This is a genomic window from Streptomyces diacarni (genome assembly GCF_003323715.1).
Lineage (GTDB): Bacteria > Actinomycetota > Actinomycetes > Streptomycetales > Streptomycetaceae > Streptomyces > Streptomyces diacarni.
This window is the reverse complement of sequence record NZ_QOIN01000045.1, coordinates 1-115,343: the sequence shown is the minus strand read 5'-3', so window position 1 is coordinate 115,343 and position 115,343 is coordinate 1. Positions and strand designations below refer to the sequence as shown.

Sequence of the window (115,343 nt, the reverse complement as noted above, 5' to 3'; positions counted from 1 at the left end):
CGCTGCCCCGCGTGTGGCCAGTTCGAGAACACCTACCAAAGCACGATCAAGAGCTTGGAGAAGGCGGGCAAGCTTCGGGCCGAGTACCACCTGGTGGCGCTCATCGACAAGAACATGGGCGGCAGCGGCTCCGAGGAGGCGGCCAACGCGGCGGTCTGCGCGAAGGACCGCGGGAAGTTCGAGGCGTACCACGACGTGCTCTACCGCAACCAGCCGGCCGAGCAGGACGACGCGTTCGCGAGCACGAAGCGGCTGCTCGAACTGGCGAAGAAGGTCGAGGGGCTGGTCTCCCCGGCGTTCGAGGAGTGCGTGTCCACGGGGCAGCACGACGCGTGGGTCCGCCGCTCCAGCGAGAGCTTCGGCGCCTCGGGCCACCAGGGAACGCCCACGGTTTTGCTGGACGGCAAGAACATCTACGCCGACCAGTCGAACCCGCTGACACCGCAGAAGCTGAAGAAGATGGTGGAACGCAAGAGCTAGGCGGATCGCCGGGACCGGGCTCCGGCGGCCGTTATGCAGCCGTTGTGCGGCCTGATTGCCCGGGGCGCCGCCGGGCACGGTAGCGTCGGGTGCGCCATGGAGACCCTTGCCTTTATCCCCAGTCCGTCGGCCGGCGAGATCCATCTCGGGCCGATCCCGCTGCGCGGTTACGCGCTCTGCATCATCGTCGGCGTCTTCGTCGCGGTCTGGCTCGGTGGGCGCCGGTGGGTCGCTCGGGGCGGGCGGCCCGGGACGGTCGCCGACATCGCCGTGTGGGCCGTGCCGTTCGGCCTGGTCGGCGGCCGGCTCTACCACGTCGTCACCGACTACCAGCTCTACTTCGGTGAGGGCCGCAACCCGGTGGACGCCCTCCGCATCTGGGACGGCGGCCTGGGGATCTGGGGTGCGATCGCGCTGGGCGCGCTGGGCGCGTGGATCGGCTGCCGCCGTCGCGGCATCCCGCTGCCCGCCTACGCGGACGCCGTGGCGCCGGGCATCGTGCTGGCGCAGGCGCTGGGCCGCTGGGGCAACTGGTTCAACCAGGAGCTGTTCGGGCGGCCGACCGACCTGCCCTGGGCGCTGGAGATCGACCCGGCGCACCGCCCTGTCGACACCCCCGACATGGCCACGTACCACCCGACGTTCCTCTACGAGTCGCTGTGGTGCGTCGGGGTGGCGCTCGTGGTGATCTGGGCGGACCGGCGTTTCAAGCTGGGGCACGGCAGGGCGTTCGCGCTGTACGTCGCCGCCTACACCGTCGGGCGCTTCTGGACCGAGTACTTGCGGGTGGACGACGCCCACCATGTGCTGGGCATGCGGCTGAACAACTGGACGGCGATCGCCGTCTTCCTCGCCGCGGTCGCCTGCATCGCCGTCTCGGCGAAGAAGCGGCCTGGACGTGAGGAGATCGTCGAGCCGGGGGCCGACGAGGACGCCGGGACCGACGAGGACGCCGGGGCCGACGAGGATGCGGGGTCCGGCGAGGACGCCAAGACCGGCGAGGAAGCCGTCGGTCTCGGCAAGGCCGTCGAAGACGACACGGCCGACGAGGCCGACGAGGCCCGCACGGCGGGAAGCCCCGCGGGCGAGACGGCCGGCACGGCGGGGAGCTCCCCCGACAGGACGGCCGACAGGCCGAAGGCCTGACGCCACGTCCCTGGGGCCCGGGGCGAGGCCCCGCCTCGGGCTGAGCCACCACTCCGCCGGGAGGGCGCAGCCCCCACGCGGCAGCGCAGGGCTGCCTGTCCGAATTGCATGGTTATGTATGCAATTCTCTGTGCGTGCTGTGGTTGATCGTCGTCCACTTCGCCGTCGCGTGCTGCGCCGGGCCCCTGGTGCGGTGGCTGGGGCCGCGCGCCTTCCTCGCGCTCGCGGCGGCACCCGCGAGCGCGGCTGTGTGGGCGGCGGTGCACTACGGCGATGTCTCCGGTGGGCAGGCGCTCAGCGAACACACCGCGTGGGTCCCCTCGCTCGGCGTCGACATCGCGTTGCGGTGCGACCCGCTCGCCCTGGAGATGGTGCTGGTCGCCGGGGGTGTCGGTGCCCTGGTGATGGTCTACTGCGCGGGCTACTTCAGCTCCTACGCGCCGCGGCTGGGCTCCTTCGCCGGAGCCCTCACCGCCTTCGCCGGGGCCATGCTCGGGCTGATCCTGGCGGACGACCTGATCCTGCTGTACGTGCTGTGGGAGCTGACCAGCGTCTTCTCCTTCCTGCTCATCGGCCACGACTCCGCACGCAGGACCAACAGGCGCGCCGCGCTGCAGGCACTGCTGGTCACCACGGTCGGCGGTCTTGTGATGCTCGTCGGTTTCCTGATGCTGGGGCACGCGGCCGGCACCTACCGGATCTCGCTGCTGCTGGCTAACCCACCGGGCGGCGGGGCGCTCGTCTCGGGCGGCCTGGTGCTCGTCCTGGTGGGGGCGCTGTCGAAGTCGGCGGTGTGGCCCTTCAGCTTCTGGCTGCCGGGGGCGATGGCCGCGCCCACACCGGTGTCCGCCTACCTGCACGCGGCCGCCATGGTCAAGGCGGGCGTCTACCTGATCGCGCGGCTCGCCCCCGGCTTCGCCGACGTGGTGCCCTGGCGGGCGCTGGTGCTCGTCCTGGGCAGCGTGACCATGCTGATCGGCGGCTGGCGGGCGCTGCGTGAGACGGACCTGAAGCGGCTGCTGGCCTTCGGCACCGTCAGCCAGCTGGGTTTCCTCACGCTGCTGGTCGGTGACGGTGACCGGAACACCGAGCTGGCCGGCATCGCGATGATCCTGGCGCACGCGCTGTTCAAGGCGCCGCTGTTCCTCGTCGTCGGCGCCATCGACCACCACACGGGCACCCGCGACATCGACCGGCTCTCCGGGCTGGGCCGCGCCCTGCCCGTGCTGTGCGGCGTCGCCGTGGCGGCCGGGCTGTCGATGGCCGCGCTGCCGCCGCTGCTGGGGTTCGCCGCGAAGGAGGCGGCCGTCTCCGCGCTGCTGCACGGCGGCGCCGCGCACACCTGGACGCTGGCGGCCGTGATCGCCGGATCGGCCCTGACCACCGCGTACACGCTGCGGTTCCTGTGGGGCGCTTTCGCCACCAAGGGCGGCTCCCCGCCCCTGCAACCGGTCACGGTCGAGAAAGGCACCAGGACCTCGCTGCCGCTGCTCGCGCCGCCCCTGCTGTGCGCGCTGGCCGGGCTCGTGCTCGGGCCCGCGGCGCCGTGGATCGACCCGCTGCTGGGCCGGTACGCCGACAACCTGCCCAGCGAGGGCGCCCCCTACCACCTGGCGCTGTGGCACGGTCTCGGTCCGGCGCTGGGCCTCTCGGCGCTGGCCTGGGTGCTGGGCGTGGCGCTCTTCTGGGCCGGACGGCCGCTCGCGGAGCTGGGCGAACGGATCTCGCAGGTCGACGGCGACCAGGTGTTCGCCCGCGCGCTGTGGGGACTCGAAAGGCTCTCCCTCCAGGCCACGGGCGCCGTGCAGCGCGGCTCCCTCCCCGTCTACCTGGGCACCATCCTCGTGGTCCTGCTCGGTTTCGAGGGCGCGCAGCTGCTGGCCGACGGACCCTGGCGGCAGGCGGAGGGGCTGCGCTGGTACGACTCGGTTCCGCAGCTCGTCGTGGCCGTCGGGGTCTGCGGGGTGGCGGTGCTGTGCGTGCTCGCGCGGCAGCGGATGAAGGCGGCCGTGCTCGCCGGCGTCACCGGGTACGGCGCCGGGCTGCTGTACGTGCTGCACGGCGCGCCCGACCTGGCGCTGACGCAGTTCGCCGTCGAGACGGTCTCCCTGACGGTGTTCGTGCTGGTGCTGCGCAGATTGCCGGCCCGCTTCCCCGACGGCCACCGGACCTGGCGGGTGCGGCGCGGCGTCCAGCTGGTGATCTCCGTGGCCGCGGGCGGGCTCGTCGCCGGGCTTATCCACCTCTCCCTCGCGGCCAGGACGGGACCGGCCTCGGGCCCCGCGCTGCTGAGCGCGACCGCGCACGAGGACGTCAAGAACGTGGTCGCGACCACCCTGGTGGACCTGCGGGCCTGGGACACCATGGGCGAGTCCGCCGTGCTCGCGGTCGCCGCCGTCGGCGTCACCAGCCTGGTCTACCTGCGCCGCCGCGCCCGGGTGCCCGTCGCCCAGCCGGTGCCGGGATCCGAGGGCCCCGGCGGCGGACCCGCGCCCTCGGCTCCCGTCGCGGGCCCGGGACGACCGGCCGTCGGACCGCTGCGCACCCCGGGCTCCGCGAGCGTCGCGCTGGACCAGTCGGCCGCGGCCTCGGGCACGTCCGGCGCGGACAAGCCGGCGGCGGGCCGCTGGGACGCGTGGAAGCAGCCGGTGCGCACCGGCGCGCGGCCGTCCCGCGGCTCGCCCGTCGCGCCGCGCCGCACCTGGCTGGCGGCCAGTTCCACCCTCGCCCCCGAGGGGCGTTCTGTGATGTTCGAGGTGGTGGCCAGGCTCGTCTTCCACCCGATCCTGGTGCTCTCCCTCTACCTGCTCTTCTCCGCCGAGAACCTGCCGGGCGGCGGCTTCACCGCCGGGCTCGTGGCCGGGCTCGCGCTGGCCGTGCGGTACCTGGCGGGCGGGCGTCTGGAGCTGGCGGCCGCGGCGCCCGTGGACCCCGGCTTCCTGCTCGGGCTGGGGCTGCTGCTGGTCACGGGCACGGGTCTCGCGGGGCTGTGGCTGGGCGGCAGTGTGCTGGAGGCGGGCAAGGTCACCGGCGCGTTCTGGCTGGTGGGCCACTTCCACGCCGCCAGCCCGGTCCTCTTCGACACCGGCGTCTACCTGCTCGTCCTCGGTGTCGTCCTGGATGTGCTGCGCAGTCTCGGGTCCGAGATCGACCGCCGTATGGAGCGCGAACGCGCCCGCCGCGAGGCGGACCGCACCGCGAAGGAGAGCGGATCATGACGGGGACGCTCGCCCTGGTGTGCTGCGGCGGTGTGCTGTTCGCCTCGGGCACGGCGCTGCTGATGGCCCGCCCGCTCACCCGCATCCTGCTCGGCATCGTGCTGATCGGCAACGGCGTCAACATCCTCGTCCTGGCCACCTCGGGGGCCGCGGGCCGCGCCGCGCTGCTCTACCCGGACTCGGACCCGGGGCGGATGGCCGACCCGCTGCCGCAGGCGTTCATCCTCACGGCCATCGTCATCACCCTCGCCGTCACCGCCTTCCTGGTGACCATGGCCTACCGCTCCTGGCAGCACTCGGGCAACGACGACGTCCCCGACGACATCGAGGACATCCGGGTCGTGCGCCGCGCCACCTACGCCGAGGAGCGCGAGCGGCTGCGCGCCGCCTACCGCAAGCGCCGCCACGAGTACCGCGCGCTGGCCCGCGGCGAGGAGGAGCGGGAGGCCCGCGAGCACAGCGCCTACCAGCGGCTGGGCACCGCCCGCGACCGCTACCGGGAGATGCGCAGGCGCGCCCGCGCCGACGCCCGCGTCTTCCGCGCACGCCAGGCCCGCGCCGAGGAGACGGCCGAGGAGATCGAAGGGGAGGACGACCCGTGGCAGACCATCCTGGGCGCCGACCGGTGAGCGCCGAGCGGCGCCCGGAAGGCGCCCGCCCGGGCGCTCGGCACGACGGCGCCCGCCGCGTCCCCGTCTCCCGTGCGGAGGGCGGGCGGTGAGCGGCGGGGGCCAGCCGTCCGAGGCGGCGGCCGTGATGTCGGCGCTGGTGCCGCTGCCGGTGATCCTGCCGCTGTGCGCGGCCGGGCTGAAGCTGGCCATCGGGGCGCGCCTGGAGCGGTTGCAGCGGTTCATCAGCGCCGGTGTGCTGGCCGCGGTGCTCGTCGTCTCGCTGGTGCTGCTGGTGGCCGCCGACCGGCACGGGCCGCAGGTGATGTTCGCGGGCGGGTGGGCGCCGCCGGTGGGCATCGTGCTGGTCGCCGACCGGCTTTCCGCGCTGATGCTGGTCATCTCCTCCGCCGTGACGCTGTGCGTGCTCGTCTACTCCGTGGGCCAGGGCATGGCCGACAACGACGAGGTGACGCCGCTGTCCGTCTTCCACCCTTCCTACCTGGTGCTGGTCGCCGGGGTCTCGGACACGTTCCTGGCCGGGGACCTGTTCAACCTGTACGTCGGCTTCGAACTGATGCTGACCGCCAGCTACGTGCTGATGACCATCGGCGGCACCCTGTCGCGGATCCGCGCGGGCGCCACGTACGCGGTCGTCTCGCTGCTGTCGTCCATGCTGTTCCTGGCCGCGGTCGCCATGGTCTACGCGGCCACCGGCACCGTCACCATGGCGCAACTGCCCGCGCGTCTGGACGCGTTGCCCGACGGGGTCGGCATGCTCATCCACATCGCGCTGCTGGGCGTCTTCGCCATCAAGGCCGCCGTCTTCCCGATGGCCGCCTGGCTGCCCGACTCCTATCCGACGGCCCCCGCCCCGGTGACGGCCGTCTTCGCCGGGCTGCTGACCAAGGTGGGCGTCTACGCCATACTCCGCACCCAGACCCTGCTCTTCCCCGGGCACCGCATCGGTGACGTGCTGATGGTGCTGGCGCTGCTGTCGCTGCTGGTGGGCATCCTGGGTGCCGTCGCACAGACCGACCTCAAGCGGCTGCTGTCCTTCACCCTCATCAGCCACATGGGCTACATGGTCTTCGGGATCGGCCTGGCCACCCACGGCGGCATCTCAGGGGCCGTCTTCTACGTCGCCCACCACATCACCGTGCAGACCACCCTCTTCCTCGTCGCCGGGCTGATCGAGCGCCGCAGCGGCACGACCGACCTGCAGAGCCTCGGCGGCCTGGCGCGGCTCTCCCCGCTGCTGGGCGTGATGTTCTTCGTCCCCGCGATGAACCTGGCCGGCATCCCGCCGCTCTCCGGCTTCCTCGGCAAGCTGGGGCTGCTGCGCGCCGGGATCGACGACGGGGGAGCGCTCGCCTACGTGCTGGTCGCCGGTGGCACGGCCACCAGCCTGCTCACCCTGTACGCGCTCGCCAAGGCGTGGAACCTGGCCTTCTGGCGCGCCCCCACCCCCGAGATGTGCGCCGCGGGAACGGTGCTGGAGGACACCGAGGCGGACAGCGACGACGACGAGGACGAGGACGAGGCGGCCTTGGGCCCGTACACGCGCTCCACGGCCCCGCACGTGGTCCTGGACCGCTGGGAGCCGGCGCCGGTGCGGCGCAGGGGAGCGGCCACGTTCGGCGGCCAGGAGATCACCACCAGCGCCACGCTGCCGCCGAGCATGACCGTCGCCACGGCCGGCCTCGTGCTCTTCGGGCTGGCCTTCACCGTCCTGGCGGGCCCCCTGTTCTCCCTGACCGACCGCGCCGCCGACGAACTCATCGCGCGGACCCCCTACGTGGAGGCGGTGACCCGCTGATGACCTCACCCCAGCGACTGCCCGAGGCCAGCAGGCTGCGCGCCACCCAGTGGCCCATGGTGCTCGGCCTGACCCTGCTGTGGATGCTGCTGTGGGGCACACCGACACCCGCCAACATCGTGACGGGGGTGTTCGTCGCGCTCCTGGTGGTGCTGGTCTTCCCGCTCCCGCCGATCGAGAAGCAGGCGCGCCCGCACCCGCTGGGCATCGCGCGCTTCACCGCGCGCTTCGCACTGGACCTCGTCGTCTCCAGCTGGCGGGTCAACCGCTACCTCCTCGCCCCCAGCCGCCCGCGCTGCGCCGTGCTCGGCGTCACGATGCGCTGCCCCGGCGACCTGATGCTGACGGTGACCGCCGTGTGCGTCACCGCCGTGCCCGGCAGCACCGTCCTGGAGGTGGACCGCCGCTCGGGCACCCTCTACCTCCACGTGATGGGCGGCGAGCTGGAGGACGAGCGGGACCGCGCCAGGCGCGACGCGCTGCGCCTGGAGACCCGTGTCGTGCGGGCGTTCGGCACCCGCGCCGACATCGACGCGATCCGCGCCTCTCAGAGCGCGCAGGAGCTGTTCGGGCGGTGGCGATGACCGCGACGGCGCACGAGGTGGTCGCCACGGTGATCGCCGGGCTGCTGCTGGCCGCCGGGCTGATGGTGACCCTGCGCATGGTGCTGGGCCCCTCCACGCTGGACCGCGCGGTCGCCCTCGACGCGCTGGTGGCCGTCGTCATGGCCGGTATCGGCCTCCAGACCGCCGTGCGCGGCAACGCCTTCTACCTGCCCGTCCTGCTGGTGCTCTCCTTCCTCGGCTTCACGGGTTCTGTCGGTGTCGCCCGCTTCATGGCGCTGCGGGACGAGGCGGGAACCGGCGACGTGGACGAGAGCCAGGACACGGGCGAGGAGGGCGGCGGCGACCAGGACAACGGCGCGGCAGGCGACGCCCGCGACGCGGAGGAGCCCGGGCGGCGGCCCGGCCAGGGGCCCAGGGAGGCGCGGTGAACTGGACCGCCGTGGCGGACGTCGCGGGCGCCGTGTTCATGCTGGCGGGCGGCGTGCTCTGCCTCCTGGCCGGCATCGGGCTGCTGCGCCTGCCCGACGTGCTCACCCGGATGCACGCCGCCACCAAGCCGCAGTCCTTCGGCCTGCTGCTCGTGCTCGTCGGCTCGGGCCTGTGGGTGCGCAGCCTGGTCGACCTGGGCATCCTGCTGCTCGTCGGCCTCTTCCAGCTGGCGACCTCCCCGGTGGCCGCGCACATGGTCGGCCGCGCCGCCTACCGGACGGGCCGCATGGACAGCGAGGACATCGTGCTCGACGAACTGGAGGAGGCGCTGCGGCGGGCCGCCGCCGAGGACGAGAGGGAAAACCGCAGGTGAGCGGGGTAAGTACGGCCTTCCTTGCTGGCAGCCCTGCGCCTTTCGTGCCTATTCTTCGAAGGTCGGCGCACGAAAGGCGCAGGCACCGCTGACCGTGAAGGAGCCGTACCGGCCATGTCCGAAGCCGGAGTCTCAGACCCGACACACGTCGCCCACCGCGACAACCACACCCACCGCGACGTCAACGGAGGCTGGCTGCGCCCCGCCGTCTTCGGCGCGATGGACGGTCTGGTCTCCAACCTGGGTCTGATGACCGGCGTGGCGGGAAGCTCGGCCGCACCGCAGACCATCGTCATCTCCGGCCTGGCGGGCCTGGCCGCCGGCGCCTTCTCGATGGCCGCGGGCGAGTACACCTCCGTCGCCTCGCAGCGGGAGCTCGTCCAGGCCGAACTGGAGGTCGAGCGCAGGGAGCTGCGGCGCAGCCCCGGCGAGGAGATCAGGGAGCTCGCCGCGCTGTACGAGGCGCGCGGCGTGGACGGCGACCTGGCGTTGCAGGTGGCCGAGCAGCTGCACCGCGACCCGGAACAGGCGCTGGAGATACACGCGCGGGAGGAGCTGGGCGTCGACCCCGCCGACCTGCCCTCGCCGACCGTCGCCGCGGTCTCCTCCTTCTTCTCCTTCTCGCTGGGAGCCGTGCTGCCCGTGCTCCCGTACCTGTTCGGCACCACCGCGCTGTGGCCCGCCGTCGTGCTGGCCCTGGTGGGCCTGTTCGCCTGCGGCGCGGTCGTCGCGCGGGTCACCGCACGCCCCTGGTGGTTCAGCGGCCTGCGCCAGCTCGGCCTCGGCGCCGCCGCCGCGGGCGTCACCTACGGTCTGGGCGCACTGTTCGGGGTCGCGATGGGCTGACGAGGGGCTGACGCGGCCCCCGCCGGGCCCGGTCACCTCGACCGGGCCCCGCCCCCTGGGGAGCCGCAGGACCTGCGGGCCAGCGCCAGGGTGCGCCGCGCGCCCGCGACCACCGCGGCGTCGACGAAGCGGCCGTCCGCCAGCGCGAGGGCGCCCGCCTCCTGTTCGGCGGCCGCCACGATCTCCTCCGCCGCCTCGACCTGTGCGGGCGAGGGCCGGTAGGCGGCCTCGATGACGGGGAGTTGGCGCGGGTGGATGGCGGTACGGCCCAGGAAGCCGAGCGCGCGGCCCTCGGCGCAGTCGCGGGCCAGGCCCTCGGTGTCCCGCACGTCGGGGTAGACCGACTGGGGCGGCGGCGCCAGCCCGGCGGCGCGTGCGGCGACGACGGCCCGGCCCCGCGCGTAGCCGAGCCCGCCACCCCCGACGCCCAGGTCGGCCCGCAGATCGGCCTCGCCGAGCGCCAGGCCCCGCACCGCGCCGTGCCCCGTGGCGATCTCGAAGGCGCGCTCGACGCCGAGCGCGGACTCCAGCAGCGGGTACAGCGGCGGCGTGTGCGTGCCGGCGCGGACCCATCCGGCCGCCCGCCGCAGATCGTCCGGGTCCGTCACCTTCGGCAGCCGCAGCCCGGCCAGTCCCGGCAGGTGGGCGAGCGTGCGGATGTCGTCGGCGGCGAGCGGCCCGTCCAGCGCGTTGACCCGCACGTGGACGGGCACGGGCCCTGGCGGACCCTGCGCCAGCAGTTCGGCGGTCGCCGCGCGCGCGTACGCCTTCCGCTCCGGCGCGACGGCGTCCTCCAGGTCGACGAGCACCACGTCGGCGCCCGAACGCAGCGCCTTGGCGACCACGTCGGGCCGGTCACCGGGTACGTAGAGCCAGGTGAGCCAGGTCAGGCAGGTGTCGGCGGCGGCCGGGTGCGGGCGGCCCACAGCCGCCGTGGACGAGGCGTTCACCGCACCACACCCGCCTCGCGCAGCGCCGCTATCTCCGCCTCGCTCAGGCCGAGGCCGCCGAGCACGGCGTCGGTGTCGGCGCCGTGCCGCCGCCCCGCCCAGCGGATCGCGCCGGGGGTCTCCGACAGCCGGAAGAGGACGTTCTGCATCTTCACCGGCCCGAGTTCGTCGTCTTCGACACTGGTGATCGAGTCGAGCGCCCGGTACTGCGGGTCGGCCATCACATCGCGCACGTCGTAGACGGGCGCGACGGCCGCCTGCGCCTGTTCGAAGGCGCTCACGACCTCGTCCCTGGTATGGCGGGCTATCCAGCCGCCGACCGCCTCGTCCAGCTCGGCGGCGTGCTCGGCGCGTCCGGCCCCCGTCGCGAACCAGGGTTCGTCCAGGAACTCAGGACGCCCCACCAGCCGCAGCACGCGCTCGGCCACGGACTGCGCGGAGGTGGAGACGGCCACCCAGCGGTCGTCGGCCGTGCGGTAGGTGTTGCGGGGCGCGTTGTTGGCCGAACGGTTGCCGGTGCGCGGCTGGACGTAGCCGAGCTGGTCGTACCAGAGCGGCTGCGGCCCCAGGACCGTCAGCATCGGCTCGATGATGGCCATGTCCACCACCTGGCCGCGCCCGGTGTGCGCGCGTCCGGCCAGCGCCGTCATCACGGCGTACGCCGTCGACAGCGCCGCGATGGAGTCGGCGAGCCCGAACGGCGGCAGCGTCGGCGGCCCGTCGGGTTCGCCGGTGACGGCGGCGAAGCCGCTCATCGCCTCGGCGAGGGTGCCGAAGCCGGGCCGCTGCGCGTACGGGCCGCGCTGCCCGAACCCGGTCACCCGGGCCAGCACGAGACGCGGGTTGGCCTCGGACAGCGCGTCCCAGCCCAGGCCCCATCGCTCCAGGGTGCCGGGGCGGAAGTTCTCGATGACCACGTCGGCGTCGGCCGCGAGCCTCAGCAGCACCTCGCGTCCCTGCGGGGACGACAGGTCGAGGGTGACCGTGCGCTTGTTGCGGCCCAGCAGCTTCCACCACAGGCCGACCCCGTCCTTGCTGGGGCCGTGCCCCCGCGACGGGTCCGGCTTGTGCGGGTGCTCCACCTTGATGACCTCGGCACCGAAATCGCCGAGCATGGTGGCGGCGAGGGGCCCTGCGAAGAGCGTGGCGAGGTCGAGTACGCGCAGGTCGCGCAGCGGCGCCCCGACCCCGTGCGAAGGGTTCTCGGCCCCGTGTGCAGGGGGCTCGGTCCCGTGCGAAGGGGCCTCGTGCATGTCGTTCATGACGTGGTGTCTCCTGTGGCGTCGGGGGACGAGGGGGAGGAGGGAGACGGACGGACGGTGGCGGCGAGCGCGTGGGTACGGGCCGCCAGCGCGTCGAAGCCCGTGCCGTCCATGCCGCCCACGCTCGTCGCCAGGCGGTTCTTCAGCGGGGCCGTCCAGCGGGCGGGGAGGGCTGCGGGCGCTCCGGCGAGCAGCCCCGTCAGGGAACCGGCGCTCGCGCCATTGGAGTCGGTGTCCCAGCCGCCGGAGACGACCCGGCACACGGCGCCTTCGAAATCGCCCCGCGCGTGGGTCAGCGCGGCGGCGAGCAGCGCCGCGTTGGGCAGCACGTGGACCCAGTGGTGGTCCCCGTAGGCGGCGTGCAGCCCGTCCACCACGTGCGCGAAGCCCGCAGGCGAGTCGTCGGGCGCCTCCCGCGCCGCCGCGATGCCCGTGCGTACGGCGGTCGCGTACCGCGACGCCGGCGGGACGACGGACAGCCCCGCCTCCAGGCACCCCTCCACCGCGGCCCCGTCGCCGAGGCCCGCCGCGTGGGCGAGCGCCGCGGCGATGAACATCGCGCCGTAGACGCCGTTCGCCGTGTGGGTCAGCGTGGCGTCCCGCCACGCCGCCTCGGCCGCGGCGCCCGGGTCGCCCGGATGGGTCCAGCCGAACACGTCGGCGCGGATCTGCGCCCCGATCCACTCGCGGAACGGGTTGCGGTACGCGCCGGTGAGCGGCGGCTCGACGCCGGCCAGCAGGTTGCGGTACGCCACCCGCTCGGCCGTGAACGTGCGCCCCGCGGGCAGCTCGTCCAGCCACAGCCGTGCCACGTCGCCCGTGGTGAAGCCGTGCCCGTACCGCTCCAGCAGCAGCACGCCGAGCAGCGGGTAGTTGAGGTCGTCGTCCTCGGGCGCTCCGTCGATGTTCTCGGCGAGCGAGTTCGCGGCGGAGCGGCGGTTCCACGGGTGCGCCGCGGCGGTCGCGGCGTCCAGGCCGCGCTCGGTGAACCAGCCGGACAGCGGCCAGTTGCCGGTGGCCCTGGCCAGCGCCCTGATGCCCTGAAGCGTCACCTTCTCCACCGGCTTGCCCAGCACGCATCCGGCCGCACGGCCCAGCCAGGCGGCGTGCAGCCGTTCCGCGTACCCGGGGCGCACCCGGTGGTCCGCGCCTGGCCAGCTCGGGCAGGCGGCCCGGATCGCGTCGAGACCGGTCGGCTCGTACGCGGCGGCGGGCGCCTCGATCCGGGCGAGCTCGTCCAGCAATTCCCCGGCGAGCGCGCGCAGGCGCGGGGCGGCCGGTGCGGGTGACGCTCCGGCCCGCTCGGGGGCGAGGGTGCCGCCCGCCGCCCGCCACCGCCGCTCCACGTCCGCGACGTCGCGGCCGTCCTGCGCCGCCTGCCGCAACTCGTGCCCGACCAGGTCCTCGGGCTGCACCCAGGTCAGCCGGACCAGCGGCTCCTCGCCGACGGGCGCCCGCGCCGCCCCCTCGTCGTACCCCGGCGTCATCGCTCGTCCGCCAGCGTCGCGAACGCCGCCTCGTGAGCGCGCCTGCGCTCCACGTCGCGCGCGTACACGTCGCGCGCCACGGCGGCCAGCGCCAGCGCGGGGGAGCGCAGGTCCAGTTTGCTGGCCGCGGTGATCTCCGCGCTCCACTCGGCGGGCACGGCCGCCTCGCCGTGCAGGGCGCCGACCAGAGCGCCGCTCATGGAGGCGATGGAGTCGCAGTCGCGGCCGTAGTTGACGGAGCCGAGGACGGTGGCGCGGTAGTCGCCGCCGCCCACCAGCAGCATGCCCAGGGCGATCGGCAACTCCTCGATGGCGTGCAGCCGCGACGGGCGGCGGGCGCCCAGCGAGGGGCTGCGGTACTCGGGGCCCACGGTGTCGAACGGGGCGACGGCCTCGCGCAGCGGCGCCAGCGCCGCCTCCCAGTCGTCGTACCCGGCGGCCGTCTCGCGCACGGCTTCGACGGCGGCCCGCGTGCCGTCCTTGGCCAGCCGCAGCGCCTCGGCGACGACGGATTCCGGGGTGGCGCCGGGCCGGAACGCGGCGGCCACGGCGGCGGCGAACACCCCGGCCGCCTCCCGCCCGTAGGAGGACTGGTGGGCGCCCGCCACGTCGAGCGCCTCCGCGTAGGCGGCGTCCGGGTTGCCCGCGTTGACCGCGCCGACCGGGGCCATGTACATCGCGGCGCCGCAGTTGACGATGTTGCCGACGCCCGCCTCGCGCGGGTCCACGTGCCCGTAGTGGATCCGCGCGACCAGCCACTTCTCGGCCAGGAAGATCCGCTGCAACAGCAGGGCCTCGGCCTCCAGTTCGGGTATCCAGCGCGGTTCGCCGATCAGGTCGGGCACCAGGTGGTCGGCCACGGCGTAGGCGTCCAGATGGTCGCGGACCTTCTCGTAGACGCGGACGAGGGCGTGCGTCATGAGGGTGTCGTCGGTGACGTGCCCGTCGCCCTTGTGGTACGGGGCGATGGGGCGGGCGGTGCGCCAGGCGTCCTTGTGGAACGGTTCGACGATGCCGCGGACGCGACCGCCGTGCCGCTCGGCGATCGCGGCGGGCGACCAGCCCTCGACGGGCCCGCCGAGCGCGTCGCCGACGGCGGCGCCGACCAGGCAGCCCACGGTCCGGTCGGTGAGGGAGAGCGTCGCGGCGGGTGCGGTGGGGGAGCTCATGGCTTCTGGGGTCCTTCCGGGGCGTGGTCTGGACGGGTGGTGACCGCACGGCGGTCGGTGGGCGCCGGGTGGTGCGCGGCCAGCCGGCCCGCCGTCTCCACCAGGTCGGCGCCCGCGAACTGGGGCAGCGCGCAGCCGGACAGCCTGCGGCAGCTCTCGCGCCAGGAGGCGGGTACCGCGCGCGCCCCGCCGAGCGCACCGGCCAGCGCCCCGGTCAGCGCGGGCGCCGAGTCGGCGACCCGGGACAGGCACGCGGCTGCCGGTACCGCCTCGCTCAGCCTGCCCCGGGCCGCGGTCGCCACCGCGAGCGCCACGGGCACCGTCTCGGCGGCGGCGATGCCGTAGCTGTAGACGTGGTCGACGATCTCGTGCTCCAACACCGGGACCAGCGCGAACGCGCTGCCCGGCAGCCCGGCGCTCTCCTTGAGCGCCGCGTGCGCCAGCCGCAGGGCCGCCAGCGTGTTGCGGCGGATCTCGGTGCCGTCGGGGAGCTGGTCGAGTGCGGCCGCGACGCAGGTGTCCGTCTCGCCGCCCGCCAGCGCGACCGCGACGGCGGCGGCCATCGCGCGGGCGCCGTGCACGCCGTCGTCGTCCTGGGTGTAGCGGGCGTCGAACTCGGCAAGACGGGCCGCGGCTGCGGGGTCGCCCGGGTGGACGACGGCCAGCACGGCGGCGCGCCCGCAGGCGGCGTCGTCGAAGTAGTGCGGGTTGTCGTGCCCGGTCGCCGGGGGCCGCAGCCCGGCGGCGAGATTGCCAAGGCCCGCCCGTACGGAGATGCGGGCGCGCAGCGGGATCTGTGCCGACTCGATCTCCTCGGCCCGCTCCGCGGCCGCCGCCACCTCGTCGGCCAGCGCGTTCCACGCCAGCGTCAGCGCGGCGCGCACCCGCTGGTCGGGCGCCAGGTCGCTGTGGGCCGCCGGGTCGGCGGACAGCACGGCGTACGCGGTGAAGGCGGCCCACTCGGCGTCGTCGGAGGGGCCCAGACGCAGCGGCTCGGGCGGCTGGTTGAGCGCGATGGGCACCGGCAGGGTGGTGGTGGCGTTCTGTTCGGCGAAGGTGTCCAGTTCGCGGGTCAGCCTGCGGGTCCAGTCCGGCAGCCGGGCGGCGCGGTGCCGCCCCGAGGGCCAGCCGGCGGCGTCCCCCGCGGCCAGCCCCAGCAGCAGCCCCTCGATCCGGGCCGCGCCCTCGCCGCCGGAGGGGTGGGTGTTCGCGGGCGCGGCGGTGGTGGTGCTCATGAGGCGTCCCGCGCCGCGTCGGAGGGGGCGAGGTGGCCGCCTGCGGCGCCCACGAGCCGGTCGGCGATCTCGCGGACGTGCCGCCCCGCCATGGCGGGCAGACAGCTGCCCCGTACGGGGCGGATCGCGGACGACCACCGTTCGGGGATGGCCGCGTGCCCGCGCAGCGCGCCGGCGAGCGCGCCGGCGACGGCGGCGGTGGTGTCGGCGTCGCGGCCCATGTTGACGGCGGTGAGCACCGCGTGGGTGAAGTCGCCGCGCGCCGCGGTGAACGCGCCGAACGCCAGCCCGATCGCCTCGGGCGCCAGGTCCGTCCACGGGTAGCCGCCGATGACGACGGACGAGCGCACGGCGCGCTCGACGCTCAGCCGCGTCGCGTCGGGCCGCAGCGGTGCGCGGCGCGCGGCCGAGACGGCGCGCTGGAGGGAGCGGGAGGTCCAGGAGTTCTCCGGGATCACCGACAGCGCCGCCTGCACGGCGGCGCCGGGGCTGTCGCTGACCATGGCCGCCGCGACCCCCGCGGCCACCGCACGGCCGCCGTAGATGCCCTCGCCCTCGTGGCTGACGGTGCCGTCGATGGCCACCAGCCGCGCGGCCTCGGCGGGCCGCCCGGCGGCGAACACCCCGAACGGCGCGGCCCGCATGGCCAGCCCGTCGCTCCAGGCGTGCCGGTGCTGCGCCGAGATGGGCGCCGCCAGGCCACGGCGCAGATTCTCCAGCGTGCCGCGCTCGCTGAAGCCGGCGCCGCGGAAGGAGCCCTCGTCCAGGTCGGCGATCCACCGGTGCCAGGCCGCCTCCACGTGCTCCACGGTCAGCGCGGAGCCGTGCTCGGCCAGCAGCAGCCCGGAGAAGAGGGCGTACTCGGTGTCGTCGGTGCCGGCCGGATCGTCGCTGACGAACCCTTCGATGCGGCCCCACCTCTCGCGGATCTGCGACGGTTTCATGTTCTCGGCGGGCGCGCCGAGCGCGTCCCCCACGGCGAGTCCCACCATCGCGCCCCTGGCGCGGTCGGTCGGTGAGGGGGTGAGGGCGCGAGGAGCGCGGGAAAGGGAGGGGGCGGGTGCGGAGGAGTGGGCGGGCGAGGGAGCGGAGGACGCGGATCGTGCGGGCGGTGCTGCGGCCGACAGCTCGGCGCTCATGCGGAGCTCTTTCTGTGCGTTTTTCCGTGCCGTGCGCTGGGGCGCACTCTCTCCGCCGCGACGGCGGAGAACCGGGGCACCTGGCGGCCGTATGCCGGCCTCGGTGCGGATCAGACGGCGGGGGAGGACGGCCGGCCGGGGCCGTGCCGTGCGGCTCTTCCCGCCGGAGGGGTCATCTCTGGTAGCGGTCGAGGATCAGGTTGCCGTCGTCGACCAGCGCGTCACGCAGCGCGTCCAGGTCGGTGTCGGCTCTGTAGTAGCGCTGGAAGGCGGGGGTGGCGACCTTGTCGGACCACTCCGCGTAGCCGCGCACGCCGAGTGTCGGCGAGGGCCGCAGGGTGCGGGCGATCCGGGCGCCCGTGCGCCAGCCGTCCTCGCGCCGGTTGATCTCGGGGTCCTTCAGTGCCTCCTTCGCGGTGGGCAGCAGCCAGTCGCCCTTGGCGAGCGCTGCCTGGTGCTCGGGGGTGGTCATGTAGGCGACGAAGTCGGCCGCGGCCTTCTTGTGCGCGCTCTCCTGCGCCACGGACAGGGTCTGCGGGACGACGCCCTGCGCGTTCTCGCCCTCGCGCTGACCGCGCGGCAGCGGCAGGACGGTCCACTCGAAACCGTCGGGCGCCTGCTGCTGCACCTGCTGGCGGAAGGAGAAGTTGAGCGGCACCATCGCGTAGCGTCCGGCGAAGAACCCGGGCAGCGTGTCGGAGCCGCCCATGCCGAGCCCGCTGCGCGGCGCGGTGCGGTCCTTGTTGACCTGGCGGTGGATGAGCTCGCTGATGGCCGCGTCGCGCCCGGTGAACCGCACGGTGTTCTTGGTGCCGTCGCCGGTCCGCTCGCGGGTGAAGAGGCGTCCGCCGGTGGACAGCGAGAGGTTGACGGACTGTTTGACCGGCTCCTTCATCGGCCACACGGTGCCGTACCGCTCGGGTTTGCCGTTGCCGTCCTTGTCGCGGGTCAGCTTCTTCGCGGCCCGCTCGAACTCCTGCCACGTCCAGGGGTGGCCCGCGGTCGGTATCCGTACGCCGGAGCGCTCCAGCAGCTTCTTGTCGGCGATGATCACCTTGGGTTCCTGGAGGAACGGCACGCCGTAGACGCGGCCGCCGTTCATCGTCACGGAGTCCCAGCCGGCCTGCGGGATCGCGGCGCGCGACTCCTCGGGCAGGTAGTCGCGCAGGTCGGCGAGGTAGCCGCCGTAGGCGAAGTCGGTCAGGTCGCTGGCGTCGTCGTGGATGATGTCGGGCGCCTCGCCGCCCTCGAAGGAGGTCAGCAGCTGGTCGTGGACGGTGTCCCAGGCGCCCTGCACGTAGCGGACCTTCACCTTGCCGTGGGTCTTGTTCCACCGCGCGACCAGTTTCTTGTTCGCGGCGACGGACTCCTTCTGCCAGGCGAGGCTGTAGTAGTCCAGGGTGACGGTCTCGTCGCCGTCGCCCTCGCCGCCGCCCGCGCAGGAGGTGAGCAGGGCGCAGGTCAGCAGGGTGGCGGTCGCGGCGCGGACGGCTCCGCGCGTTCCCCTCGGTGCGCGGCGCATCAGCCCTTCACCGCCCCGGCCAGCATTCCGGAGGCCAGCCGCCGCTGGAGCAGGGCGAAGAACAGCAGGCTCGGGATCGTCGCGAGCACCGAGGCGGCGGCCAGCGGGCCCAGGTCGGCGACGCCCTCGTCGCCGAGGAAGCGGGTGAGGATGACGGACATCGTCTGGGTCTCCGGGGACTTGAGCAGGACGAGGGCGAAGAAGAACTCGTTCCAGGCGGTGACGAAGGAGAACATCAGCGTCGCCACCAGGCCGGGCGCCAGCAGGGGCAGCACGACACTGCGCAGGATGCGCGGCCTGCTCGCCCCGTCCACCGCCGCGGCCTCCTCCAGCGAGACGGGCACCGCCTTGACGTAGCCCTGGAGCATCCACAGCGAGAACGGCAGGTTCCAGACGACGTAGACGATGATCAGCCCGCCGAGGGAGTTGACCAGGTGCAGATTCTTCAGGACGAGGAAGAGCGGGATGATCACCAGCACGAACGGGAACATCTGGCTGACCAGCACCCACCCGTTGGCGGCCGTGCTCACCAGGGAGCGGTGGCGCACCAGCGCGTAGGCGGCCGGCACGGCCAGCGCCACGGAGATGAGGGTGGCGCCGCCGGCGACGATCAGGCTGTTGAGCGCCGAGCGGGCCAGCGGCTGGGCCTCGAAGGCGGCGCGGAAGTTCTCCAGCGTCGGGTGCTGCGGCAGCCACGTCGGGTCGATCCTGCCCAGCTCCTGCGGTGACTTGAAGGAGGTGGAGACCAGCCACACCAGGGGGAAGGCGAGGAAGACGAGGTAGCACAGGAGCCCGGCGTACTGCCCGGTGCGGCCCGCGAGGCGCAGGGTGCGCCGCCGCCCGTGTCCGGCGGAAGGCGCGCTCGTGCGCGCGGTCGGCGCGCCGAGGCTGCTCGTGCCGCTCATATGGCGTCCTCCTTGAGGCGCTTGCGCAGGAACACCGTGAGGAACACGGCGACGACGGCGATCATCACGACGCCCATCGCGGCGGCGTAGCCGAACTGGCCGTACTTGAAGGCCTCCTCGTAGGCGAAGAGCATCGGCAGCCGCGTCTGGCCGCCCGGCCCGCCCTGGGTGAGCACGTAGACCAGGCCGAAGGAGTTGAAGTTCCAGATGAAGTTCAGCGCGGTCATCGCCACGGCCACCGGCTTGAGCGCGGGCCAGGTCACCGAGGCGAACCGCCGCCACACCCCGGCGCCGTCCAGCTGCGCGGCCTCCGTCAGCTCGTGGGGCACGTTCTGCAGTCCTGCCAGCAGCACGACGGTGGTCTGCGGCATGCCCGCCCACACGCCGACGAGGATGACGGCGGGCAGCGCGAGGGAGAGGTTCGTCAGCCAGTCGATGTTCTCGGCGGACCCACCGATGAGGCCCACCTGCCGGAGCGTCTTGTTGAGGATGCCGGCGTCCTGGTGGTAGACGAGCCGCCACATGATGCCGACCACGACCTCCGGCATCGCCCAGGGCACCAGCGCCAGGGTGCGGGCCAGCCAGCGGAAGCGCAGGTTCTGGTTGAGCAGCAGCGCCAGCCCCAGCGCCAGCACCAATTGCAGCGCGGTGACCGCCACCGCCCACACCAGGCCGATGCGGAACGACTCCCAGAACAGCGAGTCCAGGCGCAGGTCGGCGAAGTTGGTGACGCCGATGAAGTCGGTCTCCACGGTCCGCCCGAACTGGGCGTCGGTGAAGGCGAGCGAGATGGCGTACAGCAGCGGCCCCACGCTCAGCACCAGGATCGGCAGCAGCGCGGGCAGCAGCAGGAACCAGGCGCCGTGGTCGAGCCCGAGGAGGCGCTTGCGGGCCGCCGGGGTGCGCGGCGGCGGGGTGCCGCGCCCGCCCCGTCCGCCGCCGCGGGCCGCGGGGACCGTGCCTGTCGCCTCGTCGCCGAGCGACGCGGGGGAGGCCGTGCTCATCGGGCACCGCCTCTCGCCGTGGTCGCGGACGTGGACGGGGACGTGAACGCGGACGTGAACGGGGGCGTGGACGGGGCCGACGAGGCGCGCACGACCAGCCGGGGCGCCGTGGTCACGCGCCGTGCCGCGCCGGGGCGGGGCCCTCCGGGTTCGGGGCCGGGGCCCTGGCGGTCGTCGGAGCCGGGGGTGTCCGAGAGTCGCTCCAGCAGCATCCGCGCCGCCGTCCTGCCGCGCTCCTCGGAGCCGAGGTCCACACTGCTCAGCGGCGGCCAGCAGGCGCGGGCGAGGTCGCTGTCGTCCATGCCGACGACGGCCATCTCCTCGGGTATGCGCAGGCCCCGCTCGTGCGCGGCCTGCGCCGCGCCGAGGGCGAGCTGGTCGTTGGCGCAGAAGACGGCGTCGGGGGCCGTACCCGCGTCGAGCAGGTCGTGCAGCGCCTCGCGTCCGGCGGCCAGTCCGAAGGAGGTGGCCCGCTCCAGCGCCGGGTCCGGCACGACGCCGCCCTCGGCGAGCGCCTTGAGGTAGCCCTGGCGGCGGTTGTGGCCCGGCACCGTGTCCAGGGGGCCGTTGACGAACGCGATCCGCCGCCTGCCGCTCTCGACGAGGTGGGTGACGGCGAGCCGGGCGCCGAGGACCGAGTCGGCCTGCACCGCGTCGACCGGCACGCCCTGGGGAAGCGAGCCGATCACGACCACGGGCCCGGCCGCGGCCGTCAGCACCTCCACGTGCTCGGGGGTGATGCGGATGGGGCACAGGATCAGCCCGTCGCTCGTCCGGTCCCCGAGGCTGCGTACGACGGCGAGTTCGTCCTCGATCACCGCGTCGGTGGAGTGCAGCAGCAGCCGGTACCCGGCGGCTCGGGCGACGGCCTGGATCTGGCGGACCATCGCCACGTAGACGGGGTTGCCGATGTCCTGCATGGCGAACGTCAGCTGTTTGGTGCGCCCGCCCTTGAGGGACTGGGCCACCGCGTTGGGCACGTAGCCGAGCTCGGCCGCCGCCCGTTCGACCCGCCGTACGGTCTCGGGGCGCGCTCCCACGCCGTTGAGGACGCGGGAGACGGAGGCGATCGAGACGCCCGCGCGCTCCGCGATCGACACGACGGTCGGTGGTCCGCCGTCAGACATCACTTCGGCCCCTTCGCGATGGAGGTCCGCCGGAGATTCCGCCGGAGTGTCCGATGAGGCAGCCGCCGCGCGGGCTGTAAACCTTTACAGCGACTGAAAACGTTTACAGATATTGGGCGCGCCCTCCCCTTCTGTCAAGGGGTCGGACACCTCCGAACGGTGGCGGGCGACTTGTGGAGAGGGGTGGAGAGAACGAGAAGACGCGGATCGTCAAGAACCGCCTCCCACTGATCGGGAACGTGTCTAAGGTGTGCAGGAAGTGACACGTGCAGACACCAAGTGCCGCCGCTCACAGGGGAATCAGCGACCATGACCAGTCAGCCCCGGCCCGCCGGGAGCGCCTCCGCACACACCGCGGACAGGTGCCCCGCACACGCTTCGAACGCCACCGCGGCCCCGCCAGGCGCGGTCCCCCTCATGGGGCCCAGGTTCCACACCGATCTGGAGGCCCTCCACCGGGACATGCGCCGCGACCACGGCCCCGTCGTCCCCGTCACCCTCCCGGGCAGCGTCCCCGCCTGGCTCGTCATCGGCTACCGCGAACTCCTCCGCGTCACCGGCGACCCGCTGCTCTTCCCCCGCGACCAGGGCCTGTGGAACCAGTGGCCCAACGTGCCCGAGGACTGGCCACTGCGCCCGATGATCGGCACCCCGCAGCCCTCGGTCTACTTCACCGTCGGCGAAGAGCACCGCCGCCACCTGGCGATGGTCCAGGACGCGCTCGAGAGCGTCGACCACATCGAAGTGCGCCGCACCACCGAGGAGATCGCCGACCGGCTCATCGACGGCTTCTGCGGCACGGGCGAAGCCGAGATCATCTCCGGCTACGCCCGGCCGCTGACCATCCTCGCGCTGGCCCGCGTCCTCGGCTTCGCCGACTCCGAAGGGCCCGCGCTCATCCGCTCCCTCAGCGACATGTGCGACGGCGGACCCGACGCGCTCCAGGGGTTCCAGGACGCGCTCGCCGCGATGAGCCGGCTCGTCGCACGCGTCCACCACACGGCCGGCGCCGACATGGCCTCCGCCATGACGGCCCACCCCGCGCCCTTCACCGACGAGGAGTACGTCCTCAACCTGATGGCGCTCACCTCGGCCGGGTTCCTGCCCACGTCCGACTGGCTCGGCAACTCGGTGCGCCTCATGCTCACCGACGACCGCTTCGCCGCCTCGCTGACCGGCGGCCGCCACAGCATCCCCGAGGCCATGAACGAGGTCTTGTGGGAGGACACCCCCACCCAGATCCTCGCAGGACGCTGGGCCGCCCGCGACACCAGGCTGGCCGGGCGCCACATCGCCAAGGGCGACATGCTGCTGCTCGGCCTGGCGGGCGCCAACGCCGACCCCGACGCCCACACCCCGCACTCCGGCGACGGGCTGCGCAACAACAACTTCGCCCACTTCGCCTTCAGCCACGGCGAGTACCAGTGCCCCTTCCCCGCCCAGGAGATCGCCGAGATCCTCGCCCGCACCGGCATCGAGGTGCTCCTCGACAGGCTGCCCGGGATCGAACTCGCCGTGCCCGCGCAGGCGCTGGCACGCCGCCCCTCGCCCTTCCTGCGCGGCATGACGGTGCTCCCCGTCAGGTTCGAGACCACCCCGCCCCACGGAGGACACTGATGTACCCACAGCCCACGGCCGAGAGCCCCCTCGCCGAGGCGCCCGAGAGCCGCTGCCCCGCCCACGGACCCGCGGCGCCCGCGCAGGAGACGTCCGCGAGCTGCCCCCTGGAGATCGACCCGCTCGTCGGCGGCCTCGCCGAGGAGACCGAGGCGCTGCGGACCGCGGGACCCGTGGCCCGGATCGCGCTCATGGGCGCCGAGGCCTGGACGATCACCACCCACGCCGAGGCCCGCGGGCTGCTCACCGACAGCCGGCTCGTCAAGGACATCGGCCGCTGGAACCTGTGGCGCAGCGGCCGCATCGACCACACCTGGCCGCTGATCGGCATGGTCGACGCCGGCCGCTCCATGTTCACCGTCGACGGCGCCGAACACCGCCGCCTGCGGGTCAAGACGGCACAGGCCCTCACCCCGCGCCGGCTGGAGGCCAACAGGGGCGTGATCGAGGGCATCACCACCGCGCTCCTGGACCGCATGGCGGAGCACGGCCCCGAGGAGACCGTCGATCTGAAGGCCGCCTTCGCGCAGCCGCTGCCCATGTCGGTCGTCTGCTCCCTGATGGGCGTCGACCCCGCACTCGAACCCCGGCTGCACGAGCTGTACGAGGCCTTCTTCTCGCTGCTGACCCCGCAGGACGAGCGCCTCGCCGTCATCGAGGAGCTCGACGGGCTCTACCACGACATGGTCCGCGCCAAGACCGCCGCTCCCGGTGACGACCTCACCAGCGCCCTCGTCCTCGCCGACGAGGGCGGCGAACCGCTCACGGCCGAGGAGGTGCGCGGCAACCTCGAAGCCATGGTCGCCGCGGGACACGAGACGACCGTGACCCTCATCCTGTGCGCCGTGCGGGCCCTGCTCACCCATCCGGAGCAGCTGCGGCTCGTGCTCGACGGCGAGGTCGGCTGGGACGCGGTCATCGAGGAGACGCTGCGCTGGGAGTCGCCCTCCACGCATCTGCTCATGCGGTTCGCGACCTCGGACATCGAGGTCGCCGGCACGGTCATCGAGGAGGGCGAGGGCGTCGTGATGTCCTACCGCGCCATCGGCCGGGACCGCGCGCAGCACGGGGACGGCGCCGACCGCTTCGACCTGCGCAGAGCGGCCGCCGGACCCGTGCGGCACCTCGCCTTCGGACACGGGCCGCACATCTGCCCGGGGGCCGCGCTCTCCCGGCTGGAGGCGTCGATCGCCCTCCCCGCGCTGTTCGCCCGGTTCCCTCAGCTGCGGCTCGCCGTCCCGGCGGAGCGGATCCGCAACCGTCCGGTCCTCAGCCAGAACGAGCTGGAGGCGCTGCCGGTGGTGCTGGGCGCCGCCGCCCGCTGAGCCCGGCCGCACCCTCTCCCTCCGCAGCTTCCTCCCCGCCGCTGCCGCCCGGGCTTCCGTCGGCCCTCCGGGCCCCGGCAGCAGGACGGACCGATGCCGTGGTCTGTCCTGCTGCCGAGAGGCCGTGGGCCAGGTCACAGCGTCGTGCGGGCCTTCCGGGGCATGATCCGCGTGTTACCCGGCGGTTTCATTTCGTGCGGCCCCGGGCAGTAGTCCGTAACGCCGCCGGCAACGACGCGGGTGGCGAGCAAGTCGTTCCTCACCGGGGTCACCACCTTCGACCCCGCCCCCTTCCGTGCAGGTCCCACGAGGACCAGGCCGCCCCGTGTCCGCATCGCGAGACGTGTCTTCCACTTTCCGGGAAATCGGCCACCCTGTAACCTGCTCGAAAATTCTTCTGCCACAAGAGGGCCAACGTCGTCCCTCGGTATGTACCACTGCCACGAGACGACGGGAGCTGCCGATGCGTGCTGTGCCGACAGCGGATTGGGCCGCCGACCGCCCTGCCAAGCAGGGCATGTACGACCCCCGATACGAGCACGACGCCTGCGGTGTCGGCTTCGTGGCGACCCTGACCGGCGAGGCCGGCCACGACCTCGTCGAGCAGGCGCTGACCGTCCTGCGCAACCTCGAACACCGCGGCGCCACCGGGTCCGACCCCGACACCGGCGACGGGGCCGGCATCCTCCTCCAGCTCCCCGATGCCTTCCTGCGCGAGAACGTCCCCTTCGCCCTGCCCGAGTCCGGGTCCTACGCCGTCGGCATCGGCTTCCTGCCGCACGAGGACGAGGACGCCGAAGCCACCTCGGCAGCCGTCTCACACATCGAGACACTGGCGTCCGAAGAGGGGCTGACGGTGCTCGGCTGGCGCGACGTGCCCGTCGCACCCGAGCTGCTGGGCCCCGGCGCCCGCGCCACCATGCCGACCTTCCGCCAGCTGTTCGTCGCCGCAGCGGACGGCGAACGCGAGGGCATCGCACTCGACCGGCTCGCCTTCGTGCTGCGCAAGCGCGCCGAGCGCGAGGCCGGCGTCTACTTCCCCTCGCTGTCCGCGCGCACCCTCGTCTACAAGGGCATGCTGACCACCGGACAGCTGGAGCCCTTCTTCCCCGACCTGTCGGACCGCCGTTTCGCCAGCGCCATCGCGCTGGTCCACTCGCGCTTCTCCACCAACACCTTCCCGAGCTGGCCGCTGGCCCACCCCTACCGGTTCGTCGCCCACAACGGCGAGATCAACACCGTGCAGGGCAACCGCAACTGGATGCGGGCCCGCGAGTCGCAGCTCGCCTCGGGGCTGTTCGGCGACCACGAGACGCTGGAGCGGATCTTCCCCATCAACACCCCCGGCGCCTCCGACTCGGCCACCTTCGACGAGGTGCTCGAACTGCTGCACCTCGGCGGCCGTTCGCTGCCGCACTCGGTGCTGATGATGGTGCCCGAGGCCTGGGAGTCCGCCGAGTCGCAGGACTCCATGGACCCCGCACGCCGCGCCTTCTACCAGTACCACTCCACGATGATGGAGCCCTGGGACGGCCCCGCCTGCGTCACCTTCACCGACGGCACCCAGGTCGGAGCCGTTCTCGACCGCAACGGGCTGCGCCCAGGGCGCTACTGGGTCACCGACGACGGCCTCGTCGTCCTGGCCTCCGAGGTCGGTGTCCTGGACATCGACCCCGCCAAGGTCGTCCGCAAGGGCCGCCTCCAGCCGGGACGGATGTTCCTCGTGGACACCGCGGAGCGCCGCATCGTCGAGGACGACGAGATCAAGGCCCAGCTCGCCGCCGAACACCCCTACCAGGAATGGCTGGACGCCGGCCTCATCGACCTCGCGGAACTACCCGAGCGCGAACACGTGGTGCACACCCACGCCTCGGTCACCCGCCGCCAGCAGACCTTCGGCTACACCGAGGAGGAACTGCGGGTCCTCCTCGCGCCGATGGCACGCACCGGCGCCGAGCCGATCGGCTCCATGGGCACCGACTCGCCCATCGCCGCGCTCTCGGAGCGGCCCCGGCTGATCTTCGACTACTTCACCCAGCTGTTCGCGCAGGTCACCAACCCGCCGCTGGACGCCATCCGCGAGGAACTCGTCACCTCGCTGCACTCGCCGCTGGGCGCCCAGGGCAACCTGCTGGAGCCGAGCGCCGCCTCCTGCCGCAGCGTCACTCTGCCCTTCCCCGTCATCGACAACGACGAGCTGGCCAAGCTCGTCCACGTCAACGCCGACGGCGACATGCCGGGCTTCAAGTCCGCCACGCTCTGTGGGCTCTACCGTGTCGCCGAAGGAGGGGACGGCCTCGCGGCCCGGATCGAGCAGATCTGCGGGGAGGCCGACGCGGCGATCGAGTCGGGAGCCCGGCTCATCGTGCTGTCCGACCGGCATTCGGACGCCGAGCACGCGCCGATCCCGTCGCTGCTGCTCACCTCCGCCGTGCACCACCACCTCATCCGCACCAAGCAGCGCACCCAGGTCGGGCTGCTGGTGGAGGCCGGCGACGTGCGCGAGGTCCACCACATCGCCCTGCTCATCGGCTACGGCGCGGCCGCGGTCAACCCCTACCTGGCCATGGAGTCGGTCGAGGACCTCGTGCGCGCGGGCACCTTCCTGCCGGGCGACGGGCAAGAGCTCGCGCCCGAGCAGGCCATCCGCAACCTGATCCACGCGCTGGGCAAGGGCGTGCTGAAGGTGATGTCCAAGATGGGCATCTCCACCGTCGCCTCCTACCGCGGCGCGCAGGTCTTCGAGGCGGTCGGCCTGGACGAGGCGTTCGTCGACCGTTACTTCCACGGCACCACCACCAAGGTCGGCGGCGCGGGACTCGACGTCGTCGCCGAGGAGGTCGCGGCCCGGCACGTCAAGGCCTACCCGGTCTCCGGCATCGCCCCGGCGCACCGCGCCCTCGACATCGGCGGCGAGTACCAGTGGCGCCGCGAGGGCGAACCGCACCTGTTCGACCCCGACACGGTCTTCCGCCTCCAGCACTCCACCCGGCAGCGCCGCTACGACATCTTCAAGCAGTACACGCAGCGCGTCGACGAGCAGTCCGAGCGCCTGATGACGCTCCGCGGCCTCTTCTCCTTCAAGGGCGAGCGGTCCCCGATCCCCATCGAGCAGGTCGAGCCCGCCGGCGAGATCGTCAAGCGGTTCTCCACCGGCGCCATGTCCTACGGCTCCATCTCGCAGGAAGCCCACGAGACGCTGGCCATCGCCATGAACCAGCTCGGCGGCAAGTCCAACACCGGCGAGGGCGGCGAGGACCCCGAGCGGCTGTACGACCCGGCGCGCCGCTCGGCCATCAAGCAGGTGGCCTCCGGGCGCTTCGGCGTCACCAGCGAATACCTCGTCAACGCCGACGACATCCAGATCAAGATGGCCCAGGGCGCCAAGCCCGGCGAGGGCGGCCAGCTGCCGGGACACAAGGTCTACCCGTGGGTGGCCACCACGCGGCACTCCACGCCCGGCGTCGGCCTCATCTCCCCGCCGCCGCACCACGACATCTACTCCATCGAGGACCTCGCCCAGCTCATCCACGACCTGAAGAACGCCAACCCGGCGGCCCGCATCCACGTGAAGCTGGTCTCCGAAGTCGGCGTCGGCACCGTCGCGGCGGGCGTGTCCAAGGCACACGCGGACGTCGTCCTCGTCTCCGGGCACGACGGCGGCACCGGCGCCTCCCCGCTGACCTCCCTCAAGCACGCGGGCGGCCCCTGGGAGCTGGGCCTGGCCGAGACCCAGCAGACACTGCTGCTCAACGGGTTGCGCGACCGGATCGTCGTACAGACCGACGGCCAGCTCAAGACGGGCCGCGACGTCGTGATCGCCGCGCTGCTCGGCGCCGAGGAGTTCGGCTTCGCCACCGCGCCGCTCGTCGTCTCCGGCTGCGTCATGATGCGCGTCTGCCACCTCGACACCTGCCCGGTCGGCATCGCCACCCAGAACCCGGCACTGCGCGAGCGCTACAGCGGCAAGGCCGAGTACATCGTCAACTTCTTCCGGTTCATCGCCGAAGAGGTCCGCGAACTCCTCGCCGAACTCGGCTTCCGCACCCTCGACGAGGCCATCGGCCACGCGGAACTCCTCGACACCTCCCGCGCCGTGGACCACTGGAAGGCGCGCGGCCTCGACCTGGCCCCGCTCCTGCACATCCCCGAACTGCCCGAGGGCGCCGTCCGCCACCAGGCCACCGGCCAGGACCACGCGCTGGAGAAGGCGCTCGACAACCAGCTGATCAAGCTGGCCGCCGACGCGCTGGAGGCCGACACCGCCGAGAACGCGCAGCCGGTACGCGCCCAAGTCGCGATCCGCAACGTCAACCGCACCGTCGGCACCATGCTCGGACACGAGGTCACCAGGAAGTTCGGCGGCGCGGGACTGCCCGACGACACCGTCGACATCACCTTCACGGGCTCGGCAGGACAGTCCTTCGGCGCCTTCGTCCCGCGCGGCATCACCCTCCGCCTGGAGGGCGACGCCAACGACTACGTCGGCAAGGGCCTCTCCGGCGGCCGCGTCATCGTCCGCCCCGACCGGGCCGCCGACCACCTGGCCGAATACTCCGCCATCGCCGGCAACACCCTCGCCTACGGCGCCACCGGAGGTGAGCTCTTCCTCCGCGGCCGGGTCGGCGAACGCTTCTGCGTCCGCAACTCCGGGGCGCTGGTCGTCTCCGAAGGCGTGGGCGACCACGGCTGCGAGTACATGACCGGCGGCGCGGCCGTCGTCCTGGGCACCACGGGACGCAACTTCGGCGCCGGCATGTCCGGCGGCGCCGCCTACGTCATCGACCTCGACCTCGGGCACGTCAACGCCGGACTGCGCGGAGCCGTCGAAGACCTGACCGACGAGGACAGGACGTGGCTGCACGAGGTCGTGCGCCGCCACCAGGAGGAGACCGGCTCCACCGTGGCCGCCGGGCTCCTCGCCGACTGGGACGGGCCGAAGGGAGCGGCAGGCCGCTTCCGCAAGGTCCTGCCCGCCACCTACAAGGCCGTGCTCGCCGCCAAGGACGCCGCCGAGCGAGCGGGTCTCTCCACGACCGAGACCCACGAGAAGATGATGGAGGCGGCGACCCATGGCTGACCCCAAGGGCTTCCTGACCACCGACCGCGAGGTCGCACAGTCCCGACCCGTCGACGAGCGGGTCAAGGACTGGAACGAGGTCTACGTCCCCGGCTCCCTGCTGCCCATCATCAGCAAGCAGGCCGGGCGCTGCATGGACTGCGGCATCCCCTTCTGCCACAACGGCTGCCCCCTGGGCAACCTGATCCCCGAGTGGAACGACTACGCCTACCGCGGCGACTGGACGGCGGCCTCCGAACGCCTGCACGCCACCAACAACTTCCCCGAGTTCACCGGACGGCTCTGCCCCGCCCCCTGCGAGTCGGCGTGCGTGCTGGGCATCAACCAGCCGCCCGTCACCATCAAGAACGTCGAGGTCTCCATCATCGACAAGGCGTGGGAGAGCGGCGGCGTCGCCCCCCAGCCGCCCGAGCGGCTCTCCGGCAAGACGGTCGCCGTCATCGGCTCAGGGCCCTCAGGGCTCGCCGCAGCCCAGCAGCTCACCCGCGCGGGACACACCGTCGTCGTCTACGAACGCGCCGACCGCCTCGGCGGCCTCCTGCGCTACGGCATCCCCGAATTCAAGATGGAGAAGCGGCACATCAACCGCCGCATCGAGCAGATGCGCGCCGAAGGCACCAAGTTCCGCACCGGCGTCGAGATCGGCCGCGACCTCGACGCGAAGAAGCTGCGCAAGCGGTACGACGCCGTGGTCGTCGCGGCCGGCGCCACCACCGCCCGCGACCTGCCCGTCCCCGGCCGGGAACTCAACGGCGTCCACCAGGCGATGGAGTACCTGCCGCTGTCCAACAAGGTGCAGGAGGGCGACTACGTCGACTCCCCCCTGACCGCCGAAGGCAAGCACGTCGTCGTCATCGGCGGCGGCGACACCGGCGCCGACTGCGTCGGCACCGCCCACCGCCAGGGCGCCGCCTCCGTCACCCAGCTGGAGATCATGCCCAAGCCGGGCGAGGAGCGGGACCAGGCCCGCCAGCCGTGGCCGACCTTCCCCATGCTCTACAAGGTGACCTCCGCGCACGAGGAGGGCGGAGAGAGGGTCTACTCCGTCAACACCACCCACTTCGAGGGCGACGAGGACGGCAACGTCCAGTGGCTCCACCTGGTCGAGATCGAGATGGTCGACGGCAAGCTGGAACCCAAGCCGGGCACTGAACGCCGCATCCCCGCCCAACTCGTCACCCTCGCCATGGGCTTCACCGGCGTCGACCGCGAGAACGGCCTGGTCGAACAGTTCGGCGTCGACCTCGACGCGCGCGGCAACATCGCGCGCGACGACTCCTACGCCACCAACGTCCCCGGCGTCTACGTCGCCGGGGACGCAGGACGCGGCCAGTCACTCATCGTGTGGGCCATCGCGGAGGGCCGCTCCGCGGCCAAGGCCGTCGACCGTCACCTGACCGGCACCGCCAGCACCCTGCACGCCCCCATCCACCCCACGGACCGCTCCCTGACCGTCTGAGGGGCCCAGAACCTCCGTACAAGGACGTACGGACACCGCGGCGCCTGCCAGTCCCCGACCGGGTCACGGCAGGCGCCGCGGTCTGTCCACGTCCGTCCCCGCCGGCTTCCTCAGTCGCGCACGATCGACTGGATCTCCTTGACGGTGAGGTCCTCGGTGGTGCTGAAAGTGCCCGCCGGCAGCGTGGCGCCGCTTCCGTCGGACCCCTTCCAGGAAATCTCCCAGGTGAGAGTGGCCTTGAGAGGATAGGTGCCGTTCTTGCTGGTGGCGCGGAGATAGCGGACACCGCACGGCGGTGTCTGATCCTTCTTACCCGCGGAGTAGGACTCTCCGAGCTTGCACGTGCCCGAACCCGGATACGTCCTGGCATCCTCGGTACCCGGTTCGAGAGTCAGGGAGACGGGCTCGGCGGTGGTGGTGGCGGAGATGGCGGGATTCTTCAGCGAGGCCGTCACACTCACCTTCTTGAACCTCTTCTTGTCGGCCCACACCCAGGTATCGAGATTGACCGTCTGCTTACCCTTGGGATTCAGTGATATTTCCGTGCGCGGGATGGGCAGCCGCTCGTAGGCGTACTCGGCCAGCACCTTGGGGCTGACGGCGAGAGGCACGTCCTTCGGGGTTTCACCGTCCGGCACCCAGTACGCGTGCTGGCTGCACTTGTAGGAGTCGGGGTCGTCAGCGCGGTCGGGGTTCCTCACCCCTTCCCAGAACATGCCCTCGCCCTGCTTGTCGATGTTGTAGTCCTCGTACTTGTCCGTCTGGTAGTAGTCCTCGTAGAGACCGACCACCTGGTTGGACACCGCGTCCGCGGCGTCCTGGTTGCTCTCCTCCAGCTCGTCGAAGATCGTCTCCGGCTTCTTTTTCTTCTTCGGCTTCCGCTTCTCGGGCTTCGCGCTCTCGATCTTCTCCTTGAGCTCCTTGGGCGACGTCTTCGGCTCATACCAGCACGCCGGCGGCTCCCAGTTGGAGTTCTCCGGAGTCAGCTTGACGGTGTCCTTGCCGGTGTCACCGCCACCGGTGATCTGCACGCGGGAGACCTCGGTGACGATGTCACCGTGGTCGTTTGCACCGGAAGCCTTTTCCCTGTGCTTCCTGTCGGCATGGGCCGGACCAGCCATCGACAGGCAGACTCCCCCGATCAAGCACAGTGCGACGCACGACTCCGCTATCTTTCGCATTCCTCTGCCTCCCGTTTTGTTCTGCTGGAATACGATTGCCAGATCTTGTCCTTGCTGCGTCGTACAGTGCTGGTCTCCAGCGTGTCCCTCCCGTCGCCGGAGTCGTATCGTTCGACCTTCCCCGTCTTGAGGTTCTTGTCGTTCGCTTTCGAGTCGTCGACGCAGTATGTGATCTTGGCGGTGGCGCCGTTGAGGAACTCGACTTCGTGGTTGTAGTACCGAGCTGTGCCGGCCCAGCTGTAGTCGTCGTCGGCGTACGTCGAGATGTACTTGCTCGCGGCGATGAAGGCCTGGCCCTTGGCGTACAGCTTCAGATCGTCCGCGTCCTTGCCCGTGGTGACGATCCGGTCGGTGAGATTGATCCGGCGCTGGTTGTCCGCTACGACCTCGTCCTTCTTCGGGTCACCCGTCTTGGTGTCCTCGAAGACGTTCTTGGCGTCTTCGGCCAGCTTGTACTGGGGTCGTTCATCCCCCCGCGGGGCTGAACTCTTCGAGTCGGATGCCGGGGCGGACTTCGACGGCTTGCTGTCGCCCGCGCCCTTGATCTCGTCCTGGGAGTCGTCGCCGCTTCCGCATGCTCCCAACAGCAGGGCCGCGGCAACGGCTCCTGCGGTCCACATCGCTGTACTCGCCTGCTTGTTCATACGCAACGAATCTCTCAGCTCTCTGCCCGCAGTTCGGTCACCCGAAGTTACTACAGTGAATGAAGGGTCGACAGGCTTCGGGGCTCAGTCCGGTTCGCCCACCTGTGGCAGCCGGTGGTCGTCCAGGCGCTGTTGGACATCTCGCAGCAGAACACGCACAAGCACGGCCGGTGGTTCTGCTGTTCGGGTGCGAGCCCGCTCACCAGGTGGGCCGTCGCGCGGTCCGCTCGCCTGGCGCGGTCGCCGCCCTGCGGCGCGGGCCTCACACGGCGCCCGCGCCTGACATGACGCGCAGGCCTCGGTCGGCGAAGGTGATCAGCCACTCGAAGCTCTGGTCGATGTCGGCGCTCCACTGGAAGCCGTCCGCCGCCTGCAGTGTGGCGAAGCCGTGGCAGAGGCTGCGGAGCATGCGCAGGGCGTGGTCCACGTCGGGCTCCGCGATCTCGTAGCCGCGCAGTACCGCCACGAACGCGGCGAGCAGCCGCCGGCTCGCGGTGGCCAGTGGGTCGTCGGGGCCGGACGGTTCCACGCCGATCGTCGCGGCGTACCGCCCCGGGTGCTCCAGGACGAAGGCGCGGAAGGCGCGGGCCGCGGCCGCCAGCGCTTCGCGGCCGGCGTATCCCTGGACGGCGCCGCCGACGGCGTCGGCGGCCTCGCTCAACGCCAGGGCGGCGATGCGCCGGTTGAGGTCGTCCTGGCCGCTCACGTGTTTGTACAGGGACGGGGTGCGTACGCCCAGCCGTTCGGCCAGGGAGCCCATCGTCAGGTGGGCGAGTCCCACCTCGTCGGCGAGGGCGGCGCCGGCCGCGACCACGGCCGCCGGGTCCAGCCCTGCCCTAGGCACGGGCGGTGTCCGTGTGGAGGAAGGCGAGCATCAGGGAGGCCACCTGGTCGGGGAACTGGTCGTGCGGGTAGTGTCCCGCGCCTTCGATCATCTCGAGGCGGCCGAGGCCGTCCGGCAGGGCGTCGACGATCGCCGAGCCCTCGGCGTGCGGGTCGGCCCAGTCGGGGTCGAGTGTGCCCATGACGACCAGGACGGGGCAGCGGACGTCGCCGAGGTGCGCGCCGGCGTCGGTGGGCGCGCTGCGGCCCATGTTCTGCAGGGCTTTCATCCGGCCCGGTTCGCGCAGCAGGGTGCCGACGCGGTCGAGGCGCGCCGGCCAGTGGGCGGGTTTCACGCCGGGGTACGCCTCGTCGAGGTACGAGCGCCAGAGCCGTACGCTGCCGAACATCGCCGTGCCCAACAGCCGCAGCATGCCGCGCCGGAAGCGTTTCACCCGCAGGTCCGCGAGGCTTATGGACTGCTTGCGGGTGAACGGTGCCAACTCGACGACCTCGGTGATCAGCGAGGGCTCCTGTGCCGCGGCGATGGTGGCGGCGCCGCCGGAGACCGAGTGGCCGACGAGTACGGCGGGGCCGCCCAGGTGGCGGATCAGGGCGAGCAGGTCGCCGGCGAGGGCGGTGCGGGTCCAGGCGGGCCATGCGGTGTCGGACTCGCCGCAGCCGCGCAGGTCGACCGCCGCGACCCGGTAGCCGGCGGCCACCAAGTGCGGGGTCAGGGCGCGGTACGCGGCGCGGCTGTCGCCCATGCCGTGTGCGAGGACGAGCAGTGGTCCTTCCCCCGTCACCTCGTAGGCGAGCGTGCCCTCGTCGACGGCGAGGTACTCGGTCATGGCATCCCCCAGACGCTGTAGCTAATCGCTTTAGCTAGAAGCTAATTCCATTAACCGCACCTGTCAACGCCGGGCGCACACGTGCAGCGGAACGAGCCCCCTGGCGCGGTGGAGCGAGCATCCTCACGTCGTCCTGTCGAGGCCGGGGTGGGCGCGGGCGCCCGCGGTGCGCGGTCGATACGGGGAAAGTGCGCTGCCCGGGCACGATCTGAGGTGTTGCCGCGGACGACGATCCCGTCGCATGCGGCTTCTGCGACCACCAGTCAGCAAGAAGCGCGAGGGAGGTGTATGCGGCCATGAAGATGATCAAGGGTACGGCGAAGTCCCCGAGTTCTGTGCGTCAGGACGAGGGCTACAAGCACTGCGCCTGACATCGCCGGTGATGAAGTTCCGGCCGTGTGCGTGGCTACCGTCACGCGCACGGCCGCTCCCCAGCATGCACCCGACACGAAGGGAACCTGAAGTGGCACGTAGCCGGATTGTGGTGCCGAGCGGTGTGGCACCGTTCAGTTCTGCCCGGGCGTTCTTGCGGCACCTCCCGATCGAGGCGGGGTCGGCTTCGGCACAGGCCGTCCGGTTCGTGACTCACGCTCCCGCCGCTGCCGCGGCCAGCCTGAACGACCGGCAGCCGGTGAAGGGACAGTTCCGATGGCGTGGGCGCCAGGGCTGCCTCGCCGGTGTCCGGCGCATCGGGTGGCTCGTGGCCGAGGAGTACCCCGAGGGCCTTGACGTGGTGGTGACCGGCGACCTGGGCCGGCCTGACCTCGACTTCTTCGGGGTCCTCGCAAAGGTGGCGCCGGTCTCGGTGACCTTCGGGGCACGGCCGGATGCGGCGACGGCAGTGGGCGCGGCAGAGGCGATGGCCGACGAGGAGACGGTGCGTGTCCTCAGTGACTCCTCATGGATACGTGACGAGTTCGCGGCGTCGGAGGACTGGACGGAGTTCAGGAGGCGAGTAGTGCGCTACTTGACCTGCGGGGACTCCTGGACCGCGGCGTGGTTGTCGGACAGCGCGCTGGAGACGGGAATCCCGTTGCCGGCAGCCGCGGCGGACCTGATGGCCATGGCCTACAGGGCCCAGCATCGGACCGGGATGGCGGAGACCTGCCTGCGCATAGCCCTCGCCGACACCGGCCCCTTCGCGATCCAGGCCGGCTACAGCCTGTCCCTGCTCTACGCGCGACACTTTCCGCCGAGTCTGCGCAGCCTGGCGCGGGCGGAGGAAATCCTCGACGAGGCATGGCGGAAAAGCCAGTCCGCCGAGGTCACCGCCGATGGTGTGCTGGAAAGGGTGATGAACCGCAACGCTCTGGCACTTGTGCTCGTCCGCACTGGTCGCCAGGACGAGGCCGCACGCACGCTGCGCAAGGCGATCGAAGAGCTCGCTGCGGACCGAGAGGCGAACCGGGTCCCCCTGTCCATTCTCTGCAACAACCTGGGGCGGGTCCTCGCTTCGATGCCGGACTCGGCCGAGGCCGCCGCCAAGATGCTGCGCGAAGCGGTGGAGCTGGACCCCCAGTACCCGGAGTTCTGGTTCGACCTCGGGGAGTTCTCCGCGAACCGCGGAGAGCCCGAGGAAGCGCTGAGCGCACTACGGCGAGGCACTGATCTGTGTACGGACGCAGCACCCCTGTACGCGCTGACCGGATACGTGCTGCTCGGCCTGGGGCAGGTGGATGACGCTTATGAGAACTACGCGAAGGCCGTCGCGCTGGACCCCTTGGATCAGGACACGTTTGTGACCTGCATTCGCACGGCATGCCTGGCCGAACGGTATGCCGAAGCCGAGATCTGGCTGGACCGGCTGGCTGTCTCCGGCGCGAACGAAGAGGTCGCCCCCGAGGCCGAGCTGCTGCGCATCGAGACCGACTCGTTCCTCCACGGGCAAGCTGCGGCCCAGACCACTGCGCGGGTACGTGCGCTCGGTGAGCGCTACCCCGACTCCCAGCTGGTCCAGGAGAACGTGGCGGCGGTGCGGGAAGCAAGCGCCAGGTGAGCGTGTGGCGGAATCTGAGGCAGGCCTACGAGCGCGCCCACGCCGCCCCTGGGGACCTGTGTCCCGAGGAGGCCGCGCAAGCGGGACTCGACGTGCGGGACCGGATCGCGGACCTGGCGGCCCACGTGGGGGCTCGTGGGTTGTGGCTCGGTCTGCTGCGGCATTTCTGGCGCCATGCGACCGGCTACCTTCTCCTCGGGATCGGAGTGGTCGTCACGGGGGCGTTGGTGCCGCGGGCGATCGATCATGTGCTTTCCCGCGTCAACGACGGTGGGCCGGCGTTGCGGCCGGCGGTCGCGCTGAGCGTCGTGGCGACGGCCTTCACACTGTTGCGCTGGGCCAGCACCTGGCAGGTGCGCATGTTGGTGTACCGGATCGACCTGTCCGTCCAGCGGCTGATCTTCCGGCGGCTGCAACGCACCGACCCCCGCTGGCTCGGCCGGCAGAAGAAGTCCTCGACGACCTTCCTGCTGGAGTATCCCCAGCAGCTGTCGCAATCGGCTTTCGCAGCGGAGTTCGTCGTCCACAGCGCGCTGATCGTGACCTACGTGGTGTGCGTGCTGGTGTGGTTCGGTGCCGTCGGGTTCGGGGTGGCTGCGGTGGCGGGCCTGGGAGCGCTGGTCGGGCGCACTCTCGTGGACCGGATGACCGCGACCACCAAGGAGTACCTCGCCGGGGACCACCGGCGGGCGGAGCTGATCGACGGGCTGGTCGCGGCGTGGCAGGCGGTGCGCAGGCAGCACCTGGAACCGGTGGTCACCGCGGCGTTCGCGTCGGTCCGAGAGGAGCAACGCGGCACGCTGTTGCGCCGAGCGCGGAGCAACGCGTGGGTGGACGCCCTTCGGCAGGCGCTTCCCCAGGTGGTGGTGTGGGCGGCGGTCCTGGCGGGGGTCCTGTTCTCCACCGGTTTGGCTGCGGGGGAGGGTGTTGCACTGCTGGTTCTGGTGCGGATGCTGGTGTCGGCCGTTGACGAGAACATCGCGACGTACGTCAACATCCGGTTCGCCTGGGTCATCGGGCGTGAGGTCACCGCGCTGTTGTCCGAGGCGCCGGAGGAGGCCGATCCTGTCCCGGGTTCCGCGCCGGCTCCGGGAACGGTCACGATCTCGCCTACCGGTCCGGGACGGGGAGGGGGCGTCACGGTAGCGCCAGGTGAACGCGTCGTCGTGCTGGGCCGGGACCAGGGCCGAACGACCCGCTTGATGGAACAGATCGCCGGAATGCCGACGAGCTGTCCTGAATGGAGGGTCGCACACGGCGGGGAGCTGGTCCTGGTGGCACGCGGCCAGCCGGTGTTCGACGGCCCCATCGCCGAGACGGTGGCCCTGTGGCGGCGACCGGTCGAACAGGCCCGCTACCGCCAGGCTCTCGTCCGCAGCGGGTTGCTGGACGACCTCGCGGCCCGTCCCGAGGGTGACGGCGCTGAGCTGAGCGCGTCGACCGAGCGGCTGTCCGACGGTCAGACCGTGCGCGTCAGTCTGGCCCAGGCGCTGTACCTCGCGCCCGACGTGCTGTTGCTCGACGACGTGTTCGCACCGCTCGATCCACAGTGCGCCGCGCAGGTCGCCGCCGGGGTGATGGCCGACGAACCCGGTCTCGGCACCCGGATGTGCACCACCACGCGACCGGAGATCACACGGTGCGCCGACCGTTTCCTCATCGTCGCCGACGGGGAGATCGTCTCGTTCCGGCCTGAGGAGTTGTCGGCGCGGAGCACAACGGTCCGAAAGCTCCTGGGACCGGTGCGGACCGCTGAACTGCTCGCAGCGATCGGACCGGACAGCGAGGGGGGATTTCTCCCGGGACAGCGACTTCCCGTTCCGGAGCAGCGACTCTCGGCGCTACAGTCCGCGGGTCTGCGGTACGGCTTTCCGGAGGGCTATGTTCCGCCACACGCCTCGGCGTTCGATACGCCCACACCGGTGCTGCGGATCAGCGACTTCTACCGCAACGTACGAGGCATGTTCTCGCCGTCGGCCATCGGCGCCGTCCTTGTGTGCATCTGCGCACTGGTCGCGGTGGAGTACGGACTGGCGTACCTGGTGGATCACGGGATCACGGACTTCAGCGGCCTGTGGTGGCTGTCCGCTCTGGTGGCGGTGGGGGTCGTTGTGGCCTGGCTGCGTTCGTGGCTGCCTCTGCGCACACCGATCGGCGCGATCGACCGCGTCCACACCGGCCTGGTCCGCGGTCTGCTGTCGGGGCGACTGGACGAGCGCAGCGCCTCGGTGACGGGGCGGCTGAGCCGTGACTTCTTCACACTCGAACTACGGGTGCCCTTCCAACTGGCGGAATTCGCCGCAGCGTGGATCTCGATGCTTGCCGCCGCGGCCGCGGTGCTCGCCGGCGGATGGTGGACCGTGCTTCCGCTGGGACTCATCGCGCTACTCGGCGTGGGCGCCTATCGCAGGGGCCGCTCCGCGCTGATCGCCTCGTCCCATCTGTCCGCCGCGTGCCGCAACCCCCTGCTGAACTTCGCCCGCGCCGCGCTCGGAACGCCTGGATTCCACACCTCTCCCGCACTCCGGCGGGCGTTGTCGGCTCGGTTCGACGACCTCGGCGCAGTCCGTGCCGTAGGGATCCTCCGCAGGTCCTGGGTCCAGTTGCGCACTCTCCTCATGGTGGAGATCCTCGGCCTCGGCGTGTTCCTGATCGCCTTGTGGGCCGTGGTTCTCTCGTTCGGGGCGACGGCGTTGGCGGCCGGCGTCGTCGTCTACGCCGCCTACACGCTCGCGCAGCGGGCCGCCCTCATCGTGGAGGGCATGCTGGAGTTCGACGGCACGCTTTTGGCCATCCGCCGCGTGGCCGAGCTCCTCGGCTCCTCAGACCTCCCGACACGAGCTCGGCTGCTGCGTGAGACACCACGGGATCTGGCGTGTCTGACCGACGGCTTCCTCCGGTATGAGGACGAGACCCGCCCCGGCGGTGGCCCCCCGGTCCACGCGCAGCGGCTCCAGCCCCTCATGCCCGAGGGGCTGCCCCGGCCGGAGCCGCTGGACCTGGTGGCCGAACCCGGCTCCCTGACGGTACTGACCGGACCCTCCGGGGTCGGCAAGAGCACCCTGCTCAAGACGCTCGCCGGAGCCAACGCCGCAGCGAACGGCACCGTCCTGCTCAACGGAGCGAAACCTGCGGTGCTGAGCAGTCGCACGCGCTCTGCACTGCGCTACGCGGACGCGGACATCCCCCGCCTGCCGGTGACCGTGCGCGCGTTCCTCCGCGGGTGTCCTGACGGGCCCGTCCTGCTCGCCCAGCTGTGCGCCGCGACCGGGACGAGCGTGCCGGAGCCGGAAGACACTCTCCGGAACCTCAGCCATACGCACAGGCAACTGGTGAACCTCGCCCGAGTGTTCGCCGACGGGCCCAGCGCGGTGTTCCTCGACGAGGCGACGTCCGCCATGGACGCGCAGGCCGAGCACGCCGCGCTCGACACCGTTCGCCGTGCCGCGCCCCACACGGCGATCATCGCCGTACTGCATCGCACGGCCAACCAGGACCTCGCCGACCGGCGGATCACCGTCTCCGCCGCGCGAGAGGAACCGGTCGGGTGAGTGCCGTCAGGCGACGCCGGCCACGTCACGTCGGACGATGTCGAGCACTCGGGCATCGTCCCGGTCGAGGATCGCGTGGTGGAGTTCGGTGCTGCTGGACGGAGGATCGATCCCGAGCGCCTGGGCGAAATGCGTACGGCAGCGCCGGAACGTTGCCATGGCGCGCGCAGAGTCCCCCGAGAGTTGCTGCACCGCCATCAGGACCAGCCACGGCCGTTCGCGGTGCGGCTCGTCCGAGAGCAGGGTCGCCGCGTCGTGGCTGAGCCGCAGATGGTCACCGAGCAGGAGACGGGCGGCATACAGGTCTTCGACGATCTGGATCCTCATACTCTCCAGCCCGGCCGCGTGAGCCTCCAGCCAACGCGTCCGGGGCAGTCCCTCCCCGAACGGGCCACGCCACAGAGCCAGCGCCTGCTGCGACTGTGCACATGCCTTCGCGACGTTACCCGCTTTGAGATGTACCCGTGCGGCCGCCGCGAGGGAACGGAACTCCACCAAGTCGAGTTCGCCGGCGTGCACGAGAAGCCGATAACCGGTTCCCCTGGCTGTGATGAGCCGGTCCGCGAGCCGGGGGCTCACGTCGTCTAGAGACTTACGGAGGTGCGCGACATTGGTACGCAGATTCGCCAAGGCCGAGGCGGGCGCATCATCCCACAGGACTGACAACAACTTACCCGTCGGAACACAGAAGTTGCTCTCCACGGCGAGAGCGGTCAGCAGAGCGGCGCGAAGCGGCATCCGCAGTGCGCACGCGCCCGATGGACCGGAGACCTCGACCGTCCCGATGACCTGAAACCGGACCATCACCGTTCACCATCCCTCGCCCCCTGGTTGCGCGAGACCAGGATCCGTCGGGCGCCGCCGGGCGGTCGAGGTGTTTCGGGACAGCCCGAAAAGTGCAAATGGCATGGTTCGGTGGCCCCCGCCATGGCGTGGGCCGGGTCGGATCCAGCGGCAACGGAGGGCAGGTGCGGTTCCTGTCGGCCTACTTCGCATGCGTCATGCTCACCCCGCTGGAGCCCATAACAACGAGCCCGTCAGCCGACGGTCACATGGTCCGCCGGACAGTGCTCAGCAAACCCCGGGCGACCGCCGCCTGCCTGACCTCCTCGTACAGCGCTGTCAGCGTCGGGCTGACGCTCACCCTGGGTAGCTGGAGCCGGTCGAGGGCGGCGGCGTCGGCGTCCACGTCCGCCCAGCCCTGCCCGGTCAGCAGGCGCATCAGCGCCGGGTTGAGCCGGTCCACGCCGCGCACCAGCCGGGCCTCGGGCGTGGCACCTTCCTCGTACTCCCGCCACAGCGCCAGCAGTTGCGGGCCGAGCGGTGCGGGGAGCGTGCCGAGGCGGTCGCGGGCGACCGCCTCCTCCGCGCGGGCCTTGCGGGCGCGTGCCTCCTCGCCGCCGCGCGAGGTCTGCCAGGCCGACGGGTCGCCGGTGTCGATCTCGACCACGTCGTGGAGCAGGCACAGCTTGAGCATGCGTCCCAGGTCCAGGTCCAGCCCGCTCTCCCGCTCGAACTCGGTGTGCAGCACCCAGCACACCATCGCCAGGTGCCAGGAGTGTTCGGCCACGGACTCCCGTCGCCGGGGGGTGGCGTTGTTGTGCCGCTCCACCTCGCGCAGGCGCGCGGTGTGGGAGATGAAGTCGAAGAGCTCGCGAAGACGCGTCTCGTTGCCCATGGCACGGCGACCCTAGCGGACGCCGGCGGGTGGGGGCGCGGGCCGCGCCGCCTCCCCGCACCCGGTCGGTGGCGGGTGCGGGTGTCGCGCGGTCCCGTCGGGCTGAGTAGGTTGTGCCGTATGGACGCGCGGCGGAACGAGAGGGAAGAGAACCTGGCCTCATGGGCCGAGGAGTGCCAGGCGAACGCCGCCCGCCTCGCGGACATGCTGGGGGTGCCCGCCGCCGACTACCGGGCCGACCCGCTGGCCGCTCTGCCCGCGTGGGAGAACTACGTGTCCAGGCTGCCGCTCGCCGACTTCGAGGAGTCGGACCGGGTGACGCTCCACACCGACCTGGTCTCCTTCCTGGCGGACTTCATGGTGCGGGCCAAGGGCGCGCACTGGGAGGCCACGCCGGACGCCTCCGCGCCGGGCGGCCACCGGTACGTGCTGACGGCCATGGGGCTCGACGGCCGGGTCCGCCACTGCGACCCGTTCGCCGTCGTCCAGCAGGTGAGCAGGGAACTGCCGCTCGATCCCACCCGTGTGCTCGCCGCGGCGGAGCTCGCCCTGGGCCTGTCCCGCCCCGAACGGGACACCGCCCACTGACCTCTCGGGCCCGCCCGGTCTACAGCACGAAGCCGTGCGGAAACGGGTCGCGCGGATCCAGCAGGTAGTTCGCCGTGCCGGTGATCCACGCCCGGCCGGAGAACTCGGGCACCACCCCGGGCACCCCGCCGACCTCGGCGGTCCCCAGCAGCTGCCCCACGAAGCGGGTGCCGATGAACGACTCGTTCACGAACTCGGTGTGCAGCGGCAGTTCGCCGCGCGCGTGCAACTGCGCCATCCGCGCCGAGGTTCCCGTACCGCAGGGGGAGCGGTCGAACCAGCCCGGGTGGATCGCCATGGCGTTGCGCGAGTGCCGCCCGGTCGAGCCCGGCGCGAGGAACTGCACGTGTTTGCAGCCGCCGATGGCGGGATCCACCGGGTGTGCGGGGCGGTTCTGCTCGTTGACGGCCCGCATCACCGCCAGGCCGGCGGAGAGGATCTCGTCCTTGCGTGCGCGGTCGAACGGGAGGCCGATCCGGTCGAGTTCGACGAGGGCGTAGAAGTTGCCGCCGTAGGCCATGTCGTAGCGGACCTCACCGAGTCCGGGAACGGTGACCGTGGCGTCCAACTCCAGTGCGAACGCGTCCACGTTCCGCAGGGTGACCCTCTCGGCCACCCCGTCCCGCACGGTCACCCGGGCCTCGACCAGGCCGGCCGGGGTGTCGAGCCGCACCCGTGTCTGAGGCTCGGTCACCTCGACCATGCCCGTCTCCACGAGCACGGTCGCCACCCCGATGGTGCCGTGCCCGCACATCGGCAGGAAGCCGCTGACCTCCACGTAGACCACGCCCCAGTCGGCGTCGGGGCGGGTCGGCGGCTGGAGCAGGGCACCGCTCATGGCGGGGTGCCCGCGCGGCTCGTCGACCAGGAACCTGCGCAGCTCGTCGAGGTGGAGCACGGCGTGGTTGCGGCGCTCGGCCATCGTCGCGCCCGGCAGGGGCGGCACCCCGCCGGTGACGACCCGGGTGGGCATGCCCTCGGTGTGCGAGTCGACGGCGCTGAGCGTGCGGACCGAGCGCATCAGGCGGCGGCCCGCTCGCCGAGGGCGGCGATCGCACGCGCCATGTCGGCCTCCACCCGCGCGCGCAGGCCGGGGGGCAGCGGACCGCGCGGCGGACGGCAGGGGCCGCCGAACCGGCCGACCTGCTCCATGCCCAGTTTGATCGCCTGGACGAACTCCGTGCGCGAGTCCCACCGGAAGGCGGCCACCAGCGGCTCGTACAGCTCCCGCGCCTCTTCCAGCCTGCCCGCCTTGGCCAGCTCGAACAGGCGGGCCGACTCGGCGGGGAAGACGTTCGGGAATCCGGCGAACCAGCCGCTCGCGCCCATCAGCAGGCTCTCCAGCACCACGTCGTCGGCCCCGCTGATCACCTCAAGGCCGGTGCCGGCGGTGCGCTCCCTGATCTCCAGCACCCGGCGCACGTCGCCGGAGAACTCCTTGACGGCCACCACGTTGTCGATCTGCGCGGCCTCCGCGATCAGGTCAGGGGTGAGGTCCACCTTGGTGTCGACGGGGTTGTTGTAGATCATCACCGGCAGTCCGACGGAGGCCACCTGAGTGAAATGTGCCAGTATCTCCCCCTTGTTGGCGCGGTACATCGTCGGGGGCAGGCACAGCACTCCGTCCGCGCCGTCCTCCGCGGCGGCCTCGGCCCACTGCCGGGCCTGGTGCGACCCGACGCCGTGCACGCCGACCACCACCGTGCCGGCCCCGCCCACCGCCTCGACGGCGGTGCGCGCCACCGTGCGGCGCTCCTGGTCCGTCAGCGACGAGTACTCGCCCAGCGAGCCGTTGGGGCCCACACCGTGGCAGCCGCGCTCCACCAGCCACCTGCAGTGCTCGGCGTACCTGTCGTAGTCGACGGCGAGCCCGGCGGGGGCCGCCGCGTCCTCGCGGTAGGGCAGCGCGGTGGCCACCACGACACCGCCCAGACCACGGGACGGCTGCTGGTTCTCACTCATGAACTGCTCTCCTCTTCGGGACGGTGACCTGGACCGGTCAGCGGGGCGGACGGAGCGGCGAGTTCGCCGAGCCGGATGGGCTGGGCGAGCGGCCGGCGATGCGGGTCGGCCGCCGGCAGGCCCTCGGCCGGCCTGTCCGGGGCGTCCCCGGCGAGCCTTCGGCGGAGTTCGGCGACCGTCGGCCCGCAGATCCGGCCCTGGCAGGGACCGAGCCCGGCGCGGGTGTTGAGCTTGGCGACCCGTGGCGCGGCACCGGCCTCGGTGGCGAACGCGGCACACAGCGAGCCGTAGTCGGTCTCCTCGCAGCGGCACACCACGGTCTGCGGCCGCAGCCAGCCCGGCCACGCGGCGCCGATCGGGTGGGCGCGGGCGAGCCGTCCGGCGAACGCCCGCCCCTGGTCGCGGCTCCGCCGCAGCGCCCGCAGCGCCCGGCGCGTCCCGGGATCCCGTGGCGCGCTCCCGCCCGTGGCGGCGGACCACCCGGCGACGGCGCCCTCGGCCCGCGCGGCCGCAGCCCCGGCGATGCCGGTGATCTCACCGGCGGCGAAGACCCCGGGCACGCTGGTGCGCTGCCGCTCGTCGACGCGTACGAAAGCGTCCGGTGCGCCGCGGGAACCGGACGGGCCGCTCGCACGGGTTCCCGCCGTGTCGCTGCCGGGCTCAGCGCGCTCGCCCAGTGCGCATCCCGCGGCGAGCGGCAACTCCAGCTGAGGGCTGAAGCCGTGGCTGACACACACGGCGTCCACGGCGACCGTGCGCCGCGTACCCTCCAGAACCGACCAGTCGGCGCGCAGCCGCGCCGTGACGACTTCCTCCACCCGGCCGTCCCCGCGTGCCTCGACCACGGCGCGGCCCGTCCGGTACGGCACCCGGTGGCGGGCCAGCGCGGCGGCGTGGGCGGCCAGCTCCGCCGCCTTGCCCGCCTGCGCGGCCAGCTCCCATGGGCGGCGCCCCCAGCCGCGCGCCGTCGTCGCCGCGGTGTTGGCCTCCAACACCTCCCGCACCTGGGAGCCGGCGTCCAGCAAGGAGGCCGCCACCGGAAGGAGGAAGGGGCCCGAGCCCGCGACCACCACCCGCTGACCGACCGCCACCCGCTCGCCCTTGGCCAGCGCCTGCGCCGCGCCCGCCGTGCAGACGCCGGGCAACTCCCAGCCGGGGAACGGCAGGACGCGGTCGTGCGCGCCCACGGCCAGCACGAGGGCGTCCACGTCGAGTGTGCGCCGGGGGCGCCCCGCGCCGTCCGCCGGGCCCGAGCACAGCAGGTGCAGCCGGGGCGGGCCCTCCTGTCCTGGCCGGGGCCGCTCCAGTGCCCACACCGAGGTCTGCGGCAGCCACGTGCACCGGGGGTGTGCCAGCACCCGGCGGCGCCGGTGCTCGAACGCCCGCCACCCGTGCTGGAGATGTCCTGGCCGCCGGGGCGCGTACGCCGCGGGCACCGTGCGGTGGTATTGGCCGCCGGGCTCCTCGGCGGCGTCGATCACCGTCACCCGCGCCCCCGCGGCCAGTGCCGCCTGCGCGGCGGAGAGCCCGGCGGGTCCCGCGCCGACGACCGCGACGCGCCGTGCGGCAGGCATGGTCACTGCCCCTCTCCGGTCCCGGACTCGGGCCCGTCGGTGGGGCGGGGCACGGCGCGGGAGCCGGTGGTGACCTCGTCGCCGTCGACGGCCCTCCTGCGGCAGGCCCGCACGTCGGGCTCGCCGTTGACCGTGACCAGGCAGTCGAAGCAGACCCCGATGCCGCAGAAGACGCCGCGCGGGGCACCGGAGGGGGCCTGGCGCCACGAGGACCTGCCGGACGCGAGCAGGAGGCCTGCCAGCGTCTGCCCGGCGATGCCGTCAGCCGGCACGCCGTCGACGGTGATCCGCAGCGGCCGGCCCCCGCGGCCGGTGGCGTCGCGCTCGGTGGGTACGAGTCGGGAGCTCATGGCGCCTCCTCCTGCTGGTACGGGCGGGGTCGGAGCACGGCCGGGCGGTCCACCCGGAACGCGGCGGCGTCCACCGGGGGCGGCTGGCCCAGCACCAGGTGGAGCAGGAGCCGCCCGGTGCCCACCGACAGCCCGATCCCGGCGCCCTCGTGGCCGCTCGCGTGCCACAGGCCCGGCAGCCGCGGATCGGCCCCGATGACGGGGAGGTGGTCGGCCACGTACGGCCGGAAGCCGCCGTAAGCGCGCATCACCGGGACCCGGGCGAGCGAGGGGAAGAGCCGCAGCGCCTTGGCGGCGACGGCCGAGAGCACCTCGGGCCGCAGCCGGTCGTCGAAGCCGACGCGGCGCCGCGAGGAGCCGATCAGCACGCTGCCCGCGCGGGTCGACTCGACCACGGCCGAGGTCTGCGACTCCTCCTCGCTGCTGCCGACGGCGCCCACGTAGTCGGCGTCGTAGACCTTGTGGAAGACGGTGGGCGGCTGCGGCGTCGTCACCAGGACGTCGCCGCGCCGGGGCTCGACACCGACGGGTGCGCCCAGGCGGGCGGCGAGCGCGCCGGACCAGGGGCCCGCGGCGTTGACGAACAGGTCGGCCTCCAGCAGCCCGCGCGTGGTGCGGACGCCGGTGAGCCTGCCGCCGCGGACGACCGCCGAGCACACCTCCTCGCCGCCGCGCAGCGTGGCGCCCGCGGCGAGTGCGTCCGTCAGCAGCGCCGTCGCCGCGCCCGCCGGCTGCACCTGCGCGTCCTCGCCGTAGTGGACGGCGGCGGTGTGCTCGCGGGTGACGTACGGCTCCGCCTCCCGCAGCGCCTCGGGCGCCAGGGGCTCGGCCCGCACCCCGGCGGAGCGCTGGCTGTCGGCGAACCGGGCGAGCGAGTGCGCTCCGGCGCCCGTCGTCGCGATGACGATGCCGCCCTTGGGGTCCCACTCGGCGGCCTGTACGGCCCGGCGCCCCTCGGCCGACCGTTCGGCGACCTGCGCCAGCACTGTGGGCCACAGTTCGCGGGAGAGCTGGGCGAGCGCGAGTTCGGGGCCAGGGCCCTTGTCCGAGACGAGCACGTTGCCCTCGCCGTGCGAGGTGGTCGCCGCGGCGGGGCCGCCCCGGTCGACGACGGTCACCGCCAGCCCGGCCAGGGCGAGTTCGCGAGCGCAGGCCGCACCGATGATCCCGGCACCGAGCACCACGGCTCGCGTTCCGTTCATCGAACCTCCTCGTTCGCTGAAACGAACGAGAGGGACGGTATGCGCGGCGCCGCAGGGGTGTCAACGGGTGCGGCGGAGCGACCTGACGGAGCGGCGTCCTGAGCGGGTGCGCAGGCGCCCTCAGTCCTCGGTGTGCGGGGCGCACCCGCCCGCGACGGCGTGCGGGGCGTTGGGAGGCAGCCGCTGGTCCGCGCGGTACTGGAGGAGCAGAACCGAGCGCACGGTGCCCTCCAGCGCCGTATAACTGTGCGGAAGGGCGGCGTCGAAGCCGACGTAGTCGCCGGGGCCCAGCTCCACGTCGTGGCCCTCCACACTCACCCCGAGCCGCCCCGCCTGCACGATGGTGTGCTCCACCCCCACATGGCCCAGCGAGTCCCGCCGCTCACCCGCCCGCACCTGCTGGTCGTAGACCTCGAAGACGCCCTCGCCCGACTCGATCCGCTGCAACGGGCGCAGGTCCACGCCCTCGCCGCTGAGCACCTCCACCTCCTGGGCCCGCACCACCCGCAGGCCGGCGGGCGGCCGCGCGTCCAGCAGGTCGGAGATGGGCACCTCCAGGACACGGGAGAGGCTGAAGACCGTCTCGATGGTGGGATTCCCCGTACCGGACTCCAGCTGCGAGAGCGTCGCCTTGCCGATCTTCGAGCGCCGCGACAGCTCCGAGATCGACAGCCCCCGCTGGGCCCGCGCCCGCTTCAGGTTGAGCGCCAACATGCTGCGGATCGATCTCTTGGCCGTTTCAGGACCGCTCACGGCCCCTCCCTTCCCCTGTGGTCTTCCCCGCGACTCCCGTTCGCTATACGGAACGCCGTGTGGGCGTGGGGCCATTATCCCGAACGGGAAGGGAGCCGGATGCCGCACGGCACCCGCGGCACGGGCGCACGGCCTGCCGCCGGGCGGCGGGGTCACCGCTCGACGAGGGTGATCTCCGTGGCCTTCATGCCCGCGAAGACCGCAGCGCCGTCCTCCAGACCCAGCTCGGCCACGGCGTCGGCGGTGACCTCGGCGACCAGATCGGGACGGCCCCTACACGCCACGAGAACCCGCATCCTGCTGCCGACCGCCGTGACCTCCCGCACCGTGCCCGCCCAGACGTTGCGCGGACTGCCCTGCGGGCGCTCCCGATGCAGCGCGACCGCCTCCGGCGCGATGACCGCCAGCACGTTCCTCCCCTCCGCGACGGGATCGGCGACCACCAGGCTGCCGCCGCCCTCCAAAGCCAGCGAGCCGTCCCGCGCGGCCGTCCCCGCCAGCGCGTTGCGGCCCAGCATCCGCGCGACCCACGGCGAACGGGGACGGCGCGCCACCTCGGCGGGCGACGCGTCCTGCACGGCACGGCCGTCCTCCAGCACCAGCACCCGGTCGGCCAGCGACACGGCCTCCACCGGATCGTGGGTCACCAGCAGGCAGACCCCGCCGAAGCGCCCCAGATGGCCGCGGAGGGTGTGGCGCACGTGCGCGCGCGTCGTCTGGTCGAGCGCGGCCAGCGGCTCGTCGAGCAGCAGCAGCCTCGGCCGCGCCGCCAGCGCGCGGGCCAGCGCCACCCGCCCGGCCTGACCGCCGGACAACTGCGCGGGCCTGCGGTGCGCCAGGTGACCGACCTCCAGCCGCTCCAGCCACCCGCGCGCCAGGCGGCGCGCCTCACCGCGGCGCACGCCCGCGGCGCGCAACCCGTAGGCCGTGTTCGCCAGCGCGCTCAGGTGCGGGAAGAGCGCGCCGTCCTGCGGCACCCATGCCACACCCCGCCGGTGCGGGGGCAGCGCGCCGACCTCGATGCCGCCCAGGGCGAGGTCGGCGTGCGCGCGCGGGGTCAGCCCGAGCAGCGCGCGCAGCAGCGTCGACTTGCCCGCACCGTTCGGGCCGACGACGGCGACGGTGGTGCCGGGCGCGGCATCCAGCGTGAGCCGGGTGAACCCGCCGAACCGCGCCCGCAGGTCCCAACGCTCGGCGCCGGCGTCGGCGTCGGACGGAGAGGCGCGGGCGACCGTGGCGTCGGGCTCCCCGGGGGCGGCGGCCGCTTCCGGGGTGCCGGTGCCGGTGCTGGCGCCGCTGGTGGTGTGCGGGGCCTCGCGGTCGGTGGCGGCCTCGGGGTCCTCAGCGCCGTGTGTCCAGCGGTCGCGGAGGCGCGAGAGACTCCCCGCGCCGCCACCCGACTTTCCGCCGCGGGTGCGCGAGGCACCCGCGGCGCCCGCCCATCGGCCGCGCAGCGAGAAGAGCACGGCCATGGCGATGACGAGCAGCAGCAGCGAGACGGACGTCGCCGCCTCCGGCTGGTCCTGGAGCAGCAGATACACCTTCAGCGGGAGTGTCTGCGTCGTCCCCGGCAGGTTTCCCGCGAAGGTGATCGTCGCGCCGAACTCGCCCAGCGCCCGCGCCCAGGTGAGGGCGGCGCCCGCGGCGAGTCCCGGGGCCACGAGCGGCAGCGTCACCGTGAAGAACACGCGTACCGGAGACGCGCCCAGCGAGGCCGCCGTCTCCTCGTAGGCGGGGCGCAGCCCCGCCAGCGTTCCCTCCAGGCTGATCACCAGGAACGGCATCGCCACGAACGTCGCCGCCACCACCGCGCCCGAGGTGTGGAAGGGCAGCACGACACCGAAGGTGTCCTCCAGCCACGGGCCCAGCAGCCCGCGCCGCCCGAAGCCCAGCAGCAGCGCGACACCGCCCACGGTCGGCGGCAGCACCATCGGCAGCAGGACCAGCGACCGCACCAGCGCCTTGCCGGGGAAGTCGATCCGGGCCAGCAGCCAGGCCAGCGGTACGCCCAGCAGGAGGGAGAGGGCCAGGGCGCCGCCGGACACCAGCAGCGACAGCTTCACCGCCTCGGTGACACCGTCGCTGCCCAGGTGCGCGCCCAGCTCACCCCATTCCGTCCGCACCAGGATGCCGAGCAGCGGCACCAGCAGGAACGCCACCGCGAGCACCGCGGGTACCCCCAGCGTGAGGGGGGCGCGGGGGCGCCCCGCGGGGTTGCGCGTACGGGTCACGGCTTCTGGAAGCCCGCCTCGCGCAGCAGCTTCTGCGCCGTGGGCGTCTTCAGCCACTTCACGAAGGCCGCCGCCTCCTCACGGTGCTCGGACCCCTTGAGCGTGGCGGCCGGGTAGGAGGCGATCGCGTTCTGACCGTCGGGGATCGTGACGGCGTCCACCTTCTTCGGCGCCGTCGCCGCGTCGGTCTGGTAGACGATGCCGGCGTCCGCCTCGCCCAGCTCGACCTTGCTCAGCACCTGGCGGACGTTGGTCTCCCGCGAGACCGGCTCGACCTTGAGCTTCTCCGCGTCCAGCACCTGCTTGCTGTAGCGCCCGACGGGCACCTCGGGCGCGGCCAGCACCACCTTCAGCTTGCTGTCGGTCAGGTCTTTCAGGGACTCGACCTTCTTCGGGTTGCCCTCGCCGGTGGCGATGACGAGCCGGTTCTTCGCGATGACGTCCGGCTCGCCCGTCTCACCGCCGAGCCCTTCCATGGTGGTGGTGTCGGCCGTGACCAGCGCGTCGGCCGGCGCCCCCTGCTCGACCTGGGCGGCCAACTGCTGGGACCCGGCGAAGGAGAAGTTCACCTTCGTGTCCGGGTGCTCCTTCTCGTACGCCTTGCCCGCGGCTTTGAACACGTCGGTCAGGGAGGACGCCGCGAGCACCGTCAGCTCGGTCGTGCCGCCCTCGCCCGCCTCGTCGCCCTTGTCGTCACCGCCTCCACCGCAGGCGGTGAGCGGGACGAGGACGGCGACGGCGGCGAGCGCGGCGAGGATGCGGCGGGGCGACAGGAGTGAGGACGAGGGGGAAGGTGACGAGGGCGAGGACATGCGGTGGGTCTCCAGGTGAGGCGGGGACGGGGCGGGGCTGGGGGCGGGCGTGGCGCGCGCGAGGACGCGGGCGGGGCCTACGGCGTGTCGATGTGCACGCTGGTCGACTTGACGCGGGCCGTGGCCTGCATGCCGACCTCCAGGCCCAGCTCCTCGACGGCCTCCCGCGTCAGCAGGGAGACCAGCCGGTGCGGCCCCGCCTGGATCTCGACCTGCGCCGCCACGTCACCGAGCTTGACGGCGGTCACGATCCCGGCGAACGCGTTGCGCGCCGAGGTGTAGGGGACGTCGTCCTCCTCGGCGGCGTGCCGGCCGAGCTCGACGGAGAAGGCGGCCAGATCCCGTCCGCCGATCAGGCGGCGCCCGCTCTCGTCGCGGTGCGTGGTGACGCGGCCCGCGTCCGCCCAGCGCCGCGCCGTGTCCGGGCTGACGCCGAGCAGCCGGGCCGCCTGGCCGATGGTGTACGACTGCATGTGCGTCAACGTATGGCCCACAGCCTCGCATATGCAATGCGAATGGCTTCTCTCTATAGCATGTGCCAACCCGGCTTGGAGGAATCCCCAAGTCGGCCGAAGTCGGGCACCGGGCAGGCGACTTCTCCCGGCGCGCCCCGCCCCGGGCGGTGCACCGGCACCGCCACGGCGGTGCGGCCGCCTCGCGCGCGGTCATGCCCGGTGGTACGTCGCCGCCTAGACTCGTCGAGCGCTCCTGGATTCTTCGAGCGGTCCAAGGGCGCGGGTCGGCCCGAGAAGTGCGGGCGCAGAGCGGAGAGGACACGGCACGTGAGCGAGAGCAGCGGTCCCGAGGGCGCCGGGACGCCGGTCGCCGATGTCGCGCACAACGCCAGGGTGTGGAACTACTGGCTGGGCGGCAAGGACTACTACGCCATCGACCAGCAGGTCGGCGACCACGTCACCAGCATGTACCCCAGCATCCGCGAGGTGGCGCGCGCGGACCGCGCCTTCCTCGGCCACGTGGTGCGGTATCTGGCGGGAGAGGTGGGCATCCGCCAGTTCCTCGACGTCGGCACCGGGCTGCCCACCGTCGAGAACACGCATCAGGTGGCCCAGCGGGTCGCCCCGTCCTCGCGGATCGTCTACGTCGACAACGACCCCACCGTCCTCGTCCACGCCCGTGCCCTGCTCACGAGCTCCCAGGAAGGCGCGACCGACTACATCGACGCCGACGCGCACCATCCGCGCGCGATCGTCGACGCCGCGGCCGACACCCTCGACTTCGTCGACCCCGTGGCCGTCATAATGCTGGGCATCCTCAACTTCATCGCCGACACCGACGAGGCGGCCCGCATCGTCGACACGCTGATGGAAGCCGTCCCCTCCGGCAGCTACCTCGTCCTCACCCACCCCACGCTGGAGCTGGGCGGCGAGGCCAACGAGGAGGCCATGCGGTTCTGGAACGAGAACGCCACCCCGCCGATCACCGCCCGCAGCCGCGTCGAGGTGGCCGGGTTCTTCCGCGGGCTCGAACTGCTGCCGCCCGGCATCGTCTCGTGCTCCCGCTGGCGCCCCGGGCACGCCGCCGACGACGAGAAGAGCGTCGCCCAGTTCGGCGCGGTCGCCCGCAAGCCCTGAATCCGGCTCGCGCCCGCGCTCCCCGGCCCGTCCCGGTCCCGCTCCCCGGCCCGTCCCGGTCCCGCTCCCGGGGGAGGCCGACGCCGCACCGGTCGACGGCCCCGGGTTAGCTTGGACGGGTGAGCGAGAGCGAAGGCCCGGAGCGGATGGAACGGCTGAGGGCCGATTGTGAGCGGTGCGCGGGGCTGTGCTGTGTGGCGCTGCCGTTCGCGCGGTCGGCCGACTTCGCGGTGGACAAACCCGCGGGGAAGCGGTGCGGGAACCTGACCGACGAGAACCGGTGCGCGATCCACGCGCGGCTGCGCGTCAGCGGCTTCACCGGATGCTCGGTCTTCGACTGCTACGGGGCGGGGCAGCGGGTGACGGCCCGCGAAGAGACGGTGTCCGGACCGCAGCTGTTCGCGGTCTTCCGGGTGACGCGGCAGCTGCACGAGCTGCTGTGGCTGCTCACCGAGGCGGCGCGAGGCGGTCGCTGCCCGGAGGCCGAAGCGTCGGCAGCAGAGCTGGACGCGCTGATCGACGGCGACGTCGCCGCGCTGCTCGCCGCCGACGTCGAGGCCTGGCGGGCGCGGGTCGGGCCGATCCTGGAGCGGGTCAGCGAGCGGGCGCGCGCGGGGCTCGACGGGCGGGACCTGCGACGCGGCGACCTGACGGGCAAGCACCTGCGGAAGGCGCGGTTGCGCGGTGCCACCCTGCGGGGCGCGCTGCTGCTCGCGGCGGACCTGCGGGGAGCGGACCTGCGCCAGGTCGACTTCCTCGGCGCCGACCTGCGGGACGCCGACCTGCGGGGCGCCGACCTGTCGGAAGCGCTCTTCCTCACCCAGCCCCAACTGAACGCGGCCCACGGGGACTCGGCCACCCGCATCCCCGACACGCTGGCCCGGCCAGGACACTGGCCGGACCACGACTCGCCCCCATCCGCACCCGCCCCCGTACGACGGGCGAAGGCCCCCCGCGCGCGTGGCGCGGGCGGACGCGGCGGCTCCGGGAAGGGCCGCCGCGGCCGAGGCCGATAACGCCGCGACGCCCCCGCCCACGACCGCGGGCGTCTCCCCGCGCCGCCGTGCGGACAGACGCCCCCGGGGTCAGCTGGTCCCGCGGCTCGGCCGGCCGCCTGGTTCACGGCAGACGCGTCCCACCCGGTTCAGCCGGGCCCGGGTCGGGCGGACCCGCCAGGGCGGTGGCTGCCCTGGCGGGCGCCGCGCCCGCCTCCGCGCTGTAGGCGTGCACGACGCGCCCCGTCCCGCCGGGGCGCGGACCGCGCGCGGGCGACGTCTCGCCCTCAAGGGACAGGTGAGTGGTCGGCAGGGCGGGGCCGGCCGGCGGACCGCACCGGGCCGCCTCCTTTCGTGAGAAGGCAGCTGCCTTCCGCGAACGCACCGGCGCACAACCGCCGTTCATATGAAGAATGCGGTTTGATTGTTCGCTCAGGGCAAAGCAGGGAAGTTCCCCTTCGGGACGTGATTGCGGTGACGCAATCACTGAGAAGGGGGGCGGAAATTGCCGGAGGTTTCCCATCGGTGGCGCTCACCGTATGCGTTCACGGATCGCTTCAAGGAGGCGGGGACGCGGGGCCGCACCCTCGCGGCCGCGGGAGCCGCGGGGTTCGTGGCGGGCCTCACCGCGGCGCGCCGTGCCGCGCGGGAAACAACGGTGCACGCCGCGCCGCGCACGGGCGCCTGGGTGCAGCTCAACCTGACCCCCGAGCGCGACTCGCACGGCCGCGCGCTCTGCTATGCGGAACTCGCCGCACTCGCCGACACGTTTCTCGCCGAGAAACGGGCGCGGAATTTCTTCTTCATGCACAAGGCGCCGGGAATCCGCGCGCGTTTCCAGGCGGCGGAGCCCGGCGAAGCCGCCGAGTTGTGTGCTGCCCTTCTGCGCCGTACCGACCGGTGGGAAGGGCTTCGGCGGCGTCCGGTGTGCGCGGTGTACGAACCGGAGCACTACCTCTTCGGCGGCCCCGCCTCGATGGCGTACGTGCACGACCTGTTCACTCTCGATTCCCTGGCCTGGCTCGACCACCACGTCAACCACCCGGAAGGCGCGGGGCCTTCGGTCGGCTGGCGGCAGTCGCTGCTGATGTTGCGGGAGGTCTTCGACGGGCTCGGGATCGTCGGGTGGGAGCACCGGGGCGTCTGGGACGCGGTCGCCCGCGAGACGGGCCGCCGCCTCCGTGACGCGGCCGCGGCCATCGATCCGTCGGCCCGCGAGCGGGCGGCCGCCGGCGTCGTCGCCTACTGGCGGACGCCCCGCGACGAGGCACTCCGCGCCTTCCCCGAGGACCGCAGGGACCCCCTGGCCCGGCACGCGAAGGCAGCACACCGGGCGGCCGTGCGCTGGCGTGACGGCCACTTCGAGGCGGGAGGCGCGTCGCACGGCGCGGCCGGAGAGGGATACGCGGCGGGCGAGGCCATCGTCGGTCCCCGTACGGCGGCCGCCTATCTCACCGTCTTCCACTGGAACCGCGGTCTGCTCTCCCTGGCCCGCCAGAGCCTCCTGACGGAAGCGCTGCTCCACGAGGGGAGGGTCGCGCATGCCACCTCGGCAGCAGCACACTGACCCGGCCACCGCGGCACCCGGCCCGCGACGGAGCCCGCACCCGTCGACCCCGCACGTCCCGGCGGGCGACAGCGGTTCCGTGCCCCTCGGCGCCGCGGCGCTCCTGCGGCTCGCCGGTGTTCCCGGCGCGGTCTGGACCGGCGCCGGGAACCCCGCCCTCTTCGCGCAGGCCGGCGAACTGGCGGACAGGCAGGCGCGGCTGGGCGCGCGGGCCCGCGCGTTGAGCGTGCGGATCGGCGAGGAGGTCGTACCCGACGAGGGGCTGACGACGGCGGACCGCCGGGCCGTGCTGGCGTTGCGCCGCAGGCTGCACGCGGGAGAGGCACCGGCCACCAGCGGTGACAAAGGCCCAGGTGGTGGCGAAAGCACAGGTGGTGGCGGGGACGCAGGTGGTGGCCGAGGTGGGAACTCTCCTCTTCTCCACCCCGGCCCCGCTGACGACGACGACGCGCTCCTCGACCGCATCGCCGCGCTGCGACCCGCCCTCGGAGGCGACGTGCGGACGCTGGCGGCCGACGCCGCAAGGCTCCGTGCCGCCTACGGCGGCTTCGGGCGCGCCGTCGCCGCCGAGCGGGACCGGGTGAGCGCGCTGCTGCTGGAGGCGGCCCGCTCGCAGCCCGTGCTGCGGAGCTTCGTCGAAGGAGCCGCGCCCCGCGTCGTAGGGGACCTGGAAAGGCGCGCGGCGGCGGGCGAGCTGTGGGAGAGCAAACGGCAGCGCAAGGGCGTCGGATACCTGTGGCGTGCGCTGGGCCGGGCCGCCGCCAAGACCACTCCGCGCGACTGGGCCGGGCAGCTCGCGGTGGTGCCCGTGGCCGGCCGACGACCGGTATCCGCCGCGCCGCCGCGACGCCCCCTCGCGGCCGGGGACGGGGCGCGGCCCGAGCACGCCGAGGGCCCGCTGACGGATCTGCTCGCGCCCGGCACCTGGCCGGGGAGCCCGCCGAGCGGTCCGGTGGCCGCGCTGCCGCCCAAGCTCGCCCCCGGTCCTGGGCCTGTCGCCGCCCGCAGGACCGAGAACGTGCACCGGCTGTGGTGCTGGCTGCGCGACATCGACCTGGCCGCCGCCGCACCGCACCTGCTCCTCACGCCTGCTCCGCTGCACCACGCCACCGGCGAACCCGGCACGGGGCACGTGCACTTCTCCGTCGTCGATCCGGACCCGGCCGGGGGCGGCCGACTGCGGCGGCTCTCGCTGCGGCGCACACCGGCGCTGGAGACGGTGATGAGGCTGCTCGCCTCCACCCCCCGTACGGCGGGGTCACTGGAGGCCGCGCTCGGTCCGCCGTCCTCCCAGCCCGCACTGCGCGCTTTCCTGACCCACCTGCACGCGCTGGGCATCCTCCAGGTGTGTGCCGCGCCCCGGGCCCGCCGCCTGCCGTGGACGGAGCACGAGCCGGGACTGCCCCTGCCCCTGGCCGGAGACCTGGCCCGCGGCTCCTTCCTGGACTCCTACCGCCGGATCACCCCCGCCGGGGCCGAGGGCACCCGCTCACGCCCCGAGGTGCCGGACGCCGGCGTGCGGCTCGTCGCCGACGGGCTCGCTCTCGCGCGGCGCGTGGCCGAGTTGTGCGAGGAGAACCGCAGCCGGGGCGAGAAGAGCCGGGAGACCGCGGAGGCGGTGGGCTTGGGCGCCGAGCCCGTTTCCGTCGTACGCCTCTTGGAGGCCGGCGACGCGGACGACCGGTCCGCCACCCCGCGCCCCCGCGGCCGGTACGCCTCCTGGGAGCCCGCGCACACCTCCGATTCCGGCTACGCCGGGCTGCTGGCGTACCTCGGCGCGCGGCTCGACGAGGAGCAGGTCGACCTGGACGCGGGGCTGCTGGACGCGTTGGGGGCGCCGCGCGTGCCCGCGGTGCTGGAGACCTGGCCCGTCGACTGTCTGCTGCGGCCACTGCCCCGCGCCCGCACCCGCGGGGAGCCCGACGGACGGCGCGGGCCCGGCGTTCCCGCGGGCCCGGGCCCCGTGGCCGTGTTGGAGTCGGCGTCGCCCGCGGGCGTCCTGGACGCCCGCTTCGCCGAGGCGCTGGGGGAGTTGTACGGCGGAAGCCCCGCCGCCGGATACCCCAACACGGGCGGCTACCGGGACTTCCTCGCGGCCTTCGAGCGCCGCGCCGGTGTGCGCTTCGTCGAGGTGCTGGTCCCGCCGCTGACCGAAGCGGCGGCCAACGCCGTACGCCGTCCCGTCTCCACCAGTTGGTGCACGGGGGACTCCAACACCCCGCTCTACTACGGCAGCTCGGCCGACCCCCGCCCGGCGGGCGACGGCGGTGGCGTCACGCCGCTTCCTTCCGTCCGCCACCTTCCCCTCGACCGGGTCACCCTGCGGGTCGCGGGCGGCGCACTCGTCGCCGAGGCCGACGGGGTGCGGGTACTGCCCGTCCACCACGCCACCCGCACCCCGGCCCCGCCGTACGACCGGCTGCTGCCGCTGCTGACGGGGGCAGGGCATCCGGCGACCCGGCGCATGGTGCGGTTGGACGGGCTCGCCGGGGCGTTCCCCGGGGCACGGCACGTGCCACGGCTGACGGTCGGCGGGCTCCTCGTCGTCAGCCCGGCGCAGTGGCGGATCGCGCGCACCGCGCTGTGGCGCCCCACGGACGGCGAAGCCGACAAGGTGGCGGCACTCGCCGCGCTGCGGCGGGCGGCCGGGCTGCCCAGGTTCGGCTACCTGCGGGCGCGCCCGGACGCCAAGCCGCTGCCCGTCGACCTCGCGGCGCTGCCCGCGCTACAGGCAGTGGAGCGGCTCTGCCAGGCCGAACCCGGCCAGGACCTGGTGTTCGAGGAGGCGTTGCCGTCACCGGACGAGTCGCCCGCGGCCGGCAGCGCCCACGCGCCGGCAGCCGGCGGCTCCTGTGGGGCGGCGGCCCAGCTGCTGGTCCGGCTGCCCCACGACCGCACGGCCGAACACCTCGCCGCACGCGCTCACGCCGCCTGGTGCGGCGCCCACGACCTCCCCGGCGTCCCGCCCTCCTCCAACGGTGGCGGGACGCCGGGGCGGACACCACATCCGCAACACAAGGACAAAGGAGAGTCACCATGCCCGTGACGACCGAGGCGCCCGAGCTCGACCTCGACAGCCTCATCGACGACCTCGACACCCGGATCAGTTCGACGACCGAGCTGCCTGAGACGCAGCTGGACACCGGACACTGCAGCGGTCTGTGCACGGTGGTCATCTGCACCGTCATCGTCTGCTGATCCCGTACAACGGGTGAGCCGCCCGGCCGGCGCCGGCCGGGCGGCTCACCCACCCCTCCCCAGGCCCGTGCTGAAAGTCCTGCCCGTTTGGGAGCCCTGCCCGACGCCTCGACGCCTCGACGCCTCGACGCCTCGACGCCTCGTGCGCCCGGTGCGGGCTCCCTGCGTAGCCGCTGCCGTACGCCTTCGTGCGTACAGGCGGGCCGCCGACGAGGCGCCAAAGCGAAAGAGCACCGTCCGAAGGACCCGAAGGGGGACGAACGGCATGTCCCAGCAAGCACTCACATCCGACACGGCGGCACGGAGGCTGGCCCTGCGGCTCGCTGTCGCGACGCTCGGCCAGTGGACCGACCGGGCCAGACGCGCGGCGGCACAGCGGCCCCCCGACCGGGTGCGGCGGCACACCGAAGTGCTCGCGCCCGCCGACCCGGCTCGGCGTTCCCCGCAGGCCGTCCCGGTCGCGGACGCGGCCCGCAAGCCGGCACACGCGGCACGGCACTCCGCCGGGGACCGGCCCGCGGAGGCGACGGGAGGGGGCCGCCCCGCCGACGGGACGCGCCGGCCCTCCGCGCACGCGGGCTCCGCCTCCTCCACGCCCCCCACCGTCTCCGCCGAGCATCCGGGCGACCCCGGCGTCCCCGTCCTGGCGCGGCTGGTGGCCGCCATGGGGGACGCCGAGGCCGCGGCGGTCGCGGCGCGCGCCGCCGCAGTGTGGGCCCGGGACGCCGGGCGCGGGCCAGGCCACCGTGGGCTGTTCGACGGCGGGCTCGCCGGGACGCTCGTCGGGTTGCGCCAGTGCGCCGTCCTGCATCCCGCACTGCACCCGGTGGCCGACCGGCTCAGGGACCGGCTGCTCGACCACCCGGCCCGCCCCTTCGCGGGCGGCGAGGCCGAGCCGCCCGGCCGTCCGAGGGGTGCGCCCGAGCGGTACGGGGCGGTCACCTTTCCCGACTACGACCTGATCGTCGGCCCGTCCGGCGTGCTGCTGGCGCTGACCGCCGACGGCCACGAGGCGAGGGGCACGCCGGGGGAGGCGGAGTCCGGCCCTGCCGCCTACGCGGCGTACGTCGCCTCCGCCGCGCGCCTCGCCGCCCTGTGCGACGGCGCGGAGTTGCCGGGGCTGCGCACGCACTACCCCGCGCACCCGTTGCTGGGCTGGCTGCACGGGCGGATCAACACGGGCATGGGGCACGGTGTCGCGGGTGTGACGGCCGCGCTCACCGCCGCCGTACGGCAGGTCGGGCCGCGTCCCGAACTGGCGGCCGCGCTGCGGAACACGAGCCGATGGCTGATGAAGGAGTCGTTCGACGACGCGCGGGACATCCGCACCTGGACGGGCTGCGGTCTCGACGGGCAGGCGCGGCCACCGGGTGCGCACGCGCGCCAGGCGTGGTGCTACGGGACACCCGGCGTCTCCTGGGCCCTGTGGGACGCGGCCGACGCGCTCGGTGACCCGGTGGGCGCGGCCTGGGCCGCCGCCGCCTTCCGTACCCTCGCCGACGGCTACCACGAGGGCTTCCACCTCTTCGGCGACCATCCAGGCGACCGGCTCGGGCTCTGCCACGGGGCGGCCGGGGTGCTGGCGGTGGCCGACGCGATGCGGCGGCACGGGCGGCTGCCTGCCGCCGCGGCCCTGCGGGAGAGGCTGCTCGGGCACTTCGTCGCGCAGGAGGACGAGTTGTGGTCGCTCGCCGGGGAACGGTGCGGTCTGCTCGGCGGCGCGGGGGGCGCCCTCGCCGCGGTGCTCACCGCCACGGGCGGCAACCGGGGCTGGCTGCCCTGCGCGGGACTGCGCTGAGCTGGGCCGCCCTGCGGGGGACTGCGCTGCGCGGGGCTGCGCTGCGCTGCGCGAGTGGGGCCCGGGCACGGGCTCAGCCAGGACGCGTGTACGTTACACGTATGAGTCGTTCCGTTTCGTGGGACCTGCCCGAGCCGAGCGGGGCGCGGCGGCAGCCGGTGCGTTTCGGATACGAGGTGCTGCGGGGGCTCGCGCAGGTGGACTTCATGCCCAACGCGGCGTGCGGCCTCTTCTTCGTCGCCGCGCTGTTCGCCGCAGGCTGGCGGTACGGTCTCGCCGGACTGCTGGGCACGGCAGTGGGCACGGCCACCGCCTACGCGCTGGGCGTCGACCGCGCACGGACGGCCGCAGGTCTCGAGGGGTTCAACGGCTGCCTCGTGGCGGTGGCGTTCGCGGTCTTCCTCGGCCCGGGCTACGCCTCGACGTGGCTGATGGCGGCGGGGGGAGCGCTCGTCGCCGCCGTGCTCACCGCCGCGCTGGTCAACCTGTTGCGCCCGTGGTCCATACCGACGTTCACCCTGCCGTTCTGCCTCGTGGCCAGCGTCGTGACCGTGGCGGCACCCGGCTTCCAACGCGTGTGGCACGAAGGGTCGTCGCTCTCGGCGCTGCCGCGTTCGGCCTCCGGTGACGCGTCGTTGGGGCTGGGGGGCGCCGCACACGCGGTGCTGGCCAACGTCGGCCAGATCTTCCTGATGCCGCAGTGGTACGTGGGGCTGCTCTTCCTCGCGGGGATCTTCGTCGCCGACTGGTTCGCGGGGCTGACCGCCTGCCTCGGCAGCGTGGTCGGCACCGCGACGTCCTGGGCGCTGGGCGCGCCCGCCTCCGACGTGGCCGAGGGGCTGCTCGGGTACAACGCGGTCCTGGTGGCGATGGCGCTGGGCGCCGTCTTCCTCGAACGCGGTGTGGCCGCGCTGGCGTACGGCGTGGTGGGCGCCGTGGCCTCGACGGTGCTGACCGTCGCGGTCACCTCCTTCTTCGCCCCCTTCGGCGGGCACACCCTCACCTGGCCGTACATCCTGACCACGCTCTTCTTCCTCGCCGCCGTACCGTCCTTCCCCCGGCTGCGCCGCACCTGACCCCGCCTGGGCCGCACTCGGCCGTCACGCGGTTCCTGACACCGCCGCTGCCGCGACCACCAGGTCCTGCCAGGCCATGCCGGTGCCCTTGAAGACGCGTGGACGGCCGTCCGCGAGGGGGTGACGGCCGCACACGACGTCGGCGAGAGGCACCAGCGACGCGGCGCGCAACGCGCCCTCCTCGACGGGGATCACGACGTCCCCGGCCTCCCGGAGCGCGGTCGCCGTGTCCTCGACCACCACCGTGCCCGAGGCGAGCGTGCGGGTGTCCAGTTCGCGGGCGCCCGGGTCGTGGGAGCCCATGGCGACGACCGCCGCGTGCGACGGCAGCGCGCGGCCGTCGAACAGCGGGGTGGCGGACGAGGTGCAGCAGGCGATCAGATCGGCGTCCGCCACGGCGTCGGGTGCCGCGGCCGACGCGGTGATGCCGGCCTCCTCGCAGCGCTCGGCGAACCGGTCCACGCGCCGCGGATCGCGCCCGACGACCCGCACGGCGCTCAGCGGCCGCACCTGGTGCAGGGCGACGGCGTGTGCGAACGCCTGCGGTCCCGTGCCGAACACCACCAGCCGGTCCGCGTCCGGCGCGGCCAGGTGGTCGGCCGCCAGCGCGGAGACCGCCGAGGTGCGCAGGAGGGTGAGGGCCTCCCCGTCGAGCAGGGCGGTGGGCCGCAGCGTCGTCGCGTCCATGAGCAGGTAGGCGCCCGTGACCGTCGGCAGGCCCCGCGCCGGGTTGCCCGGCACGACCCCGGCGATCTTCACCCCCGCGTGCTGTCCGTACTCCGCCGGCATCAGCAGGAGTTGTCCCGTGCTGGTGTCCACGCGGGAGCGGGGCGGTGTCGCGGCGACGTCCAGTCCGGCCCGCAGGGCAGCGCGGAGCGCCTCGACCGCCTCGCCCACGGGAAGCGCGCGGGCGAGAGCCGCGGAGTCGACGACGCGGAGCGCGTCGTCGGAGTGGGTGCCGGTCGGTCGCGGCACGGCGCTGCCCCCTTCGGCGGTGGGTGGTCGTTCACCCGAGCCTCCCACGGCGGGGCCGCGCCCCGCGCGCGCCACCACGCGTCGCGCCCGGACCTCAGCGGCCCGAGCCGGGCGTGGGGCGCAGGCGGCGCAGCCAGCGTTCCGTCTGGGACAGGTGGGCGCTGGCGGCGGCCGCCGCGGCCTGGGGGTCGCGGGCGGCGAGCGCGGCGATGAGGGCTTCGTGGCCGAGGTCGCTGGCGGTCCGCAGGGCGTCCGTCTCCTCGGTGCCGTAGACGCTGTAGTGGCGGCCGCGGGAGCGGAGGATGTCGCAGAGCGCGGCGAGCGTGTCGTTGCCGCTCGCCGCGCACAGGGTGGCGTGGAACTCGCGGTCCAGGTCGTGCAGTTCGTCGTCGTCCTCGGTCACCGACAGCCGCGCGTGGAGTGCGCGCAGCCGGTCGACGAGGCCGTCCTCGGCGCGGGCGGCGGCCAGGGCCGCCGCGTGGGACTCCAGGCCGCGGCGTACGTCGTACAGCTCCAGCAGCCCGTCCAGCGGCAGCACGTCGACCGTGGCGGCGAAGCCCGCGAGCATCTGCGCGGGCAGCAGCGCGGAGACGTACGTGCCGGAACCGTGCCGGGACTCCAGCATCCCGAGCGCCGCCAGTGAGCGGACGGCCTCACGCAGGGAGCCGCGCGAGACGCCGAGGCGGGAACAGAGTTCCGGTTCGGGCGGCAGCTGCCGGCCCGGGGTCAGTTCGCCGCTGCCGATCATGGCGCGCAGTCCGCGCGCCGCCGTGTCCGTCGCCGCCATGTCGCCCGTTCCGTTCCCGTCCCGATTCCCGTTCCGCCGCCGTGCCCGTGTACGCCCGTGCATGCCCGTGGGCGGGGTCTGCTGCCGCAGCAACGATGACACGCGCGCAGCAACGATGACACACGCGAGTCATCTGATGACTCCTCGTGGAGTCTTCGGGTCACGGAGCGGAATTTACTCGCTCACCCCTGTTGAGCGAGGGGAATGCCGTCTACCGTCCCGGGGAACGTCAGCAAGTCATCAGATGACTCAGTCATCAGACCACTCTGCGAGGCCGTTCTTCGTATGACCCCCTCCACCGAACCCGGCCACGGTGCCGGGCACCCGTTCGAGGACTGGGCGCTGGACCCGGCTGTCCGCCACCTGAACCACGGCTCCTACGGCGCGGTGCCGCGCGCGGCGCTCGCGGCGCAGCAGGCCCTGCGGACGGAGATGGACGCGGGGCCCGACCCGTGGTTCCGCGGGCTGCCCGAGCGGGTGGCGCACGCCCGCACGCGCCTCGCCCGCTATCTGCGCACCCCGCCCGAGGACCTGGCGCTGGTGGCGAACGCCAGCGCCGGCGTCAGCGCCGTACTGGGCAGCATCACGCTGCCGCCGGACTCCGAGGTGCTGCTGACCGACCACGCCTACGGCGCCGTCGTCTGGGCGGTCGAACGGGCAGCACGCCGTGCCGGAGCACGCGTCCGCACGGTGCACGTGCCGCTGAGCGCCACCGCTGAGGAGATCACCGCGCGGGTGGGCGCTGCCCTGGCCGCCGGGCCCGTCTCCCTCCTCGTCGTCGACCAGATCACCTCGGCGACCGCCCGCGTGTTCCCGGTCGCCGACCTGGTGGAAGCCGCTCACAGCGCGGGCGCCCGCGTGCTGGTGGACGGCGCCCACGGCCCCGGCATGCTCGCCGACCCCCTCGCCCACGCGGGCGCGGCCGACTACTGGGTGGGCAACCTGCACAAGTGGCCCTGCACCCCGCGCGGCACGGGCGCCCTGGTGGCGCGCGGCCCGCTCGCCCAGGAGCTGTACCCCGTCGTCGACTCCTGGGGCGCACCCGAGCCGTTCCCCCAGCGGTTCGACCACCAGGGCACCGCGGACCTCACCGCCTGGCTCGCGGCCCCCGAGGCGCTGGAGTTCATCGAACGCCGCTACGGCTGGGACGCCGCCCGCGCGCGGATGACGCGACTCGCCGACGAGGCACAGCGCACGCTCGCCGCGGCACTGGGCCGCACCGGGGATCTGGCCGCACTGGCCGCCTGCGCCGCGCCCGCCATGCGGCTGGTGCCGCTGCCCGCGGGGCTGGCCGCCGACCAGGAGGCGGCGCACGCGCTCCAGTGCCGCGTCTCCGCCCGCACCGGCTGCGACGTCGCCTGCACCACCTGGAGAGGGCGCGGCTTCCTGCGGCTGTCCGCGCACCTGTACAACGACCCCGCCGACTACGCCCACCTGGCCGAACTGCTGCCCGCCTGCCTCGCCGAGTGCCGGGCCGGCACGGAGACCACCGCCCACGCCCACGCGCCCGGCGCCCAGGCAGCCGACGCCGCCCACGGGGACGCCCACGCCCACGCGCCCGGCGCCCACGTGGACGCCCAGGACTAGGAGGGGCGCGTGCGCACCAAATCGATCGAAGCGACGCTGCGGGACGCCGAGCGCCCCGGCACCCGGCTGAACCGCTCGCTGGGGCCGCTCCAGCTGACGATGATGGGCATCGGCGTCACCATCGGCGGCGGCATCTTCGTCCTGACCGGCACCGCGGCCGCCAACTACGCCGGACCCGCCATCGCCCTCTCCTTCGCGCTGGGCGCCTTCGTCTCCGGGCTGGTGGCCCTGTGCTACATGGAGTTCGCCAGCACGGTGCCGGTCGCGGGCAGCGCCTACACGTTCGCGTACCTGTCACTGGGCGAGCCGGTCGCCTGGCTGATCGGCTGGGACCTCATCCTCGACATGACGATGGGCGCCGGCGCGGTCGCCGCCGGATGGTCCCAGTACGTCACCGACTTCCTGGCCACCTTCGGGATACGGCTGCCGGAGTCCATAGCCGGACCCGAAGCGGCCGTCAACGTGCCCGCGGTCGCCGTCATCCTCGTGCTCACCGCGATCCTGGCCGCCGGTGTGCGCACCACCTCACGCCTCAATGTGGCCATGACACTGGTCAAGCTGGCCGCCATCGTGCTCTTCCTGGCCGTCGGCGTCTCCCACGTCGACCCGGACAACTGGGCCCCGTTCGTACCCGAGCCCCGTCCCGCCGGAGCCGAGGGCGGCTTCTGGGAGCAGCCGCTGCTGGGCTGGGCCGGGATCAGTACCAACGCCACGTTCGGCTTCGCCGGCATCCTCACCGGAGCCGCCATCGTGTTCGGCTCGTACTCCGGCTTCGACATCATGGCCAGCAGCGCGGAGGAGGCCAAGCGCCCGCAGCGCACCCTGCCGATCGCACTGATGGCCACGGTCGCCGCCTGCGCCACCCTCTACGTCACCGTCTCCCTGGTCGTCACCGGGATGCGGCCCTACACCCAGCTGGACAACGCCGCCCCGGTGACGGGCGCGTTGGAGGCCGCGGGCGAGGACTGGGCGGTGCGGATCGTCGGCGTCGGCGCCATCTGCGGGCTGACGACCGTCGTCATGATCATGCTGCTGGGGCAGAGCCGGGTCTTCCTCGCGATGAGCCGCGACCGACTGCTGCCCGGCTGGTTCGCGCGGGTCCACCCGGTCACCCGCAGCCCGCGCCGGATCACCTGGACGCTCGGCTGCATGGTGGCGCTGATGACGGCGCTGCTGCCCATCCAGGACCTCGCGGAACTCGGCAACATCGGGATGCTCACCTCCTTCATCGCCGTGTGCGTGGGCGTCATCTACCTCCGGCGCCGCCGCCCCGACCTGCCCCGCGCCTTCCGTACGCCGTGGGTCCCGGTGCTGCCGCTGGTGGCGCTGGTCCTGTGCCTGGTCCTGGTGGGCAGCCTGCCGCTGATCACCTGGGCGCGCTTCCTGGTGTGGATGGCGGTGGGCGTCCTGATCTACCTGCTGTGGGGACGCCACAACAGTCGCGTGGCGACCGGCGCCACGGAGCCGCCCGGCGCCCCGGACACGAGGGGCGCCACGGCCACGAGTCTCCCCGACCCGGCGGATCCGGTGGCGGATCCGCGGGCGGACCCGGTGGCGGACTCGTCCGCGGGGGAGGGGGCGAGCGGGGAGCCAGGCCGGTGAGGGCGGGCGAGGGGGCATGGCGAGCGCACGCGGGGGGAACGCGGGCGGACTGAGCCACTCCGAGGAAAGCAGGTGCCCGCCATGCCCGAGGCCATCGCCTTCGCCACCTACGGCGATCCCGAGGTCCTCCAGCCGACCGGTATCGACATCCCCGAGCCGGACCCCGACCAGGTGCGGATCGCGGTGCGGGCCGCGGGCGTCAACCCGCTGGACTGGAAGATCCGGAGCGGCGCCATGGTCACCGCCATGCCCGTCACCCTGCCGCACATTCCCGGGCTGGAGTTCGCCGGCACCGTCGAATCGGTGGGCGACGGCGTCAGCGACCTGTCAGCGGGTGACGAGGTCTTCGGCCGCGCACCCGGCGCCTACGCCTCTCTCCTGCTGGCCGACACCGCGCAACTGCGGCGACGGCCCGACGACCTGGACGTGCGGCGGGCCGCCGGGCTGCCGGTCGCGGCGGAGGCCGCACACCGGGCCCTCACCGAACTGGAGATCGCGGCGGGGGAGACCGTGCTGGTCCACGGCGCGGGCGGCGCCGTGGGCAACCTCGCGGTGCAGTGCGCGCTGGAGCGTGGTGCGCGCGTGGTCGGCACGGCGGGCGAACGGGCGCGGGAGCGGCTGACGCGCCTGGGAGCCACCCAGGTGACGTACGGGAACGGTTGGCCTGAGCAGGTGCGGGCCGCCGCCCCCGGCGGGGTCGCCGCCGTACTGGACGCCTCGGGCGCGGACGTGCTGGGGGAGTCCGTGCGGCTCGCGGGCGGCCCCGCCAGGGTGCTGACGCTCGCCGATCCGCAGGCGGCGCAGACGTTCGGCGTGCGCTTCTCCTCGGGCGGCGCCGGCGAGGACCGCACAGGTGAGGCCCTCGACCGGGTGCTGGCCCTGCACCGGCGGGGCACGCTCGACGTGCCGCTGCACGAGCCGATCCCCCTCGCCGAGGCCGCGCGGGCGCACCGCGCCGGCGAGGCGGGCGGCCTGGACGGCAAGCTGGTCCTGACGGTGGAGTGAACCGCGAGTGGCGCCATGCGGCGCCACTCGGCTCCCCCGAGGCCTCGAACGCGGCGCCGCTGCCCCTGTTGCCGTTCCTCTCCGCGCGTGCGTCCCGGTCGACGCGGTGCCGGGCCGGCTCCGGCCGATCGGCCGGGTCGGCTCTTCTCCCGTCCGCCGGGTCGGCGGACGCCCGGCCGCTCCGGGCGCGCGGTGGCGCCGCGCCCGCCTATCGAAACGTTTCCGTTTCGCTCATCGGTGCCGTATGGTCGTGAGAAGTACGAAACGGTTTCGTACCGCTGGAGGTGCCAGAATGACGTCCGTGGCAGCGACGCGGCGCAGCAGAATCACTCCGGAGCGCGAGGCGGAGCTCTACGACGCCGTGCTCCAGCTGCTGCGCGAGGTGGGGTACGACGCGCTCACCATGGACGCCGTCGCCGCCGGTACGCACTCCAGTAAGGCCACCCTCTACCGGCAGTGGGGCAGCAAGCCCGAGCTCGTCGCCCGCGCGCTCAAGCACGGGAGACCGGGCGCCGCGCGGGGCGTCGCCGACACGGGCTCGCTGCGCGGCGACCTCAGGGACGCCATCGTGCACGCGTTCGATGACTGTCGGATCGAACAGGACGCCGCGCTCATGCGCGGCGTCGGCCGCGCGGCGCACGACAACCCCGAACTGCTCAGAGCCCTGCGCGAGCTGCTGATCGAACCGAGCATCGCCGACCTGCGCGTGATGCTCGACCGGGCGGTGCGGCGGGGCGAGATCCGCTCCGACAACCCCGCTCTCGACCTCGTGCCGCACATGCTCGTCGGCGCGCTGATCAGCCGCGAACTGATCGACGGACACGCGGCCACCCAGGACTTCCTGGCCACCTACCTCGACGCCGTCGTGCTGCCCGCGCTGCGCGCCTGAAACCGGCACCACACCTTCCCGCCCGCCCCACCCGCACCCCCGGGCCCCGTGCGTCCAGCGACGTGCGCACCGGCGCCTCGCGGGTCCCTCATCACCTCTGGAGTTCCACCCGTGGCAACCTTCCTCTCCCGCCTGGGGCGGCTCGCCTTCCGGCGGCGCGGCATCGTCGTGCTGCTGTGGGTGGCGTTGCTCGCGATAGCGGGGGCGGGCGCCGCCACCGCGCCGCCCGCCGCCTCCACCTCCTTCTCGATTCCGGGCACCGAGGCCCAGAAGGCCTTCGACCTGCTGGACCAGCGCTTCCCCGGCGCCAACGCCGACGGCGCGACCGCGCGCGTCGTCTTCGACGCGCCCAAGGGTGAGAAGATCACCGACGCGGCCAACAAGGCCGCGGTCCAGGACGCCGTTTCCGCGCTGAAGTCGGGTTCCGACGAGGTGGCCAGGGTCATCGACCCGTTCACCGGCGAGGCCGTCAGCAAGGACGGCGAGACCGCCTACATCTCGGTCAACTACAAGGTCAGCTCGATGGAGCTGTCCGACGACACCCGCGACGCGCTGGAGAAGACCGGCGAGCACGCGCGGGACAGCGGCATGACGGTGGAGATCGGCGGTGACGCGCTGAGCACCATCCCGACGACGGGCGCCGGCGAGGTCATCGGCGTGGTGGTGGCCGCCGTCGTCCTGGTCGTCACCTTCGGCTCGCTGGTCGCCGCAGGGCTCCCGCTGCTGACCGCGCTGATCGGCGTGGGCATCGGTGTCTCGACGATCACCGCGCTCGCCAGCGTGATGGACCTGGGCTCCACCACCTCCATCCTGGCCATGATGATCGGCCTGGCGGTCGGCATCGACTACGCGCTGTTCGTCGTCTCCCGCTACCGCGCCGAACTCCACGAGGGCCGCGCGCGGGAGGAGGCCGCGGGGCGGGCCGTCGGCACGGCCGGCTCCGCGGTGGTCTTCGCCGGTCTGACGGTCATCATCGCGCTGGTCGGACTGGCGGTCGTCAACATTCCGATGCTCACCAAGATGGGCGTCGCGGCGGCCGGCACCGTCGCCATCGCCGTGCTGGTGGCCCTCACGCTGATCCCCGCGCTGCTGGGCTTCGCGGGCAGCCGCATCGTCGGCCGCAAGGCACGCAAGCAGGAACGCGAGCAGGCGCGGGACGCCGACGCCGAGAACGCACAGGGCGCACAGACCGCACCGGGCGCACGGGCGACCGGAGCGGCGGAGAAGGCCGGGCAGCCGGCGGCCAAGGAGCCTGCCGGCACCCGCTGGGCGCGGTTCGTCCAGCGGCGCCCCGTCGCCGTGCTGCTGGCCGGCGTGGTAGGCCTCGGCGTGATCGCCCTGCCGGCCACCTCCCTCGAACTCGGCCTGCCCGACGACGGGTCGAAGCCGACGGACACCACCCAGCGCAAGGCCTACGACCTGCTCTCGGACGGCTTCGGGCCCGGCTTCAACGGCCCGCTGATGACCGTGGCGGACGCCCGGGGCAGCGACGATCCCAAGGCCGCGGTCGACCACACCGTGCGGGAGCTGTCCCGACTCGACGGCATCGCCGGAGTGGCCAAGCCGCAGTTCAACAAGGCGGGCGACACGGCGATGATCACCGTCGTCCCCGACTCGCACCCGTCCTCGACGCAGACCCAGGACCTGGTGCACGACATCCGCGACACGGGCGCCGAACTGAGCCCCAAGACGGGCGCCGACGTCCTGGTCACCGGGTCGACGGCGATGAACATCGACGTGTCGCAGAAGCTGAACGACGCGCTGCTGCCGTACCTGGCGCTGGTGGTCGGACTGGCGTTCCTGCTGCTGATGGTCGTCTTCCGCTCCGTGCTGGTGCCGTTGAAGGCCGCGCTGGGCTTCCTGCTGTCCGTGGTCGCCGCGCTCGGCGCCGTCGTCGCGGTCTTCCAGTGGGGCTGGCTCGGCGGACTGTTCGGCGTGGAGCAGACCGGGCCGGTCATGTCGATGATGCCGATCTTCATGGTGGGCGTGGTCTTCGGCCTCGCGATGGACTACGAGGTGTTCCTGGTGACCCGGATGCGGGAGGCCTACGCCCACGGGGAGTCGGCGCGGGAGGCCGTGGTGACCGGGTTCCGGCACGGCGCGCGGGTCGTCACCGCGGCCGCCGTCATCATGATCGCCGTCTTCTCCGGGTTCATCGGCTCCAGCGACTCCATGGTGAAGATGATCGGTTTCGGTCTCGCCGTGGCCGTCTTCTTCGACGCGTTCGTCGTCCGCATGGCGCTGGTGCCCGCCGTCCTCAACCTGCTGGACCGGCGCGCCTGGTGGCTGCCGCGCTGGCTCGCCAGGGTCCTGCCCACCGTCGACGTCGAGGGCGACAAGCTCCGCGACGAGCCCGCCGCCGCGCTGCCGGACCAGGGCGGCGCGAGCGGCCGCAGCGAGGAGGCGGAGCCCGCCACGCGGAGGTGAGCGGTCGCCTTCCTCCAGCGCGACGGGGGCGGAACCGGGCCGGTCGCGGCCCGATTCCGCCCCCGTTCGCGGTGCGGGGGGACAGGATGGAGCCATGGATGTGGCCGAGCTCGTTCTGCGGTACGTCGAGGCCGTGGTCTGGCCCGCGGTGACGCTCGTGGTGGCCTGGTGCCTGCGCGACTACCTGCGGGAGGCGTTCGCGCGCATGACGCGGATCGAAACGCCCGCAGGGGCCATCGAGTTCGAGGCGGAGGCCCGGCAACTGCGCGAACGCGCCGAGGAGATGGTCCAGCAGCACCCCGACGCGCGCACGCCCGCCCCGGGATCCGCGCCGTACGGGGGCCCTCCGGCCACGACACCCTCCCGGACGCCGCCTTCCCCTTCCCCGTCGTCCCCGTACCAGCAGCACCCACCCCCAGGGGGCCCGTACGAGCAGCCCCCGTCGCCCCCGGCGTCTGAGATCCCCGTGGCGGCGGACTTCCGTGACTCCTGGGCGATCGTCGAAGCCTCGCCCGTCGGGGCGTTGGCGGCGGCCTGGGCAGCGCTGAGCGCGGGACTCGACGCCGCGCTGCCCAGGCCGCCCGCAACACGCGCGGACCGCGGGTCTTCCGCGCTGCTGCGGCAGCGGCTGGGCCTCGCCGGCGCCGCGCCCGCGACCCTCGCCGTCTACGAAGGACTGCGCCGCCTGCGCGACGCGGCGGTCGACGACGGCGCCCCCGTCAGTACCAGCGCCGCGCGCCACTTCCTCGCCGGATGCGAACGCGTACTCGGTCAAGTACGCAGGTAGCGGCCGTACCGGACGAGCGGGGCGCCGGGAGGCGGGGGACCGGGCACGGCCAGGGGCACGGACTAGGGTGGGCGCGTCGCTTCGATTCAGTCGTACGTAGGGGGACCCATGACCGTGATACCGGACGCGCACAGCGCCGAACAGCACACGCCGGCGCCCGCCGCTCAGAACCGCGCGGCCCGGGGCAAGCGGCGCAGGCTGCGCTCCTCGACCGTGGTGCTCGGCAGCATGGGCGCCCTCGCGGTGGCCTTGTCCGGATACACCTCGGAGCCCGACAAGCGCTGCGTGGACCCCGACAGTTACGACGCCGTGCGCGGCTACCGCATCCTGCCGCCGAGCCAGTGCGAGACCTCGGCGACCACGCGGCAGGCGGCCTTCCCCGCCGCCGCCCCCGCCACCGCGGAAGGCCGCGGCACCGAAGGGGCCGGCACGGCCTGGTACTACGGCGGGCGCGAGGACGACGCGCGCGCGAAGGACGGCACCTTCATCCACGCCGCGGCCGTCGAGCGGGCCGGCTTCGGCTGCGACGACGATGACGACGGGTACGGCAGCAGCAGCGGTGGCGGGTACGGCGGCTGACCCGGGCGCGCGGCGCACGACGAGAGGGCCGGCATGGACCGCCACACCATCACCCCTCGTCCCGGCTGGCGGGAGACCGTCGAGGAACAGGGCTGCATCTACCCGCTGACCCGGTACCCCGACGGCTCCTTCCGCCCCTACTGGGACGAGAGCGCCTACTACTCCTTCACGCTGCCCGAGGTCGAAGCCCTCGAGGAGGTCGTCGAGGAACTCCACGCCATGTGCCTGCGGGCAGCCGCGTACATCGTCGAGGAGAACAGGTTCGCCGACCTGGGCATCACGCAGCCGGCGCTGATCGACCGGGTCGCCGAGGCCTGGCGGCGACGCGAGGAGGTGCCCAGCCTCTACGGCAGGTTCGACCTGCGCTACGACGGGCGCGGCGAGCCCGCCAAACTGCTGGAGTACAACGCGGACACGCCGACCTCGCTGGTGGAGGCCGCCTCGCCGCAGTGGTTCTGGATGGAGGAGTGCTTCCCCGGCGCCGACCAGTGGAACTCCTTGCACGAGCGGCTCGTCGAGGTCTGGAGGAAGCAGGCGGCGCTGCTGCCGCCCGGCGCGCCCGTCCACTTCGCCCACTCGGCGCGCGACGAGTTGGGCGAGGACCTGATGACCGTCGCCTACCTCCAGGAGACCGCCGAACAGGCCGGTCTGGAGACGGTGGCGATACCCGTGGAGGAGATCGGGTGGGACCGGCTCTCGGGCCGGTTCGTCGACCAGCGGCTGAAGTTCGTCCGGGCCTGCTTCAAGCTCTACCCGTGGGAGTGGCTGGCCTCCGACCGGTTCGGGCGCCACGTGCTGGAGACCCTCGACAACGGGGGCGGCACCGGCACCACCCTGTGGATCGAGCCGGCCTGGAAGATGCTGCTGTCCAACAAGGCGCTCCTGGCGATCCTGTGGGAGCTGTATCCCGGCCACCCGAACCTGCTGCCGGCCTATCTGGACGGTCCGCGGGAGCTGGCGACCACGACCGGCTGGGCGGCCAAGCCCCTGCTGGGCCGCGAGGGCGCGGGTGTCACCCTGCACGAGCCCGGCACCGCGCCGTCGGCGCGGGACGAGCCGTGCTGCTACCAGGCGCTGTGCCCGCTGCCGGAGTTCGACGGCAACCGCACGGTGCTCGGCACCTGGGTCGTCGACGGCGAGGCCGCGGGGCTCGGCATCCGCGAGTCGGCGGGCCTGGTCACGGACGAGTACGCGCGCTTCGTGCCGCACGTCATCCGCTGATCCGGACGCGTGCCGCACGTCTTCCGCTGAGCCGGGACCGAGCCGGAACCGGCGGGCGGAACAGGCGGGCCCCGTCGGCCCGGTGGGCCGGCGGGGCCCGCCGGCCGCGCGCCCCGGTCTTCTTCAGGCCGGTTGCGCCGCTCGTGCTCAGCCGGCCAGCCGGGCGGGGAACCCGCCCGTGGCGATCGGCCCCCACTGCCGGGGAGTCACCCGGATCAGCGACTTGCCCTGCTCCCGCATGGCCGCGCGGTACTCGTCCCAGTCCGGGTGCTCGCCCGAGATCGTCCGGTAGTACTCGACCAGCGGCTCCAGCGCCTCCGGCAGGTCCAGCACCTCGGCGTCGCCGTCGACCTGCACCCAGGGGCCGTTCCACTCGTCCGACAGCACCAGCACGCTCACCTGGGCCTCGCGGCGCGCGTTGCGCGTCTTGGCGCGCTCCGGGTACGTGGAGACCACGATCCGCCCCGCCGCGTCCACCCCGCACGTGAGCGGCGAGGCCTGCGGCGCCCCGTCCTTGCGCCGCGTCAGCAGGATCGCCCGGTGGCGGGGCCGCACGAACTCCAGCAGCCCGTCGAGATCGACCCGTGTGGTGGTGGCAAGCGAAGGACTCATACCTTCGAACCTACGCCATGCCGGCCCCGCGCCGAGAGCTTTCCGGCCCCGCCGGGTCACCTCACGTGTCGCACGCCCACACCGCGCCGCACAGGCCGCACCGCGCCCGCACCCGCCCCCGCGCGGGCACCCGCAGCCGCACCCGGCAGGTCGGGCAGGGGAAGGAGACCCGTACACCAAAGCCGTCGGCCTCGAAGGCGTACCCGCCGCCGTCCGGGCCGCCGCCCGGCTCCCCGCGCCGCCGCTCGCGCACGTACCGCCGCCGCTCCCACCACGGTGCCGCCGCCAGCGGCGGTACCGCCTCGTCGCGTACGGCGAGCGCGTGTCCGCGTGCGTACGCCTCGTAGGCCTGCGGGCTGGTGAACCAGACGGCGGGGTCCTCACCGCACAGCCGTGCCCGCTTGGCGAGGACGTAGCCGAACTCCTCGGGGGTGAGGTAGCCGAGCTTCTGCGAGGTGAGGGCGTCCTGCCGGAAGGCGTCCAGCAGCAGCCAGCCGGCGCCGAGGTAGGTGGCGGCGGTGTCGGTGAGGATCTCGTTGTCGCGGGTGCCGGGGAAGGCGAGGCCGAGGCGGTGCAGCCACACGTGGGTGACCTCGTGGGCGAGGGCCGCGCCGATGTCGCCGCGGTGCCGCTTGAAGCGGTCGTTGAGCTCCACGAAGTACTCGGGCCCGGCGCTCAGTTCGACGTTCGCGGCGTGCGTCATCTCGCGGAAGGAGACGATGACCCGCGCCGCGGGCAGCCGCAGGTGCCCGACCATCACACCGGCGACGCGCTGCACCCCCGGATACAGGTCGTCGGCGTCGGAGAAGGCGACGTCGCCGGGCGCGACGCTGTGGCCGAAGCCGCGTACGCCGTCGGCGGACAGCCGCCGGTAGAGCGCCGTGAGCGCCGCGCGCACCGTCTCCAGGTGCGGGAAGCCGCGTTCGACGCGGTCGGCCACCGAACCACTCATCGCACACCCCCAGCGCGCGGCCCGACGTCACGATAGCGCGAGCGGACCGCCCGCGGCCTGACCGTGCCCCAACTCCTGTTCGGTCCAGATCGTCTTGCCGCGGTCGCCGTAGCGGCTGCCCCAGCGGTGGGCGAGCTGGGCGACCAGGAAGAGCCCGCGGCCGCCCTCGTCGGTGGTCAGGGCGCGGCGCAGCCGCGGCTGGGTGTTGCTGGGGTCGGAGACCTCGCACACCAGGACGTGGTCGCGGATCAGGCGCAGGCTGACAGGGCCGCCCGCGTAGCGGATGGCGTTGGTGACCAGTTCGCTGACGATGAGTTCGGTGGTGAACGACTCCTCCACCAGCCCCCACGTCTCCAGTTGGGCGCTGACGTCCTCGCGGGCGGCCTGGACGGCGGCCGGATCGGCGGGGTACTCCCAGGAGGCGGTGTCGGTCCCGGGCACGGCCCTGGTGCGGGCGAGCAGCACGGTGACGTCGTCGTCGGGGTGCTCGGCGCTCGGATGGCGGCGGATCAGCTCGGCGCTGACCTGGTCGAGCGGCTTGTGGGCGTCCTCGGCGCGCAGCCCGGGGGCCGGGCGGCACAGCTTCTCCAAGTCCTCCAGCAGCCTGGCCATGCCGGCTTCCGGATCGTGGCCGACCAGCCCGTCGGTGTAGAGGGCGAGCACGCTGCCCGGCGGCAGCCGCACGCTGGTCACCTCGAACGGGTTGTCGCCGACGCCCAGCAGCGGCCCCGGCGTCAGGTCCAGGAAGCTGACCGTGCCGTCGGGCAGGACCACGGCGGGCGGCGGGTGCCCCGCGCTGGCCATCCTGCACTCCTGGCTGACCGGGTCGTAGACGGCGAACAGGCACGAGGCGCCGACGCTGTCGGGGTGGTCGGCCTCGGCCTTCATCCGCTGCACGAGGTCGTCCAGGCAGGTCAGCAGCTCCTCGGGCGGCAGGTCGAGATCGGCGAGGGTCTGCACGGCGGTGCGGGCCCTTGCCATGGTCGCGGTGGCCTGGAGCCCGTGGCCGATGACGTCGCCGACGACCAGCGCGATCCGCAGCGAGGACAAAGGGAAGGCGTCGAACCAGTCGCCGCCCACGCTGGCACCGCCGCCGGCCGGCAGATAGGAACCCGCCGTCTCGGCCGCCGAGCCCTCGGTGGCCGCGGGCGGCAGGAGGCTGCGCTGCAGGACGAGCGCGGTACGGTGCTCGCGGGTGTACCGGAAGGCGTTGTCCAGCGCCCCGGCCGTCCGGTGGCACATGTCCTGGAGGAACCGCACGTCGTCGTACTCGAACGGCTTGGGGTCCCGGGTGCGGTACACCTGCACGTACCCGAAGAAACGGCCGCCGTGGTACAGCGGGCAGCCCAGCGAGTCCCGCATCCCCTCGGGGACGAGCCGCGCGATCAGTTCCGGGTCGTGTCCCAGGATCTGCCGTGCCGTCCCCGGGCCCGCGGCGAGCACCTCCCCGACGATCTTCCCGGCGGTCTGAGGGCCCTCAGGGGTGGTCGGCACCGCCTCGCCGACCTGCACCAGCGCGGCGGGCCACTGCCCGTCCGCGGCCTGCACCGCGACCCTCCGCGGCGCCGAGGCTTCCTGCCCCGGGTAGCCGAGCGGGGGATCGCGGCCCTGGAGCACGTCGTCGGGGAAGTCGACGCTGGCCAGGTCGCCGAGGCCGGGGACCAGCACCTGGGCCAGGTCGCGGGCGCTGTGCACCACGTCCAGGGAGGAGCCGAGGTGGAAGGCGCGCTCGTAGGCCTTGCCGAGGCGGCGGCGGGCGCGCTGCCGCGGGGTGGCCTCGCGCGCGGTCACCACGACGCCGAGCGGTTCGCCGAGCGGCCCGTCGACCCGCAGGCAGGTCAGGAAGAGCCCCACCTCGGAGCCGGGAGGACCCAGCCCGTACTCGGAGGCGGCGACGACCGTCCCGCTCTGGGCGACCTGCGCCATCGCCTCCCGCGCGACGCCGTCCCCCTCGACGCTGGGCAGCCGGGTCAGCCAGTCGTCCGCCGCGCCCTCGGGCCGCAGCTCCTCGAACGCGGCATTGGTGCGTACCACCCGCAGCCCCATGTCGAACTGGGCCACGGGCACCCGGTCCTGTTCGAGCAGGGCGCGGACCAGCATCGGCCCTGGCGCAGGCCCCGGGCCCACGACGTCCTCGGCCACGGCCACGGCCAGCGTCCCCTGCGCCCCGTCGGCCGCCAGCAGCCGCACCGTCGCCGGGACCAGGTGCCCTGCCCTGTGGCGCAGCCGCAGCCGACGGATGGTCTCCGCCTCCCGGGAGCCGGAGGGGGCTCCGGCGGGGGCGTGCGGCCCGACCAGGGTGGGCGCGTGGGAGGCGACCAGGTCACGCGCCGGGGTGCCGGCGATCGCCGCGCCGCTCCAGCCCAGCAGCCGCCCCGCGGCCCGCGACCACCAGGTGATGCGGCCGTCCTCGTCGACCAGGGCGGCCGCGACCCCGTCGAAGCCGGGACTGTCGTCCGGGGACTCCTGGGCGGGAGGCTCCACGTCACTCCTTGGTGATCGGCCGGGCGCGGACGCTCGCACGCCAGGACCAGGTTCCTCAGCGTCTCCCAGCAGCATGCACCCGCACGCGCCGCGGGGCACCTCCAGCCGCCCGGAACGGTCCCGCCACCCGCCCGGAGCGCCCCGTCACCCCGCCCGTCGTCCGCCCTCCCGGCGGAGCCGCGCCGCAAGCGCGTGACGCAAGTCCAACAACCACCGCACGCTTGTCCATGGGCAAGCCCGCACTAGGTCACCAAGGGTGGGTCGGCGAAGACCGGTGGCGCAGACCGGTGGCGGACCCGAGTGGAGGGCACAACCATGACGAGCGGCGAAGCGAGCGCGGGCGTCACCCGCAGAGCGGTGGTGGCGGCGGGCGCCGTGGCGGGGGTCGGAACGGCGCTGGGCCCAACCGCCGTGGCCCCGGCCCGCGCGGACGCGAAGAAGACGCCCGCGACGCACACCCTGCGCACGCCCGACCTCGACGTGCGCGTCGACCCGGCCTTTCCCCGCATCGTCGACTACACCGACCGTGCGACGGGCACCACCCTGCACGCCCAGGCGGAGGCCACGACGACGCTCCTGGTCGACGGCGAGGAACACACCCCCGAGGTGACCAGCACACCTGGTCGCGACCGGATCACCTACACCCTCACCCTGGAGACCGGCACCGCGCTCACCGTCCGCATCGAGGCGGAGGGCCGCCGCGTCCACTGGCGCGTCACCCGCGTGGCGGAGGCCCCGGAAGGGCGGGTGGGCACCCTCGAACTCCCGCACCTCGCCTTCCTGTCGATGCGCTCCGACCAGCGGCCCGACCCGGTCGTCCACACGGCCCGCGTCGAGCTGGACAAGGACAAGAGCGGCGACACCCTCATCGAGCTCACCGGCGAGACCGCCACCGACGACGAACCGGTCGGCTGCGCCTACGCCGTCGTGGCGACGGGCGAGCTGGCCGCGGCGATCGAGACGAACACCAGCTACGACAAGCCGTCGAAGACCGCGGGCGCCGACTGGGACAACGGACGGCTGTGGCGGCAGACCGTCGCGGTGGGCGACGCCCGCAGCACCCGGCTGACCTGCGGCCAGTGGACGCACCGCGCCGCCACCGCCGCGGCCGACCAGACCGAGCCGCTGCCCTACGTCACCGTCGTGGTCACCGGAGACCGCAACGGCGACGACGTCGCCGACTGGCAGGACGCGGCCATCGCGATGCGCGACATCATGATCGACCCGCGCGGCGCCGACGCACAGCACCTGCGGGTGGTCCCGCACATCCCGTTCAACTTCGCCAGCCAGGCCACCAACCCGTTCCTGAGCACCCTCGACCAGGTCAAGCGCATCCACCTGGCCACCGACGGGCTGCGCCAGTTCACCCTCCTCAAGGGCTACCAGTCCGAGGGCCACGACTCGGCGCACCCCGACTACGCGGGCAACTACAACGAGCGCGCGGGCGGCCTGGCCGACCTCAACACCCTGCTGCGCAAGGGCAGGAAGTGGAACACCGACTTCGCGGTGCACGTCAACGTCACCGAGTCCTACCCGGTGGCCCACGCCTTCTCCGAGAAGCTCGTCGACAAGAACAACGAGCAGTGGGACTGGCTCGACCAGTCCTACCGCATCGACCAGCGCCGCGACCTGGTCTCCGGGGACGTCATCGCCCGCTTCAAGAACCTGCGTGAGGACACCGACAAGGGACTGACCTCCCTCTACATCGACGTCTTCCGCGAGTCGGGGTGGACCTCCGACCGGCTCCAGCGCGCCTTCCGCGACCAGGGCTGGAACGTGGCCACCGAGTGGGGCCACGGCTTCGAGCGCTCGGCGCTGTGGTCGCACTGGGCGACGGAGACCGACTACGGCGCCGACACCTCGCGCGGCATCAACTCCCGCCTCATCCGCTTCATCCGCAACCACCAAAAGGACGTGTTCGCCGACAAGTGGCCCACCCTGCTGGGCGGGGCCCGCATGGGCAACTACGAGGGCTGGCGCGGCAAGACCGACTGGCACGCCTTCTACGCGCTGATCTGGACGCACAGCCTCCCCGCCAAGTACCTCCAGGCCAGGCCGATCCGCTCCTGGTCGGAGCACGAGATCACCTTCGAGGGCGAGGAGGCCACCGCCGTCACCGACACCGGCGGCAAGCGCCGCATCACCACCGAAGGACGGCGGGTCTACGACGACGGCCTCTACCTGCTGCCGTGGGAGCCGCGCAAGGCCACCGACCCGGCGAAGCTCTACCACTACAACCCGGACGGCGGCCGCACCACCTGGCAGCTGCCCTCGGGCTGGAAGCACACCCGCACGGTCCACGTGTACCCGCTGACCTGGCGCGGGCGGGGCGAACCCGTCGAAGCCGCCGTCTCGGGCGGCCGGGTCACCCTGGACGCCGAGGCCGGGATGCCCTACGTCGTCCACCGCAGGCCCGCCCCCGCCCAGCCGAAGCCCCACTGGGGCGAGGGCACCCCGCTGACCGACCCCGGCTTCCACTCCGGCGGCCTGGCGGCCTGGACGGTCGCGGGCACGGCAGCGGTCGAGGTCAGCAAGCGCGGCGACCCCGAACTCGTCCTCGCACCCGGCGGCGAGGCCTCCGTCAGCCAGCGACTGCGGCGCCTGGAGCCCGGCACCTACGCCGCCTCCGTCCAAGTGCAGGTCGGCGACGAGGCGGGGGAGCGGCGCCGCGCCGCGCTCACCGTCCGCACAGCCGACGGCGTCACCGCCGAGAACTGGACGGACACCTCCACCGCCACCAACCAGGTCGCCGCCGACCTCAAGCAGGGCACCCGCTTCCAGCGGATGACGGCCTGGTTCACGGTGCCCGAAGGCGGCGGTCCGGTCACTCTCGCCCTGACGGCGGGGAAGGGCGAGGTACCGGTCCGCTTCGACCACGTACGCGTCGTGGCCGGCACCCCTCCCCGGACGGTGCGCAACGGCGCCTCCGAGCGGCAGGCGGCCCTCGTGCAGGAGGACTTCGAGCACGTGCCGCAGGGCTGGGGCCCGTTCGTCAAGGGCGACGCCGGGGGCTCCACCGACCCGCGCACCCACCTCGCCCAGCGGCACGCCCCCTACACGCAGCGCGGCTGGAACGGCAAGACCATCGATGACGTGATCGACGGAAGCGAGTCCCTCAAATCCCGCGGCGAGAACACCGGGCTCGTCTACCGCACCGTCCCGCACACCGTCCGCTTCGAGGCGGGGAAGACCTACCGCGTCTCCTTCCGGTACGAGAACGAGAAGGCGGACCAGTACGCGTGGGTCACCGGCGTGGACGCCCCCGGCGCCAAGGAACTCCAGCGCCAGCCGCTGCCGGTCGCCACCCGCCCCGCCACCCTCACCTACGAGTTCACCGCGCCCGAGGAAGGACAGGCCTGGGTGGGGCTGCGCAAGGTCGGCGACGACGGCAAGGCCGAGTTCGCCCTGGACGCCTTCACCGTCAGCGAGGTGACCGACTGACCGCCCCCGTCCGCCCACACGACCGGTGACCGGCCAGGGGTGATCACCGTACGCTGCTCCCTGAACGAGTGAGGGGAGCGCGTGCGGTGACCGAGCACCGGTACCAGTCCTGGATGCGGTACTTCACCCCCGGGCCCGTTCACCACCGCCTCGGCCTGGTCTGCCTCGGCGTCGGAATGCAGCACGGCGCGCTGCCCCCCGTGGGGCCGCGCGTCCTCGACCACCACGTCGCCATCGTCATCAGCGCGGGGCGAGGCTGGTGCGAGGTCCCCGGCACCGCCGAGGGCCGGAAGGAGACCGGGGGCCGCCGCCACGACGTGGTGGCCCCCGCGCTGCTGTGGATCACCCCGGGAGTGCCGCACCACTTCGGCGCCGACCCCGAGGAGGGCTGGGACGAGAGCTTCGTCGACTTCACCGGCTCCGCCCTGACCGCCTACACCGAACTGGGCTGCATCGAACCCGGCCGCCCCCTCGTCCCCCTCAGCGACGCCGGACCCGCCCGCGCCGCCATCGCCCGCGTCGCCCGTGCCGCCCGCCCCGGCAACCCGCTGCTGGAGATCGAGGCCGCCGCGGCCGTCCACGAACTCCTCGTCGCGCTGCGCCGCTCCCGCGCCGACACCACCGCCGACGGCGCACCCGTCCTCCAGGCCCTGGCCCGCGACGCCTTCCTGCCCCTGTCGGTCGCCGAACACGCCGCCCGCCACGGCATGACCGCCGCCGAACTGCGCACCGCCGTACGCCGCAGCGCGGGATGCAGCCCCAAGGACTACCTGCTGGGCATCCGCCTGGGCCGCGCCAAGGAACTGCTGGCCGGCACCGACCTGCCCGTCTCCACGGTCGCCCGCCGCGTCGGCTACGACGACCCCGCCTACTTCTCCCGCCTGTTCACCCGCCGCGTCGGCGCGCCCCCCGTCCACTTCCGCGCCACCCAGTCCCGCACCGTCCCCGGCGGCTACGCCTCCCACGTCCCCGACCCCGACCACCCGCCGATGCTCCCGCGGCTCGGCTCCTGACCGGCAGCCCGCCCCGGCTGCCGCGCGGCGCCGCACGCCGGCCGGCCGGGCGTCAGGAGCGGTCCGTCAGCAGCGGGGCCAGCGGATCGTCCGCGTCCAGCAGGGCGGCGACCTCGGCGGCGGTGGGCCCGGTGGCCGGGCCCCGACGGGTGACGGCCACGGACGCCGCCACGTTCGCGCCGCGCGCCGCGTCCAGCGGCCCCGCGCCCCGCCCCAGCAGGGCCAGGAACGCGCCGACATGGGCGTCGCCCGCCCCGTTGCTGTCCACGGCCTCCACGGGCCGCCCCGGCACGTGCACGGCGCCGCCGTCGCCGGCCACCAGCCGGCAGCCGTCCGCGTCCCCGCGCACCAGGACACCCGCACCGGGACGCAGCCTGGCCGCCAGCTTCTCGGCGGCCGCCGCGTCGTCGTCGAGGCCGGTCAGCAGCCGCGCCTCCCTGCGGTTGCAGCTGAGCCAGTCCACCCGGGCCAGGACCCGCGCCAGCCGCGCCGGGTCGATGTCCGCCACGAGCGGTCCGGGGTCCAGGCAGAGGGTGACGCCGTCGGGCAGCGCGGCGGCGAACGCGGCCAGCCGCTCGGCCGCACCCGCCAGTACCAGCCCGTAGCCGGACAGCTGCACGAGGTCGCCGGGGCGCGGCGCCTCGGCCACCGCCCGGATCTGGGCCTCGCTCAGCTCTCCCTCGACACCCGTCGCCGTCACGAACGTGCGCTCGCCCTCGGAGTCCACCAGGGCGACGCAGTAGCCGGTGTCCCGGTCGGTGCGCGCGGGCAGCAGCGCGGTGACGCCCTCCGCGGCGAGAGCCGCACGCACCAGGTCACCGAGCGGGCCGGTGCCGTGGCCGCCCCCGTACACGGCGGGCAGCCCCATGCGGCGGGCCGCGGCCAGCACGTTGAAGCCGCCGCCCGCGGTCTGCGCGGAGTGCGTGGCGAGCACGTCGCCGCCCCGCTCGGGCAGGTGCGGCACGCGCAGCACCATGTCGACGAGCACGCTGCCCGCGAGGATCAGCCGCGCGGTCATCGGTGAGCCCCCTGTCCGGTGGCCTCGGCGCGTTCGGCGCCCTGCGCGGTGGTCTCGAGCGGCTCTGTTCCCTGCCCGGGAGCAGGCGCCGTCCCGGACTCCGCGGCGCTCCTTTCGGCCTCGGCGCGCACCGCACGGTCCAGGGGGTGCAGCAGGCTGTAGACGACGGCAGCCACCACGAAGGTCACCACCCAGCCGAGCCCGTTCGTGCCCAGCCAGCTGTGCGAGAGCGGCCCGGAGAACCACACGTCGGTGTCGCTGGTCTTCGCCTCGGTCAGCAGCAGCCCCACCACGATCGCCACCGCCCACGCCGTACACGCCGACCAGGCGAACCCGCCGTCGTACCAGTAGCGCCCCGAGCGCCCCGGCTTCATCAGCGCGTCCGCGTCGTAGGAGCGGCGGCGCAGCATGTCGACGGCGAAGACGCCCACCCACGCGGTGATGGGCACCGCCAGCAGCGTCAGGAAGGTGGTGAAGGGCCCGTAGAAGTCGCCCGCGACCAGCATGAAGTAGATGCCGCCCGCGAAGGTGAGCACGATGTCCAGGCCGACGGCGACCGTACGCCTGGCGCGGACCCCGAGCGTGACCAGGGTGAGCCCCGCCGAGTACACCGACAGGTGGTTGGAGAGCAGCAGCCCGCCGAACGCGGCGATCAGATAGGGCACCGACATCCACGACGGCAGCATCGCGTCGATGGCGGCCACCGGGTCGGAGGCGGCGGCCAGCGAGGTGTCGCCGGCCGACAGCAGCGACCCCAGCGAGATCAGCAGCACCAGGGGAATGCCCGCACCCCATGCGGAGGCCAGCACGAGCCGCCCGCCCGGGATGGCACGCGGCAGGTAACGGGCGTAGTCGGCGCCCGCGTTGGCCCAGCCGATACCGGTGCCCGCGGCGATCGTGCCGACACCGGCGATCACCGCGCTCAGCGGCGCGGCGGGGGCGTGCACCACCTTCGTCCAGTCGACGGTCGCCACCAGGAACGCCATGACGAGCAGGTTCAGCAGCCCGAACACGTAGGTGGCCCACTTGTTGATCCACATGATGGTGGCGTGGCCCAGACCGCTGATGAGCAGCGTGCAGGCGATGAAGACCAGCAGGCACACCACCGTGAGCACCGTGTTGTGCGGGGCGCCGAAGACGATCGCCAGCAGGGAGAGCAGCGCGTAGGCGGCGGTGGTGGTGTTGACCGTCTCCCAGCCCACCCGGCTGATCCAGGTCACCAGCGTGGGGCCGGTGTTGCCGCGGCGCCCGAAGACCGCGCGGGAGAGCGTCAGGGCGGGAGCGCCGCCCCGCTTCCCCGCGATGCTCAGGGCGCCCACCAGCGCGAACGAACCGAACGCGCCGATCACGGCGACGAGGACCGCCTGCCAGATGTTCAGCCCGCGGAACGCGACCAGCGTCGCGCCGAGCGGCAGTCCCAGCAGTGAGATGTTCGCGGCGAACCAGGTCCAGAACATCTGGCTCGCATGGCCGTGCCGTTCCGTGTCGGGCACCGGCTCGATGCCACGGGTCTCCACGGCGCCGACCAGCTCACTCCTCTTCGAGTCAGCCATGGCCACCTCCTTGTGAGGCGAGAGGCGGGGAGCGGTGCTCCCCGCGGACGGGGGAGAGGACTCCTCTGGCGAGAGGTGCCCTCCGGGGAGGGTGAGCCGACGCGTACGGCCGGCTCTGGCGCGGCCGCCACACGCGGCCCACCGGGACGGGCCTGTGGGGACGCGCCCGCAGGGGCGGGCCCGCCGGAACGCGCCTTTGGGGACGCGCCCGTGGGGCCGCCGTCGTCGCGCCCGGTCCGAGCGCCGGCCGTCGCGCCCGGTCCGAAGACCGGCGATACGTATGCGGGGGGCCCGCACGGCGGCGCACTGCGGAGCCCTCAGGCGGTGCCCGCGGGCGGGGGCGTGCCGCGCAGCTCCAACAGCCGGGCCGCGAGCGGCTCCATGTCGAGCCCGTTGACGCTGCGCAGCGTCCCCACCGCGTCGGAGGGCAGCCCGCTCAGGCCCGCCACCGCGCCGGAGACGGCACCGGCCAGGGCGCCGATGGTGTCGCAGTCACCGCCCAGGTTGGCGGCCAGCACGCAGGCCCGCCACGGGTCGTCACCGGCCAGGGTGAGCACCGCGAACGCCGCGGGCACCGACTCCTGGCTGGCGACGCTGGTACCGATCAGCGAACCGATCAGCCGGACCGCCTCGTCCTCGGGCACTCCGGCCACCGTGCGCCGCGCCCAGCGGATACGGGTCGCGATGTCGGCGCCCGCCGCCCAGTGGCCGCGCCGGGCACCCGCCGCCGCGGCGGTCTCGGCCGCGTCCATGGCCTCGTCGAGTGTCGCGCCGTCCACCGCGCTGCTCACCGCAGCGGCGACGGCCGCCGCCGCGGCGATCCCGATGGTGGTGTCGTGGGTGACCTGGCAGGACTCCACGACCCGGTCGAGGAACGCGTCGAGGGGACGCGGTGCGAAGGCCACGCCGACGGGGGCGACGCGCATGGCGGCACCGTTGGTCGTCCCGGACCTGCCGGCCTCGGCGACCGGTACCCCGCGCGTGACCGCGTCCAGCGCCGCCTTCGTGGAGGGCCCGAGCAGGTCCAAGGACCCCTTCGCCTTCATCTGCTTCTCCCACGCCAGCAGGGCGCGGGCGAACTCCTCCGGGTCGATGCGACCGCCGCCGTCGGCCAGCAGCCGGCCCACGAGGAGGGCCTGGTCGGTGTCGTCGGTGATGCTCCCTGCGGGCAGCCCCGCCGCCACCGGGTTGTCGGGCGGGCCCGCCTCGAAGCCGGTGACCTCGCCGAAGCGGGCCGCGATCGCGCGCCGGGACATGATCTGGGTGGGCATACCGAGCGCGTCTCCGAGGGCGAGCCCCCACAGGGCGCCAAGCGCGCGGTCGGTGGCGGAGTGGTGTGGTGGGGGCGGGGGATGGTGCATGAGGGGCCGCTGTCCTTCTCGGTCGTGCCGTGCCTGTCGTGCCGTGCCTGTTGTGCTGTGCCCGGTGTCGGGGTTGTGCGGTGCCTGTCGTCCTGGGCCGGGCGCCGCCGGGTCTTCCGTGCGGTGTCGGGCGGTGCCGTGTCCGTCGTGTGGGTTGTGGGGTCAGTGGGGGTCGCCGAAGCTGGTGCGCAGTTCGAACCGTGCGGGGTCGAGCAGGCTGACCACGTGTTCGAGGACGGCTCCCCCGGGGGAGCGCCCGATGCGGGTGACCCGCAGGAACGAGGTGCCTGCGGACCGCCGCAACTGGGCCGCGTCGGCCGCGTCCAGCGGTACGGCGGTGGCCCGCTGCTCTCCGGAGGCGACCACGAGACCGACCGCGGCCAGGGTCGCGGTCAGCGACCCGTCGACGAGGCCGGTGCGCGGCACCTCCTCCAGCCCCCGGGAGAGCGGCACGCGGCTGCGTTCGAGGGAGACCCGCGCGCCGTCCGCGAGGGAGCGCATCCGGTCGACGGCGAGGAACCTGTCGCTCCCCAGGCCGAGTTCCGCGCCGAGGGCGGGGTCGCGTACGGCCTCCAGGCGCAGCACCGTCGTCGACGGCGTGACGCCGCCCTGCTCGGTCAGCGCCTGTTTCCAGCCGTGCCGGTTGTCCAGCGGGGCGCCGTCGAAGCTGACGAAGGAGCCGATGCCGGGGTGGGTGCGCACCAGGCCCTCGTCGGCGAGGGAACGCAGGGCGGCCCGCACGGTCGAGCGGCTCACGGAGAACCGTTCGGTCAGCGCGTGCTCACCCGGCAGCCGGCTCCCGTCCGGCAGGGCGCCGCCCCTGATCTCCCGGCTCAGGATGCGGGCCACCCGGTGGTGCTTGTGTGCCTGTTCGGACATGTCCGCAGCGTAGATGTACCTGTCCGAACCTGTCTGTTCCGTGAGTCACACCGCCCTGTCCAGCACCTGGGACGCCAGGCCCGGGGCGCGCCGCGCGAGGGGGGTGACGGTTAAGCTCGGGCGATGAGCAGCAGCGATATCGAGCAGGCCGAGGCGTCCGTGCGGGCGGAGCTGGGCGCGTTGCGGGACAGCATCGACAACATCGACGCGGCCGTCGTGCACATGCTCGCGGAGCGTTTCAAGTGCACTCAGCGCGTCGGCAGGCTCAAGGCCGACCACGACCTGCCCCCCGCCGACCCGGCCCGCGAGTCCCGCCAGATCGAACGGCTGCGCGGCCTGGCCAAGGACGCCAAACTCGACCCGGCCTTCGCGGAGAAGCTGCTCAACTTCATCATCGCCGAGGTCATCCGCCACCACGAGCAGATCGCCGACGGCGTCCCGCCCGGCGGGCGAGCGAACGCCCCAGCGACGGACTGAGCCCGCGCGGAACCCGTCAGGGGCTCGACTCGGGCGGCGGGGCGAACGGCCCGGCGTGCGTGAGCGCCAGCAGCCCGATGACGACGGCCCCGACCCAGAACAGGACGATCAGGAACCGCCCCGTCGGGTTCTTCCAGTTGAGGACGTGGCGGTTCTGGTTGAAGCCCCTGCGGGGATTGTGCTTGAACAGCGGCTCGTTCGAATCCATGCGCCAGACCCTACGCCGGACGGGGCGGGGGGCCGGCGCGGCGGCGGGGACCGCTCAGCGGTCCTTCTCGCCGCCCGGCGCGGGGACCGCCCTCAGCAGTCCTCCTCGCCCAGGCGGTGCACCCGCACCAGATTCGTGGAGCCCGGGACACCGGGCGGGGAGCCCGCGGTGATGATGACCAGGTCGCCGCGGTCGCACCGGCCCAGCTTCAGCAGCATCTCGTCGACCTGGTCCACCATCTCGTCCGTGGACTGCACCGTCGGGCCGAGGAAGGCCTCCACGCCCCAGGTCAGGTTGAGCTGCGAGCGGGTCGCCTGGTCGGGCGTGAACGCCAGCACGGGAATGGGGGAGCGGTAGCGGGACAGCCGGCGCACCGTGTCGCCTGACTGCGTGAAGGCCACCAGGAACTTCGCGCCGAGGAAGTCGCCCATCTCGGCGGCGGCACGGGCCACCGCGCCGCCCTGGGTGCGCGGCTTGCTGCTCTCGGTCAGCGGCGGCAGGCCCTTGGCGAGCATCTCCTCCTCCGCCGCCTCCACGATCCGGCCCATCGTGCGCACCGTCTCCGTCGGATACTTGCCCACGCTCGTCTCACCGGAGAGCATCACGGCGTCGGTGCCGTCCATCACCGCGTTGGCCACATCGGAGGCCTCGGCGCGCGTCGGACGGGACGCTTCGATCATCGAGTCCAGCATCTGGGTGGCCACGATGACCGGCTTGGCGTTCCGCCTGCACAGCTTGACCGCCCGCTTCTGCACCAGCGGCACCTGCTCCAGCGGCATCTCCACGCCCAGGTCACCGCGCGCGACCATGATGCCGTCGAAGGCGTCGACGATCGACTCCAGGTTCGCGACCGCCTGCGGCTTCTCCACCTTGGCGAGGACGGGCAGCCACCGGCCCTCCTCGGCCATGATCCGGTGCACGTCCTTGACGTCGTGCCCGCTGCGCACGAACGAGAGCGCGATCATGTCGGCGCCCGTGCGCAGCGCCCAGCGCAGGTCCGCCACGTCCTTGTCGGAGAGCGCGGGCACCGAGACGGCGACGCCCGGCAGGTTGAGCCCCTTGTGGTCGGAGACCATGCCGCCCTCGACGACCAGCGTGTGCACGACCGTGCCCTCCACGCGGGTCACCTCGAGGGTGACGCGGCCGTCGTCGACCAGGATGCGCTCCCCGACGGTCACATCGGCGGCCAGCCCCTCGTAGGTGGTACCGCACACCGAGCGGTCGCCCTCGACCTCCTCGACGGTGATCGCGAACTCGTCGCCCCGTTCAAGGAGTACAGGCCCCTCCCGGAAACGGCCCAGCCGGATCTTCGGACCTTGAAGGTCCGCCAGCACCCCCACACTCCGCTGCGTCTCCTCCGAGGCCGCGCGCACCCGGTGGTAGCGCTCCTCGTGCTCGGCGTGTGTTCCGTGGCTCATGTTGAACCGGGCGACGTCCATGCCCGCCTCGACGAGCGTCGTGATCTGCTCGTACGAGTCGGTCGACGGTCCCAAGGTGCTGACGATCTTTGCTCGGCGCATAGTTCGACCCTACGAGTTACCGACGCGTACAGCTCCGTCGCCCGGCAATTGTCCAACCGGCCTTTACCGAAAGGACATTGATCCCCGAAGACAACTAATAAATTGCGCGCGCGTTCGCTCTGATGAGCACCCGAAAACGCTCCTCGTCTCGTCAGCCGAGACGCGGCACACTCATCACGAAACGCGCGTTCACCTGAGCGCGCACCGTCTGCCGCTGCGGCTCCAGATCCAGCTCGGGCGGCGGCCCCGCCGGCCCCCCGTACCCGCGGAAGGAGGCTCCCGGCGCCGCCGGCAGCTGCGGCGCCGCGTTCTCCGCACCCAGATCCGCCAGCTCCACCAGCGCCACCAGGCCCGCACCCACCGCCTCCGCGTACTCGCGCGCCCGCGTCACCGCCTCCCGCACCGCCTGCTGCCGCGCCTCACGATGCGCGGGCGAGTCCCGCCACAGCCCCCACCACGGGCCCTCCACCTGCGTCAGCTCCAGATCCCCCAGCCGCGACGTCAGCTCACCCAGCACCGTGAAATCCGTGACCGTCGCATTCAGCCGCACCCGCCCCTGATAGGCGTGCACCCGCTCCCTGCGGCTCTTGTCGCTCAGCTGCGGCTGCACACTGAACGTGCCCGTCGACAGCTTCTCCACCGCGTCGCCGTACCCCCGCACCAGCTCCAGCGCCCGCGCGTTGCGCCGCGTCAGATCCTCCAGCGCCGTCCGCCGGTCGGTGCCGCGCGCGGAAACCGTCACATCGATCCGCGCGTACTCCGGATCGAACTCCACACTCGCCTCCCCGCGCACCGCGACCCGCGGCGCTTGCGGCGTGCCGTACGGAAGGGCCGACGCGTCGTCCCCGAAACCGGCGGCCCGGCCACCCGGGCCGCCCCCACCCTGCTCGGAACCGGACGACGACGGCGAGTCGGGCGACAGCGGGCCACCGGATATCTCAGTCATACGCCCACTGTGGCAGACCGCCCCTCCGCACCCGCCCCCGAACGGCCACCGCGCAACCCGAACGTCGTGAACGCCGTACGCCCCGGCAGGGGATAACACTCACGGCCCGTCAACGCGTTCAGGATCACCGCGCTGCGATGCGCCGCCAGCCCCAGATCGGGCGCACCCACCCCGTGCGTGTGCCGCTCCGCGTTCTGCACGAACACCGAACCCGTCACCGCGGGGTCCAGCACCATCCGAAACTCCTCGTCCACCAGCGGCCGCCCCGCACCGTCCCGCCGCAGATAAGGGTCCAGCGCCGCCAGCAACCCGTCCGCCGGACGCTCCGCGTACCCCGTCGCCAACACCACCGCGTCCGTCGTCAGACACGCACGCTCACCCTGCTCGGCGTGGTCGAGCCGCAGCCGCAACCGCCCCCCGCCAGGACCCTCCACCGCACACACCCGCACCCCCGGAGTGAGCACCGCGTCAGGCCAGCCGCCGTCCAGCGCCGACGCCCGGCGATAGAGCTCGTCGTGCACCGCCGCCAACGTCTCCACATCCACCGCCTTGTGCAACTGCCCCTGGCGCGGCACCAGCCCCTCCCGCACCCGCTCGGACAAACCGTGGAAATAGCGCGTGTAATCCGGGGTGAAATGCTCCAGACCCAACTTGCTGTACTCCATCGGCTGGAAAGCCGCACTGCGCGTCAACCAGTGCAGCCCCTCACGCCCCACCGGACGCCGCCGCAACAGATCCAAGAACACCTCGGCACCCGACTGGCCCGAACCCACCACCGTCACATGCTCCGCAGCGACCAACTCCTCCCGGTGCGCCAGATACTCCGCCGAGTGAAACACCGGCACCGCCGCGTCCTCCGCCTGCGGCCGCAACCCCTCCGGCACACACGGAGCCGTACCGATGCCCACCACCAGATTCCGCGCGAACGACCTGCCCAGCGCCGCCGCCTCACCCCGGGCGTCCACCTGCGTGAAATCGACCTCGAACAGCCCCCGCCCCGCATCCCAGCGCACCGCGTCCACCTGATGCCCGAAATGCAGCCCCGGAACGTTCTCGCTCACCCACCGGCAGTACGCGTCGTACTCCGCGCGCTCGATGTGGAACCGCTCCGCGAAATAGAAGGGGAACAACCGCTCCCGCTCCCGCAGAAACCGCAGAAACGACCACTCGCTCGCCGGATCCGCCAACGTCACCAGATCGGCCAGAAACGGCACCTGGAGCGTCGCCCCCTCGATCAGCAGCCCCGGATGCCAGCGGAAACACGACCGCTGCTCGAAGAAAGCCGCCCGCAACCCCGGCACCCCGTCGCCCAGCGCCGCCAACGAGAGATTGAACGGGCCGAGCCCCACCCCCGCCACATCCAGCGGCTCCGGCTCCTTTGCGGCAGCCACCCGCGCCGCCTCCCGTGCCCCCCTCACGCGTCCGCCCCCTCCACCGCGGCTTCCTCCGCCACGGCCTCTTCCACAGCCTCCTCCACCAGCTTCACCAGCGCCGCCAGATCACTGGGCGCCACCAGCGGGTTCAGCAACGTCACCTTCCACCACAGGCCGCCTCCCAGCGAAGCCCGGCCCAGCACCGCCTGCCCCCGCTCCAGCAGCCGCCTGCGCACCCCGGCCACCAGCGCGTCGTCCCCGCCCACCGGACGGAAGACCACCGTCGAGAGCGCGGGGCGCGCATACAGCTCGAACCCCACCGTGCCCGCCACCAGCTCCGCCAGCTGAACCGCCGCCGCACACGTACGCTCCACCAGCCGCGCCATCCCCGTACGCCCCAGCGCCCGCAGCGACACCGCCACCTTCAACACGTCGGGACGGCGCGTCGTCCGCAGCGAACGCCCCAGCAGATCCGGCAGCCCCGCCTCCGTGTCGTCACCCGCGTTGAGGTAGTCCGCACAGTGCTCCAGCGGACGCAGCGCCGCCCCGTCAGGAACGGCGAAGAACCCCGCCGCCACCGGCTGCCAGCCCAACTTGTGCAGATCGAACGAGACGCTGTCGGCCCACCGCAGCCCGGCCAGCCGCCCCCGCAGCCGCTCACTGAACAACAGCGGCCCCCCGTACGCCGCGTCCACGTGCACCCGCGCCCCGTGACCGCGCGCCACCCCGACGAGTTCCGCCAGCGGATCGACGTCACCGGTGTCCGTCGTCCCCGCCGTCGCGACGACCAGCGCGGGCGCCCCCTCCAGCCCGTCCAGCGCCGCCTTGAGCGCCGCGGGCTCCAACACCCCGCGCGGCGTCGGCACCACCAAAGGCGGCGCCAGACCCAGCAGCCACGCCGAACGGTGCACGCTGTGATGCGCGTTGGCCCCGCACACCACCCGCACCTGACCGCCGGCGGCACGAGCCGCCTGGCGAGCCAACAGCAGCCCCAGCTGATTCGCCTCCGTGCCACCACTCGTCACCAGCGCGTCCGCACCCGCGTACGTGCCCGTGTCCGTGTTCGCGGCTGTGCCCGTGTTCGTGCCTGCGGCCGAGTCCGTGTGCGCGAGCGCGTCCGTGCCCGGGCCGGAACGGGCACCGGCATCCGCCTCCGCGCCATCCGCACCGGGGAAGACCAGCCGGGCCAGCTCCCGGCACACCATCGCCTCCAGCGTCGAGGCCGCCGGTGCCTGATCCCACGAGTCCATCGACGGATTCAGCGCGCTGGCCGCCACATCGGCCGCCGCCGCCACCGCCAACGGCGGGCAGTGCAGATGCGCCGCACACAACGGCTCCGCCGGATCGGCCGCCCCCGCCGCCACCGCACCCACCAGCGCGTCCAGCGCCGCACCCGCACCCGCACCCACCTCGGGCAACACCGCACCGGCCGCCGCCCGCACCCGCCACGACACCTCCCGCGGCCCACCCGCAGGCAACGGACCCCCGCGCTCCACGGCACCCCGCTCCAACGCCGCCAGCACCGTCCCCAGCAACGGACGGAGCGCGGCGGGCCCGCCACCACCACCCGCCAGCAGACCGACGTCCGCTTCACCGCCCGCCTCGGCGCCGGGAGCGGTCTCGTGCAGGCCATCGACGGTGAACGCAGACATAGGGCACGGCTCTTTCGTTCGGTACACGGTGGCCGCCGAACTCACCGACAACCACGCTTGGTTAGGCCTACCTAACCTACGTGCAGCCCGGCCCCGTACCCCACGATCCGCGACCTACTTCCCCCGAAGGTGGTAGCCCGCCTCCCCGGCCCTGCCTTCTCACCCCACCGCCGTACGCACCCCCAACGCCCTCCGCAGATCATCCAGCTGATCCTCCAGCCGGCGCCGCAACGCGGGCACCATCTCCTGCCGCGTCAGACACTCCTCACCCAGGCTCAGTGTCTCCTCGTCCACGAACGCCGCCGGAAACGCATACCGCCCCGCCACCTCGGCCAACGCCGGACCGCGCCGCGCCGCCAACGGCACCACCTCCGCGAAGTACCGCGCCGGGAACCCCGCCAGCAACCCCGCCTGCTCCGGCTGCCAGAAACCCTGCGCCGTCGCCGTGAACAGATAGTTCGACAGCGCGTCACCAGGACCGAACATCGCCTCCCAGGCCGCCTCCTTCGCCCCCGCGTCCGGCAGCGCCGCCCGGCACCGCGCGGCCGCCTCCTCACCCCGCGCCCCCGCGTCCGCCGCCCGCGCCACCTCGATGTCCGCCACACCCACCGCCCCCAGCACCGACAACCGCAGCAGCAACCGCCACCGCAACTCCACATCCAGCGCCGGGCCCCCGCCGGGCACCTCACCCGCCGCCCACCACTCCGCCAACTCCCCAGGCGACGTCGCACAGTCGATGAAGTACCGAGCAGCCGTCAAGCGCAAGCCCGCACCACCACCCGCCCCCGAGGACGCCTCCGTCCCCGCGGGCGCGCCCGACGTGGACGACAGCAGATCACGGCACAGCTCCGACAGCAGCCCCAACGCCTCGCTGCGCTCCTCACCCGTCAGGAAACGGTCCGCGGCCTGCCCCCGCGCGAACGCCAACACCCCATGCACCACCGCGTCGTCCGACTCGAACGGCAGATGCTCCCGCGCCGTTCGCACGTACTCCAACGGCCCCAACTCCGCGTCCCGCACCATGTCACGCGCCGCGTTCCACACCACCGCACGCGACAACTGCCCCGGCAACCCCGACAGCGCCGACCGCACCGAACCCCACGACACCGGATCCAGACGCACCTTCGCATACGTGAAATCCAGGTCGTTGACCAGCACGAGATCCGGACGCGGCCCGTCCAGCGTCATCGTCAACCGGCCACCGTCCCCGGGCACGTCCCGCTCCAGCCGCTCCCGCAACACCAGCCGGGACTCATCCGCCGGCGCCCGGTCGTAGAGCCCCACCGCGAGCCGGTGCGGACGGCGGCCCACATGCTCCACATCCACATACCAGCGCCGGTCCTCCGACTCGCCCACCCGCGGCACCAACGTGTCCACACCCGTCGTCCGCAACCAGCACTCCGCCCACCCCCGCACATCCCGCTTCGAGGCACGCGCCAGCGAATCGAGGAAATCCCCCAACGTCGCGTTCGAAAACCGGTGCCGCGCGAAATGATCGTTGATGCCCGCCAGGAAATCCCGCTCACCCAGCCACACCACCAGCTGACGCAGCGCCGAAGCCCCCTTCGCGTAGCTGATCCCGTCGAAGTTGCCCAACGCCGTCGCCGTGTCCGGCACCCCCTCCGGATCCGGCGCCACCGGATGCGTCGAAGGACGCTCGTCCGCGTCGTAACCCCAGCTCTTCCGCGCCACCGCGAAATCCGTCCACGTGTCCGTGAACCGCGTCGCCTCGCTCAGCACCTGATACCCCATGTACTCCGCGAACGACTCGTTCAGCCAGATGTCGTCCCACCAGCGCAACGTCACCAGATCGCCGAACCACATGTGCGCCATCTCGTGCGCGATCACCATGCCGCGCGTCTGCCGCTCCGTGTCCGTGACCGCCGACCGGTGGATGAACTCGTCCCGGAACGTCACCAGACCCGGATTCTCCATCGCCCCCGCGTTGAACTCCGGCACGAACGCCTGATCGTAGGAGTCGAACGGATACGGCTCGTCGAACAGCTCGTGATACCGGTCGAAACAGCGCCGCGTGATCTCCAGCAGCTCCGCCGCGTCCGCCTCCAGATACGGCCCCAGCGACCTGCGCACATGCAGCCCGAACGGCAACCCCGCGTGCTCCGTGCGCACCGAGTGGAAAGGCCCCGCCGCCACCGCCATCAGATACGTACTGATCGGCGGCGTCGGCGCACACTCCCACCGCCCGCCCTCCCCCGTACGGGCCGCCACCCCGTTCCCCAGCACCGTCCACTCCTCGGGCGCCGTCACCGACACCTCGAACGACGCCTTCAGATCCGGCTGGTCGAAACACGCGAACACCAGCGGAGCGTCCGTCACGCAGCACATCGTGTAGACGTACGCGTTGCCGTCCTCCGGATCCGTGAACCGGTGCATGCCCTCACCCAGCCGCGAGTACGGCATCAACGCCTCGACCCGCAACTCGTGCTCCCCCGCCGCCAGACCGCGCAGCGGCAACCGCCCCTCGGCCGGCTCGCCCGGATCGAGCGCCCGCCCGTCCAGCTCGGCCCCCACCAGCCGCGTCGGCCGCACCTCCACGAAGGTGTCCGCCCCCGCCTCCAGCACGGTGAACCGCACCACGGTCGTGGACCCGAACACCTCCTCCCCCCGCGTCAGATCCAGATCCACCCCGTACCGCTCGACCCTGACCGCCCGAGCCCGGCTCTCCGCTTCCGCACGCGTCAACACGACCATGGGCGCCATAGTGCCCCAGACGCGATCCGTGGGCACCGGTGCGTCAGTACTTGGGGCCGATGCGCGCGTCCATGAGGGCTACGGAGGGGCGGCGGGCGACGGAGATGTTGTACGGCACCGTGCCGCGCCTGGTGACCTTCCACTCGACTCCGACCTGGTCGAGGGTGCGGCAGTAGAGCGCTCTGATGTCCTCGGAGACGTTGGTGAAGAAATACCGCGGATACTCGTACCGCTTCCGCTGCCCGGCGACCATGCGGGTGGTCCAGTTGGTGATGCGGCAGCCGTCGGAGTGGACCAGGCCACGAAGGAGTTCCCAGGGATGGGCGTCGACGATCTCCTGTTGCCAGCGGGCCAGGACGATCGGGCGTTCGTGCTTCCTGCCGGAGCCGTGTTGGGGGAAGAGGCACCACAGGTGTTGGGAGTACACCTTCACGTTGTGGCATCCGGTCCTGCGGACCCGGCACACGGAGTTGTGGGGGAACACCCGGCGCATCGCCTTTTCGCACTCCGCCATGAGGCCGGGCCAGGCGTCGCCGCAGGCCACCATGAGGCTGGGTACGCGGTGAGCGGAGTACTGGATGATGTGGCCGTCGCCGAGGTAGAGGCCGAGGAGGTAGGCGTAGGCCTGCTTGTCGAAGCTCCGGCCCTCACAGCGTGGGCACGCGCGTTGCCGGCCGTCACGGCCCGGGTGCGGTGTGACGACCCCTTGCCGTACCCGCTCCCTGTGCAGCCAGTAGCCGACGGTTCCATAGGGGACCTGTAGCCGCTCGGCTATCCGGCGGTTGGACATCCCGTCCCGCCGCAGTTCGATGACTTGTGCCCTTTTCAAAGGATCGTGCGCTTGCATGTGGGCAGCATCACGCCGACTGTTCCGAGCGGGGACGAAAACAGGGCCTGGGTCACTCGTACGAGTGACCCAGGCCCTGTTGGGGTGCCGGGTGCGGGATTCGAACCCGCACGCCCTTTCGAGCAATCCCTTTTGAGGGGACCATGTCTACCGTTCCATCAACCCGGCTGGGTTACGTGCCGGGGCGAGCATACCCCGTCACCATTGCCGGGTGGGAATGGGTAAAGTCGAGGACCCCACCTGTGCGGAAACGAGGAGCCCAGTGAGCGCCGCGGACGTCCCCGAGTCTGAGAGTGTCCAGAGTGCAGAGCCCGTGGAGGCGGCTGCCGAGACGAGCGGTGGCGCGCACGTGCCTCCGGCGACGCGGCGGGTCGTGATCGCGGAGGACGAGGCCCTGATCCGGATGGATCTCAAGGAGATGCTCGAGGAGGAGGGCTACACCGTCGTCGGCGAGGCGGGCGACGGGCAGCGGGCCGTGGAGCTGGCCCGCGAGCACCAGCCCGACCTGTGCATTCTCGATGTGAAGATGCCCGTACTCGACGGCATCTCCGCGGCGGAGAAGATCGCCGAGGAGAGCATCGCGCCGGTGCTGATGCTGACCGCGTTCTCCCAGCGTGAGCTGGTCGAGCGGGCCCGCGACGCGGGTGCCATGGCCTACCTGGTGAAGCCGTTCAGCAAGAGCGACGTGGTGCCGGCCATCGAGATGGCGGTCTCGCGGTTCACGGAGCTGCGGGAGCTGGAGAAGGAGGTCGCGGACCTCGCCCAGCGGCTGGAGACGCGGAAGCTGGTGGACCGGGCCAAGAGCGTGCTGCAGACGCAGTACGGGCTGACGGAGCCGGCGGCGTTCCGCTGGATCCAGAAGACGTCGATGGACCGCAGGCTGTCGATGCAGCAGGTCGCCGAGGCGGTCATCGCGGACGGCGAGGAACGCAAGAAGCAGCAGTAGCGGCGGTAGCGGCAGCAGCGGGCACGGGCTGAGGGGGCGCTTGCGGGCGTCCCCTCGGCCCGTGCCCGTGCTCAGTCCTCGCCGAGGTACGCCTTGCGTACCGATTCGTCGTACAGCAGTTCCTCTCCGGTGCCGGAGAGGGTGATGTTGCCGATCTCCATCACGTGTCCGTGGTCGGCGAGGGAGAGCGCGGCCTGGGCGTTCTGTTCGACGAGCAGGATGGTCGTGCCGGCGGATTTGAGTTCGCTGATGGTGGCCATGATCTTCTGCATCATGATCGGTGAGAGGCCCATGGAGGGTTCGTCGAGCATGAGCAGTCTGGGGCGGGACATCAGGGCGCGGCCCATGGCGAGCATCTGCTGTTCGCCGCCGGAGAGGGTGCCGGCGGCTTGGCGGCGGCGTTCTCCGAGGATGGGGAAGCGTTCGTAGGCGCTGTCGATGTCGCGGGCGATGCCGTCGGTGTCCTTGCGGAGGAAGGCGCCGAGCTGGAGGTTCTCCTCGATGCTGAGGCGGGGGAAGATGCGTCGGCCTTCGGGGGAGTGGGCCAGTCCCATGGAGACGATCTTGTGTGCGCCGACTCCGTTGAGTACCTGTCCTTCGAAGGTGATCTTTCCGGCGAGGGGTTTGAGCAGTCCTGAGAGGGTGCGCAGGGTGGTGGTCTTGCCGGCGCCGTTGGTGCCGATGAGGGTGACGACCTCGCCGGCTTCGACGGAGAAGGAGATGCCTTTGACGGCTTCGATCTTGCCGTAGGCGACGCGCAGGTCCTCGACTTCGAGCAGGGCCATCAGTCTGCCTTCCCTTCCGGGGCGTCCGCCGGCTGGTCGGCTTGCGCTGACTGCGAGGTGGTTGCCGCCTCGGTCTCTTCCGCGGCGCGGATCCCGCCCTCTTCGGCGGCGCGGATCCCGCCCTCTTCCGCGGCGCGGGCTTCCGCTTCTTCCGCCGCGCGGACCTCGGCCGCTTCCGCTTCGCCGGGTTCTCCTTCGAAGGGGGTGCCGAGGTAGGCGGCGATCACGCGGTCGTCGTTCTGGACGATGTCCGGGGTGCCTTCGACGAGTTTCTGGCCCTGGACGAGGACGGCGACGCGGTCGCAGAGGTTGAAGATGAACCGCATGTCGTGCTCGATGACGAGGACGGCGGTGCCCTGTTCGCGGATGGCGAGGACGAGTTCGCGGGTGGCGGTGGTCTCGACGGCGGTCATGCCCGCGGTGGGTTCGTCGAGGAGGAGCAGCCCTGGTTCGCTGGCGAGGGCGCGGGCGATCTCCAGTTTGCGCTGTTCGCCGTAGGGGAGGTTGCGGGCGAGGTGGTCGCGTTTGTCGGCGAGGCCGGTGAAGCGGAGCAGTTCCATGGCGCGGTCTTCGGAGTGGCGTTCGGCGCGCCGGAAGCCGGGTCCGCGGACGAGGGCGGAGAAGAGGCCTTCGTGGGTGCGGGTGTGGCGGCCGACGAGGACGTTTTCCAGGACGGTCATGTTGGCGAAGAGCCGGATGTTCTGGAAGGTGCGGGCGATGCCTGCCTGGGTGACGAGGTGGGAGCGGTGGGGCAGGACGGTGCCTTTGTAGCTGACGGTTCCCTCGGTGGGGATGTAGAGGCCGGTGAGGCAGTTGAAGAAGGTGGTCTTGCCGGCGCCGTTGGGGCCGATGAGGCCGACGATCTCTCCGGGGCGCACGGTGAGGTTCACGTCGCGGACGGCGGTCAGGCCGCCGAAGCGCATGGTCACGCCTGAGGCGTCGAGGACGGCGCTGCCGGCCTCGCGGGGTGCGGGGTTGTCGGCTGCCGTGGTGGTGGGTGTCGTCATGGGGTCCTCACGCCTCCGTCTTGCCGATGCCGGGGAGGCCGGGGGTTGTCTGTGCGGTGGCGTCGGGGACGTCGAGTTGTCCCGTCTCGTGGAACTCCAGTTGTTTGCGGCGGTCGGCGATGAGGCCTTCGGGCCTGAAGCGCATCAGCAGGACGAGGGCGATGCCGAAGAGCAGCAGTTGGTAGTCGGCCATGAACTGGAGTTTGGCCGGGATGAGGTAGAGGAGGGCGGCGCCGATGAGGGGTCCGCTGACGGTGCCCATGCCGCCGAGGATGACGGCGATGAGGAGGAAGGCGGAGTTGGGTGGCGCGGTGTGGACGAACTTGTAGGACTCGGGGTTGACGGAGAACTCGACGTGGGCGAGGACGGTGCCGGCCATGCCGGCGAGGGTGGCGCCGAGGGCGAAGGCCATGAGTTTGAGCCGGAAGGCGTTGACGCCCATGGCGCGTGCCGCGGTCTCGTCCTCGCGGATGGCGATCCAGGCGCGGCCGATGCGGGAGTTGTCGGAGCGCCGGAAGATGGTGACGACGATGGCGGTGAACAGCAGCATCAGCAGGTAGTAGTTGGCGAATCTGCCGAGTTCGAAGCCGAGGAGGGTGTGGGGTTCGCCGAGGTTGAAGCCGAAGAGCTCCAGGTCGGGGATGTTGGGGATGCCGTTGGGGCCGTTGGTGATGTTGGGGCCTGAGTCGCCGTCGAGGTTTTGTACGGAGATGCGGAAGATCTCTCCGAAGCCGAGGGTGACGATGGCGAGGTAGTCGCCGTGCAGGCGCAGGGAGGGGAAGCCGATGACGAGGCCGAAGACGAGGGCGACGGCGGCGCCGATGAGGACGGCGGCCCAGAAGGGTACGTGGATGCCGAGGGAGGAGGTCTCGGCTCCGGAGACGAGCGCCGCGGTGTAGGCGCCGACGCCGAGGAAGGCGACGTATCCGAGGTCGAGGATGCCGGCGAGGCCGACGACCATGTTGAGGCCGAGTGCGACGGTGGCGAAGATCAGTACGCTGACGGCGATGTTGGTGTAGGCCTCGTTGCTCTGGGTGATCGGGAAGAGCAGTGCGGCGGCGAAGGTGGCGGCGAGGGTGACGCCGCGGTGTTTGGCGGTCAGCGCGGTCAGCCGGCGGGGCAGTCCGGTGCGGTGGAGCGCGGGGAAGGCGAAGGCGGAGAGCATCAGGAAGCCGATGAACGGGGGGCCGCCGTCCGCTTCGATGCCGTAGGCGAAGACGTAGAGGCCCAGCGCGCAGGAGGCGCAGATCACGAGGATCTCGGCCCAGTCGGGCAGGGGTGCGGGGCGTCCTGGTGAGGGTGCTTTGAGCGCGTGGGTGAGGCGCGCCCAGGGGGCGGGTTCGCGGGCGTCGTCGCCGGTTTCCGGAGCGAGGTCGGCGGGGAGTGCGAGGGCTCCGATGACGGCGAGGAGGGTGCCTGCGGCGCCGATCCACATGCCGGGTTCGAGGTTGACGAGGCCGCCGAGTTCGACGGCGATGGCGCCTGCGGTGTACCAGGTGACGGCGAGTGAGGCGAGGGCCATCAGCAGCAGTGCGCTGTGTTTGCCGCCGGGGGTGAGCCAGCGCAGTCCGCGTACGCCTGCGGAGGCGAGGAGGAGTGCGGCGGTCAGGACGGCGGCGACGAGGGTGAGGAGCTGGAGTCCTGCCGGGTAGAGGGCGATGGTGAGGTCGCCGGGGAACTCGGCGGTCCAGGTCCAGGGGAGCATCGTGGAGACGAAGGCGAGGAGTGCTCCGGCGCCGACGAGTACGCGGCCGTTCCTGCGGCTGGTGTGCGGGTCGGCGCCGAGGGGGAGGGGTCCTCGAACGGTGGGGGAGTGGTGTGCCGGGGTGGCTGGCGCGGTGTGCGCGCTGGTGTCGGTGTGGTGTGTCGTCATGGGTATCACGCCCGATCCGCGAGGCGTTCGCCGAGGATGCCCTGGGGCCTTAGGAGGAGGACGAGGATGAGCAGCACGAACGCCCACACGTCCTTCCACGAGCCGCCGCCGAACTGTTCGAGTCCTGGGATGTTGCCGATGTAGGCGGTGGCCAGGGCTTCGGCGACGCCGAGGACGAGGCCGCCGACCATGGCGCCGTAGATGTTGCCGATGCCGCCGAGGACGGCGGCGGTGAAGGCCTTGAGCCCGGCGATGAAGCCCATGCGGAAGTTGACCTCGCCGGTTTTGAAGCCTTGTGCGATGGCGGCGATGGCGGCGAACGCGGCGCCGATGGCGAAGGCCATCACGATGATGCGGTCGGTGTTGACGCCCATCAGCTTGGCCGTGTCGGGGTCCTGGGAGGTGGCCTGCATGGCCCGTCCGGTGCGGGTCTTGGCGACGAACAGGCCGAGGGCGAGCATGCACACGGGCGCGGCGATGAAGATGAACAGGTCCTCGCGGGAGAGGGCGACGAAGCCGAGGTCGAGGTCGCCGCCGCCGAGCTGCGGGAAGGGCCGGGCCTTCTTGGCGTTCGGGTAGAAGGCCCAGACGGCCTGCTGGAGTGCGAGGGAGAGGCCGATCGCGGTGATCAGCGGGGAGAGCCGGGGGCCGCCGCGCAGGGGCCGGTAGGCGAAGCGTTCGGCTCCGACGGCGACGAGCACGGCGCACACGACGCCGAGCAGGATCATCAGGGGGAGCGCGAGGGCCATGCCCGTTCCGTCGGGCAGCCACAGGTAGGCGGTCAGCGCGCCGAAGCCGCCGATCATGAATATCTCGCCGTGGGCGAAGTTGATGAGCTGGACGATGCCGTAGACCATCGTGTACCCGATCGCGATGAGGCCGTACAACGCGCCGAGTGCGAGTCCGTTCGCCAGCTGATCCGGCAGACCGTGCACCGGGGGACTCCTTGGGTGTGTCAGATACGGCTGCGCGGGGGCGCGTCCGAGCGCCCCCGCGCAGCCGTTGTTCGCTGGAAGGTGGGGCGGGGCGGGGTCCGGTCAGCTCTCCTTGAAGGTGCCGGTCTGCACGGGTTCGTGCTTGCCGTTCTTGACTTCGTAGACGGACAGCTGCTTGTTGGTGGTGTCGCCGTACTTGTCGAAGCCGACCTGTCCGGTCACGCCGTCGAAGGTGACGTCCTGCATGGCCTCGGTGACCTGCTTGCGGGCGTCGTCCATGGTGTCGGGCAGCTTGCCGTCGTTCTTGTCCACGACGGTCTTGACGGCGAGGATGACCGCCCTGGTGCTGTCGTAGGCGTAGCCGCCGTAGGCCTCGTAGGGCAGCTTGTAGCCGGCCTTCTTGTAGTTCTCCATGAACGTCTTGGCGGTGTCGAGGCTCTCCAGCGGCGCTCCGACGGAGGTGGCGAGGTCGCCCTCGACGTTCTTCTTGCCGAGCTTGGTGTATTCCTCGCTGTAGAGGGCGTCACCGCCGACGACCAGCGCCTTGGATCCCGCTTTGCTGATCTGGGAGCTGAGCGGCGCGCCTGCCGGGTACTCGCCGCCGTAGTAGACGAAGTCGGCCTTGGACTTGGCGACCTTGGTGGCGACGGCGGAGAAGTCGCGGTCGTCGGGGTTGATGTGGTCGGTGCCCACGACCTTGCCGCCGAGTTTCTTGAACTCGTCGGCGAAGGTGCCCGCCAGTCCGGCGCCGTAGGTCTTCTTGTCGTCGATGATGTACGCCTTTTTGAACTTGCGCTTGTCGAACAGGTACTGGGCGGCGTACGGGCCCTGGACGGCGTCGGTGGCGCAGGTGCGGTAGTAGGTGTCGAAGAGTCGTTTCTTCTTGCCCTTCTGCCAGTTGGGGCCCTGGGTGAGCTCGGGCGCCGTGTTGGCGGGGGAGACCTGCACCATGTTCGCGTTGCCGAAGACCTTCTGCATGGACTGGCCGACGTGCGAGTTGAGGGGGCCGACGGCGCCGATGACCTCGTCGTTGCCGACGAACTTGGTGGCGTTCTGCTGGCCTGTGCCGGCCTGGCCCTGGTCGTCGAGCGCCTGGATCTTGAAGGTGACGCCGTCGACCTCGTTGTTCTTGTTGGCGGTCTTGACCGCGAGTTCGCTGGAGTTCTTGATGCCCTGTCCGAGCGCGGACAGGTCGCCGGTCAGTGGTGCGTCGAGCCCGATGACGACGGTGGTCTTGTCTCCACCCTCGCCACCCCCGCTCTTGTCGCCGCGCGAGCCGCACGCGGACAGGGTGAGAGCTCCCACCGTGACGGTGGTGGTGAGTATGAGCAAGGAACGGTGACGCACGATCAGTCCTTTCCCCGAGGCGCGGCCCTCGTGGCGTGAGTGCGTGAGTGGCCGTGTCGCGCGCCGGGCCGTACGGGGGTACAGATCGGTGCTGTGTCATGCACGCCCGGCGGCGCGGTGACTGGCGGTGACTCTAAGGCGAGCCTGTGAAGACGGGCAGAGGTCCAGTCGATGATGTGACTTTCTTGTTATCACCGTCACGGAACCGGAAGGCCGCCAACTGGTCTTCCCTCAACTCTCCGTGTGTGACGGGAAGATGGCGGACACGTTTCGCGCCCCGAAGCCGCAGTTGGTTCGGGCAGTCACCCATCGGGGTCCGAGAGCGGGTCCGCATACCGTACGCAGCACGCGCGTGAGTGCCCGCGCAAAGCCGTGTGCGCGGATCATGTGAAGGCCCCGACAGGGACGCGTCACGCACCGTGACGCCCGGAAGGGGGCCGGGGGCTCCCCTTGCGCCGCAGAGGAGATGTGGGCGCGCCCCGAAGGGGCGCGGGGAACTGCGCGGCCAACCACACTCCACCCGCAGCCCGCACACTGCGGTCGGTGGCACCCCCGTGCCGGGACGAGACCCGCAGGAAAAAACTCAGCGCAGCAGGCACGTGAGCCGCGCCGAGCACACGCGCCGCCCCTGCTCGTCCGAGACGGCGATCTCGTAGCTGGTCATGGTGCGGCCCCGGTGGACGGGGGTGGCCACGCCCGTCACCAGTCCGTCGCGCGGGCCCCGGTGGTGGGTGCAGTTCAGGTCGACTCCCACGGCGGCCTTGCCGGGTCCGCCGTGCAGCATCGCTCCCACCGACCCGAGCGTCTCGGCCAGTACCGCCGAGGCGCCGCCGTGCAGCAGCCCGTACGGCTGGGTGTTGCCCTCCACGGGAAGCGTGCCGACGACCCGTTCCGGGGAGGCCTCCACGACCTCCAGGCCCATGCGCTCGCCCAGTGCCCCGGCGGAGAACAGCGCCGGGAGGTCGAAGCCCGAGCCCTTCCACTGGTCCAGGATCTCCTGGGGGAACTTGGTGGTGGTCCGCTCGCCCATGCGCCGCTGCTCCGTTCACGTGTCGCTCGGCCGGCCGGGGGAGTGGACCGGCCGGTCCGAGCCTATGCCCGTACGGGGGTCACTCGGCCGTGGACGGCGTGAGACTGATCACGACGGACTTGCTGGCGGGGGTGTTGCTGACGTCGGCGGTGGCGTCCAGCGGGACGAGCACGTTGGTCTCGGGGTAGTAGGCGGCGGCGCAGCCGGGCGCCGTCGGGTAGTGCACGACGCGGAATCCGCGCGCCACCCGCTCCCGCCCGTCGCCCCACTCGCTGCGCAGGTCGGCGTACGCGCCGTCGGCCAGCCCGAGCGTCTCGGCGTCCTCGGTCCTCACGAGCACCACGCGGCGGCCGTTCTTGATGCCGCGGTAGCGGTCGTCGAGGCCGTAGACGGTGGTGTTGTACTGGTCGTGCGAGCGGAGCGTCTGCAGCAGCAGCCGGCCCTTCGGCACCCGGGGGTACTCGACGGGCGCGGCGGTGAAGTTCGCCTTGCCCGTGGCGGTGGGGAAGCGCCGCTCGTCGCGCGGCGCGTGCGGCAGCGCGAAGCCTGAGGGCCGGGCAACGCGCGCGTTGAAGTCCTCGAAGCCGGGGATCACGCGGGAGATCCGGTCGCGGATCAGCCCGTAGTCCCCCTCGAACTCCTCCCAGGGGGTGGCCGACCCGGCGCCGAGCGTGGCGCGGGCCAGGCGGGCGACGATGGCGGGCTCGGACAGCAGCTGGGGGCTCGCGGGCGCCAGCCGTCCGCGGGAGGCGTGCACCATGCCCATGGAGTCCTCCACGGTCACGTACTGGTCGCCGCCGCGCTGGGTGTCGCGTTCCGTGCGCCCCAGCGTGGGCAGGATCAGCGCCCGTGCGCCGGTCACGCAGTGGGAGCGGTTGAGCTTGGTGGACACGTGCACGGTCAGCCGGGCTTGCCGCATCGCGTCCTCGGTGACCTCGGTGTCGGGGGAGGCGGCCACGAAGTTGCCGCCCATCGCGACGAACACCTTCGCCTGCCCGTCGCGCATCGCCCGGATGGCGCGCACGACATCCAGGCCGTGTTCGCGCGGCGGGGCGAACCCGAACTCCTGCTCCAGCGCGTCGAGGAAGGCGGGCGCGGGCCGCTCGAAGATGCCCATGGTGCGGTCGCCCTGCACGTTGCTGTGGCCGCGCACGGGGCACACGCCCGCGCCGGGGCGGCCGATGTTCCCGCGCAGCAGCAGGAAGTTGACCACCTCGCGAATGGTGGGCACCGAGTGCTTGTGCTGGGTGAGCCCCATCGCCCAGCACACCACGGTGCGGCGCGAGGCCAGCACCATCTCCAGGGCGCGCTCGATCTCGGCGTGCTCGAGGCCTGTGGCGGCCGCCGTCTCGTCCCGGTCGGTGGCGCGGGCGGCCTTCGCGAACTCCTCGAAGCCGTGCGTGTACTCCGCGACGAACTGCTCGTCGAGCGCTCCCTCCCGCTCCAGGAGCATGCGGTTCAGGGCGCGGAAGAGCGCCTGGTCGCCGCCGAGGCGGATCTGCAGGAACAGGTCGGTGAGCGGGGTGCCGCCCGCTGCCAGCCCCTTGGGGGTCTGCGGGTTCTTGAACCGCTCCATCCCGGCCTCGGGCAGCGGATTCACCGTGATGATCTTCGCGCCGCCCGCCTTGGCCTTCTCCAGCGCGGAGAGCATCCGGGGGTGGTTGGTCCCCGGATTCTGCCCGGCGACGATGATCAGGTCCGCCTTGTACAGGTCCTCCAGCAGGACGCTGCCCTTGCCGACGCCGAGCGTCTCGGTCAGCGCGGAGCCAGACGACTCGTGGCACATGTTGGAGCAGTCCGGCAGGTTGTTCGTGCCGAACTCGCGGGCGAAGAGCTGGTAGAGGAACGCGGCCTCGTTGCCGGTGCGCCCCGAGGTGTAGAAGACCGCCTCATCGGGTGACGAAAGGGCCCGCAGCTCCTCGGCGATCAGGTCGAAGGCCGCCTCCCAGCCGATCGGCTCGTAGCGCTCGCCGCCCTCGGGCAGGTACATCGGCTCGGTCAGCCGGCCCTGCTGCCCCAGCCAGTACCCCGACCGCTCGGCGAGGTCGGCGACCGAGTGCGAGGCGAAGAACGCGCGGGTGACCCGGCGGGTGGTCGCCTCCTCGGCGACCGCCTTGGCGCCGTTCTCGCAGAACTCCGCCGTATGCCGTTGGTCACCCTCGGGCCACGCGCAGCCCGGGCAGTCGAACCCGTCCTTCTGGTTGACGCGCAGCAGCGTCAGCGCGGTCCGCCTCACCCCCATCTGCTGCCGCGCCATCCGCAGCGAGTGCCCGACGGCGGGCAGCCCGGCCGCCGCCTGTGCGGGCGCCCCCACCTGGGGCGCGTCCTGAACAGGGTCATTGGAGGGAGCCTTACGCGTCATAACACCTGATGGTGCCACCGCACCGGGTGTGGCAGCCACACACCGGCGCGCCCCGCCGTTGTCACAGCCGCATGCGAGGATCTCTCCCGTGGCTAAGAAGGCAGCGAAGACGGCACAGGCGGCGACCGGGCTGGCGAAGGACGGCGGGGCACAGCCTCGCCTGATGCTCATGGACGGGCATTCCCTCGCGTACCGCGCGTTCTACGCGCTTCCCGCGGAGAACTTCAACACGACCACGGGGCAGCCCACCAACGCGATCTACGGGTTCGCGTCGATGCTGGCGAACACGCTGCGCGACGAGGCGCCCACGCACTTCGCCGTCGCCTTCGACGTCTCGCGCAAGACCTGGCGCTCCGCGGAGTTCTCCGAGTACAAGGCGAACAGGTCCAAGAGCCCGGACGAGTTCAAGGGCCAGGTGGAGCTGATCGGCGAGCTGCTGGACGCCATGAAGGTGCGCCGCTACGCGATCGACGGCTACGAGGCGGACGACGTGATCGCCACGCTCGCCACCGCGGCCGAGGCCGAGGGCTTCCAGGTGTCGATCGTCACGGGCGACCGGGACACCTTCCAGCTCGTCAGCGACAACGTCACGGTGCTCTACCCCACCAAGGGCGTCTCCGAGCTGACGCGCTACACGCCCGAGAAGGTGGCCGAGAAGTACGGCCTGACGCCCGCGCAGTATCCGGACTTCGCGGCGCTGCGCGGCGACCCCTCCGACAACCTGCCGGGCATCCCGGGCGTCGGCGAGAAGACGGCCACGAAGTGGATCACCCAGTTCGGCTCCCTCGCCGAGCTGGCCGAGCGGGTGGACGAGGTCAAGGGCAAGGCGGGCGACAACCTCCGCTCGCACCTGGAGTCCGTGCTGCTCAACCGCCGGCTGACGGAGCTGGTCCGCGACGTTCCGCTGCCGGACGGGCCCGGCGACCTGACCCGCGTCGCCTACGACAGGGACGCGCTGGCCGTCATCCTCGACGCGCTGGAGTTCCGCCACCAGAACTTCCGCGACCGCCTCTTCGCCGCCGACCCTGGCGCCGCCGCCGAGGAGGAGGAGCCCGCCTCGGCCGGCGGCATCGAGCTGGACGGCGCCGTCGTCGAGGCGGACGCCCTCGCCCCGTGGCTGGAGCGGCACGGCACGGTCACGCTCGGTGTCGCCACGGTGGACGTGTGGAAGCAGGGCAGCGGCAGCGTGAGCGAGATCGCGCTGGCCACCGGCGCGGGCCCCGCGGTCTGGTTCGACCCGGCCGAGCTGACCGAGGGCGACGAGCGGGCGTTCGCCGCCTGGCTGGCCGACGCGGACAGGCAGAAGGTGATGCACGACGCGAAGGCCCTGATGCGGGTCTTCGCCGACCACGGCTGGTCCGTGGCCGGGGTGTGGATGGACACCGCGCTGGCCGCCTATCTGGACAAGCCGGGCCGCCGCTCCTTCGCCCTGGACGCGCTGTCGGTGGAGTATCTGGGCCGCGAGCTGGGCCCGACGGCCGAGTCGGACGGCCAGCTGGCGCTGGGGGTGGACGAGCAGGCCGAGGCCGACGCCCTGATGGTCAAGGCGCGCACGGTGCTGGACCTGGGCGTCGCGTTCGAGGTCAGGCTGGATCAGGTGGGCGCCGCCGACCTGCTGCGGGATCTGGAGCTGCCGACCTCGAGGGTGCTGGCCCGGATGGAGCGCGCGGGCATCGCCGCGGACCGCGAGTGGCTGCAGGGGCTGGAGCAGCAGTTCGCCGACGCCGTCCAGCACGCGGTCGGCGAGGCGCACGCCTCGGTGGGGCACGAGTTCAACCTGGGCTCGCCCAAGCAGCTCCAGGAGGTCCTCTTCGGCGAGCTGGGGCTGCCCAGGACGAAGAAGACGAAAACGGGTTACACCACGGACGCGGACGCGCTGGCGTGGCTGGCGGCCCAGACCGAGCACGAACTGCCGGTGCTCATGCTGCGCTACCGCGAGCAGCAGAAGCTGCGCACCACGGTCGAGGGCCTGATCAAGACGATCGCGCCCGACGGCCGGATCCACACCACCTTCAACCAGACGGTGGCCGCCACCGGCCGGCTCTCCTCCACGGACCCGAACCTGCAGAACATCCCGGTGCGCACGGACGAGGGCCGGGCCATCCGCCGCGGCTTCCGCGTCGGCGAGGGCTTCGAGTCGCTGATGACGGCCGACTACAGCCAGATCGAGTTGCGCGTGATGGCGCACCTGTCCGAGGACGCGGGGCTGATCGAGGCCTTCACCTCGGGTGAGGACCTGCACACGACGGTCGCGGCGCAGGTCTTCGGCGTCGGCAAGGACGCCGTCGACGCGGAGATGCGGCGCAAGATCAAGGCGATGTCCTACGGGCTGGCCTACGGGCTCTCCGCGTTCGGGCTCTCGCAGCAGCTGGGCATCTCCCCGGACGAGGCGCGGGGCCTGATGGACACCTACTTCGAGCGCTTCGGCGGGGTGCGGGACTACCTGCGCCGTACGGTCGAGGAGGCCCGCGCCACCGGCTACACCCACACGATCATGGGCCGCCGCCGCTATCTGCCGGACCTGACCAGCGACCAGCGGCAGCGCCGCGAGATGGCCGAGCGGATGGCGCTCAACGCCCCGATCCAGGGCACGGCGGCCGACATCGTGAAGGTCGCCATGCTCAAGGTCGACGCGGCCTTGCGCGACGCTCAGCTGCGCTCGCGGATGCTGCTCCAGGTGCACGACGAGATCGTTGTGGAGATCGCGCCCGGGGAGCGGGAGCAGGTCGAGAAGCTGGTGCGTGCCGAGATGGCGTCCGCCGTCCCGCTGCGTGCGCCGCTGGATGTGTCCGTCGGCGTCGGCCAGGACTGGGAGTCGGCCGCGCACTGACGTCGCGGGTCTCTCCCGGGGAGGGCGCGGGTCCCTCCCCGGGACGGTGCGGGATTTCACGGCCTGTGCGGCGGGAGGAACTGCAGGCCGCCGCGGGCGCGTTGGGGGCGCGTGCGGCGAACGGTGCGGAAACCGGCGGTGAACCGGCGGCGAAGACGGTGCGGAAGCGCCACAAGTGGCCGCTGACCGCTGACTTGTGGGCTACCGTGCCGTAAGGTCGCCGTGATGTGGGTGATTGCGTCCAAAGGGGAGAGGACGGGGACGGCTCTATGGCGCGATACCGGGGCAGGCACGCCGCGCAGCAGAAGGCCGGGAAGGCGTCGGGACACCGGCGCCGCTTCCAGCTGAGCAGCAGCAGATACCGCAGGGGGCTGGGGGGCACGGCGATCGCCGCCGTCGTCATGGCGGCGCTGACCGCTTCCCAGGCACCCGGTGTGGAGCTCGGCGGCGACCACGGCAAGGGCCGTTCGGACGCCGCGGGCGACCGTTCGCCAGGCGATGACAGCTATGAGACGCAGCTGCCGCCGCTGGAGTCCCCCCACCCGCCCGAGGGTGCGTCCCCGGGCGGTTCCGGGGACGAGTCGGGCATCCCCGCCTCGGTGCTCAAGGCCTACAAGGACGCTGCCAAGTCGCTCGCCTCGCGTACCCCTGGATGCGGTCTGCGCTGGGAACTGCTCGCGGGCATCGGCAAGGTGGAGTCGGGCCAGGCGCGCGGCGGCGCCGTCGACAAGGACGGCACGACGCTGCGGCCCATCCTGGGCCCGGTGCTCAACGGCGCCGGTTTCGCCAACATCAAGGACACCGACGGCGGCCGCTGGGACGGCGACACGAGGTACGACCGCGCGGTCGGTCCGATGCAGTTCATTCCCTCCACGTGGGACCGCTGGGGCGCCGACGGCAACGGCGACGGGCGCAAGGACCCCAACAACGTGTACGACGCGGCGCTGGCGGCGGGCCAGTACCTGTGCGCGGACGGCCGTGACCTGTCGGCCAAGGCGGATCTGGACCGCGCGATCCTCAGCTACAACAACTCCGACGCGTACCTGCGCACCGTCCTGGCCTGGTTCGCCTACTACCGCGAGGGCACCCACTCGGTGCCGGACACCGAGGGACCGCTGCTGCCGACGTCTCCCGGGCTCGGCGAGTCCGGGGGCGGCCCCGACAAGGGCGGCTCCCCGTCAGGGCCCGGCAAGGGCACGTCGCCGTCCAAGCCCTCCGAGCCTTCGAAGCCGGGCAAGCCGAGTGAGTCGGACAAGCCGGGCAATCCCGGTGGTGGCGGCGGCGACGGTGACGACGGCGGGACGCCGTCCCCCGACCCGACGGCGCCCGACGCCATCGTGGCGGACGGCACCAAGAGCTTCTCCGCGGTCGCGGGCGAGAAGTTCGCCAAGAGCCCGCGGGTGAAGGTCGAGACCTCCAAGGGCAAGGGCGTCAAGGGCGTGAAGGTCGACTTCGCGATCGACGGCGCCACCGAGGCGTCCTTCGACGGCGGCGCCAAGAAGGCGACCGTCACCACCGACGCCAAGGGCTTCGCCGAGGCCCCCGGTCTCGACGCGGGCGCCAAGGCCGGCTCCTTCACCGTCCACGCGTCGGTTCCGGGTAAGAAGCTGGGCACCGTGGACTTCACGGCCGAGGTGGCGGCGGCGGAAGCCGACAAGCTGGAGCGCACCAGCGAGGTCGTGATGTCGGCCCCCAAGAACAGCGCCTTCGCGCTCCCGATCGAGATCAAGGCCACCCGCAAGGGCGAGCCGGTCGCGAACACGGCGGTGACGGCCAAGCTGGACAACACCACCGAGGGCCCGCACTTCGAGAACGACAAGGGCGAGCCGGTGCGCACCCCGGTGAAGCTGACGACGAATGAGGACGGCGTCGCCGAGGTCGGGAAGCTCTTCGCCGACGACAAGCCGGGCGACTACACCCTCACCCTCACCGCCGAGGGCGGTGCCACCGTGACGGTGAAGCTCACGATCACGGGCTGAGTCGGCACACCTCTCGCGGCGCGCCCCGGTGCTCGGTACCGGGGCGCGCCGCACTGTTCCCATCCCGGACGGGCGTTGCTACGGTGCGAGCTCTCACCTGACGAGGCGTCAGCTCCGCCTCGCCGCCGGCCACCCCACCGGGAGGTGGACATGCGTGCGCTCATCGCCGCCGGGATCGGACTGGTGGCCGCCCTCGCCCTCGTCTTCGCGATCACGGCGACGGGCGTCCCGCCCGGCGAGACCTCGAAAGAGCCCCTGCACACCACCGTCCCCGAGCACCCGTAGGCAGGGAGGCAGCATGCGCCGCAGAGCGAGCCTGGTCCTGCTGGCCTTCGCGGTCTTCTTCGCCGCGCTCTCACCGCTGATCCGCTGGTACGCCTTCCCGCGGCTGGCGAAGATTCCGCCCAGCCAGTACCAGTCCATGGTTTTGGAGGCGAAGAACGCGACCCTCCTGGACTACGCCACCATGCAGTCGAAGAAGGTGCCCAAGGTCAGCATCGTGCAGACGCTCAAGGGCAACGTGGAGGCCGCCGAGAAGGTGAAGGACCGCACAGGGCGCGACGTGGTCGTGTGGGACACGCTCAGCTATGTCGCCGACGACAAGGGCAAGATGGTCTCCCGCATCCCGGAGCGGTACGTCTTCGACGCCCACTCCCAGGAGCCCGTGCACACCAAGGGTGAGCACGTCGACCACGACACGGTGCGCCGCGAGGGCATCGAGTACAAGTGGCCGTTCCTGGTCGAGAAGCGCGACTACGAGTACTTCGACTTCCAGACCCGCACCTCCGCACCCATCCACTACAAGGGCACCCGCACCGTGCAAGGGCTGGAGACCTACTACTTCGAGCAGACCATCCCCTGGACCAAGGTGAAGGTCCCTAAGAAGCTGCCGCTGGGAGCCACCCCCGAGACGGTCGAACAGATCGGCCTCGAGCGCTGGTACACCACCAAGAGGATGTTCTGGGTCGACCCCGTCACAGGTGCGCCGGTGGACGGGCAGGAGATCCACAAGGAGGAGATGCGCTGGAAGGACCAGCCGGACAAGAAGCCCCTCACGGCGTTCGCCGGGCACGTGAAGATGCGCCCCGACTTCCAGGCCGAGACCGTCGACCTGGTCACCTCCCAGCGCCGGCTCGTCCTGGCCCTGACGACCTACCTGCCCTGGGGTTTCCTCGTGCTGGGCGGTGCGCTGCTGGCCCTCTCCCTCACCCTGGAGGCCCGCGCCCGCGGTCGCGGCTCAGCGGACGGGGCGAAGGCCGCGGGCGGCGGGGACGACGACGGCGGCCCGGGCGGCGGTGGCGGTGGGGAAGGCGGCACGGGCGGTGGCGGCCCCGCCGGGACCGCCGGGACCGAGGAGGACACGGCAACCGTCCGCGGGCAGCCGGAAGGCGTGGGCGGCTAGCCCGAGTTGTCCCCCGAGATGCCGCCGCCGGCACTCCGCGGCAGCCTCACGACGACCGCCCGCGGGGACTGGTGTGCCGGGTGGGTTCCGCCGTGGCGGGGTCCTGCGGCCACGGGTGCCTGGGATAGCGCCCGCGCAGCTCGGCCCGCACGCCGCGGTAGCCCTCCGCCCAGAAGGAGGCCAGGTCGGCCGTGACGGCGGCCGGCCGCCCCGCCGGAGAGAGCAGGTGGACGAGCAGCGGTACCCGCCCGTCCGCCACGCGGGGTGTGACGCGTGCCCCGAACATCTCCTGGAGCTTGACCGCCAGCACCGGCTGCTCAGGCTCGTAGTCGACGCGGATCCGGGACCCGGAGGGCACCTCGATCCGCTCCGGCGCCAGCTCGTCGAGGCGCGCCGCCTGGCCGCAGGACCACGGCAGCAGCCCCGACAGGACGCTGCCCGCCTCCACCCGGGCCAGGTCGGCTCGGGAGCGCACCTGCCCGAGCCACTCGTCGGCCCGCGCCAGCAGCGCCTCGTCCGAGACGTCGGGCCACGGTTCGCCCAGCGTGCGGTGGAGGAAGCCGATCCTGCGGCGCAGCGTTCGCGCGCTCGGTGACCACCGCAGCAGCCCGGTCCCGTGCTGCCGCAGCCCCTCCAGCGCCGCCTCGCGCAGCAGCGCACCCGGCGGGTTCCGCAGCGGCCGCACGGCCAGTCGGACCGCGCCCAGCGACTCCACCTCGCGGGCCACCACGTCACCGCCGTGCCTCTGCGGGCCCGCCGCGGGGTCCCAGCGCACCTCCTCGCGCACCTCGTGCAGGGCGCCCGCCGCGCCGAGCGCTGTCGGCTCGTCGACGGCCGCCGCCAGCCGGATCCGCGCCGAGGCGGACCCCGCGGGGCGGTCCGCGGCGGCGACGGCCAGCCACGGGGCGTCGCGCAGCCGGCTTCCGGCGGCCGGCTCGGCCCGCGTCCCGCCGACCATCAGATAGGAGCCCTGCTGCTGTGCCCGGCCGATCCGTTCGGGCTGCGCGAGCGCGACGACCGTGCCGACGCCCGCCTCGTCCGTCAGCCCCTCGGGGCGCGGCACCTCCTCGCCCAGCAGCGACCGCAGCCGCCGCACCTCGGCGGTCCACCGCGCACCGTACGGATCGGCCCTGCCCGCCGTGCGGGCCCGCCGCAGCGCCTGGGCCGCGTCGTCCCCGTAGGCGCGCGGCACCTCCTCGCTCAACAGCGCCACCGTTTCGCTCGCCAGTTCGCTGCCCACGGCGGCGGCGCCGTCCAGCAGGGCGCGGGCCAGTCGGGGGTGGACGCCGGTACGGGCCATGCGCCGCCCCCGCGCCGTCACCCGTGCGGACTCCTCCAGGGCGCCGACGGCGCGCAACGTCTCGTGGGCCGCGCGCATCGCCCCCGCGGGCGGGGGATCGAGCAGCGCCAGTCCCCGCGCGTCGGGCTCTCCCCAGCAGGCGGCCTGGAGCGCGAAGGCCGTCAGATCGGCGACGGTGATCTCCGGCGACGGCTCCCGCGGCCGCCCCGTCTCCTCGGCCGCCGCCCAGCACGCGTAGGCGACCCCCGGCGCCTGGCGCCCGGCCCGGCCGCGCCGCTGCTCAGCGCCCGCGCGCGAGACCCGCACGGTGGTCAGCGACGTCAGGCCGCGCGCGTGGTCCGTCCGGGGCTCACGGGCGAGCCCCGCGTCCACCACCACACGCACGCCGGGCACCGTCAGGCTCGACTCGGCCACCGACGTCGCGAGGATCACCCGTCGCTCACCGTCCCCGCCCGCGTCGCCGCTGCCGCGCAGCACCTCGTCCTGCGTGTGTGCGGGCGCCCGCCCGTGCAGCTGGAACACCTGTGCGTCCACCCGCTCCAGCAGAGCCGCCACCCGGCCGATCTCCCCGACGCCCGGCAGGAAGCACAGCACGTCACCGCGGGGGACCTCCTCCAGCGCGCGGCGCACCGTCGCCGCCACGTGACGCAGCAGCGCCGGGTCCACCCACGTGCCGTGCGCCGGCCGTACCTGAGCGGGCGGCGGCGCGTACCGCACCTCCACCGGATGGCTCGTCCCGCGTCCGGATACGACGGGAGCGGACAGCAGCCGTGCCCACGCCGCGCTGTCCTGCGTCGCCGACGCGGCGATCACCCGCAGCTCGGGGCGGAGCGCGGCACGCACGTCCAGCAGGAAAGCCAGTGCCGTGTCCGCGTCCAGGTGCCGCTCGTGGCACTCGTCCATCACGACGACGTCCACACCGGGCAGTTCCTGGTCCCGTTGCAGACGTTGCAGCAGCACGCCCGTCGTGACGACCTCCACCCGGGTACGCGGCCCCACCCGGCGCTCGCCGCGCACCGTGAAGCCCACGCTCTCGCCGGGACGCTCGCCCAGCAGCCACGCCATCCGGCGCGCCGCCGACCGCGCGGCCATCCGCCGCGGCTCCGCGACCAGCACGCTTCGGGCGGGCGCCCCGTCATCGAGGAGCCCCGCCAGGGCAAGGGGGAGCAGCGTCGTCTTGCCGGTGCCCGGCGGCGCGTGCACCACGGCCGAGCCGTGCGTATCGAGGGCCTCGCGCAGCCGCGGCAGGGCTTCGGCAAGCGGTAGCCGTGCCAGTTGGTCGTGATGGAGCACCGAGCGATTGTCCCCGCCCCCTGTCTCGGGCGGAGCCTGGGGGGGTGCCCCTATCTGTTTGGTCAAGGGGCTGGGGCGGGTTGGGGCTGGTAGAAGGTGCCGTCGCGGAGCATGGCGTAGAGCACGTCGGCTCTGCGGCGGGCGAGGCAGAGGAGGGCTT

The 115,343-nt window shown here is 72.8% G+C and carries 88 protein-coding genes and 1 tRNA gene (1 of these 89 running past the window's edge); 39 read left to right on the top strand and 50 right to left on the bottom strand.

Annotation, left to right across the window (positions count from 1 at the left end):
- The 9 genes from DTL70_RS16395 to DTL70_RS16355 all read left to right on the top strand — a co-directional run.
- Positions 1-480, top strand: the 3' portion of a protein-coding gene (locus DTL70_RS16395) for a DsbA family protein (protein ID WP_114022683.1). 252 nt of this gene lie to the left of the window's left edge; 480 of the gene's 732 nt are visible here — the last part of the coding sequence; the start codon falls outside the window, past its left edge; its stop codon occupies positions 478-480.
- Positions 481-576: 96 nt separating this feature from the next.
- Complete coding sequence (gene lgt / locus DTL70_RS16390) at positions 577-1,626, top strand: prolipoprotein diacylglyceryl transferase (RefSeq protein ID WP_114022682.1); 1,050 nt, start codon at positions 577-579, stop codon at positions 1,624-1,626.
- A gap of 134 nt (positions 1,627-1,760) precedes the next feature.
- Complete coding sequence (locus tag DTL70_RS16385) at positions 1,761-4,844, top strand: Na+/H+ antiporter subunit A (protein ID WP_114022681.1); 3,084 nt, start codon at positions 1,761-1,763, stop codon at positions 4,842-4,844.
- The gene (locus DTL70_RS16380; protein WP_114022680.1) at positions 4,841-5,473 is read left to right on the top strand and encodes a Na(+)/H(+) antiporter subunit C; all 633 of its coding nucleotides are present in this window, start codon (positions 4,841-4,843) and stop codon (positions 5,471-5,473) included. Before DTL70_RS16385 ends, DTL70_RS16380 begins: the two co-directional genes overlap by 4 nt.
- Before the next feature lie 127 nt (positions 5,474-5,600).
- Entirely contained in the window at positions 5,601-7,271 is a 1,671-nt protein-coding gene (locus DTL70_RS16375; RefSeq protein WP_181860955.1) for a Na+/H+ antiporter subunit D, read from the top strand.
- A complete protein-coding gene (locus tag DTL70_RS16370) occupies positions 7,271-7,855 on the top strand; it encodes a Na+/H+ antiporter subunit E (RefSeq protein ID WP_114022678.1) in 585 nt (194 codons plus the stop codon). The genes DTL70_RS16375 and DTL70_RS16370 overlap by 1 nt, the downstream gene beginning before the upstream one ends.
- Positions 7,852-8,265: an MrpF/PhaF family protein gene (locus DTL70_RS16365; RefSeq protein ID WP_114022789.1), complete on the top strand. Its 414-nt coding sequence runs from the start codon at positions 7,852-7,854 to the stop codon at positions 8,263-8,265. The genes DTL70_RS16370 and DTL70_RS16365 overlap by 4 nt, the downstream gene beginning before the upstream one ends.
- Entirely contained in the window at positions 8,262-8,639 is a 378-nt protein-coding gene (mnhG, locus tag DTL70_RS16360; RefSeq protein WP_114022677.1) for a monovalent cation/H(+) antiporter subunit G, read from the top strand. The genes DTL70_RS16365 and mnhG overlap by 4 nt, the downstream gene beginning before the upstream one ends.
- Positions 8,640-8,753: 114 nt before the next feature.
- The gene (locus DTL70_RS16355) at positions 8,754-9,485 is read left to right on the top strand and encodes a VIT1/CCC1 transporter family protein (RefSeq protein WP_114022676.1); all 732 of its coding nucleotides are present in this window, start codon (positions 8,754-8,756) and stop codon (positions 9,483-9,485) included.
- Positions 9,486-9,517: 32 nt separating this feature from the next.
- On the opposite strand, the gene DTL70_RS16350 is transcribed toward DTL70_RS16355, so the two are convergent.
- The 10 genes from DTL70_RS16350 to DTL70_RS16305 all read right to left on the bottom strand — a co-directional run bounded on the left by DTL70_RS16350 (position 9,518) and on the right by DTL70_RS16305 (position 21,285).
- A complete protein-coding gene (locus DTL70_RS16350; RefSeq protein WP_114022788.1) occupies positions 9,518-10,375 on the bottom strand; it encodes an HpcH/HpaI aldolase/citrate lyase family protein in 858 nt (285 codons plus the stop codon).
- A gap of 56 nt (positions 10,376-10,431) precedes the next feature.
- Positions 10,432-11,688: a CaiB/BaiF CoA transferase family protein gene (locus tag DTL70_RS16345; RefSeq protein ID WP_114022787.1), complete on the bottom strand. Its 1,257-nt coding sequence runs from the start codon at positions 11,686-11,688 to the stop codon at positions 10,432-10,434.
- Positions 11,689-11,693: 5 nt separating this feature from the next.
- Positions 11,694-13,184 carry an ADP-ribosylglycohydrolase family protein gene (locus DTL70_RS16340; protein ID WP_114022675.1) on the bottom strand — a complete coding sequence of 497 codons (1,491 nt, stop codon included), beginning with the start codon at positions 13,182-13,184 and terminating at the stop codon, positions 11,694-11,696.
- Positions 13,181-14,353 carry an ADP-ribosylglycohydrolase family protein gene (locus DTL70_RS16335; RefSeq protein WP_114022674.1) on the bottom strand — a complete coding sequence of 391 codons (1,173 nt, stop codon included), beginning with the start codon at positions 14,351-14,353 and terminating at the stop codon, positions 13,181-13,183. The genes DTL70_RS16340 and DTL70_RS16335 overlap by 4 nt, the downstream gene beginning before the upstream one ends.
- The gene (locus DTL70_RS16330; RefSeq protein ID WP_114022673.1) at positions 14,350-15,588 is read right to left on the bottom strand and encodes an ADP-ribosylglycohydrolase family protein; all 1,239 of its coding nucleotides are present in this window, start codon (positions 15,586-15,588) and stop codon (positions 14,350-14,352) included. Before DTL70_RS16330 ends, DTL70_RS16335 begins: the two co-directional genes overlap by 4 nt.
- Positions 15,585-16,580, bottom strand: coding sequence for an ADP-ribosylglycohydrolase family protein (locus tag DTL70_RS16325; protein ID WP_242757365.1), 996 nt, complete (start codon positions 16,578-16,580; stop codon positions 15,585-15,587). The genes DTL70_RS16330 and DTL70_RS16325 overlap by 4 nt, the downstream gene beginning before the upstream one ends.
- Positions 16,581-16,899: 319 nt before the next feature.
- Entirely contained in the window at positions 16,900-18,249 is a 1,350-nt protein-coding gene (locus DTL70_RS16320; protein WP_114022671.1) for an ABC transporter substrate-binding protein, read from the bottom strand.
- The gene (locus DTL70_RS16315; RefSeq protein ID WP_114022670.1) at positions 18,249-19,154 is read right to left on the bottom strand and encodes a carbohydrate ABC transporter permease; all 906 of its coding nucleotides are present in this window, start codon (positions 19,152-19,154) and stop codon (positions 18,249-18,251) included. Before DTL70_RS16315 ends, DTL70_RS16320 begins: the two co-directional genes overlap by 1 nt.
- The gene (locus tag DTL70_RS16310; protein WP_114022669.1) at positions 19,151-20,158 is read right to left on the bottom strand and encodes a carbohydrate ABC transporter permease; all 1,008 of its coding nucleotides are present in this window, start codon (positions 20,156-20,158) and stop codon (positions 19,151-19,153) included. The genes DTL70_RS16315 and DTL70_RS16310 overlap by 4 nt, the downstream gene beginning before the upstream one ends.
- Positions 20,155-21,285: a LacI family DNA-binding transcriptional regulator gene (locus DTL70_RS16305; RefSeq protein ID WP_114022786.1), complete on the bottom strand. Its 1,131-nt coding sequence runs from the start codon at positions 21,283-21,285 to the stop codon at positions 20,155-20,157. The genes DTL70_RS16310 and DTL70_RS16305 overlap by 4 nt, the downstream gene beginning before the upstream one ends.
- A 309-nt stretch (positions 21,286-21,594) precedes the next feature.
- Here DTL70_RS16305 and DTL70_RS16300 point away from each other — a divergent pair, with 309 nt between their 5' ends.
- The 4 genes from DTL70_RS16300 (at position 21,595) to DTL70_RS16285 (ending at position 30,766) form a co-directional block, all read left to right on the top strand.
- Entirely contained in the window at positions 21,595-22,902 is a 1,308-nt protein-coding gene (locus DTL70_RS16300; RefSeq protein ID WP_425470370.1) for a cytochrome P450, read from the top strand.
- Positions 22,902-24,227 carry a cytochrome P450 family protein gene (locus tag DTL70_RS16295; RefSeq protein WP_114022667.1) on the top strand — a complete coding sequence of 442 codons (1,326 nt, stop codon included), beginning with the start codon at positions 22,902-22,904 and terminating at the stop codon, positions 24,225-24,227. Before DTL70_RS16300 ends, DTL70_RS16295 begins: the two co-directional genes overlap by 1 nt.
- A 463-nt stretch (positions 24,228-24,690) precedes the next feature.
- Positions 24,691-29,307 (top strand): glutamate synthase large subunit, encoded by a 4,617-nt coding sequence (gene gltB / locus DTL70_RS16290; protein WP_114022666.1) that lies wholly within the window; start codon positions 24,691-24,693, stop codon positions 29,305-29,307.
- A complete protein-coding gene (locus tag DTL70_RS16285; RefSeq protein WP_114022665.1) occupies positions 29,300-30,766 on the top strand; it encodes a glutamate synthase subunit beta in 1,467 nt (488 codons plus the stop codon). The genes gltB and DTL70_RS16285 overlap by 8 nt, the downstream gene beginning before the upstream one ends.
- 110 nt (positions 30,767-30,876) lie before the next feature.
- Here DTL70_RS16285 and DTL70_RS16280 read toward each other — a convergent pair whose 3' ends face one another.
- The 4 genes from DTL70_RS16280 to DTL70_RS16265 all read right to left on the bottom strand — a co-directional run bounded on the left by DTL70_RS16280 (position 30,877) and on the right by DTL70_RS16265 (position 34,264).
- Positions 30,877-31,887 carry a hypothetical protein gene (locus DTL70_RS16280; RefSeq protein WP_245979408.1) on the bottom strand — a complete coding sequence of 337 codons (1,011 nt, stop codon included), beginning with the start codon at positions 31,885-31,887 and terminating at the stop codon, positions 30,877-30,879.
- 47 nt (positions 31,888-31,934) lie between these two features.
- Positions 31,935-32,591 (bottom strand): hypothetical protein, encoded by a 657-nt coding sequence (locus tag DTL70_RS16275; RefSeq protein WP_114022663.1) that lies wholly within the window; start codon positions 32,589-32,591, stop codon positions 31,935-31,937.
- 262 nt (positions 32,592-32,853) lie between these two features.
- Positions 32,854-33,405: a TetR/AcrR family transcriptional regulator gene (locus DTL70_RS16270; protein WP_114022662.1), complete on the bottom strand. Its 552-nt coding sequence runs from the start codon at positions 33,403-33,405 to the stop codon at positions 32,854-32,856.
- A gap of 22 nt (positions 33,406-33,427) precedes the next feature.
- Positions 33,428-34,264: an alpha/beta fold hydrolase gene (locus DTL70_RS16265; protein WP_114022661.1), complete on the bottom strand. Its 837-nt coding sequence runs from the start codon at positions 34,262-34,264 to the stop codon at positions 33,428-33,430.
- Between the two features lie 496 nt (positions 34,265-34,760).
- Here DTL70_RS16265 and DTL70_RS16260 point away from each other — a divergent pair, with 496 nt between their 5' ends.
- Positions 34,761-36,260: a tetratricopeptide repeat protein gene (locus DTL70_RS16260; protein ID WP_147266785.1), complete on the top strand. Its 1,500-nt coding sequence runs from the start codon at positions 34,761-34,763 to the stop codon at positions 36,258-36,260.
- Positions 36,257-39,811 carry an ATP-binding cassette domain-containing protein gene (locus DTL70_RS16255; protein ID WP_114022659.1) on the top strand — a complete coding sequence of 1,185 codons (3,555 nt, stop codon included), beginning with the start codon at positions 36,257-36,259 and terminating at the stop codon, positions 39,809-39,811. The genes DTL70_RS16260 and DTL70_RS16255 overlap by 4 nt, the downstream gene beginning before the upstream one ends.
- Positions 39,812-39,817: 6 nt before the next feature.
- Here DTL70_RS16255 and DTL70_RS16250 read toward each other — a convergent pair whose 3' ends face one another.
- Both DTL70_RS16250 and DTL70_RS16245 read right to left on the bottom strand, forming a co-directional pair.
- Entirely contained in the window at positions 39,818-40,615 is a 798-nt protein-coding gene (locus DTL70_RS16250; RefSeq protein WP_114022658.1) for an AfsR/SARP family transcriptional regulator, read from the bottom strand.
- A gap of 244 nt (positions 40,616-40,859) precedes the next feature.
- Positions 40,860-41,489 (bottom strand): HD domain-containing protein, encoded by a 630-nt coding sequence (locus tag DTL70_RS16245; protein ID WP_114022657.1) that lies wholly within the window; start codon positions 41,487-41,489, stop codon positions 40,860-40,862.
- A gap of 120 nt (positions 41,490-41,609) precedes the next feature.
- Between DTL70_RS16245 and DTL70_RS16240 the strand changes: the two genes are divergently transcribed.
- Positions 41,610-42,077 carry a hypothetical protein gene (locus tag DTL70_RS16240; RefSeq protein ID WP_114022656.1) on the top strand — a complete coding sequence of 156 codons (468 nt, stop codon included), beginning with the start codon at positions 41,610-41,612 and terminating at the stop codon, positions 42,075-42,077.
- Positions 42,078-42,096: 19 nt separating this feature from the next.
- Here DTL70_RS16240 and DTL70_RS16235 read toward each other — a convergent pair whose 3' ends face one another.
- The 9 genes from DTL70_RS16235 to DTL70_RS16195 all read right to left on the bottom strand — a co-directional run bounded on the left by DTL70_RS16235 (position 42,097) and on the right by DTL70_RS16195 (position 51,434).
- Positions 42,097-43,098 carry a proline racemase family protein gene (locus DTL70_RS16235; RefSeq protein ID WP_114022655.1) on the bottom strand — a complete coding sequence of 334 codons (1,002 nt, stop codon included), beginning with the start codon at positions 43,096-43,098 and terminating at the stop codon, positions 42,097-42,099.
- Positions 43,098-44,039, bottom strand: coding sequence for a dihydrodipicolinate synthase family protein (locus DTL70_RS16230; protein ID WP_114022654.1), 942 nt, complete (start codon positions 44,037-44,039; stop codon positions 43,098-43,100). The genes DTL70_RS16235 and DTL70_RS16230 overlap by 1 nt, the downstream gene beginning before the upstream one ends.
- Positions 44,036-45,613, bottom strand: a complete 1,578-nt coding sequence (locus DTL70_RS16225) for an FAD-dependent oxidoreductase (RefSeq protein ID WP_114022785.1) — start codon at positions 45,611-45,613, stop codon at positions 44,036-44,038. Before DTL70_RS16225 ends, DTL70_RS16230 begins: the two co-directional genes overlap by 4 nt.
- 2 nt (positions 45,614-45,615) lie before the next feature.
- Positions 45,616-45,963, bottom strand: a complete 348-nt coding sequence (locus DTL70_RS16220; RefSeq protein WP_114022653.1) for a (2Fe-2S)-binding protein — start codon at positions 45,961-45,963, stop codon at positions 45,616-45,618.
- Positions 45,960-47,165, bottom strand: a complete 1,206-nt coding sequence (locus tag DTL70_RS16215) for an NAD(P)/FAD-dependent oxidoreductase (RefSeq protein WP_114022652.1) — start codon at positions 47,163-47,165, stop codon at positions 45,960-45,962. The genes DTL70_RS16220 and DTL70_RS16215 overlap by 4 nt, the downstream gene beginning before the upstream one ends.
- A gap of 120 nt (positions 47,166-47,285) precedes the next feature.
- Positions 47,286-47,918 (bottom strand): helix-turn-helix domain-containing protein, encoded by a 633-nt coding sequence (locus DTL70_RS16210; protein WP_220183625.1) that lies wholly within the window; start codon positions 47,916-47,918, stop codon positions 47,286-47,288.
- A gap of 152 nt (positions 47,919-48,070) precedes the next feature.
- Positions 48,071-50,149 carry an ABC transporter permease gene (locus DTL70_RS16205; RefSeq protein ID WP_114022651.1) on the bottom strand — a complete coding sequence of 693 codons (2,079 nt, stop codon included), beginning with the start codon at positions 50,147-50,149 and terminating at the stop codon, positions 48,071-48,073.
- Positions 50,146-50,961, bottom strand: coding sequence for a molybdate ABC transporter substrate-binding protein (modA, locus tag DTL70_RS16200; RefSeq protein ID WP_114022650.1), 816 nt, complete (start codon positions 50,959-50,961; stop codon positions 50,146-50,148). Before modA ends, DTL70_RS16205 begins: the two co-directional genes overlap by 4 nt.
- Positions 50,962-51,038: 77 nt before the next feature.
- A complete protein-coding gene (locus DTL70_RS16195) occupies positions 51,039-51,434 on the bottom strand; it encodes a TOBE domain-containing protein (protein ID WP_114022649.1) in 396 nt (131 codons plus the stop codon).
- 309 nt (positions 51,435-51,743) lie between these two features.
- Between DTL70_RS16195 and DTL70_RS16190 the strand changes: the two genes are divergently transcribed.
- From DTL70_RS16190 to DTL70_RS16165, 7 genes are all read left to right on the top strand, one after another.
- Complete coding sequence (locus DTL70_RS16190) at positions 51,744-52,553, top strand: SAM-dependent methyltransferase (protein ID WP_114022648.1); 810 nt, start codon at positions 51,744-51,746, stop codon at positions 52,551-52,553.
- Positions 52,554-52,699: 146 nt separating this feature from the next.
- Complete coding sequence (locus DTL70_RS16185) at positions 52,700-53,569, top strand: pentapeptide repeat-containing protein (RefSeq protein ID WP_114022647.1); 870 nt, start codon at positions 52,700-52,702, stop codon at positions 53,567-53,569.
- A gap of 592 nt (positions 53,570-54,161) precedes the next feature.
- Positions 54,162-55,115, top strand: a complete 954-nt coding sequence (locus tag DTL70_RS16180) for a thiopeptide-type bacteriocin biosynthesis protein (protein ID WP_245979407.1) — start codon at positions 54,162-54,164, stop codon at positions 55,113-55,115.
- 79 nt (positions 55,116-55,194) lie between these two features.
- A complete protein-coding gene (locus DTL70_RS16175) occupies positions 55,195-58,161 on the top strand; it encodes a lantibiotic dehydratase (protein ID WP_114022645.1) in 2,967 nt (988 codons plus the stop codon).
- The gene (locus tag DTL70_RS33560; RefSeq protein WP_181860948.1) at positions 58,152-58,313 is read left to right on the top strand and encodes a hypothetical protein; all 162 of its coding nucleotides are present in this window, start codon (positions 58,152-58,154) and stop codon (positions 58,311-58,313) included. Before DTL70_RS16175 ends, DTL70_RS33560 begins: the two co-directional genes overlap by 10 nt.
- A gap of 265 nt (positions 58,314-58,578) precedes the next feature.
- On the top strand, positions 58,579-60,111 hold the full coding sequence (locus DTL70_RS16170; RefSeq protein WP_245979406.1) for a lanthionine synthetase LanC family protein: 1,533 nt from the start codon (positions 58,579-58,581) through the stop codon (positions 60,109-60,111).
- Positions 60,112-60,212: 101 nt separating this feature from the next.
- Positions 60,213-61,187 carry an urea transporter gene (locus tag DTL70_RS16165; protein WP_114022644.1) on the top strand — a complete coding sequence of 325 codons (975 nt, stop codon included), beginning with the start codon at positions 60,213-60,215 and terminating at the stop codon, positions 61,185-61,187.
- 24 nt (positions 61,188-61,211) lie between these two features.
- Here the strand turns inward: DTL70_RS16165 and DTL70_RS16160 are convergent, their stop codons facing one another.
- Positions 61,212-62,162, bottom strand: coding sequence for an ornithine cyclodeaminase family protein (locus tag DTL70_RS16160; protein ID WP_114022782.1), 951 nt, complete (start codon positions 62,160-62,162; stop codon positions 61,212-61,214).
- 94 nt (positions 62,163-62,256) lie between these two features.
- Positions 62,257-62,949 carry a FadR/GntR family transcriptional regulator gene (locus DTL70_RS16155; protein ID WP_114022643.1) on the bottom strand — a complete coding sequence of 231 codons (693 nt, stop codon included), beginning with the start codon at positions 62,947-62,949 and terminating at the stop codon, positions 62,257-62,259.
- Positions 62,950-63,234: 285 nt separating this feature from the next.
- Here DTL70_RS16155 and DTL70_RS16150 point away from each other — a divergent pair, with 285 nt between their 5' ends.
- The 8 genes from DTL70_RS16150 to DTL70_RS16115 all read left to right on the top strand — a co-directional run bounded on the left by DTL70_RS16150 (position 63,235) and on the right by DTL70_RS16115 (position 73,046).
- Entirely contained in the window at positions 63,235-64,536 is a 1,302-nt protein-coding gene (locus DTL70_RS16150; RefSeq protein WP_114022642.1) for an aminotransferase class V-fold PLP-dependent enzyme, read from the top strand.
- A gap of 9 nt (positions 64,537-64,545) precedes the next feature.
- Positions 64,546-66,138, top strand: coding sequence for an APC family permease (locus tag DTL70_RS16145; RefSeq protein WP_114022641.1), 1,593 nt, complete (start codon positions 64,546-64,548; stop codon positions 66,136-66,138).
- 81 nt (positions 66,139-66,219) lie between these two features.
- Complete coding sequence (locus DTL70_RS16140; RefSeq protein ID WP_114022781.1) at positions 66,220-67,143, top strand: NADP-dependent oxidoreductase; 924 nt, start codon at positions 66,220-66,222, stop codon at positions 67,141-67,143.
- Between the two features lie 292 nt (positions 67,144-67,435).
- Positions 67,436-68,032 (top strand): TetR/AcrR family transcriptional regulator, encoded by a 597-nt coding sequence (locus DTL70_RS16135; protein ID WP_114022640.1) that lies wholly within the window; start codon positions 67,436-67,438, stop codon positions 68,030-68,032.
- Between the two features lie 111 nt (positions 68,033-68,143).
- Complete coding sequence (locus DTL70_RS16130; protein WP_114022639.1) at positions 68,144-70,459, top strand: MMPL family transporter; 2,316 nt, start codon at positions 68,144-68,146, stop codon at positions 70,457-70,459.
- 94 nt (positions 70,460-70,553) lie between these two features.
- A complete protein-coding gene (locus DTL70_RS16125; RefSeq protein ID WP_114022638.1) occupies positions 70,554-71,246 on the top strand; it encodes a hypothetical protein in 693 nt (230 codons plus the stop codon).
- Between the two features lie 108 nt (positions 71,247-71,354).
- Entirely contained in the window at positions 71,355-71,825 is a 471-nt protein-coding gene (locus DTL70_RS16120) for a hypothetical protein (RefSeq protein ID WP_181860947.1), read from the top strand.
- 33 nt (positions 71,826-71,858) lie between these two features.
- Positions 71,859-73,046 (top strand): glutathionylspermidine synthase family protein, encoded by a 1,188-nt coding sequence (locus DTL70_RS16115; RefSeq protein ID WP_114022637.1) that lies wholly within the window; start codon positions 71,859-71,861, stop codon positions 73,044-73,046.
- 147 nt (positions 73,047-73,193) lie between these two features.
- On the opposite strand, the gene DTL70_RS16110 is transcribed toward DTL70_RS16115, so the two are convergent.
- The 3 genes from DTL70_RS16110 to DTL70_RS16100 form a co-directional block, all read right to left on the bottom strand.
- On the bottom strand, positions 73,194-73,658 hold the full coding sequence (locus tag DTL70_RS16110; protein WP_114022636.1) for a PPOX class F420-dependent oxidoreductase: 465 nt from the start codon (positions 73,656-73,658) through the stop codon (positions 73,194-73,196).
- A gap of 61 nt (positions 73,659-73,719) precedes the next feature.
- Entirely contained in the window at positions 73,720-74,610 is an 891-nt protein-coding gene (locus tag DTL70_RS16105) for a hypothetical protein (RefSeq protein WP_114022635.1), read from the bottom strand.
- 27 nt (positions 74,611-74,637) lie between these two features.
- Positions 74,638-77,094 carry an ATP-binding SpoIIE family protein phosphatase gene (locus DTL70_RS16100; RefSeq protein ID WP_181860946.1) on the bottom strand — a complete coding sequence of 819 codons (2,457 nt, stop codon included), beginning with the start codon at positions 77,092-77,094 and terminating at the stop codon, positions 74,638-74,640.
- 315 nt (positions 77,095-77,409) lie between these two features.
- Here DTL70_RS16100 and DTL70_RS16095 point away from each other — a divergent pair, with 315 nt between their 5' ends.
- On the top strand, positions 77,410-80,535 hold the full coding sequence (locus DTL70_RS16095) for an endo-alpha-N-acetylgalactosaminidase family protein (protein WP_114022633.1): 3,126 nt from the start codon (positions 77,410-77,412) through the stop codon (positions 80,533-80,535).
- Positions 80,536-80,648: 113 nt separating this feature from the next.
- Positions 80,649-81,548 (top strand): helix-turn-helix domain-containing protein, encoded by a 900-nt coding sequence (locus DTL70_RS16090; protein ID WP_114022779.1) that lies wholly within the window; start codon positions 80,649-80,651, stop codon positions 81,546-81,548.
- Between the two features lie 52 nt (positions 81,549-81,600).
- On the opposite strand, the gene DTL70_RS16085 is transcribed toward DTL70_RS16090, so the two are convergent.
- The 4 genes from DTL70_RS16085 to DTL70_RS16070 form a co-directional block, all read right to left on the bottom strand.
- The gene (locus DTL70_RS16085) at positions 81,601-82,566 is read right to left on the bottom strand and encodes a PfkB family carbohydrate kinase (protein ID WP_114022632.1); all 966 of its coding nucleotides are present in this window, start codon (positions 82,564-82,566) and stop codon (positions 81,601-81,603) included.
- Complete coding sequence (locus tag DTL70_RS16080; RefSeq protein WP_245979405.1) at positions 82,563-84,119, bottom strand: purine-cytosine permease family protein; 1,557 nt, start codon at positions 84,117-84,119, stop codon at positions 82,563-82,565. Before DTL70_RS16080 ends, DTL70_RS16085 begins: the two co-directional genes overlap by 4 nt.
- A gap of 317 nt (positions 84,120-84,436) precedes the next feature.
- Positions 84,437-85,480 carry an ADP-ribosylglycohydrolase family protein gene (locus tag DTL70_RS16075; RefSeq protein WP_114022631.1) on the bottom strand — a complete coding sequence of 348 codons (1,044 nt, stop codon included), beginning with the start codon at positions 85,478-85,480 and terminating at the stop codon, positions 84,437-84,439.
- A gap of 162 nt (positions 85,481-85,642) precedes the next feature.
- On the bottom strand, positions 85,643-86,359 hold the full coding sequence (locus DTL70_RS16070; protein WP_114022630.1) for a GntR family transcriptional regulator: 717 nt from the start codon (positions 86,357-86,359) through the stop codon (positions 85,643-85,645).
- Between the two features lie 123 nt (positions 86,360-86,482).
- On the opposite strand from DTL70_RS16070, the gene DTL70_RS16065 reads away from it, so the two are divergent.
- Complete coding sequence (locus tag DTL70_RS16065) at positions 86,483-86,836, top strand: chorismate mutase (protein WP_114022629.1); 354 nt, start codon at positions 86,483-86,485, stop codon at positions 86,834-86,836.
- Between the two features lie 16 nt (positions 86,837-86,852).
- Here DTL70_RS16065 and DTL70_RS16060 read toward each other — a convergent pair whose 3' ends face one another.
- The 8 genes from DTL70_RS16060 to DTL70_RS16025 form a co-directional block, all read right to left on the bottom strand.
- Entirely contained in the window at positions 86,853-87,044 is a 192-nt protein-coding gene (locus DTL70_RS16060) for a hypothetical protein (protein WP_114022628.1), read from the bottom strand.
- A 92-nt stretch (positions 87,045-87,136) separates the two neighbouring features.
- Entirely contained in the window at positions 87,137-88,564 is a 1,428-nt protein-coding gene (gene pyk, locus DTL70_RS16055; RefSeq protein ID WP_114022627.1) for a pyruvate kinase, read from the bottom strand.
- A 151-nt stretch (positions 88,565-88,715) separates the two neighbouring features.
- The gene (locus tag DTL70_RS16050; protein ID WP_114022626.1) at positions 88,716-89,510 is read right to left on the bottom strand and encodes an SIMPL domain-containing protein; all 795 of its coding nucleotides are present in this window, start codon (positions 89,508-89,510) and stop codon (positions 88,716-88,718) included.
- Positions 89,507-90,901 carry a lysine N(6)-hydroxylase/L-ornithine N(5)-oxygenase family protein gene (locus DTL70_RS16045; RefSeq protein ID WP_114022778.1) on the bottom strand — a complete coding sequence of 465 codons (1,395 nt, stop codon included), beginning with the start codon at positions 90,899-90,901 and terminating at the stop codon, positions 89,507-89,509. The genes DTL70_RS16050 and DTL70_RS16045 overlap by 4 nt, the downstream gene beginning before the upstream one ends.
- A gap of 23 nt (positions 90,902-90,924) precedes the next feature.
- Positions 90,925-92,535 carry a pyridoxal phosphate-dependent decarboxylase family protein gene (locus tag DTL70_RS16040; protein WP_114022625.1) on the bottom strand — a complete coding sequence of 537 codons (1,611 nt, stop codon included), beginning with the start codon at positions 92,533-92,535 and terminating at the stop codon, positions 90,925-90,927.
- A gap of 159 nt (positions 92,536-92,694) precedes the next feature.
- Entirely contained in the window at positions 92,695-95,247 is a 2,553-nt protein-coding gene (pepN, locus tag DTL70_RS16035) for an aminopeptidase N (RefSeq protein ID WP_114022777.1), read from the bottom strand.
- A gap of 43 nt (positions 95,248-95,290) precedes the next feature.
- Positions 95,291-96,094 (bottom strand): helix-turn-helix domain-containing protein, encoded by an 804-nt coding sequence (locus DTL70_RS16030; protein ID WP_114022624.1) that lies wholly within the window; start codon positions 96,092-96,094, stop codon positions 95,291-95,293.
- Positions 96,095-96,179: 85 nt separating this feature from the next.
- A tRNA-Leu gene (locus DTL70_RS16025) sits at positions 96,180-96,262 on the bottom strand.
- 94 nt (positions 96,263-96,356) lie between these two features.
- Here DTL70_RS16025 and DTL70_RS16020 point away from each other — a divergent pair.
- Positions 96,357-97,040, top strand: coding sequence for an ANTAR domain-containing response regulator (locus DTL70_RS16020; protein WP_181860945.1), 684 nt, complete (start codon positions 96,357-96,359; stop codon positions 97,038-97,040).
- A 71-nt stretch (positions 97,041-97,111) separates the two neighbouring features.
- Here DTL70_RS16020 and DTL70_RS16015 read toward each other — a convergent pair whose 3' ends face one another.
- The 7 genes from DTL70_RS16015 to DTL70_RS15985 form a co-directional block, all read right to left on the bottom strand.
- Positions 97,112-97,828, bottom strand: coding sequence for an ABC transporter ATP-binding protein (locus DTL70_RS16015; protein WP_114022623.1), 717 nt, complete (start codon positions 97,826-97,828; stop codon positions 97,112-97,114).
- Positions 97,825-98,832: an ABC transporter ATP-binding protein gene (locus DTL70_RS16010; RefSeq protein ID WP_114022622.1), complete on the bottom strand. Its 1,008-nt coding sequence runs from the start codon at positions 98,830-98,832 to the stop codon at positions 97,825-97,827. The genes DTL70_RS16015 and DTL70_RS16010 overlap by 4 nt, the downstream gene beginning before the upstream one ends.
- A gap of 7 nt (positions 98,833-98,839) precedes the next feature.
- Positions 98,840-100,705, bottom strand: a complete 1,866-nt coding sequence (locus DTL70_RS16005) for a branched-chain amino acid ABC transporter permease (RefSeq protein WP_114022621.1) — start codon at positions 100,703-100,705, stop codon at positions 98,840-98,842.
- Between the two features lie 5 nt (positions 100,706-100,710).
- The gene (locus DTL70_RS16000) at positions 100,711-101,640 is read right to left on the bottom strand and encodes a branched-chain amino acid ABC transporter permease (RefSeq protein WP_114022620.1); all 930 of its coding nucleotides are present in this window, start codon (positions 101,638-101,640) and stop codon (positions 100,711-100,713) included.
- Between the two features lie 102 nt (positions 101,641-101,742).
- Complete coding sequence (locus tag DTL70_RS15995; protein ID WP_114022619.1) at positions 101,743-102,987, bottom strand: branched-chain amino acid ABC transporter substrate-binding protein; 1,245 nt, start codon at positions 102,985-102,987, stop codon at positions 101,743-101,745.
- A 583-nt stretch (positions 102,988-103,570) separates the two neighbouring features.
- Positions 103,571-104,017 carry a PaaI family thioesterase gene (locus tag DTL70_RS15990; RefSeq protein WP_114022618.1) on the bottom strand — a complete coding sequence of 149 codons (447 nt, stop codon included), beginning with the start codon at positions 104,015-104,017 and terminating at the stop codon, positions 103,571-103,573.
- Positions 104,018-104,096: 79 nt separating this feature from the next.
- Positions 104,097-106,379: an FdhF/YdeP family oxidoreductase gene (locus DTL70_RS15985; RefSeq protein WP_114022617.1), complete on the bottom strand. Its 2,283-nt coding sequence runs from the start codon at positions 106,377-106,379 to the stop codon at positions 104,097-104,099.
- 88 nt (positions 106,380-106,467) lie between these two features.
- On the opposite strand from DTL70_RS15985, the gene polA reads away from it, so the two are divergent.
- The 4 genes from polA (at position 106,468) to pgfA (ending at position 112,590) form a co-directional block, all read left to right on the top strand.
- Complete coding sequence (gene polA / locus DTL70_RS15980; protein WP_114022616.1) at positions 106,468-109,209, top strand: DNA polymerase I; 2,742 nt, start codon at positions 106,468-106,470, stop codon at positions 109,207-109,209.
- 269 nt (positions 109,210-109,478) lie between these two features.
- Positions 109,479-111,188, top strand: a complete 1,710-nt coding sequence (locus DTL70_RS15975; RefSeq protein WP_114022615.1) for a lytic transglycosylase domain-containing protein — start codon at positions 109,479-109,481, stop codon at positions 111,186-111,188.
- A 150-nt stretch (positions 111,189-111,338) separates the two neighbouring features.
- The gene (locus DTL70_RS15970; RefSeq protein ID WP_114022614.1) at positions 111,339-111,473 is read left to right on the top strand and encodes an SPW_0924 family protein; all 135 of its coding nucleotides are present in this window, start codon (positions 111,339-111,341) and stop codon (positions 111,471-111,473) included.
- Between the two features lie 13 nt (positions 111,474-111,486).
- Positions 111,487-112,590: a cell envelope lipid trafficking protein PgfA gene (gene pgfA, locus DTL70_RS15965; protein WP_114022613.1), complete on the top strand. Its 1,104-nt coding sequence runs from the start codon at positions 111,487-111,489 to the stop codon at positions 112,588-112,590.
- A gap of 46 nt (positions 112,591-112,636) precedes the next feature.
- Here the strand turns inward: pgfA and hrpB are convergent, their stop codons facing one another.
- Positions 112,637-115,183: an ATP-dependent helicase HrpB gene (gene hrpB / locus DTL70_RS15960; protein WP_114022612.1), complete on the bottom strand. Its 2,547-nt coding sequence runs from the start codon at positions 115,181-115,183 to the stop codon at positions 112,637-112,639.
- Positions 115,184-115,343 lie beyond the last annotated feature (160 nt).

Coding starts and splice junctions, on each gene's coding strand:
- DTL70_RS16070 (WP_114022630.1), bottom strand. CDS start 86,359: ATGTCCGAACAGGCACACAAGCACCACCGGGTGGCCCGCATCCTGAGC.
- DTL70_RS16140 (WP_114022781.1), top strand. CDS start 66,220: ATGCCCGAGGCCATCGCCTTCGCCACCTACGGCGATCCCGAGGTCCTC.
- DTL70_RS33560 (WP_181860948.1), top strand. CDS start 58,152: ATGCCCGTGACGACCGAGGCGCCCGAGCTCGACCTCGACAGCCTCATC.
- DTL70_RS16080 (WP_245979405.1), bottom strand. CDS start 84,119: ATGGCTGACTCGAAGAGGAGTGAGCTGGTCGGCGCCGTGGAGACCCGT.
- DTL70_RS16115 (WP_114022637.1), top strand. CDS start 71,859: ATGGACCGCCACACCATCACCCCTCGTCCCGGCTGGCGGGAGACCGTC.
- DTL70_RS16050 (WP_114022626.1), bottom strand. CDS start 89,510: ATGACTGAGATATCCGGTGGCCCGCTGTCGCCCGACTCGCCGTCGTCG.
- DTL70_RS16105 (WP_114022635.1), bottom strand. CDS start 74,610: ATGAGTGGTTCGGTGGCCGACCGCGTCGAACGCGGCTTCCCGCACCTG.
- DTL70_RS16240 (WP_114022656.1), top strand. CDS start 41,610: ATGGACGCGCGGCGGAACGAGAGGGAAGAGAACCTGGCCTCATGGGCC.
- DTL70_RS16370 (WP_114022678.1), top strand. CDS start 7,271: ATGACCTCACCCCAGCGACTGCCCGAGGCCAGCAGGCTGCGCGCCACC.
- DTL70_RS16010 (WP_114022622.1), bottom strand. CDS start 98,832: ATGACGACACCCACCACCACGGCAGCCGACAACCCCGCACCCCGCGAG.
- DTL70_RS16265 (WP_114022661.1), bottom strand. CDS start 34,264: ATGACCGAGTACCTCGCCGTCGACGAGGGCACGCTCGCCTACGAGGTG.
- DTL70_RS16170 (WP_245979406.1), top strand. CDS start 58,579: ATGTCCCAGCAAGCACTCACATCCGACACGGCGGCACGGAGGCTGGCC.
- DTL70_RS16075 (WP_114022631.1), bottom strand. CDS start 85,480: ATGCACCATCCCCCGCCCCCACCACACCACTCCGCCACCGACCGCGCG.
- DTL70_RS16295 (WP_114022667.1), top strand. CDS start 22,902: ATGTACCCACAGCCCACGGCCGAGAGCCCCCTCGCCGAGGCGCCCGAG.
- DTL70_RS16195 (WP_114022649.1), bottom strand. CDS start 51,434: ATGCAGTCGTACACCATCGGCCAGGCGGCCCGGCTGCTCGGCGTCAGC.
- DTL70_RS16250 (WP_114022658.1), bottom strand. CDS start 40,615: ATGGTCCGGTTTCAGGTCATCGGGACGGTCGAGGTCTCCGGTCCATCG.
- DTL70_RS16225 (WP_114022785.1), bottom strand. CDS start 45,613: ATGCCTGCCGCACGGCGCGTCGCGGTCGTCGGCGCGGGACCCGCCGGG.
- DTL70_RS16125 (WP_114022638.1), top strand. CDS start 70,554: ATGGATGTGGCCGAGCTCGTTCTGCGGTACGTCGAGGCCGTGGTCTGG.
- DTL70_RS16150 (WP_114022642.1), top strand. CDS start 63,235: ATGACCCCCTCCACCGAACCCGGCCACGGTGCCGGGCACCCGTTCGAG.
- DTL70_RS16040 (WP_114022625.1), bottom strand. CDS start 92,535: ATGTCTGCGTTCACCGTCGATGGCCTGCACGAGACCGCTCCCGGCGCC.
- DTL70_RS16325 (WP_242757365.1), bottom strand. CDS start 16,580: ATGGTGGGACTCGCCGTGGGGGACGCGCTCGGCGCGCCCGCCGAGAAC.
- DTL70_RS16155 (WP_114022643.1), bottom strand. CDS start 62,949: ATGGCGGCGACGGACACGGCGGCGCGCGGACTGCGCGCCATGATCGGC.
- DTL70_RS16135 (WP_114022640.1), top strand. CDS start 67,436: ATGACGTCCGTGGCAGCGACGCGGCGCAGCAGAATCACTCCGGAGCGC.
- DTL70_RS16120 (WP_181860947.1), top strand. CDS start 71,355: ATGACCGTGATACCGGACGCGCACAGCGCCGAACAGCACACGCCGGCG.
- DTL70_RS16380 (WP_114022680.1), top strand. CDS start 4,841: ATGACGGGGACGCTCGCCCTGGTGTGCTGCGGCGGTGTGCTGTTCGCC.
- pyk (WP_114022627.1), bottom strand. CDS start 88,564: ATGCGCCGAGCAAAGATCGTCAGCACCTTGGGACCGTCGACCGACTCG.
- DTL70_RS16315 (WP_114022670.1), bottom strand. CDS start 19,154: ATGAGCGGCACGAGCAGCCTCGGCGCGCCGACCGCGCGCACGAGCGCG.
- DTL70_RS16165 (WP_114022644.1), top strand. CDS start 60,213: ATGAGTCGTTCCGTTTCGTGGGACCTGCCCGAGCCGAGCGGGGCGCGG.
- DTL70_RS16285 (WP_114022665.1), top strand. CDS start 29,300: ATGGCTGACCCCAAGGGCTTCCTGACCACCGACCGCGAGGTCGCACAG.
- DTL70_RS16310 (WP_114022669.1), bottom strand. CDS start 20,158: ATGAGCACGGCCTCCCCCGCGTCGCTCGGCGACGAGGCGACAGGCACG.
- DTL70_RS16030 (WP_114022624.1), bottom strand. CDS start 96,094: ATGCAAGCGCACGATCCTTTGAAAAGGGCACAAGTCATCGAACTGCGG.
- DTL70_RS16220 (WP_114022653.1), bottom strand. CDS start 45,963: ATGAGCTCCCGACTCGTACCCACCGAGCGCGACGCCACCGGCCGCGGG.
- DTL70_RS16340 (WP_114022675.1), bottom strand. CDS start 13,184: ATGACGCCGGGGTACGACGAGGGGGCGGCGCGGGCGCCCGTCGGCGAG.
- DTL70_RS16090 (WP_114022779.1), top strand. CDS start 80,649: ATGCGGTACTTCACCCCCGGGCCCGTTCACCACCGCCTCGGCCTGGTC.
- pepN (WP_114022777.1), bottom strand. CDS start 95,247: ATGGTCGTGTTGACGCGTGCGGAAGCGGAGAGCCGGGCTCGGGCGGTC.
- lgt (WP_114022682.1), top strand. CDS start 577: ATGGAGACCCTTGCCTTTATCCCCAGTCCGTCGGCCGGCGAGATCCAT.
- DTL70_RS16300 (WP_425470370.1), top strand. CDS start 21,595: ATGACCAGTCAGCCCCGGCCCGCCGGGAGCGCCTCCGCACACACCGCG.
- DTL70_RS16280 (WP_245979408.1), bottom strand. CDS start 31,887: ATGGCTGGTCCGGCCCATGCCGACAGGAAGCACAGGGAAAAGGCTTCC.
- DTL70_RS16320 (WP_114022671.1), bottom strand. CDS start 18,249: ATGCGCCGCGCACCGAGGGGAACGCGCGGAGCCGTCCGCGCCGCGACC.
- gltB (WP_114022666.1), top strand. CDS start 24,691: ATGCGTGCTGTGCCGACAGCGGATTGGGCCGCCGACCGCCCTGCCAAG.
- DTL70_RS16110 (WP_114022636.1), bottom strand. CDS start 73,658: ATGAGTCCTTCGCTTGCCACCACCACACGGGTCGATCTCGACGGGCTG.
- DTL70_RS16060 (WP_114022628.1), bottom strand. CDS start 87,044: ATGGATTCGAACGAGCCGCTGTTCAAGCACAATCCCCGCAGGGGCTTC.
- DTL70_RS16235 (WP_114022655.1), bottom strand. CDS start 43,098: ATGCGCTCGGTCCGCACGCTCAGCGCCGTCGACTCGCACACCGAGGGC.
- DTL70_RS16275 (WP_114022663.1), bottom strand. CDS start 32,591: ATGAACAAGCAGGCGAGTACAGCGATGTGGACCGCAGGAGCCGTTGCC.
- DTL70_RS15970 (WP_114022614.1), top strand. CDS start 111,339: ATGCGTGCGCTCATCGCCGCCGGGATCGGACTGGTGGCCGCCCTCGCC.
- DTL70_RS16335 (WP_114022674.1), bottom strand. CDS start 14,353: ATGAGCTCCCCCACCGCACCCGCCGCGACGCTCTCCCTCACCGACCGG.
- DTL70_RS16345 (WP_114022787.1), bottom strand. CDS start 11,688: ATGCACGAGGCCCCTTCGCACGGGACCGAGCCCCCTGCACACGGGGCC.
- DTL70_RS16005 (WP_114022621.1), bottom strand. CDS start 100,705: ATGACGACACACCACACCGACACCAGCGCGCACACCGCGCCAGCCACC.
- DTL70_RS16330 (WP_114022673.1), bottom strand. CDS start 15,588: ATGAGCACCACCACCGCCGCGCCCGCGAACACCCACCCCTCCGGCGGC.
- DTL70_RS16245 (WP_114022657.1), bottom strand. CDS start 41,489: ATGGGCAACGAGACGCGTCTTCGCGAGCTCTTCGACTTCATCTCCCAC.
- DTL70_RS16065 (WP_114022629.1), top strand. CDS start 86,483: ATGAGCAGCAGCGATATCGAGCAGGCCGAGGCGTCCGTGCGGGCGGAG.
- DTL70_RS15985 (WP_114022617.1), bottom strand. CDS start 106,379: ATGACGCGTAAGGCTCCCTCCAATGACCCTGTTCAGGACGCGCCCCAG.
- DTL70_RS16095 (WP_114022633.1), top strand. CDS start 77,410: ATGACGAGCGGCGAAGCGAGCGCGGGCGTCACCCGCAGAGCGGTGGTG.
- DTL70_RS16185 (WP_114022647.1), top strand. CDS start 52,700: ATGGAACGGCTGAGGGCCGATTGTGAGCGGTGCGCGGGGCTGTGCTGT.
- DTL70_RS16305 (WP_114022786.1), bottom strand. CDS start 21,285: ATGTCTGACGGCGGACCACCGACCGTCGTGTCGATCGCGGAGCGCGCG.
- DTL70_RS16215 (WP_114022652.1), bottom strand. CDS start 47,165: ATGAACGGAACGCGAGCCGTGGTGCTCGGTGCCGGGATCATCGGTGCG.
- modA (WP_114022650.1), bottom strand. CDS start 50,961: ATGTCCTCGCCCTCGTCACCTTCCCCCTCGTCCTCACTCCTGTCGCCC.
- DTL70_RS16230 (WP_114022654.1), bottom strand. CDS start 44,039: ATGAGTGAGAACCAGCAGCCGTCCCGTGGTCTGGGCGGTGTCGTGGTG.
- DTL70_RS15975 (WP_114022615.1), top strand. CDS start 109,479: ATGGCGCGATACCGGGGCAGGCACGCCGCGCAGCAGAAGGCCGGGAAG.
- DTL70_RS16085 (WP_114022632.1), bottom strand. CDS start 82,566: ATGACCGCGCGGCTGATCCTCGCGGGCAGCGTGCTCGTCGACATGGTG.
- DTL70_RS15990 (WP_114022618.1), bottom strand. CDS start 104,017: ATGGGCGAGCGGACCACCACCAAGTTCCCCCAGGAGATCCTGGACCAG.
- DTL70_RS16355 (WP_114022676.1), top strand. CDS start 8,754: ATGTCCGAAGCCGGAGTCTCAGACCCGACACACGTCGCCCACCGCGAC.
- DTL70_RS16375 (WP_181860955.1), top strand. CDS start 5,601: ATGTCGGCGCTGGTGCCGCTGCCGGTGATCCTGCCGCTGTGCGCGGCC.
- DTL70_RS16365 (WP_114022789.1), top strand. CDS start 7,852: ATGACCGCGACGGCGCACGAGGTGGTCGCCACGGTGATCGCCGGGCTG.
- pgfA (WP_114022613.1), top strand. CDS start 111,487: ATGCGCCGCAGAGCGAGCCTGGTCCTGCTGGCCTTCGCGGTCTTCTTC.